This is a genomic window from Hyphobacterium sp., assembly GCF_043584775.1.
Lineage (GTDB): Bacteria > Pseudomonadota > Alphaproteobacteria > Caulobacterales > Maricaulaceae > Hyphobacterium.
The window spans coordinates 1,652,501-1,764,302 of sequence record NZ_CP121327.1 but is presented as its reverse complement, the minus strand read 5'-3'; the positions used below and the strand labels follow the sequence as shown (position 1 = coordinate 1,764,302).

The 111,802-nt window shown below is 59.6% G+C and carries 114 protein-coding genes and 1 tRNA gene (1 of these 115 only partly in view); 54 read left to right on the top strand and 61 right to left on the bottom strand.

What is annotated here, in order from left to right:
- The 3 genes in view from P0D52_RS08785 to pseB are tightly spaced (at most 2 nt apart) and all read right to left on the bottom strand, a layout consistent with a single transcriptional unit that may run on beyond the window.
- Positions 1-1,026 carry the 5' portion of a class I SAM-dependent methyltransferase gene (locus tag P0D52_RS08785; protein ID WP_394692285.1) on the bottom strand. Its footprint begins 186 nt before the window's first position, so the window shows 1,026 of its 1,212 coding nt (coding positions 1-1,026); it begins with the start codon at positions 1,024-1,026; its stop codon lies beyond the left edge, outside the window.
- Entirely contained in the window at positions 1,013-1,819 is an 807-nt protein-coding gene (locus P0D52_RS08780; protein ID WP_394692284.1) for a phytanoyl-CoA dioxygenase family protein, read from the bottom strand. Before P0D52_RS08780 ends, P0D52_RS08785 begins: the two co-directional genes overlap by 14 nt.
- Positions 1,820-1,821: 2 nt before the next feature.
- Entirely contained in the window at positions 1,822-2,907 is a 1,086-nt protein-coding gene (pseB, locus tag P0D52_RS08775; protein ID WP_394692283.1) for a UDP-N-acetylglucosamine 4,6-dehydratase (inverting), read from the bottom strand.
- A gap of 104 nt (positions 2,908-3,011) precedes the next feature.
- Here pseB and P0D52_RS08770 point away from each other — a divergent pair, with 104 nt between their 5' ends.
- Together P0D52_RS08770 and P0D52_RS08765 are read left to right on the top strand one after the other, a co-directional pair.
- Entirely contained in the window at positions 3,012-3,791 is a 780-nt protein-coding gene (locus P0D52_RS08770; protein WP_394692282.1) for a cytidylyltransferase domain-containing protein, read from the top strand.
- Positions 3,792-3,793: 2 nt separating this feature from the next.
- A complete protein-coding gene (locus P0D52_RS08765; RefSeq protein WP_394692281.1) occupies positions 3,794-4,036 on the top strand; it encodes a hypothetical protein in 243 nt (80 codons plus the stop codon).
- Between the two features lie 103 nt (positions 4,037-4,139).
- Here P0D52_RS08765 and P0D52_RS08760 read toward each other — a convergent pair.
- A protein-coding gene (locus tag P0D52_RS08760) for an IS3 family transposase (protein WP_394692203.1) occupies positions 4,140-5,317 on the bottom strand; the annotation gives its coding sequence in 2 pieces (ribosomal slippage) (positions 4,140-5,065 and positions 5,065-5,317; 1,179 coding nt in all).
- A 99-nt stretch (positions 5,318-5,416) separates the two neighbouring features.
- On the opposite strand from P0D52_RS08760, the gene P0D52_RS08755 reads away from it, so the two are divergent.
- A complete protein-coding gene (locus tag P0D52_RS08755) occupies positions 5,417-5,827 on the top strand; it encodes a hypothetical protein (RefSeq protein WP_394692280.1) in 411 nt (136 codons plus the stop codon).
- 116 nt (positions 5,828-5,943) lie between these two features.
- The gene (locus tag P0D52_RS08750; RefSeq protein ID WP_394692279.1) at positions 5,944-8,694 is read left to right on the top strand and encodes a hypothetical protein; all 2,751 of its coding nucleotides are present in this window, start codon (positions 5,944-5,946) and stop codon (positions 8,692-8,694) included.
- 174 nt (positions 8,695-8,868) lie between these two features.
- On the opposite strand, the gene P0D52_RS08745 is transcribed toward P0D52_RS08750, so the two are convergent.
- The 3 genes from P0D52_RS08745 to P0D52_RS08735 are packed head-to-tail and all read right to left on the bottom strand — an operon-like array spanning position 8,869 to position 10,756.
- Positions 8,869-9,312 (bottom strand): flagellar basal-body protein FlbY, encoded by a 444-nt coding sequence (locus P0D52_RS08745; RefSeq protein ID WP_394692278.1) that lies wholly within the window; start codon positions 9,310-9,312, stop codon positions 8,869-8,871.
- Positions 9,309-9,638 carry a rod-binding protein gene (locus tag P0D52_RS08740; RefSeq protein ID WP_394692277.1) on the bottom strand — a complete coding sequence of 110 codons (330 nt, stop codon included), beginning with the start codon at positions 9,636-9,638 and terminating at the stop codon, positions 9,309-9,311. Before P0D52_RS08740 ends, P0D52_RS08745 begins: the two co-directional genes overlap by 4 nt.
- Positions 9,639-9,640: 2 nt before the next feature.
- The gene (locus P0D52_RS08735) at positions 9,641-10,756 is read right to left on the bottom strand and encodes a flagellar basal body P-ring protein FlgI (RefSeq protein WP_394692276.1); all 1,116 of its coding nucleotides are present in this window, start codon (positions 10,754-10,756) and stop codon (positions 9,641-9,643) included.
- A 238-nt stretch (positions 10,757-10,994) separates the two neighbouring features.
- On the opposite strand from P0D52_RS08735, the gene P0D52_RS08730 reads away from it, so the two are divergent.
- A complete protein-coding gene (locus tag P0D52_RS08730; RefSeq protein ID WP_394692275.1) occupies positions 10,995-11,405 on the top strand; it encodes a flagellar assembly protein FliX in 411 nt (136 codons plus the stop codon).
- A gap of 145 nt (positions 11,406-11,550) precedes the next feature.
- Entirely contained in the window at positions 11,551-11,994 is a 444-nt protein-coding gene (dksA, locus tag P0D52_RS08725) for an RNA polymerase-binding protein DksA (protein WP_394692274.1), read from the top strand.
- Positions 11,995-12,009: 15 nt separating this feature from the next.
- Here the strand turns inward: dksA and P0D52_RS08720 are convergent, their stop codons facing one another.
- The 6 genes from P0D52_RS08720 to flgF form a co-directional block, all read right to left on the bottom strand.
- Positions 12,010-12,624 carry a hypothetical protein gene (locus P0D52_RS08720; protein WP_394692273.1) on the bottom strand — a complete coding sequence of 205 codons (615 nt, stop codon included), beginning with the start codon at positions 12,622-12,624 and terminating at the stop codon, positions 12,010-12,012.
- A gap of 4 nt (positions 12,625-12,628) precedes the next feature.
- A complete protein-coding gene (locus tag P0D52_RS08715; protein ID WP_394692272.1) occupies positions 12,629-13,744 on the bottom strand; it encodes a DUF262 domain-containing protein in 1,116 nt (371 codons plus the stop codon).
- A gap of 533 nt (positions 13,745-14,277) precedes the next feature.
- The gene (flgH, locus tag P0D52_RS08710) at positions 14,278-15,165 is read right to left on the bottom strand and encodes a flagellar basal body L-ring protein FlgH (RefSeq protein WP_394692271.1); all 888 of its coding nucleotides are present in this window, start codon (positions 15,163-15,165) and stop codon (positions 14,278-14,280) included.
- Positions 15,166-15,282: 117 nt separating this feature from the next.
- Positions 15,283-16,218, bottom strand: coding sequence for a flagellar basal body P-ring formation chaperone FlgA (gene flgA, locus P0D52_RS08705; protein ID WP_394692270.1), 936 nt, complete (start codon positions 16,216-16,218; stop codon positions 15,283-15,285).
- A gap of 10 nt (positions 16,219-16,228) precedes the next feature.
- Positions 16,229-17,014: a flagellar basal-body rod protein FlgG gene (gene flgG, locus P0D52_RS08700; protein ID WP_394692269.1), complete on the bottom strand. Its 786-nt coding sequence runs from the start codon at positions 17,012-17,014 to the stop codon at positions 16,229-16,231.
- A 13-nt stretch (positions 17,015-17,027) separates the two neighbouring features.
- Entirely contained in the window at positions 17,028-17,765 is a 738-nt protein-coding gene (flgF, locus tag P0D52_RS08695; protein ID WP_394692268.1) for a flagellar basal-body rod protein FlgF, read from the bottom strand.
- A 263-nt stretch (positions 17,766-18,028) separates the two neighbouring features.
- Here flgF and P0D52_RS08690 point away from each other — a divergent pair, with 263 nt between their 5' ends.
- From P0D52_RS08690 to P0D52_RS08670, 5 genes are read left to right on the top strand one after another with little or no spacing between them, the layout of a single operon-like run.
- Positions 18,029-18,616, top strand: a complete 588-nt coding sequence (locus P0D52_RS08690) for a flagellar basal body-associated FliL family protein (RefSeq protein ID WP_394692267.1) — start codon at positions 18,029-18,031, stop codon at positions 18,614-18,616.
- Positions 18,617-18,624: 8 nt separating this feature from the next.
- Positions 18,625-19,737: a flagellar motor switch protein FliM gene (fliM, locus tag P0D52_RS08685; RefSeq protein WP_394692266.1), complete on the top strand. Its 1,113-nt coding sequence runs from the start codon at positions 18,625-18,627 to the stop codon at positions 19,735-19,737.
- On the top strand, positions 19,734-20,123 hold the full coding sequence (locus tag P0D52_RS08680) for a DUF6468 domain-containing protein (RefSeq protein ID WP_394692265.1): 390 nt from the start codon (positions 19,734-19,736) through the stop codon (positions 20,121-20,123). Before fliM ends, P0D52_RS08680 begins: the two co-directional genes overlap by 4 nt.
- A 2-nt stretch (positions 20,124-20,125) precedes the next feature.
- Positions 20,126-20,839: a MotE family protein gene (locus P0D52_RS08675; protein ID WP_394692264.1), complete on the top strand. Its 714-nt coding sequence runs from the start codon at positions 20,126-20,128 to the stop codon at positions 20,837-20,839.
- Positions 20,823-24,179: a hypothetical protein gene (locus tag P0D52_RS08670; protein ID WP_394692263.1), complete on the top strand. Its 3,357-nt coding sequence runs from the start codon at positions 20,823-20,825 to the stop codon at positions 24,177-24,179. The genes P0D52_RS08675 and P0D52_RS08670 overlap by 17 nt, the downstream gene beginning before the upstream one ends.
- On the opposite strand, the gene fliP is transcribed toward P0D52_RS08670, so the two are convergent.
- Together fliP and P0D52_RS08660 are read right to left on the bottom strand one after the other, a co-directional pair.
- A complete protein-coding gene (gene fliP, locus P0D52_RS08665) occupies positions 24,176-24,946 on the bottom strand; it encodes a flagellar type III secretion system pore protein FliP (protein ID WP_394692262.1) in 771 nt (256 codons plus the stop codon). The genes P0D52_RS08670 and fliP overlap by 4 nt on opposite strands.
- Positions 24,943-25,236 (bottom strand): flagellar biosynthetic protein FliO, encoded by a 294-nt coding sequence (locus tag P0D52_RS08660; RefSeq protein ID WP_187167030.1) that lies wholly within the window; start codon positions 25,234-25,236, stop codon positions 24,943-24,945. Before P0D52_RS08660 ends, fliP begins: the two co-directional genes overlap by 4 nt.
- A gap of 78 nt (positions 25,237-25,314) precedes the next feature.
- Between P0D52_RS08660 and P0D52_RS08655 the strand changes: the two genes are divergently transcribed.
- The 3 genes from P0D52_RS08655 to fliE are packed head-to-tail and all read left to right on the top strand — an operon-like array spanning position 25,315 to position 26,443.
- On the top strand, positions 25,315-25,692 hold the full coding sequence (locus tag P0D52_RS08655) for a flagellar basal body protein (protein ID WP_394692261.1): 378 nt from the start codon (positions 25,315-25,317) through the stop codon (positions 25,690-25,692).
- Between the two features lie 11 nt (positions 25,693-25,703).
- A complete protein-coding gene (gene flgC / locus P0D52_RS08650) occupies positions 25,704-26,117 on the top strand; it encodes a flagellar basal body rod protein FlgC (RefSeq protein WP_394692260.1) in 414 nt (137 codons plus the stop codon).
- Positions 26,118-26,128: 11 nt separating this feature from the next.
- Positions 26,129-26,443: a flagellar hook-basal body complex protein FliE gene (gene fliE / locus P0D52_RS08645; protein WP_394692259.1), complete on the top strand. Its 315-nt coding sequence runs from the start codon at positions 26,129-26,131 to the stop codon at positions 26,441-26,443.
- An 86-nt stretch (positions 26,444-26,529) separates the two neighbouring features.
- Here the strand turns inward: fliE and P0D52_RS08640 are convergent, their stop codons facing one another.
- The 3 genes from P0D52_RS08640 to P0D52_RS08630 are packed head-to-tail and all read right to left on the bottom strand — an operon-like array spanning position 26,530 to position 32,245.
- A complete protein-coding gene (locus P0D52_RS08640) occupies positions 26,530-28,431 on the bottom strand; it encodes a DUF885 domain-containing protein (protein ID WP_394692258.1) in 1,902 nt (633 codons plus the stop codon).
- A 6-nt stretch (positions 28,432-28,437) separates the two neighbouring features.
- Positions 28,438-30,342 (bottom strand): DUF885 domain-containing protein, encoded by a 1,905-nt coding sequence (locus P0D52_RS08635; protein WP_394692257.1) that lies wholly within the window; start codon positions 30,340-30,342, stop codon positions 28,438-28,440.
- Positions 30,343-30,364: 22 nt separating this feature from the next.
- The gene (locus P0D52_RS08630; protein ID WP_394692256.1) at positions 30,365-32,245 is read right to left on the bottom strand and encodes a DUF885 domain-containing protein; all 1,881 of its coding nucleotides are present in this window, start codon (positions 32,243-32,245) and stop codon (positions 30,365-30,367) included.
- Between the two features lie 108 nt (positions 32,246-32,353).
- Here P0D52_RS08630 and fliQ point away from each other — a divergent pair, with 108 nt between their 5' ends.
- The 8 genes from fliQ to P0D52_RS08590 all read left to right on the top strand — a co-directional run bounded on the left by fliQ (position 32,354) and on the right by P0D52_RS08590 (position 43,088).
- Positions 32,354-32,617 (top strand): flagellar biosynthesis protein FliQ, encoded by a 264-nt coding sequence (gene fliQ, locus P0D52_RS08625; RefSeq protein WP_109259942.1) that lies wholly within the window; start codon positions 32,354-32,356, stop codon positions 32,615-32,617.
- Positions 32,614-33,366, top strand: coding sequence for a flagellar biosynthetic protein FliR (gene fliR, locus P0D52_RS08620; protein WP_394692255.1), 753 nt, complete (start codon positions 32,614-32,616; stop codon positions 33,364-33,366). The genes fliQ and fliR overlap by 4 nt, the downstream gene beginning before the upstream one ends.
- 3 nt (positions 33,367-33,369) lie before the next feature.
- The gene (flhB, locus tag P0D52_RS08615; protein ID WP_394692254.1) at positions 33,370-34,458 is read left to right on the top strand and encodes a flagellar biosynthesis protein FlhB; all 1,089 of its coding nucleotides are present in this window, start codon (positions 33,370-33,372) and stop codon (positions 34,456-34,458) included.
- A gap of 40 nt (positions 34,459-34,498) precedes the next feature.
- Positions 34,499-37,027, top strand: coding sequence for an ATP-binding protein (locus tag P0D52_RS08610; protein WP_394692253.1), 2,529 nt, complete (start codon positions 34,499-34,501; stop codon positions 37,025-37,027).
- Between the two features lie 105 nt (positions 37,028-37,132).
- Positions 37,133-38,212 carry a recombinase RecA gene (recA, locus tag P0D52_RS08605; protein ID WP_394692252.1) on the top strand — a complete coding sequence of 360 codons (1,080 nt, stop codon included), beginning with the start codon at positions 37,133-37,135 and terminating at the stop codon, positions 38,210-38,212.
- Positions 38,213-38,321: 109 nt separating this feature from the next.
- The gene (alaS, locus tag P0D52_RS08600) at positions 38,322-40,976 is read left to right on the top strand and encodes an alanine--tRNA ligase (protein WP_394692251.1); all 2,655 of its coding nucleotides are present in this window, start codon (positions 38,322-38,324) and stop codon (positions 40,974-40,976) included.
- Entirely contained in the window at positions 40,973-41,314 is a 342-nt protein-coding gene (locus P0D52_RS08595; RefSeq protein ID WP_394692250.1) for a hypothetical protein, read from the top strand. The genes alaS and P0D52_RS08595 overlap by 4 nt, the downstream gene beginning before the upstream one ends.
- Positions 41,315-41,348: 34 nt before the next feature.
- On the top strand, positions 41,349-43,088 hold the full coding sequence (locus P0D52_RS08590) for a cation:proton antiporter (protein WP_394692249.1): 1,740 nt from the start codon (positions 41,349-41,351) through the stop codon (positions 43,086-43,088).
- Here P0D52_RS08590 and P0D52_RS08585 read toward each other — a convergent pair.
- Positions 43,085-44,302, bottom strand: coding sequence for an NADP-dependent isocitrate dehydrogenase (locus tag P0D52_RS08585; RefSeq protein ID WP_394692248.1), 1,218 nt, complete (start codon positions 44,300-44,302; stop codon positions 43,085-43,087). The genes P0D52_RS08590 and P0D52_RS08585 overlap by 4 nt on opposite strands.
- Before the next feature lie 105 nt (positions 44,303-44,407).
- Between P0D52_RS08585 and P0D52_RS08580 the strand changes: the two genes are divergently transcribed.
- From P0D52_RS08580 to P0D52_RS08565, 4 genes are all read left to right on the top strand, one after another.
- The gene (locus P0D52_RS08580) at positions 44,408-45,148 is read left to right on the top strand and encodes an RNA methyltransferase (protein WP_394692247.1); all 741 of its coding nucleotides are present in this window, start codon (positions 44,408-44,410) and stop codon (positions 45,146-45,148) included.
- Entirely contained in the window at positions 45,149-46,171 is a 1,023-nt protein-coding gene (locus P0D52_RS08575; RefSeq protein ID WP_394692246.1) for a helix-turn-helix domain-containing protein, read from the top strand.
- Positions 46,172-46,276: 105 nt separating this feature from the next.
- Positions 46,277-47,386, top strand: coding sequence for a serine hydrolase domain-containing protein (locus tag P0D52_RS08570; protein ID WP_394692245.1), 1,110 nt, complete (start codon positions 46,277-46,279; stop codon positions 47,384-47,386).
- A 63-nt stretch (positions 47,387-47,449) separates the two neighbouring features.
- On the top strand, positions 47,450-47,710 hold the full coding sequence (locus P0D52_RS08565; RefSeq protein WP_394692244.1) for a TfoX/Sxy family DNA transformation protein: 261 nt from the start codon (positions 47,450-47,452) through the stop codon (positions 47,708-47,710).
- A 2-nt stretch (positions 47,711-47,712) separates the two neighbouring features.
- Here P0D52_RS08565 and P0D52_RS08560 read toward each other — a convergent pair whose 3' ends face one another.
- Together P0D52_RS08560 and P0D52_RS08555 are read right to left on the bottom strand one after the other, a co-directional pair.
- Positions 47,713-48,192: a DUF2269 family protein gene (locus P0D52_RS08560; RefSeq protein WP_394692243.1), complete on the bottom strand. Its 480-nt coding sequence runs from the start codon at positions 48,190-48,192 to the stop codon at positions 47,713-47,715.
- Positions 48,189-49,484: an SDR family oxidoreductase gene (locus P0D52_RS08555; protein ID WP_394692242.1), complete on the bottom strand. Its 1,296-nt coding sequence runs from the start codon at positions 49,482-49,484 to the stop codon at positions 48,189-48,191. Before P0D52_RS08555 ends, P0D52_RS08560 begins: the two co-directional genes overlap by 4 nt.
- 209 nt (positions 49,485-49,693) lie before the next feature.
- Between P0D52_RS08555 and rpsD the strand changes: the two genes are divergently transcribed.
- On the top strand, positions 49,694-50,311 hold the full coding sequence (rpsD, locus tag P0D52_RS08550) for a 30S ribosomal protein S4 (protein ID WP_394692241.1): 618 nt from the start codon (positions 49,694-49,696) through the stop codon (positions 50,309-50,311).
- Positions 50,312-50,606: 295 nt separating this feature from the next.
- Entirely contained in the window at positions 50,607-50,990 is a 384-nt protein-coding gene (locus P0D52_RS08545) for a hypothetical protein (RefSeq protein WP_394692240.1), read from the top strand.
- Here the strand turns inward: P0D52_RS08545 and P0D52_RS08540 are convergent.
- The gene (locus tag P0D52_RS08540) at positions 50,962-51,408 is read right to left on the bottom strand and encodes a hypothetical protein (protein ID WP_394692239.1); all 447 of its coding nucleotides are present in this window, start codon (positions 51,406-51,408) and stop codon (positions 50,962-50,964) included. The genes P0D52_RS08545 and P0D52_RS08540 overlap by 29 nt on opposite strands.
- A gap of 88 nt (positions 51,409-51,496) precedes the next feature.
- The gene (grxD, locus tag P0D52_RS08535) at positions 51,497-51,832 is read right to left on the bottom strand and encodes a Grx4 family monothiol glutaredoxin (RefSeq protein WP_394692238.1); all 336 of its coding nucleotides are present in this window, start codon (positions 51,830-51,832) and stop codon (positions 51,497-51,499) included.
- 119 nt (positions 51,833-51,951) lie between these two features.
- Between grxD and P0D52_RS08530 the strand changes: the two genes are divergently transcribed.
- Positions 51,952-52,815 (top strand): hypothetical protein, encoded by an 864-nt coding sequence (locus P0D52_RS08530; protein WP_394692237.1) that lies wholly within the window; start codon positions 51,952-51,954, stop codon positions 52,813-52,815.
- Here the strand turns inward: P0D52_RS08530 and P0D52_RS08525 are convergent.
- Both P0D52_RS08525 and P0D52_RS08520 read right to left on the bottom strand, forming a co-directional pair.
- Entirely contained in the window at positions 52,812-53,606 is a 795-nt protein-coding gene (locus tag P0D52_RS08525) for an aldo/keto reductase (RefSeq protein ID WP_394692236.1), read from the bottom strand. The two genes, P0D52_RS08530 and P0D52_RS08525, sit on opposite strands and share 4 nt — an antisense overlap.
- Positions 53,603-53,833 carry a BolA family protein gene (locus P0D52_RS08520; RefSeq protein WP_394692235.1) on the bottom strand — a complete coding sequence of 77 codons (231 nt, stop codon included), beginning with the start codon at positions 53,831-53,833 and terminating at the stop codon, positions 53,603-53,605. Before P0D52_RS08520 ends, P0D52_RS08525 begins: the two co-directional genes overlap by 4 nt.
- Positions 53,834-53,915: 82 nt before the next feature.
- Between P0D52_RS08520 and P0D52_RS08515 the strand changes: the two genes are divergently transcribed.
- Positions 53,916-54,926: a M20/M25/M40 family metallo-hydrolase gene (locus P0D52_RS08515; protein WP_394692234.1), complete on the top strand. Its 1,011-nt coding sequence runs from the start codon at positions 53,916-53,918 to the stop codon at positions 54,924-54,926.
- Positions 54,927-54,935: 9 nt separating this feature from the next.
- On the opposite strand, the gene purL is transcribed toward P0D52_RS08515, so the two are convergent.
- Genes purL through purC form a run of 5 tightly spaced genes read right to left on the bottom strand, consistent with a single transcriptional unit; the run spans position 54,936 to position 59,412 of the window.
- Positions 54,936-57,146: a phosphoribosylformylglycinamidine synthase subunit PurL gene (purL, locus tag P0D52_RS08510; protein ID WP_394692233.1), complete on the bottom strand. Its 2,211-nt coding sequence runs from the start codon at positions 57,144-57,146 to the stop codon at positions 54,936-54,938.
- A gap of 1 nt (position 57,147) precedes the next feature.
- Entirely contained in the window at positions 57,148-57,810 is a 663-nt protein-coding gene (gene purQ / locus P0D52_RS08505) for a phosphoribosylformylglycinamidine synthase subunit PurQ (protein WP_394692232.1), read from the bottom strand.
- A complete protein-coding gene (locus P0D52_RS08500; protein ID WP_394692231.1) occupies positions 57,807-58,412 on the bottom strand; it encodes a 2-hydroxychromene-2-carboxylate isomerase in 606 nt (201 codons plus the stop codon). Before P0D52_RS08500 ends, purQ begins: the two co-directional genes overlap by 4 nt.
- Before the next feature lie 2 nt (positions 58,413-58,414).
- The gene (gene purS, locus P0D52_RS08495) at positions 58,415-58,654 is read right to left on the bottom strand and encodes a phosphoribosylformylglycinamidine synthase subunit PurS (protein WP_394692230.1); all 240 of its coding nucleotides are present in this window, start codon (positions 58,652-58,654) and stop codon (positions 58,415-58,417) included.
- Entirely contained in the window at positions 58,651-59,412 is a 762-nt protein-coding gene (gene purC / locus P0D52_RS08490) for a phosphoribosylaminoimidazolesuccinocarboxamide synthase (protein ID WP_394692229.1), read from the bottom strand. Before purC ends, purS begins: the two co-directional genes overlap by 4 nt.
- 202 nt (positions 59,413-59,614) lie before the next feature.
- Between purC and P0D52_RS08485 the strand changes: the two genes are divergently transcribed.
- Complete coding sequence (locus tag P0D52_RS08485) at positions 59,615-59,938, top strand: DUF1476 domain-containing protein (RefSeq protein WP_394692228.1); 324 nt, start codon at positions 59,615-59,617, stop codon at positions 59,936-59,938.
- On the opposite strand, the gene P0D52_RS08480 is transcribed toward P0D52_RS08485, so the two are convergent.
- Genes P0D52_RS08480 through P0D52_RS08465 form a run of 4 tightly spaced genes read right to left on the bottom strand, consistent with a single transcriptional unit; the run spans position 59,935 to position 64,712 of the window.
- Entirely contained in the window at positions 59,935-60,138 is a 204-nt protein-coding gene (locus P0D52_RS08480; RefSeq protein WP_394692227.1) for a DUF2892 domain-containing protein, read from the bottom strand. The two genes, P0D52_RS08485 and P0D52_RS08480, sit on opposite strands and share 4 nt — an antisense overlap.
- A gap of 1 nt (position 60,139) precedes the next feature.
- Positions 60,140-63,397, bottom strand: coding sequence for an efflux RND transporter permease subunit (locus tag P0D52_RS08475; RefSeq protein ID WP_394692226.1), 3,258 nt, complete (start codon positions 63,395-63,397; stop codon positions 60,140-60,142).
- A complete protein-coding gene (locus P0D52_RS08470) occupies positions 63,394-64,350 on the bottom strand; it encodes an efflux RND transporter periplasmic adaptor subunit (protein ID WP_394692225.1) in 957 nt (318 codons plus the stop codon). Before P0D52_RS08470 ends, P0D52_RS08475 begins: the two co-directional genes overlap by 4 nt.
- Before the next feature lie 5 nt (positions 64,351-64,355).
- Entirely contained in the window at positions 64,356-64,712 is a 357-nt protein-coding gene (locus P0D52_RS08465) for a rhodanese-like domain-containing protein (RefSeq protein WP_394692224.1), read from the bottom strand.
- 81 nt (positions 64,713-64,793) lie between these two features.
- On the opposite strand from P0D52_RS08465, the gene P0D52_RS08460 reads away from it, so the two are divergent.
- A complete protein-coding gene (locus P0D52_RS08460; RefSeq protein ID WP_394692223.1) occupies positions 64,794-65,129 on the top strand; it encodes an ArsR/SmtB family transcription factor in 336 nt (111 codons plus the stop codon).
- Positions 65,130-65,164: 35 nt separating this feature from the next.
- Entirely contained in the window at positions 65,165-66,448 is a 1,284-nt protein-coding gene (locus P0D52_RS08455; RefSeq protein ID WP_394692222.1) for an NAD(P)/FAD-dependent oxidoreductase, read from the top strand.
- Here P0D52_RS08455 and P0D52_RS08450 read toward each other — a convergent pair.
- The 9 genes from P0D52_RS08450 to P0D52_RS08410 form a co-directional block, all read right to left on the bottom strand.
- Entirely contained in the window at positions 66,445-66,888 is a 444-nt protein-coding gene (locus P0D52_RS08450) for a hypothetical protein (protein WP_394692221.1), read from the bottom strand. The two genes, P0D52_RS08455 and P0D52_RS08450, sit on opposite strands and share 4 nt — an antisense overlap.
- Complete coding sequence (locus P0D52_RS08445) at positions 66,885-67,433, bottom strand: pyridoxamine 5'-phosphate oxidase family protein (protein ID WP_394692220.1); 549 nt, start codon at positions 67,431-67,433, stop codon at positions 66,885-66,887. Before P0D52_RS08445 ends, P0D52_RS08450 begins: the two co-directional genes overlap by 4 nt.
- 17 nt (positions 67,434-67,450) lie before the next feature.
- Positions 67,451-68,752: an adenylosuccinate lyase gene (purB, locus tag P0D52_RS08440; RefSeq protein ID WP_394692219.1), complete on the bottom strand. Its 1,302-nt coding sequence runs from the start codon at positions 68,750-68,752 to the stop codon at positions 67,451-67,453.
- Between the two features lie 180 nt (positions 68,753-68,932).
- Positions 68,933-69,694, bottom strand: a complete 762-nt coding sequence (locus P0D52_RS08435) for an isocitrate lyase/phosphoenolpyruvate mutase family protein (protein ID WP_394692218.1) — start codon at positions 69,692-69,694, stop codon at positions 68,933-68,935.
- Positions 69,691-70,911 carry a threonine synthase gene (locus P0D52_RS08430; protein ID WP_394692217.1) on the bottom strand — a complete coding sequence of 407 codons (1,221 nt, stop codon included), beginning with the start codon at positions 70,909-70,911 and terminating at the stop codon, positions 69,691-69,693. The genes P0D52_RS08435 and P0D52_RS08430 overlap by 4 nt, the downstream gene beginning before the upstream one ends.
- 191 nt (positions 70,912-71,102) lie before the next feature.
- Positions 71,103-71,792 (bottom strand): DNA repair protein RadC, encoded by a 690-nt coding sequence (gene radC, locus P0D52_RS08425; RefSeq protein WP_394692216.1) that lies wholly within the window; start codon positions 71,790-71,792, stop codon positions 71,103-71,105.
- Between the two features lie 3 nt (positions 71,793-71,795).
- On the bottom strand, positions 71,796-72,632 hold the full coding sequence (map, locus tag P0D52_RS08420; RefSeq protein ID WP_394692215.1) for a type I methionyl aminopeptidase: 837 nt from the start codon (positions 72,630-72,632) through the stop codon (positions 71,796-71,798).
- Positions 72,633-72,726: 94 nt separating this feature from the next.
- Positions 72,727-74,403, bottom strand: coding sequence for a M28 family peptidase (locus P0D52_RS08415; protein ID WP_394692214.1), 1,677 nt, complete (start codon positions 74,401-74,403; stop codon positions 72,727-72,729).
- Positions 74,404-74,457: 54 nt separating this feature from the next.
- Positions 74,458-74,955, bottom strand: coding sequence for an acyl-CoA thioesterase (locus P0D52_RS08410; protein WP_394692213.1), 498 nt, complete (start codon positions 74,953-74,955; stop codon positions 74,458-74,460).
- On the opposite strand from P0D52_RS08410, the gene P0D52_RS08405 reads away from it, so the two are divergent.
- Entirely contained in the window at positions 74,954-75,790 is an 837-nt protein-coding gene (locus P0D52_RS08405) for a competence/damage-inducible protein A (protein ID WP_394692212.1), read from the top strand. The two genes, P0D52_RS08410 and P0D52_RS08405, sit on opposite strands and share 2 nt — an antisense overlap.
- Before the next feature lie 50 nt (positions 75,791-75,840).
- Here P0D52_RS08405 and P0D52_RS08400 read toward each other — a convergent pair whose 3' ends face one another.
- Together P0D52_RS08400 and P0D52_RS08395 are read right to left on the bottom strand one after the other, a co-directional pair.
- A complete protein-coding gene (locus P0D52_RS08400; RefSeq protein ID WP_394692211.1) occupies positions 75,841-76,185 on the bottom strand; it encodes a hypothetical protein in 345 nt (114 codons plus the stop codon).
- Positions 76,186-76,354: 169 nt separating this feature from the next.
- On the bottom strand, positions 76,355-76,768 hold the full coding sequence (locus tag P0D52_RS08395) for a hypothetical protein (RefSeq protein WP_394692210.1): 414 nt from the start codon (positions 76,766-76,768) through the stop codon (positions 76,355-76,357).
- Positions 76,769-76,918: 150 nt separating this feature from the next.
- Between P0D52_RS08395 and P0D52_RS08390 the strand changes: the two genes are divergently transcribed.
- Positions 76,919-78,808, top strand: coding sequence for a von Willebrand factor type A domain-containing protein (locus tag P0D52_RS08390; protein WP_394692209.1), 1,890 nt, complete (start codon positions 76,919-76,921; stop codon positions 78,806-78,808).
- A 77-nt stretch (positions 78,809-78,885) separates the two neighbouring features.
- On the opposite strand, the gene P0D52_RS08385 is transcribed toward P0D52_RS08390, so the two are convergent.
- Together P0D52_RS08385 and P0D52_RS08380 are read right to left on the bottom strand one after the other, a co-directional pair.
- Positions 78,886-80,547 carry a M28 family peptidase gene (locus P0D52_RS08385; RefSeq protein ID WP_394692208.1) on the bottom strand — a complete coding sequence of 554 codons (1,662 nt, stop codon included), beginning with the start codon at positions 80,545-80,547 and terminating at the stop codon, positions 78,886-78,888.
- Entirely contained in the window at positions 80,544-81,155 is a 612-nt protein-coding gene (locus tag P0D52_RS08380; RefSeq protein ID WP_394692207.1) for a helix-turn-helix domain-containing protein, read from the bottom strand. The genes P0D52_RS08385 and P0D52_RS08380 overlap by 4 nt, the downstream gene beginning before the upstream one ends.
- Before the next feature lie 136 nt (positions 81,156-81,291).
- Between P0D52_RS08380 and P0D52_RS08375 the strand changes: the two genes are divergently transcribed.
- A tRNA-Leu gene (locus P0D52_RS08375) sits at positions 81,292-81,378 on the top strand.
- Between the two features lie 251 nt (positions 81,379-81,629).
- On the opposite strand, the gene P0D52_RS08370 is transcribed toward P0D52_RS08375, so the two are convergent.
- Together P0D52_RS08370 and P0D52_RS08365 are read right to left on the bottom strand one after the other, a co-directional pair.
- Positions 81,630-83,720: a TonB-dependent receptor gene (locus tag P0D52_RS08370; RefSeq protein ID WP_394692206.1), complete on the bottom strand. Its 2,091-nt coding sequence runs from the start codon at positions 83,718-83,720 to the stop codon at positions 81,630-81,632.
- Between the two features lie 72 nt (positions 83,721-83,792).
- The gene (locus P0D52_RS08365; protein ID WP_394692205.1) at positions 83,793-84,143 is read right to left on the bottom strand and encodes a hypothetical protein; all 351 of its coding nucleotides are present in this window, start codon (positions 84,141-84,143) and stop codon (positions 83,793-83,795) included.
- Between the two features lie 141 nt (positions 84,144-84,284).
- Between P0D52_RS08365 and P0D52_RS08360 the strand changes: the two genes are divergently transcribed.
- The gene (locus tag P0D52_RS08360) at positions 84,285-84,893 is read left to right on the top strand and encodes a DNA-3-methyladenine glycosylase family protein (RefSeq protein WP_394692204.1); all 609 of its coding nucleotides are present in this window, start codon (positions 84,285-84,287) and stop codon (positions 84,891-84,893) included.
- A gap of 143 nt (positions 84,894-85,036) precedes the next feature.
- Here P0D52_RS08360 and P0D52_RS08355 read toward each other — a convergent pair.
- A protein-coding gene (locus tag P0D52_RS08355) for an IS3 family transposase (protein WP_394692203.1) occupies positions 85,037-86,214 on the bottom strand; the annotation gives its coding sequence in 2 pieces (ribosomal slippage) (positions 85,037-85,962 and positions 85,962-86,214; 1,179 coding nt in all).
- Between the two features lie 183 nt (positions 86,215-86,397).
- On the opposite strand from P0D52_RS08355, the gene P0D52_RS08350 reads away from it, so the two are divergent.
- From P0D52_RS08350 to P0D52_RS08330, 5 genes are all read left to right on the top strand, one after another.
- Positions 86,398-86,970 carry a hypothetical protein gene (locus P0D52_RS08350; protein ID WP_394692202.1) on the top strand — a complete coding sequence of 191 codons (573 nt, stop codon included), beginning with the start codon at positions 86,398-86,400 and terminating at the stop codon, positions 86,968-86,970.
- Positions 86,963-87,763, top strand: a complete 801-nt coding sequence (locus P0D52_RS08345) for a pentapeptide repeat-containing protein (RefSeq protein ID WP_394692201.1) — start codon at positions 86,963-86,965, stop codon at positions 87,761-87,763. Before P0D52_RS08350 ends, P0D52_RS08345 begins: the two co-directional genes overlap by 8 nt.
- Before the next feature lie 102 nt (positions 87,764-87,865).
- A complete protein-coding gene (locus P0D52_RS08340) occupies positions 87,866-88,819 on the top strand; it encodes an NAD(P)H-dependent flavin oxidoreductase (RefSeq protein ID WP_394692200.1) in 954 nt (317 codons plus the stop codon).
- A gap of 559 nt (positions 88,820-89,378) precedes the next feature.
- The gene (locus tag P0D52_RS08335; protein WP_394692199.1) at positions 89,379-89,501 is read left to right on the top strand and encodes a hypothetical protein; all 123 of its coding nucleotides are present in this window, start codon (positions 89,379-89,381) and stop codon (positions 89,499-89,501) included.
- A 78-nt stretch (positions 89,502-89,579) separates the two neighbouring features.
- Positions 89,580-89,834 (top strand): Rho termination factor, encoded by a 255-nt coding sequence (locus P0D52_RS08330; RefSeq protein ID WP_394692198.1) that lies wholly within the window; start codon positions 89,580-89,582, stop codon positions 89,832-89,834.
- 4 nt (positions 89,835-89,838) lie between these two features.
- Here the strand turns inward: P0D52_RS08330 and ald are convergent, their stop codons facing one another.
- The gene (gene ald / locus P0D52_RS08325; protein ID WP_394694779.1) at positions 89,839-90,957 is read right to left on the bottom strand and encodes an alanine dehydrogenase; all 1,119 of its coding nucleotides are present in this window, start codon (positions 90,955-90,957) and stop codon (positions 89,839-89,841) included.
- A 139-nt stretch (positions 90,958-91,096) separates the two neighbouring features.
- Between ald and queF the strand changes: the two genes are divergently transcribed.
- Positions 91,097-91,558 (top strand): preQ(1) synthase, encoded by a 462-nt coding sequence (gene queF, locus P0D52_RS08320; RefSeq protein ID WP_394692197.1) that lies wholly within the window; start codon positions 91,097-91,099, stop codon positions 91,556-91,558.
- Here the strand turns inward: queF and P0D52_RS08315 are convergent.
- Positions 91,555-92,190: a nitroreductase gene (locus P0D52_RS08315; RefSeq protein WP_394692196.1), complete on the bottom strand. Its 636-nt coding sequence runs from the start codon at positions 92,188-92,190 to the stop codon at positions 91,555-91,557. The genes queF and P0D52_RS08315 overlap by 4 nt on opposite strands.
- 104 nt (positions 92,191-92,294) lie before the next feature.
- On the opposite strand from P0D52_RS08315, the gene P0D52_RS08310 reads away from it, so the two are divergent.
- The 8 genes from P0D52_RS08310 to P0D52_RS08275 all read left to right on the top strand — a co-directional run bounded on the left by P0D52_RS08310 (position 92,295) and on the right by P0D52_RS08275 (position 101,367).
- The gene (locus P0D52_RS08310; protein WP_394692195.1) at positions 92,295-92,930 is read left to right on the top strand and encodes a TetR/AcrR family transcriptional regulator; all 636 of its coding nucleotides are present in this window, start codon (positions 92,295-92,297) and stop codon (positions 92,928-92,930) included.
- A 100-nt stretch (positions 92,931-93,030) separates the two neighbouring features.
- Positions 93,031-94,158, top strand: a complete 1,128-nt coding sequence (locus P0D52_RS08305; protein WP_394692194.1) for an efflux RND transporter periplasmic adaptor subunit — start codon at positions 93,031-93,033, stop codon at positions 94,156-94,158.
- A gap of 4 nt (positions 94,159-94,162) precedes the next feature.
- A complete protein-coding gene (locus P0D52_RS08300; RefSeq protein ID WP_394692193.1) occupies positions 94,163-97,300 on the top strand; it encodes an efflux RND transporter permease subunit in 3,138 nt (1,045 codons plus the stop codon).
- Between the two features lie 33 nt (positions 97,301-97,333).
- Entirely contained in the window at positions 97,334-97,924 is a 591-nt protein-coding gene (locus tag P0D52_RS08295; RefSeq protein WP_394692192.1) for an NUDIX domain-containing protein, read from the top strand.
- A gap of 1 nt (position 97,925) precedes the next feature.
- Positions 97,926-98,738 (top strand): serine O-acetyltransferase, encoded by an 813-nt coding sequence (gene cysE, locus P0D52_RS08290; protein WP_394692191.1) that lies wholly within the window; start codon positions 97,926-97,928, stop codon positions 98,736-98,738.
- Positions 98,739-98,810: 72 nt separating this feature from the next.
- Positions 98,811-99,035, top strand: coding sequence for a DUF3126 family protein (locus P0D52_RS08285; protein ID WP_394692190.1), 225 nt, complete (start codon positions 98,811-98,813; stop codon positions 99,033-99,035).
- A complete protein-coding gene (locus P0D52_RS08280; protein WP_394692189.1) occupies positions 99,032-99,820 on the top strand; it encodes an ATP-binding cassette domain-containing protein in 789 nt (262 codons plus the stop codon). Before P0D52_RS08285 ends, P0D52_RS08280 begins: the two co-directional genes overlap by 4 nt.
- Positions 99,817-101,367: an ABC transporter permease/substrate-binding protein gene (locus P0D52_RS08275; protein WP_394692188.1), complete on the top strand. Its 1,551-nt coding sequence runs from the start codon at positions 99,817-99,819 to the stop codon at positions 101,365-101,367. Before P0D52_RS08280 ends, P0D52_RS08275 begins: the two co-directional genes overlap by 4 nt.
- A gap of 59 nt (positions 101,368-101,426) precedes the next feature.
- Here P0D52_RS08275 and P0D52_RS08270 read toward each other — a convergent pair whose 3' ends face one another.
- Positions 101,427-102,191, bottom strand: a complete 765-nt coding sequence (locus P0D52_RS08270; protein WP_394692187.1) for a PhoH family protein — start codon at positions 102,189-102,191, stop codon at positions 101,427-101,429.
- Positions 102,192-102,521: 330 nt separating this feature from the next.
- Between P0D52_RS08270 and P0D52_RS08265 the strand changes: the two genes are divergently transcribed.
- Complete coding sequence (locus tag P0D52_RS08265; protein WP_394692186.1) at positions 102,522-103,055, top strand: gamma carbonic anhydrase family protein; 534 nt, start codon at positions 102,522-102,524, stop codon at positions 103,053-103,055.
- Positions 103,056-103,205: 150 nt separating this feature from the next.
- Here the strand turns inward: P0D52_RS08265 and P0D52_RS08260 are convergent, their stop codons facing one another.
- From P0D52_RS08260 to P0D52_RS08250, 3 genes are read right to left on the bottom strand one after another with little or no spacing between them, the layout of a single operon-like run.
- Entirely contained in the window at positions 103,206-103,739 is a 534-nt protein-coding gene (locus tag P0D52_RS08260) for a DUF4339 domain-containing protein (RefSeq protein ID WP_394692185.1), read from the bottom strand.
- Positions 103,740-103,798: 59 nt separating this feature from the next.
- Positions 103,799-104,416, bottom strand: coding sequence for a PilZ domain-containing protein (locus tag P0D52_RS08255; RefSeq protein ID WP_394692184.1), 618 nt, complete (start codon positions 104,414-104,416; stop codon positions 103,799-103,801).
- A 59-nt stretch (positions 104,417-104,475) separates the two neighbouring features.
- Entirely contained in the window at positions 104,476-105,027 is a 552-nt protein-coding gene (locus P0D52_RS08250; RefSeq protein WP_394692183.1) for a PAS domain-containing protein, read from the bottom strand.
- Positions 105,028-105,185: 158 nt separating this feature from the next.
- Here P0D52_RS08250 and P0D52_RS08245 point away from each other — a divergent pair, with 158 nt between their 5' ends.
- A complete protein-coding gene (locus P0D52_RS08245; protein WP_394692182.1) occupies positions 105,186-106,139 on the top strand; it encodes a hypothetical protein in 954 nt (317 codons plus the stop codon).
- A gap of 48 nt (positions 106,140-106,187) precedes the next feature.
- On the opposite strand, the gene hfaD is transcribed toward P0D52_RS08245, so the two are convergent.
- The 3 genes from hfaD to hfaA are packed head-to-tail and all read right to left on the bottom strand — an operon-like array spanning position 106,188 to position 108,769.
- Entirely contained in the window at positions 106,188-107,417 is a 1,230-nt protein-coding gene (gene hfaD / locus P0D52_RS08240; RefSeq protein WP_394692181.1) for a holdfast anchor protein HfaD, read from the bottom strand.
- A complete protein-coding gene (hfaB, locus tag P0D52_RS08235) occupies positions 107,332-108,330 on the bottom strand; it encodes a holdfast anchoring protein HfaB (protein ID WP_394692180.1) in 999 nt (332 codons plus the stop codon). Before hfaB ends, hfaD begins: the two co-directional genes overlap by 86 nt.
- Positions 108,320-108,769, bottom strand: coding sequence for a holdfast anchoring protein HfaA (gene hfaA / locus P0D52_RS08230; protein ID WP_394692179.1), 450 nt, complete (start codon positions 108,767-108,769; stop codon positions 108,320-108,322). The genes hfaB and hfaA overlap by 11 nt, the downstream gene beginning before the upstream one ends.
- A gap of 151 nt (positions 108,770-108,920) precedes the next feature.
- Here hfaA and P0D52_RS08225 point away from each other — a divergent pair, with 151 nt between their 5' ends.
- Positions 108,921-109,553 carry a rhomboid family intramembrane serine protease gene (locus P0D52_RS08225; RefSeq protein WP_394692178.1) on the top strand — a complete coding sequence of 211 codons (633 nt, stop codon included), beginning with the start codon at positions 108,921-108,923 and terminating at the stop codon, positions 109,551-109,553.
- On the opposite strand, the gene P0D52_RS08220 is transcribed toward P0D52_RS08225, so the two are convergent.
- Together P0D52_RS08220 and P0D52_RS08215 are read right to left on the bottom strand one after the other, a co-directional pair.
- On the bottom strand, positions 109,550-110,086 hold the full coding sequence (locus P0D52_RS08220) for a GDYXXLXY domain-containing protein (protein WP_394692177.1): 537 nt from the start codon (positions 110,084-110,086) through the stop codon (positions 109,550-109,552). The genes P0D52_RS08225 and P0D52_RS08220 overlap by 4 nt on opposite strands.
- Entirely contained in the window at positions 110,083-111,447 is a 1,365-nt protein-coding gene (locus P0D52_RS08215; protein ID WP_394692176.1) for a DUF2157 domain-containing protein, read from the bottom strand. Before P0D52_RS08215 ends, P0D52_RS08220 begins: the two co-directional genes overlap by 4 nt.
- Positions 111,448-111,802 lie beyond the last annotated feature (355 nt).

Genomic DNA, 111,802 nt, shown 5'->3' with positions numbered 1-111,802 from the left:
GCTCGCGGATTTGTCCACCACCTGCACCGATGAAAAGGCCTGCGACAGCAGTGGCGCAGCGCGCTCGGCATATTCATTCGCGCCCCAGATGAAGACCGAGGCCGTACCCGACGGGTCCGCCTCCTGTGCCAAACGGCAGGCGCTTTGCGCCGCCGCCTGCCGCTGATCGCGGTCGGCCTTGGCAGCAGCATAGGCAGTGCGGGCCTCAGCAAGGCGCGACGGCGCCTCCGCCAGAAACGCCGCCGATGCAGGGCGCGGATGTTCCGCCAGCGTGCGGTCCGTCAGGCGCGCGGCGATCGCCTGCCCATAGGCCACGGTCGGCGATATTTCACCGGTCTCAATCGTCAGGCCATGCTGTTCCAGTAATTCGCGCAGGGTTTCCGGCGTGAAGTGGAGCAAATGCTCGGGATTGAGCGAATCCTGCGGATGGGTGGCATAGTTGGGCACTTCGAGGATCAGCGCCCCGCCATCCTTCAAAAGCGCCAGCGCCGAACGCAGCCACGCCCCGGCATCGATCACATGCTCCAGCACATAATAGGCGATGACAGCATCGGCGGACCGGGGCGCAACGGATGCGACACCGGCTTCCAGAAAGCCTTTCTCGACGCCGGCGGCCTCGTCGGCCTCCACCGGGTCAAAGCCGAACGCGTCATAGCCGGCCTTGGCAAGTTCCGCGCAGAACGCCCCGTCATTGGCGCCGATCTCGATGATCCGGCCACCTTCGGGCACGCGCGCCGCGACAGCCGCCAGGCGCGCCTTGCCATCAAAATGCAATTCGCCGCCGCGATGGCCGATATGCGCATCGCGATAATAGTCCATCAGAAAAGCGTTTTCCGGCCGCTTCAAGGCCTGCACGAAGCCGCAGCGTGAACAGGCGACATCCTCGAACCGCATGTCGAAATCGCTGGTCCGCCCACGCACGATCACCTCGCGCTGGCCCAACTCCTCCGGCGCGTTCGCCCCGCACAGATCACAGGCCACGGCCTGCCAGTCGGCGCGGCGCAAGGGGCGGTCAGGCGCGGCCATCAAGGCGCTCCTTCTGGGCGTTCAGCACATAGGCCGAGAGCGAGGGTGTGTAGGTCGAGGTCAGGGCCTTTGCCGTCGCCAGATCATTATAACGCAGCTGCACGGAGATCCGCACGCGGCCTGATCGGTTCACGCCGCTTTTATGGATGAGGGACTGGTTGAAAATCAGCATCTCGTCATCGCCGACCGTCACGGAAACCAGAGCCTCATCCGGCACGGGCGCGGCGGTTTCAAACCATTCATGCCCGGCCTCATACGGCTTGAATTCGCATGGCCCGCCGGTGTGGCTGCCCGGCACGACGCGCAACTCACCCATCTCCGGCGTCATATGGCAGAGCGGCGTCCACACCGTGACGGCGTTGGGTGAGAGCAGGGAATACCAGCTATCCTGATGAGCAGGGGTCGCAAAGCGCGCATCGCCCGGACGGTCCAGCCGGATGAGCGGCAAGGTGCCCGCAATGGCGTCCGCCACACCGGCGCGGGCCACAGCCTCGCGGATAACGGGCCGGTCGATCAGCGCGATCACCGGCGGCAGGGCGGGGAAGACTTCATAGAGGGCGCGGGTAACAGCATTGCCGGTCTCGGCAGCGTGAATACCATCCAGCAGCGCATCAAACCCGGCATCCTTGGGCAGCGCCGCAAACACGTCTGCAGGCAGAAGGCGGCGCGCAATGTGTAGCGCGGTGGCGTGCAGCGTGGCGCGCACATCGTCTTTCATCGCGGCAATCGCGGGGTCCCGGATCAGCGCATAGCCGTCGATTGCGAATGTGTCGAAGGGATCGCCGCCCGCCATGACTAGCCTGCCAGCGACTTCAGCCGCTGTTCGATCAATCCCTGCAGGGAGCGGGCATCCATGATTTCCGGGTTATTGTCGGAGGCATAGTAAAACTCTTCATCGACCGCCCGCGCACCTTCGCTGATATAGCGCAGGCGGATTTCCGCATCCATGGCGGGCAGGATGGCATAGCGATCCTCGATCTCCACCGTCTGGCGGGCATCGTCGATGGGCACCATGACCTCATGGAGTTTTTCACCGGGGCGAATACCCACCACCTTGTGCGGCAGGTCAGGGGCAATGGATTTCGCCAGCTCTGTAATCGACATGGAGGCAATCTTCGGCACGAAGGCTTCGCCGCCCTTGGCCATTTCCAGGCTGGAGAGCACAAAGTTCACGCCCTGGTCCAGCGTGATCCAGAAACGGGTCATGCGCGCATCGGTGATCGGCAATTCGGTGGCACCTTCGGCGATCAGCTTCTTGAAGAAGGGCACGACCGAGCCGCGCGAGCCGATGACATTGCCATAGCGCACGACCGAGAAGACCGGGCCATTGCGCCCGCCCATATGCTGGGCCGCGGTGAAAATCTTGTCGGAGGCCAGCTTGGACGCGCCATAGAGATTGATCGGGCTGGCCGCCTTGTCGGTGGAGAGGGCGACAACGCGCTTCACGCCGCGCTTGATGCAGGCACGCACGACATTCTCCGCGCCCATCACATTGGTCTTGATGCATTCGAACGGATTGTATTCGGCAATCGGCACATGTTTCAGCGCGGCGGCATGCACGACAATATCGACATCGCGCATTGCCATATCCAGCCGCGATTCATCGCGCACGTCGCCGATGAAATAGCGCAGACAGGGATAGTCCTGCGGCGAAAATTCCTGCGCCATCTCGTATTGCTTCAGCTCGTCGCGCGAGAAGATAATCAGCTTTCGCGGCTTGTATTCGGCCAGAACGGTTTTCACGAAGCGCTTGCCGAACGAGCCCGTCCCGCCCGTAATCAGGATGGTCTGGCCATCCAGATTGATACGCGGGGTCTTGAAATCCCGCTTGGAAAAGAGGCTCTCAATATCGGCGGGCGGAAGGGAAGCGAGCGTGGCCATGGCAATCCTGACGAATCGATTTCGTTAAGGATTGCGGTGCGCCGGTTAACGCGCCGTTAGGCTGTCGCGCGCATCCTCAAGGGTAAGGAAAAAGGGGGATCGCCATGAGCTTGGCCGTCATCGTGCAGGCACGCGCTGCCTCCTCCCGTATTCCCCTGAAATTGCTGGAATCCCTGGGCGAACGCAGTGCGCTCCTTCGCTGCATGGATCGCTGCCGGGAAATTGAGGGCGCAGAGCTGGTGCTGGCCGCCGTGGCCGATAGCGCCGCTGATGATGAAATCGCCGAAGAAGCCACCGATGCCGGCTTTATGGTCACGCGCGGCCCGGAGGAGGATGTCCTCGCCCGCATGGCCCGCGCCGCGCGGGAATCCGGTGCGGAGACGATTTTGCGCGTTGAAGGCCATCATCCCTTCATCGATCCGCAAATCTGCCATCGCGTCGTCCAGCTGCTCGACGATACGCATGCCGACTTTGCCTGTAATGACATGCCCCTGCGCTTCCCCAACGGGCTCCAGTGCGAGGCCTTTCCGGCTCACCTCCTGTTCGAGGCGGAACGCAATGCGACAAAGCCCTTTGATCGCCAGTCGGTAACGGGCTGGATGCGCACGCATCCGCGCCTGCGCCGCGTCGCCCTGACCGGGCCGGGCCAGGGTCTCGAACATTTGCGCTGGACGCTGGAAGAACCGGAAGACCTGGATTTCTGCGCCGCCGTTTATGCCGAGCTGGGGGATCGCGCCGCGACCATTGGAGCCGCCGAACTCGCCGCCCTCTGCCTGCGCCGCCCGGATATTGCCGGGCTGAATGCCGGCTTGAACGCCACCGCCCCGGTCATCGGGACGCCGGAATTTGCAACACCTCCGATGGCGTTGAGTGCGGCGGCTTAGAAATGAACGAAAAAGACATGATTGAAATGCTGGAGCATTTCAAAGTTCCGAAATGGATGTTCGACGGTAGGTTGAGTAACCCGACGTCAGAGTGGCAGATTCATGAAGTTGAGGACGGCTATACGCTATTCTTTGTCGAGCGATACGAGCGACGACAAGAATATACTGCTACTTATTTGAGCGACGTTTTTGCCCACGCTCTAGGTCTTTGCTTGGTTGAGCGCTATGAACGCAAATTGTTGTGACGTTTCATCGCCTGCGGAGCAATATTATTTCGAGTTTGTCACGCCGATGGTCGTTTGATCTGGACGGCTCAGATTGACCCAGCCCCCTGATCCGGGCTGATCGTTAGTAGAGTCTGTTCGCCTTTCTTTCTGGTTTTGGTTCAAGGTTCAAGGCCCGGTGAGCGGAGCCCATGCGTAGCTCAGGCGAACCGGGCCGGTGTTTGCGGGTTTGCTGGGCGTAGATGACCGGGGCCAGCCCTCCCAGCGAGGTGTGGGGCCGGCAGGTATTGTAGTCGATCCGCCAAGCCTCGATCAGGGTTCGCGCTTCGGAGAGTGACGAGAACAGGTGCTCGTTCAGGCACTCGTCCCGCAGGCGGCCATTGAAGCTCTCCACGAAGCCATTCTGCTGGGGCTTTCCCGGGGCGATGTAATGCCATTCGACACCGCGCTCTTTCTGCCAGCGTAGGATGGCGTGGCTTGTCAGCTCCGTGCCATTGTCCGAGACGATCATGGCCGGCTTGCCGCGCCGGGCGATGATCCGGTCCAGTTCCCGGCCCACGCGCACGCCCGAGAGCGAGGTGTCGACCGTGATCGCCAGTGCTTCACGGGTGAAGTCGTCCACCACGCACAGGGTGCGGAAGCGACGCCCGTCGGTAAGCGCATCCGCCACGAAGTCCAGGCTCCAGCGCTGGTTGGCGCCGCTCGGCAGCAGCATGGGACGGCGCGTTCCCGTGGCCCGCTTGCGGCCCCGGCGTCGGCGTACCGCCAGACCTTCCTCGCGGTAGATACGGTAAAGCTTCTTGTGGTTCGCATTCAGCCCCTCCCGGGCCAGAAGAATGCCCAGACGGCGATAGCCGAAGCGGCGACGTTCGCCAGCCAGGTCGCGCAACCGCTCACGTAGACGCTCATCGCCCGCATCGCGCTTGCGATACTGGAAGGTCGAGCGGTCCAGCCGGACCAACCGGCACGCCCGACGCTCGCTCAGCCCGTGCGCCTCCACCAGGTGACGCGCGGCCCGCCGCTTCACATCGGGCGTTAGAAGTTTTTTGAGGCGAGATCCTTCAGCGCCGCATTGTCCAGCATCTGCTCGGCCAGTAACCGCTTCAGCTTGGCATTCTCTGCTTCCAGCGTCCGTAGACGCTGAGCATCCGACACCGTCATGCCGCCGAACTTGGCCTTGTACTTGTAAAAGGTCGCGTCCGAGATGCCGTACTTGCGGCATAGCTCCTTCGTCGTGACACCCGCTTCGTGCTCGCGGAGCATCCCGATAATCTGTTCTTCCGAATAACGGCTCTTGCGCATCGTCCATCCTCTTCTCGATGGACTCTACCATCCCGTGGCCGGAATTCAGGGGGCTGGGTCACAGCCATATCCGGAAACTGACGGCAAGGTTGATTGAAAATGACCGAAGAAGAAATTTTCCGATTTGTAGAAGAGCACAAACTATTGGGAGACAATAAGTTTGGCGCCTTCGTAATAATGAAAATATCTGATCTATTTGAAAAATCTCATGATAATCTTTTTTCAAAATACTATGACGAATTGCTGAACATCAATGACAGTTTGGACGAAGCTGGCCGAGTACAATTTTTCCAAGAATTGATGAGATTGCGCGATAGCGATGGAACTGAATGCAAAATCATAAACGCAATGGCAGGGTTGTTTGGACTCGCCTATCAAAAAGATCCAAGATTTTCTTACGCCTACATCGATGAGATTTTGGCGATTGCCGACGATATAAATATAGCCCCGAAACGTTTGTTTAGCCTCTTTGAGGCCGCTTTTCTTTCATACCGGCACAAACCGGCTTGAGTTATTCTTGCGCGCATTTTTTTTGAGAGATGAGCGCCCCATTCACCAAGAAAATAAACGAAATCCCAATGCATTGAGCGCACATTTGAAGGTCAATGAGACCGGAGCGCCCTGCGTTGAACATTTCGCCCTTTGATTTCTCTGCCCTGACCGGGTGGTATCAGGCCAAGACCGCTTCGCGGTTGGCGGCTCTGACACCGCGCGCATCGGGCGTGAGTGCGGGCGAAGCCAACCCGGCGGCGCGTCAGGGGGCGGGCGTCTTGCCGCCCTGGGATGTGCGCGGCGAGATCACCGGGCTCGACGAGGTCAGCCGCAAGGTTCTGGCCAGCGGGACATTCTTTGATTCCAAACTGTCGGAGTTTTCCGGCACCGATGCCTCGACCGATATCAAATCCCTCTTTGCCATGCATCAGGGGCTGCGCCGCCTTTATGCGCTGGCCAATGAGGCCGCCGACAAGACCACGATCGACAGCCGCCGCAGCTTTCTGGACCGCCGCTTCAATGAAGGGCTGGGCCAGCTCGACAGTTTCTTCCAGGACATCGACCTGCAGGGCGTCAACGTCCTGAAGGGCGAGGAATTGTCCAAGGCGGAATCCAGCGTCGCGGTCAAACGCGGCCTGTCGGAATATACCACCGGCACGATCCATTCCGGCGATTTCGATGCCGAGGTCGCCAGCCTGACAGGCAATGCGCAATTTACCGTCTCGGTGAGAAAATCCGGCGTGACGACCGATATCAATATCGATCTGGCCGATATGGGCGCGACCGTGCGCAATCTCGACAATATCGCCGCGCACATCAATTCCGAGCTGGAAGCCGCGGGCATGATCTCGCGCTTTGAACGGGTGAAGATCGGCGAGAAGGACGAGAACGGCGTCATTCCGGGCAATAATTTCGGCTTCAAGATTTCCGGCGCCTCGACCGAAGTCCTGACCTTCTCCGCCGCCAGCGCCAGCCCGGCCATTTACATGGCGGGTAATTCCGGCCTGGGCGACACCGCCGCCGGACAGGTCGTGAAGCTGACAGATATTGCCTCCGGCACGCCGACATCGGAATTTTCCCGCCGCCTGGAAGCCGGCGCGGACGAGATCGCCACCGTCGATGATGACGGCAAGGAAAAGACCACGACCGAAGCCAATCCGCTGGAAATTTCCGCCACCGCGCTGGGCCAGGATGGCGCGCTCTATGTGCTGGGCAAGACCAGCGCCGATATCGAGGGCCGCGTTGTGAAGGGCGAGAGCGATCTGGTCCTGCAGAAGATCGATTCCACCGGAAAGACCGTCTGGACCCGCACGCTGGGCGCGGCCGATGAAGCCGCGGGCGCGAGCCTCGCCGTCGATGCCAATGGCGACATCATCGTTGCCGGCTCGGTCAAGGGCGCGCTGGGCGACACCACCAATGTCGGCGGCACGGACAGTTTCGTTGCGAAATTCAGCGCCGCAGGCGTCGAAGACTGGCTGCAACGCTTTGGCGGCACCGGCAATGACAGCCCGTCCGCCGTGACCGTTACCGATGATGGCCGCATCTTTGTCGCCGGACGCGCCGCGACCGCCTTTGGCGGTGCCGGGCATCAGGGCGGCGCCAATGATGGCTATGTCCGCGCCTTCAATGCCGATGGCACACTCGATTTCACGCGCCGCATCGGTGCCTCCGGGGATGAGCGCGCCGAGGCCGTCGCCATCGCCTCTGATGGCGGTTTGCTGGTGGCGTCAAACGAGGATGGCCGCGCCATACTGCGCAAATATGACAGTGCGGACGGGGCGTCTGCCGTCCTCTGGGAAGTCGATCTCGGCGATCTGGAAGATGGCGCGATTGGCGGCCTGACCGTCGACGGCGATGATATCTACTTTGCCGGATCGGCGGGTGCGGGCTTTGCGCCGAGCGCACCCCTGAGCGCCCATTCCGGCGGCCGCGATGCCGTCGTCGTCAAGCTGACCGATGGCGCATCACCCACAACGCAATGGACGCAGTTTGTCGGCTCCGACGCCGATGACAGCGCCGCCTCCATCCAGGTCTCCGGCGGCAAAATCTATATCGCCGGCAAGACGACGGGCGAGCTATCCGGGGCCACACAGAACGGCACGCGCAATGCCTTTGCCGCCTCCATTGATGCGACAACCGGCGCGACTGATTTCGCCACCCAGATCTCCGGGCGCGGCGGGGTGTCGGCGGCCACCGGCATCGCGATTGATCCCAATGGCGACAGCATTCTCGATGATCTCGGCCTGCCGTCCGGCACGCTCGCCTATGCCGATACGCGCGTTGTCACCGACCGGACCTCGGTGCGCGAAGGCGATTTCTTCTATCTCTCCGTCGATGGCGGACGGCGCAAGAAAATCACCATCGACGCCGACGATTCCATGCGCTCGCTGACTTTCAAGATCAATGCCGCGCTGGTGCTCGATGGTTCCGGCGATGTCGGCCGCACCAAGGCCGGCGATACGCTGCGCATCACACCGAAGCCGGGCGTGACGATCGAGCTCTTTGCCGGTTCGGAAGGCCGCGATGCGCTGGCCGGGCTCGGCCTCAAACCGGGCGCCGTGACGGGCAAGGAAAGCTTCCTGGATCGCGACAAGACGTCGGCCGCGCCGAAAGTCTTCGCGCTGGAGCTCTCCGGCGATTTCTCCCTCGCCAACAAGGAGCGCGCGAAAGTCGCCGCCAAGGCGCTGGAAGATGCCATGAATATCGTGCAGCGTGCCTATCGCGACCTGACCACGCCGCAAGCGCTCAAAGACCTGCTCAATGGCGAGGGCAAAGGCAATCGCAATGGCCCGGTCCCCGCCTATCTCACCGCGCAGATTTCCAACTATTCCGCAGGCCTCGCCCGGCTGCAGGCGGGCGCACCTGCGGGTGGTGGCTTTTTCTAGGTTTTATCGGCTTTTATTCCCGTCATTCCGGGGCAGGCCGAAGGCATGAACCCGGAACCCATTCCCCCTCACCCTCGAATACTCGCCTCGACGAGGCTCGTATTCTCTCCCTCTCCCTCAAGGGAGAGGGAAGAGCACGAATTCGCGCAGCGATGAGTGGTCAGGGTGAGGGGGCTAGGCCCGCTGATTCACCGCTATCGCCGGGGCAGAGCCTGACGTGCGGCCATAGCCGGGACCATAGCCCGCATCCTGATCCTTCAGGCGTGCCGCTTCATCGGCGACGGCGCGGACAATGCCTTCGGTTAAAACCCGCAGCGCATCGACGGCGCGGCCATTGGCTTCCAGTGCCGTGGTAAAGCGGGTGGTGACGTCCTTCAGCTGCCGCTTCACCGCCTCCGGTGCGCCTTCGAGGCGATCCGGTTCCTGTTTCACCGCGGCGATCTCGCGGCGATAGATGGTCGCCAGCTTGGACTTTTCATCCTGAAAGGACTGCGTCTCCAGAGGACGCCGCGCCTCGAACAGCGCGGTTTCCTGCTCGATCAGATCGGTCAGACGAGAGGTCAGAAGGATCAGCGCCTCGGCGCGTTCGGCGGGCGAATTGGCGGCCAGAAGGCTCATGATCCGGACTCCTGATAGCGCAAAATTTCCTGGGTGAGGTTGTCCGACAGGCCCAGCCCGCCGGTTCCCGCCATGACGCGGGCATATTCCTCGTGCAGGAGGCCCGCAAAGGCGCTCTCGCCGGCCCCGCCGGTGAATTCATTATTCTCGCCCACGCCCTTGAACATGGCTTCCACCATCTGCGCCAGGAAGAAGGCTTCAAAGTCTTCGGCAACCTGCCGGGCTTCGGCCTCGTTCTCGACACGGCGCAGCGTCGGCTCGCGGCCGGACGACGCCCCGGAGAGCGCTTGCGACAATTGCATGTCGGGAGAGAGGAGATTGTCCATGATCAGAGCACCTCGATCTCGGCCTGCAGCGCGCCGGAAGCGGCAATCGCCTGCAGAATGGCGATCATGTCGCGCGGGGAGACGCCCAGCGCGTTGAGGCCATCGACAAGGTCGGAGAGCGACACGCCATCATCGAGCACGCCCAGCTGGCTCATATCTTCCTCGACCGAGACATTGGTGCGCGGCAGGACAACCGTCTCGCCATCGGAGAAGGGGGCGGGCTGGCTGGCAACCGGGCTTTCGGTGACGGAGATGGTCAGATTGCCCTGTGCAATCGCCACGGTGGAGACGCGCACATTCTCGCCCATCACAATGGTGCCGGTGGCTTCATCGATGATGACGCGGGCGGGCAGATCCGGCTCGACGCGCAACAACTCCACCTCGGCGAGGAGGGCGACCATATCGCCTTCAAAGAAGTCCGGGCGGGTCAGAACGACCGTGGCGGGGTCGGAGGCGCGGGCCGCTTCCGTGCCGAGATAATTGTTGATGGCAACGGCCGTACGGCGCGCCGTGGTGAAATCCGGATTGCGCAGGGCAAGGCGAATGGCCGAGCGTCCGGCGAGGTCAAATTGCATCTCCCGCTCGATCAGCGCGCCATTGGCGATGCGTCCGGCGGTCGGCACACCGCGGGTGACGGCGGCGCCATCGCCCTGGGCGGCAAAACCGCCGACGGCGAGCTGTCCCTGACCCACGGCATAGACCTGACCATCGGCGCCAATCAGCGGCGTCGCGATCAGCGTGCCGCCTTGCAAACTGCTGGCATCGCCGATGGCGGAGACGGTGATATCGACCCGCGTGCCCTGCGTGCCAAAGGGCGGCAGATGCGCGGTGACGATGACGGCGGCGGTATTGCGCGTGTTCAGCGTCGCATCGCGTGTATTGACGTCGAAGCGCTCCAGCATGGCGGAGAGGGATTGCCGGGTGAAGGCGGCATTGCGCAGGCTGTCGCCCGTGCCATCGAGACCGACCACCAGGCCATAGCCGACCAGCTGGTTGTCGCGGACGCCTTCGACGTCGGCAATATCCTTGATGCGGGAATTGGCGTGGGCCGGTGCCGTCAGCACCAGACAACCGATCACGAAGGTGAAGAGGGCGAAGATAAAACTGGCGCGGCGCATGTGCGGGGTTCTCCCCTTGTTTTTCCTGCCCGTGACGGTGCGAATTTCGTGCCAGTTCTCCCGCGCGCTATCGCATTGAAAAGACGCTCTAAAATAGATCGTCGCGTGGGCCGGGCAGGGGGCATTTTGCCGCTCCCGGCAGAAATTGCCGTGCGCCCTCACAGCCTTAAAAGCTTGTTAAGCCGAAGCAGGAGAGTCTGCTGACGTCATCAGTGACACGATTGAGGTAAGTCGATCCATGAAGGTAACCGGACCCAATTCCGCTTCCGCCGTTTCGTCTTCGAAGCGCCGCTCCGGCGCGGGCGGGGAAGGCTTCTCCGTAGAAGTGCCGTCCGGCGGATCTGCGGGCGTGGCCGCCACCAGCGGCGCCTCGGCGCTGACCTCGGTCGATGCCATTCTGGCGCTGCAATCGGTCGGCGATTTCCCTGGTGCGAAGAAGCGCGCGACAGAGCGCGCCTTCACCATGCTGGACGTGCTGGATGATCTCAAACTCTCGCTGCTGGAAGGCGGCATTCCGCGCGCCAAGCTGGTCGCCCTGATGGACGTCCTGCAATCGCGCCGCGAATCGACCAATGACAACCGCCTGGAAGCCATGCTGGACGAGGTGGAAACCCGCGCCGCTGTCGAGCTCGCCAAGCTCGAACGCTAAGCTGCGGATTACGCTTCGCTTTTAACACGAAATTGTGACGGCAATTTCCCCCGCCGCAACAGCACTCCTGCGTTGACTTGGAAGGCCTCGTGAGTAGATTGCGCCGCGCCTGTCGAGGGGCGAAATATCTATCGGAGTAAGCGTTATGGCGAAGACAAAAACCGCCTCGGTCTCTGAAATCGAATTGCCGGCCAATTACGTGCCGTCCCCGAAAGAACCTTTCATGAATGAGCGTCAGGTGGAGTATTTCCGCCGCAAGCTGAATGCGTGGAAGGATGAGATCATCCGCGAGAGCAAGACTACGCTGGATGCGCTCCAGGAAGATATCGGCGCCATGCCCGACATTGCCGATCGCGCCTCGACGGAAACCGACCGCTCTCTGGAACTGCGCGCCCGTGACCGCCAGCGCAAGCTGATCTCCAAGATCGATTCCGCCCTGCGCCGAATCGAAGACGGCACGTATGGCTATTGCGAGGAAACCGGCGAACCCATCAGCCTGAAACGCCTCGATGCCCGCCCGGTCGCGACCCTCTCGCTCGAAGCCCAGGAACGCCATGAGCGCTCCGAGCGCGTGCATCGGGACGATTAGGGGTAGGTTGGTTGTCTATTTGCCTGAACTAATATCAGAAATGGCAATCTTTGATGCTTGTATGTAAGTGTCCAGATTTGGCGTCGTTACGCCAGCGGGCGAAATGAGGAACTGAGACGGGGTTACATTTCGATTGTAGCCATACGTTCGACGAACGACATCTTTAAAACGCTGCCTGGTGGAGCTAGCTTTATGCGCGATGTGATTCCGAACATCGTTTACGTCGCTGATAAGCTGCGAATTCTTATCAATTTGTATTAGGAAGCGGTCGGACTCATCCAATACGTGCTTGCAGGTTTCCTTGATAAATGACGCTGTGGTCCACTTGAGGTAACGACGTCGTTGGCGTCGAGCGTGGCTATGAAAGTTCTCGGTGGCCTCCAGCATGCTTCTACTCCTCACCAAGGTCACCGGAGCAGTACCATTAACGTAAGTGGCTCCTGCAGCAATTTTCGTCGCAATCTCGCTGATACAATGTTCGAACGTAAAATGCAGTTGAAGCATTAGTAGTTCAGCGATCATGTGTTGATGAATGCCGGAAAGTGTTGATGCGCCCTTCCGCACAGCCTGAAGGCGCGCAACGTCTTTGCGGAACTTTTCCGTGGTGATCGCAAGCGACGGTGGCGGCATGGACCTAGCCGGCGATCAGATTTCCGAGATACTCATCCCTCACTCGCCTTTGCGCGATGCGCTGGGTTGATGAAGTCGATGCTCTTATAAAATCAAGGTCGCTTTCGGATTGATTTTCCTCAGCATTAAATCGGTTATCCGCTTCGATAATTGCCCTTTCAACGGCAACGGATTTATTTGGTTGCAGTCTATCGATTGCGACGGCCAGGCTAAAGAATAATGGTTGTCTTTTGAAAATCGTGTCTTTGATAAGAGTCTCTTTCAAAGAGCCAATTAAATCGAAACAGTTGTCGAACCTCGCGATAATTTCATCACGAACCGGGAATTCCTCGTCAAATTCTGCATATATATTATTTAATCGAGTTGGCGAAAAATCGCTTAGCCCTTTCATGAAATTTAGAGCAAGGTCCGAAACGAATTGCACTTCATTCATTCGTGCAATATCGTTCGCAGTGAAAATTCCGTAATTTCGCCAAAAATTAACACGACTTGATGATTGAGCGAGACAAAATTGCTTAAACTCGCCGCTGTATGAAGCATTGCGTTTTTCCTGTGCATTCAGAGTTTTGGAAACTGAATTTATTCGACCAAATATATCAATTACGTCAGCATCGTCGGCGCCGAGAAGATATCCTACTGGTAATGAAGTGAGGAGAAACTTCTGACGATCAGCCGGCTTGAGTTCATTGAACTTGATACGCTTTTCGTATTTGGGGTGCCGCGCGGAAAATTCATTTTTGAGAAATTCGAGAATGGTGCGGGTGCGCTGCTGACCATCAACGACCTCTTTGACGCTTTTCTCACTCTCAAGATCGATTGAATGCCTGATGTAGAGTGCTGGAATGGGTTTTTGTTCAAATAAAGTATTGATCAGATAGGACTTTTGAGGTGACGTCCAAACCGAACGTCGTTGATACCACGGACTGATGTTCAGTTCGCCTGAATCATGGAAATTCAGTATGTCTTGGATCACAAGTGATTGATATTCGACACGATCCATTCGGAACGCCTCCATAAATTTTAAGATGAACTTATTTGAAAGTAACGGATATGCTTGGACTAGTGAAATCATAAATTCTGGCGCAATGTAAATGCCACGCTTCTGGCTTGGAGCTACCATGACCCTCACCCTCAAAACCGTCCGCCCCGGTGAAGAAATACAACCCACTTCAATCGCGGAGGGCGTGTTCGTGGTTCGAGGCTGCCTGGGGCAGCACCTCTCCATGAGGTGGGGGAGCGGATGTCCTACCCTGCTTGCGGGGGTGGCAAAGCACATCACCCCACCCCGCCGATCCTGACGGACCTGCGACCCTCCCCATCAAGGGGAGGGGAAGGGTGCTCATCCGCTGACCACAAGATTTGCGAATTCCAGCAACCACAAGGCTCGCCAACACTTTCCCCTCCCCCTTTGTGGGGAGGGGTAGGGGTGGGGGGTAATCCAGCGCAATGCTTGTCATCTTCACCCCACCCGGTCCTTCGGACCACCCTTCGGATGTCGAAAGCTCCACCGGAGCTTTCTTTGACCCTCAGCCATCAAGGGGAGGGGAAACGAACGCCAAAAAGCCGCCAACATAGCCCCAGACAAAAATAACCCCTGCTGCCGGAGCAACAGGGGCCAAGGTGCGCCACTGGGTGGTGGAACGGGCTCCGGCCCTAGAAGGGCCAGAGAATGTCGAAGACTTCCTGGCCCATGCGCGGGCGCTGGACGTCGGAAATATGGCCGCGGCCGCCGTATGAAATGCGGGCTTCGGCAATCTGGGTATGGCGGATCGTATTGTCCGAGGCGATGTCCTGCGGGCGCACTACGCCGGAGACGAGGAGCTCGCGGATCTCGTTATTGATGCGCACTTCCTGCCGCCCGGAAATGGCGAGATTGCCGTTCGGCATCCGCCCCGTCACGACCGCCGCAATGGAGAGGTTGATCGTCTCCTGCCGCGTGACGGCGCCCGTACCGGCATGCGAGCCGGAGGAGCCGAAACTGGCCAGCGAGGTGGGATCGACCGCATCATTGAAGAATTGCGAGAGCGCCGCTTCGCCGCCGAGGAAATTGGTGAGGTCGCTGTCTTCCGAAGCCGAGCGCGACCGGTTGGTCGAGTTCTGCACATTCGCACTGTCGGCGATATTGATATTCACCGTCAGGATATCGCCCGGAGAGGCCGCGCGCGGATCGCCGAAGAAGGTCTGGCGGCCCGGCGTCCACAAGGAGTTGGTGGGCGAGACATCATAATTCGCCGGAATAGCCCCGGCATTGGACGCATAGTTATTGCCGTATTGCGAGGCGGGCGGCGGCGGATAGGCGCCGGTCTGTGCGCCTTGCGCGCCCTGCTGCGGCTGGCCGTATTGGGCGCCTTGTCCGCCATAGGGCGAGGGGGCGTTATACTGGGTGTTCTGCGCCGTATTCGTGCTCGGGCCGGTGGCATAGAGCGCCGGGTTTTCAATCGGCGACAATTGCGGCGTAGAGCCGACTTCCGACAGGCGATCGGCCGTGGCACAGGCCGCGAGACTGGAGGCGGCGGCGAAGACAAGGAGTTTGCGGATCATGGCAGTTTTCCCAGGGCTGTTGATTTTATTCATTTTCTTGGTCTTGGGCGTCTTGGCAGTCGTAGTACTAGTAGTAGGAGACAAAACGCCGAAAATAGTCGGAGACTCCAGTTTTGGTCAGGACGGTCCGGCGGTGACAACGCGGGCGCGGCCCGGGCCTTCCACCATTGCGTCAATCGTGCGGTTGGACTGCAGGTTCACGAAGCGGGCAATTTCATCCGAGCCGGCATCTTCCAGCGCCCGCGCCCGCGCGGTCAGCGTCAATCCCGGAACGGTGAAGACCAGATTCACGATATCACCGCGCGCCACCACGACCGGAGCCTGCAGGTCGTATGCGCGCAGCGGCTCTCCGGGACGAAGGGCCCGGCGGGCTTCCTGTCCGACCATGTGGTCCGGATCCATCAGCGCATCGGCGCGCACCCGGTCGGCGCGCACCGGCATCCAGTCGATATCGGCGTGATCAATGACCTGCCCGGCCGGAACCGCCCGCGCCAGAACCGGCACATCCATGGTCGCATAGGCGCGGCCCGACAGGCGGATCGGCGTCGCGCCGTCATAGGCGATCAGCTCGGCCTGGAACACGCCGGTGCGGTTGGAAAAGTCCAGCTGGGTGATATCCGGCAGGCCGCCCGCATCGGTCGGCATGTGGATATTGCCCACGCCGGTCAGCTGGATCTCGTATTCATACCCGTCGCGCATGTTCAGCTCGGCGGAAATCATCTCGGCGACCAGATCGGCATCGATCATCCGGCTGGCGCGTTCGATCGTCACCCGGCGCAAGCGGTTGGCATTGGCCCAGGTGAGGCCGTGCTCGCGCGCTTCCTGACGCACATAATCCGGGTCCAGCGAGGTGCGGCGTCCCGGTTCCGGTGCGCGGGCAATCACCACCTCAGCGGCGTCTCCGGTGACGCCGAAGAGATCGCCCAGGGTGATAACATCGCCCTCCACGCGGATATCGGTGCGCAGCATGACCGCGTCGTCGGCAAGGGCGGCACCGATGATTTGCGGTGGCGGGGCGAAGATGAAGGCGAGGGCGAGCAGAATACGTTTCATGGCTCAGTCCTCAGCGAAGGTTGGAGCTGGCGGCCAGCATCTCGTCAGACGCCGAGATCACCCGCGCATTCATCTCGTAGGCCCGCTGGGCCTGGATGAGAGCGGTGATTTCGGAGACCGCATTGACGTTCGAGGATTCAACAAAGCCCTGCCGGACCACGCCAAACCCGGTCGAACCCGGCGTGCCGCTGGTGGCGGCACCGGACGCGGCTGTCTCGGTGAAGAGATTATCCCCGCGGGCTTCAAGTCCTGCCTCGTTGAAGAAGTTTGACAATTCCAGCTGGCCGACAATCTGCGGGGTCGGGTCGCCATCGATGATGGCCTGCACCTGTCCCTGCTGGTTGATCGCCACATCCCGCGTTCCCTGCGGAATGGCGATGCCCGGGGCGACCGTATAACCGTCCGTCGTGACCAGCTGTCCATCGGGGCTGATGGCGAAATTGCCGGCGCGGGTATAGGCATCCTCGCCAGAAGGCAGCTGGATCCGGAAATAGCCGCGGCCATTAATGGCCAGGTCATAGCGATTGCCGGTCTGGTTCAGACTGCCCTGTTCGGTGATCCGGTAAACCGAGGCGGCCTGTACACCGAGCCCGACCTGAACGCCGGTCGGCACGATGGTGCCCGCATCGGAAGAGGAGGCCCCCATCCGCTCGACATTCTGATAGATCAGGTCTTGGAATTCGGCCCGCTGCCGCTGGAAAGCGGTGGTGTTCATGTTGGCGATGTTGTTCGAGATGACCTCGACATTCATCTGCTGGGCCTGCATGCCCGTTGCGGCGGTGGTGAGTGAGCGCATGGTGATACTCCCCTTAGACGCGGCCGAGGCGTTCGATCGCCTTCCGGCTCAATTCCTCGCCTTGCGAGATGAAACGTGAAACGGATTCGTAGGCCCGCATGGTCTCGATCATGCGGGTCAGCTCGAGAATGGGCTGGACATTCGAGCTTTCGACATAGCCCTGGCGGATCTGGAATTCGACGGCGATATCGGCCGGAGCCTCTTCGCTCGCGGCGTAGCGTCCGGACCCGGTCTTTTCCAGCGCGCCCAGGTTTTCAAAGCGGTAGACACCCAGCCGCGCGATTTCTGCATTGTTCTGAACGAGCGCGCCGTCTTCCGAAATCATGACAGTGCCCTGGGCGGGATCGACCGCTATGGGCAGACCCAGATCATCCAGCACTAGCGCGCCATCGGACGCGGCCAGCTGGCCATTATTGTCGATGCGGAAACGGCCATCGCGCGTGTAAAGCGCATCGCCGTTAGCGGTCTCGACCTGAAAGAAGCCATCGCCTTCCAGCGCGACATCGAAGGGGCGGCCGGTGAATTCCAGCGTCCCTTCGCGAAAATCCCGGCCGACGCCCCAGGCGTCGACATATTGAAGATTATCCGGCCCGTCTTGCGACGTGGCTGTCGGTGCCGCTTCGCTCCGGAGCAGAAGGTTTTCGACGTGAAATCCGGGCGTGTTGGCATTCGCGATATTGTTCGCGGTGATATCCATTTCGCGACGCAGCGTAAGCTGTCGCGAAAGCCCTATCATCAGAGCATTGTCCATGGCGCGTTCCGTCCGTTCTGGATCGATATGTTTCAGCACTGTCTTCCGCAGTGCTTGCCAAACGCATTGCAGACGGCGTGCCATAGTTAATTATGAAATATTTCAGTGACTTAATGATAAGACGGAGCCAGTGGGGCTCGCATTCCCGGCAGATTGCGGCCCAGCAACCGGCAGGAATTGCCGGGCAAGGCGTAATTGCAAACGCCTCGTTAACCGGACCGGGCCTTAATCGTCAGGTGATTCCAAGAATCGGAGCCGGGAAAATGGCGGACGAAAACGAAGAGATCGAAGACGGCGTCGACGGCGAAGAAGCTGAAGGCGGCAAGAAGAAGCCGGGCATAATGAAGCTGGCGCTGTTTATCGGCCTGCCGGTTCTCATTCTTGTGCTCGGCGGTACGGCCGCTTTCCTGCTGCTCTCAGGCGGGGGCGATGATGAGCACCAGGTGGCCGAGGCCGGCGAGCATGGTGAGGTGACGGATGGTCATGGCGGCGGAGACGGTCACGGAGGCGGTTCTGGCGCTGACCTTGCGGTCGCAACACTGCCGGATCTGATTGTCTCTATAACGGATGCGAACGGGCGCAATTCGCTTCTGACGCTCCAGCTCAGCTTCGAGACGCCGGATGAGCACCTTCTGGAAAGCCTGGTCGAGGAAGACGGAGAGACGCTGACCGCAGATGGTCGTCGTCTCGTAGACCTGTACATGGGCTTTTTGCGTGAGTTGCGGCCCGATGATTTGTCCGGGAGCGCCGGCTACCAGCGCATTCGTATGGAATTGTTGAGGCGTGCCGAACTCGTGCTGGGCGAGGAGCGCGTTTCCGCTGTGCTCATCACAAACGTTCTGATCGTTTAGGATTGTCCATGGCTGATGCCGCAGAAAAAGAAGCGCCCGAAGCGGAAGACGCCGAGGCTGCCTCCGGAGATGATCTCTCCGAAGAATGGCAGTCAATGGTCGGCGAAGACGGTCATGAGGGCCAGGCTGGCGCTGCGCCGGAACGCATTCTCAATCAGGACGAAATCGACAGCCTGCTCGGCTTCTCGATGTCGGATGACGAGGATGGCGATAAATCCGGTATTCGCGCCATCATCAATTCCGCGTTGGTGTCGTATGAACGCCTGCCCATGCTGGAAATTGTTTTCGACCGCCTTGTCCGGTTGATGACGACCAGCCTGCGAAACTTCACATCGGACAATGTCGAGGTCAGCCTCGACAATATCTCGTCCATGCGCTTTGGCGACTATCTCAATTCAATTCCGCTTCCGGCCATTTTGTCCGTCTTCCGGGCAAAACAGCTCGACAATTACGGCCTGCTCACGGTTGATTCCAACCTGATCTATTCCATCGTCGACGTGCTGCTCGGCGGCCGCCGTGGCAATTCCGCAATGCGGATTGAAGGGCGGCCCTACACGACGATCGAGCGCACCCTTGTCCAGCGTATGATCGAAGTGGTGCTTCAGGATGCCAAATCGGCATTTGAGCCTCTGACCGAAGTCGATTTCGCTCTGGAACGGATCGAGACCAATCCGCGTTTTGCCGCGATTGCGCGCCCGGCCAATGCCGCCATCCTTGTGAAACTGCGTGTCGATATGGAAGACCGGGGTGGGCGGATCGAGCTGCTTTTGCCTTACGCCACGTTGGAGCCCATCCGGAAAATGTTGCTCCAGCAATTCATGGGCGAGAAGTTTGGCCGCGACAATATCTGGGAAAGCCACCTTGCGACCGAGCTCTGGTCCACGCAGATGGAAGTTTCAGCGGTGCTGGACGAAATCCGCATGCCGTTGGGCAAGGTCATGGACATGAAGGTGGGGGACACCTTCTTTCTCGATGCCTCGTCTGACAGCGCCATTGAACTGAAATGCGGAAACGTTCCGCTCACGCGCGGCCGCATGGGGCGGCTCGGCTACAACGTCGCGGTCCGCCTAGATGCGCCTCTGACATCCCGCGCCAAAAAAGCATTGTTGAGAAAAGCATGACCCTTGCCACGCTCGTCTTTGAAGGTGCCGTCGCCCTTCTCGTTCTGATCGCCGCCGTGATGTTGTGGCGCGTGGATGCACGCCTGCGGGCCTTGCGTTCCGGGCAGGATGGCATCCGGGCCTCCATTATCGCTCTCGATGAAGCCTCCGAACGCGCCCGGGCGAGTCTGGCCAGCCTTCAGCGCGCCGCCCGCGAGAGCGGAGAAACGCTCGAACAGAATGTGCGCAAGGCTCAGGGCCTGTCCGACGAGCTTCGCCTCCTGGTCGAGGCCGGTGACCGCCAGGCCGATGATATCGCCGCGCGGCCACGCCGCAAAACCATAGCCGAGCATTTCCCCGAGGGCGGCCGCAAAACCATCTATTCTGACCTGAAGGATGTTCGCTAGTCATGCGCCCGGTTCGTCTCCTTGCCACAGCGGCCGTCCTTGCGGGCGGATTGTTTGTTTTGAAAGCGCTTGAAGTGGGCGTGGGTGCGGCGGACGCTTTGGCAGCATGGAACCTGTCTGATGATGCGGCCGACACAACGCCTGAAGAGGTCAGAGACGACACCAATGAGGCCGTTTCGCCTTTGCCAGATAATTCGATCGGCGAGCAAACATGCACGCCGGCCCAGCCATCTGCCGATCAATCGGCACTATTTGCTTCTCGCGTGGGGCTCAGCCCGTCCCAGCGCGACGTGCTGACATCCCTCAGCGAACGCCGCAATGAACTGGATGGCCGCGCTCGCGAGCTCGATACGCGCGAGCAATTGCTGGAAGCGGCAGAAATCCGCATCGACGAACGGATTACCGAATTGCGTACGCTGCGTGATGATATCGAGACGCTTCTGGGCACGCTGGATGAGGAAGAAGAAGCCGAAATCGTGCGGCTGGTCTCCATATACAACAATATGGAAGTGGATGCGGCAGCCGAACGTTTGGCAGCGCTCGATCCCCAGACTCAGGTTCAGATTGTGACGCGTATGGCAGCCCGCAAGGCAGGCGAAATCATGGGCGAAATGGATGTGCGGGATGCTGCGGTCTTGACGGCGTTGATCGCGGCGCGCCGCGAGGTGCCTGAGACCGCCGCTGAGTTGGAGGCGCGGATTGGCACTGAGGGCTAGCCTTCTTTCCTGCCTGATCGGGATAGCGGTCTGCGCCTCGGCCTATGCGGCCGAGCCGGTCACATTCTCAGCAGAACGCACCAATGGTGTCTCACGCATTTTGCTGACCTATCCGGAAGCGTATGCCGATGAGCGGCCCGATGCCGAAGCCGAAATTCTGGGCGGCCAGGTGCTGGTCGTCCGTCTGACAGATGCGATCGAGGGCAGCGCAAGTGACATTACGTCCCGTCTCGGAGATATTGTGGCGTTGGCGCGCATTGATCCGGACGGAAGCGCGCTGCGGCTTGCCTTGCGGAATGAAGCCGTCACGCCGCAGATATCATCGTCTTACAATCTGATCGCCATTGATCTGGTGCCGGCTGGTGCTTCACCCTTGCCGCGGATCATATCGCCGCGTGAGCAGGCGGAGATTGATGCGGCTGCTGCCGCTGCCGCAGCACCGCCACCACCCCCACCACCGGAAGCGTTGGATGTCGCGGTCTCATTCGGACAAGCCGCCGAATACACCCGGATCGAATTCGTCTGGCCGGAAGTTGTCAGCTATGAGCTGGAGCAAGACGGCAATATCGCAACCGTGACGTTTTCCCAGCCTGCGATAATGGATCTGGTCGAGCTCAGAACGGCCGAGCCGCGGCTATTGCAAGACATTTCCGGTGAACGCGGCGAGACCGACTTTCAATTGGTGCTCACCCTCGACGACGGCGCGAGTGCGCGTATCTGGGATGAGGGGGAGCGGATTGTGATCGATCTGCTCGCTGATGGTGTCAGCAATCCGACAGACGTGCTGGCGGCCTTGACGGCGCTGGCAGACGCACAGAATTCAGGCGGCGAAAGCGCATCGGAAGATGATGCAGCGACTGAGCCAGAGAACATGGCCGCAGCCGCGTTGGACGACGATGAAATTGAGCCCGGTCAACCGGTCCTTGTGCCGGAGGTCGACGAAGATCAGTTGAACTACGTGCCCGCAGTGCGCACCGACCCGGTGCCTGCCAGCGGCATTGTGCAGGCCGAGGTCAGCGAAGCCGATGGCGAACTGACGGCAATTTTCGAATGGGCAGCCCCCGTTGGAGCCGCCGTGTTTCGCCGCGGCTCTGCCGTCTGGATCGTATTTGATGCCCAAGCCGAATTGAACCTCGAGGAGATGGCGCACGGATCCCGCGGCCACGTCATCGGGTTCACAACCGTACAGGGGCAGGGGTTCACTGCCGCCCGGATCGTGGTGCCGGAATCCACGCAGGCAGCCGTATTCTCTGAGGGTCCGGTCTGGCGCGTGGTCTTGGCCGAGCGGATCGAGTCTCCGCCGCGCCCGATCTCGGTCGAGCGCGATGCGAGACGCGGAGCCTCCGCGCGCATATTGGTGGAGCTGGACGGGTTGGCGCAAACGCTGTGGGTCGATGATCCAACGGTCGGCGATTCCCTGGCTGTCATTACCGCAAGCGGGCAAATCCAGGGGGCGCCCTCGCGCCGCGATTTTGTCGGTATGGCGCTTTTGCCCTCCAGCCAGGGCGCGGCGATGGAAGTGACGGCGGATGATGTCGTCATGACACGTCAGGGCGAAGTCGTTGTGTTTGCGCGCCCGGAAGGGCTGGCATTGTCACCAACCTCCGACAGCATTCTGGCGTCAGGGCGCCGCAGCCTTGATTCACCCTCATTCATGGATTTTGAGCGTTGGCAGCGGGAGGGCCGGTTCTGGCCAACCTATACCGAACTCTATGGACAGGCGGCGCGCGGGACGACATCTGATCGCATCACGCTGGCGCGGTATATGCTCGCCAATGGTCTTGCTGCGGAAACACTCGGCGTTATTGATGTCGCCATTGACCGTGATCCCGCCATGCAGGGCAATGCTCACGCTTTGGCGCTTGTTGGCGTCGCCAGCCTGATGATGGGCCGCGTTGAAGATGCACGCCTCGCATTCAATGCGCCGGAAATTCGCAACGACCCCGGCGCGGCACCCTGGCAGGCGCTTATCGCGGCGGAGCGGGAGGAATGGGAAGAAGCCAGCCGCCGTTTTGCGGCGTCACGGGAGGTGCTGTTCGATTATGCCCCTGAATGGCGCGCGCGTTTCCGGATCACCCATGCGGAGACGGCGCTGGAGCTGAATGATTTTGCTGCAGCAACTGAATTGCTGCGGCAGCTGGATGGAGACAATCCGGGGCCGGAAATGGCTGCGCGGGCCGCTTTGCTGGAAGCCCGGCTTGCAGCAGCGTCTGGCAATACGGCGATGGCGCTGGGGCGTCTCGACACATTGTCGACATCGCGCTTTCCGGAAATTCAGGCGCTGGCTCAGCTCGAGCTCTACAAGATACGCATTGAAAATGATCTGATATCTGCGGCTGAAGCTGTTGAAGGTCTGGAAATGCTTCGCTTGCGCTGGCGGGGGGATACAACAGAACTCGAGACCATGAATCTGCTGGCTCAGTTGTATATCCGTGAGGGGCAATACAGCGAAGGTCTGGAATTGATGCAGAATGCGCGCGCTCAATTCCCGGAGACCCGCGCGGCCCGCCGTACAGGCCAGGAAATGAGCCGCATTTTCAATGACCTCTTTCTTGAGGGCGCAGCGGATCGAATGGACCCTATTGAGGCCGTCGCGCTCTTCTATGAGCATTCCTACATGACGCCGATCGGCGCTAATGGCGACCGAATGATCCGGCGTCTGGCTGACCGCCTCGTGGCGTTTGATTTGCTGGAGCCGGCCGCCCAATTGCTGGCGCACCAGGTCAATGAACGCCTGCGCGAACCGGCAGCACGGGCCCGCGTCGGCACGGATCTGGCGGTTATTTACCTGATGGATCACCGCCCGGCCGAGGCCTTGACCGTGATCCGCTCTACCCGCATTGCCGGACTGCCATCGGAACTGGTAGGCGAGCGCCGTATTTTGGAGGCTCGCGCTCTGTCCGAGCTGGGCCGTCATGAGCACGCACTGGAATTGATCGAGCGCGATACAAGCGAGGAAGCCCGGCGCTTGCGCGCCGATATCGCTTGGGCTCAACGAAACTGGCCGGATGCGGGCCGCCGCATTGAAGCTGCACTCGCCAATCGCTGGAGCAATCCCGACCCGCTGACCATTGACGAGCAGGCTGATGTCTTGCGCGCAGCCATCGCCTACAATCTGGCTGAAGACCGGGCCTCGATCGATCGCCTGACGACGCGATACGGGGCGCAAATGGCCGTCACCGATCAGGCGGAAGCGTTTGATGTCCTGACCAGCGATACGGCGGTCAGCGGCGATGTCCGCATTGGTGATCTGGCGCGCCAGATTGCCGGCGTGGATACGCTGGATGCCTTTATGGGCCGCTTCCGTGATCGGTTCTCGGAAGACAACGACCCCGCCTAGCCGGGGGGAGTGACCGTCGCAAAACTCTGCACCAGGCTGCCGGCGACCAGCCGCCAACCGTCCACAAGCACAAAGAAGATCAGCTTGAACGGCAGGGAGATCACGATGGGCGGCAGCATCATCATGCCCATCGACATCAGGATGGAAGCCACCACTAGGTCAATGATCAGAAACGGGATGAATAGCAGGAAGCCGATTTCAAAGGCCCGCCTTAACTCCGAGATCATGAAGGCAGGCGCGACGACGTGAAACGGTGTCTCTTCGGCGCTGGCGGGAAGGTCGCCTTCCATAAATCCGATGAAGAGGCCCAGATCATCTTCGCGCGTGTGCGCCAGCATGAAGGTCTTTACCGGCGCGCTGGATTGATCAAAGGCCTCTGTCAGCTCTATCTCGCCGTCCAGCAGGGGACGTATCCCCTGCTCGTAGGATTCGCTGAACACGGGCGCCATGATGAAGCCGGTCAGGAAAATCGCCAGCGAGATCAAAACCGCATTCGGAGGGCTCTGCTGAAGGCCGACCGCGGTTCGCAATAGAGACAGGACCACGACAATCCTGACAAATGACGTCGTCATGATCACGATGGACGGGGCCAGCGACAAGACGGTCAGCAGCGCCATCAATTGCAGCACACGCTCGGTCAGCGTGCCTTCATCGCCCAGATCCAGGGATATGCCGGGCCCGCCCGGCGCGGCGGCCCAGACACTGCCCGTGATAAGCAAAAATCCGCCGACCAAAGCGAGCAGTCCCGCCCAGCGCTTGAAACTCATGGCGTCGGCCTTTCATCATGGGGCAGGAGGGTTTCGCCGGATGCGCCCAGCAGGACGGCCTGCTCCTTGCCGTCAATTTCGATGATGACGATGCGGCGGCGGGGATCGAGCACGAGCGACTCGATCACCTTCATGCGGCGCTCCCGTTTGACACCGGGAACCTGACCGCGTGACAGGCCGACGATGAAACTGGCCAGCCAGCCTTGCCGCGCGCCCAGGGCGAGCAAGCCCAACAGGCCCAGCACAACGGCCAGCGCGGCGATGTATCGGGTGAAGTCGAGAACGTCCAAGGTGGGCAATTCCTTCCTGTTTAACGCGGCGTTAAGCGACACACTCCAGCTTCACACTCAACAGACCGGAGTAGTGATATGAGTCTGGATAACGCGCCAACACTGGCAATCTTGCGTGAGTCGATGGCTTTTCACAGTCAGCGGCATGATTTGCTGACGCAGAACATCGCGAACGCCAATACGCCCGGCTACACGCCGCAGGATTTGTCTGAAGCCGATTTCCATCGAACGCTGCAGCAACAGCTGCGCAATTCCGCCAGCGTGTCCGCCGGAAATCGCACCTATACCGCGCAGGACCGCCCTGACAGCCAGACCACAGTGAACGGAAACTCCGTCATTCTGGAAGAGCAGATGGTGCGAGCGCAGGAAAACCGCATGCAATACGAAACCGCGCTGACGCTGTATCAGAAAAGCCTTGGCCTGATGCGCATGGCCGCGCGTCCGGTTGGTGGCTAGGAGATCGATAGATGACCGACGCTGCCGATGCATTATCTGTTGCCGCCGCAGGGCTTCGCGCTCAATCGGCGCGCATGCGGATCATTGCCGAGAATATAGCCAATGCGAACTCGACGGCTGAGACGCCGGGGGGCGATCCCTACCGCCGGCAGATGCCGGTCTTCGAGGCCGAGCTGGATCGGGCAACAGGACTGGAAACCGTGCGAATGAGCCGGGCGACGCCCGACATGTCGGAATTCCGACTGGAATATGAGCCCGGACATCCTGCGGCAAATGAAGACGGTTATGTGCGCTATCCCAATGTCCAGACATTGGTCGAGCTGATGGATATGCGCGAGGCCCAACGCTCTTACGAAGCCAATCTCAACATGGTGGAATCCAGCAAGCGCATGATGGAGCGCGCGCTGGACCTTCTGCGCCGATAGGACAATAGACGATGGCAATGGATATAACAGCCGCCCTTAATGCGTATCAGCAAGCGGCCGGTGCTGCCGGAAGTGCCGCCGCCGGGCCGGAAGCGGCCGATGCCGGTGGTCTGAAATTCACGGAAATGGTGCAAGGCGCGCTGGAAGCGACCAATGCCTCACTTGTCCAGGCCGAACAATTGACGGCCAGCGCCGCGACCGGTCAGGTTGAACTGGTGGACGTTGTTACGGCTGTTGCGGCAGCAGAGGTTCAGTTGGAAACCGTTATGGCGGTCCGCGATCAGGTGATCCGCGCCTATAACGACATTCTGAAAATGCCGATCTAGAACTCCTGACGGATCAAAAGAAAGGGCCCGCGGACAGCATCCGCGGGCCCTTTTGATTTGGCCGGTGAATGATTCAGGTCGAGCGATTACTCGCCTGCCTGGACCTCTTCGATCCACGCATTCACGCGTTCTTCCAGAATGTTCAGCGGGACAGCACCTTGTGTCAGCACAACATCATGGAAACCGCCCATGGTGAAGTTATCCCCGAGTGCCGCCTGTGCCTCGCTGCGAAGTCGGAGAATTTCATTCATACCGATCTTGTAGGAGGTCGCCTGACCCGGGATCATGATGTAGCGATCAATGGCATTGACGATATCGCCCTGAGGATTGGGCGTGTTCTCGGCGAGATAGTCGACCGCTTCCTGCCGGGTCCAGCGATAATGGTGAATGCCGGGGTCGACCACCAGCCGGCAGGCCCGCCAGAGCTCCATCGCCAGCCGCCCGAAGTTGGAATAGGGATCGTCGTAGAAGCCCATCTCGAGCGGAAGGTATTCAGTGTAAAGCCCCCAGCCCTCGGTATAGGCATTCACGCCGCCGAAACGACGGAAGGCCGGCACGCCTTCCAGTTCCTGCATGATGGCCAGCTGCATATGGTGACCCGGAATGCCTTCATGATAGGCGAGGGCTTCCATCTGATAGGTTGGCATATCCGCCATGTCCCGAAGGTTGGCGTAATACCGGCCCGGGCGGGAGCCGTCTTCGGATGGCCGGTTGTAGAAGGCCTTTCCGGCGGATGCCTCGCGGAAGGGCTCAACGCGAACAACCTCCATATCAGCTTCCGGGAAGGTGTCGAAATAGGCGGGTAGCGCGTCGCGCATATTGTCGATGATGGTCGTCGCATCAGCCAGATAGGCGGCACGGCCTTCATCTGTATTGGGATAATAGAACTGCTCATCCGTGCGCATGAATTCAAAGAAATCCTGGAGGGATCCTTCGAAGCCGACCTGGGCCATGATCTCGCGCATCTCGCCATGGATGCGCTCGACTTCCGCCAGACCGAGATTGTGAATCTCTTCCGGGGTCATGTCCGTCGTGGTGTAGCCGCGCAAAAGATAGGCGTAATACTCGCCGCCATCGGGCATGGTCCAGACGCCATCATCGTCGTCAGCCTGAGCCTCCATCTCGCCAAACATGGCGATCATCCGCTCATAGGCAGGTTGGAGGACGCCCACCATGGCCGCTTCGGCTTCGGCGATCAGACGCTCATGTTCGTCTTCGGCCAGATCCAGATCGGTGATCTTGTTCCTGAAATCCGCCATGATGGGTGAATCCACGCCGCTGTCATCAAACGGGTGGCCGCTAATGACGTTTTGCGCAGTCGCAATCATCGGAGGGTAGGTCCAGCGCGCGGTGCGGACGCCCATGTCAAAGGCCCGCCGGGCATTTTCCATCGACTGGTCGAGATAACCATCCACACTGTTCAGCCGGGCAATATAAGCCTCTGCATCAGAGACATCCGCCACCCGGTGCTGCCCAATCAGGAAGGACGGCACGAAGCTGTGTGGTCCGGCACGGGGAGTGAAGATATAGCCATGGTCCTGCCAGCGCCGGCTTTCAATCGCCCGTTCGGCATTGCGCTCGAACATGCGCCAGGAGATCTGAGCGCTTTCATCAAGCGCATCATAAACAAATTCCGACCGCATCCGCGCGAGATTGGCCTCGGTGATGGCGATGCTTTCTTCGGCAAATTCCGGCGACACATCATTCCACTGATCGTAATCGGTTTTCCGGCCGAGAAAGGTCTGTGTGACGGGCGAACGGGCTACGCCGGCTTCATAGACCTCATCAAACCAGGCATTCAGCCGCTCGGTTTCAGTCGCTTCAACTGACGTGTCATTCCCGTCATCGCCGTCATTATCGTTTGCTGCGGTGGTGCTGGAGACGTCATTCGCCGGTGTGGCCGGTTCCGGTGTTTCGCCGGACGGGCTGCAGGCTGCCAGCAATGCGGCGAGCGATACAGACGTTAGAAAGGTCGGAAATTTCGTCATCGGAGTTTACTCCTGTTCGGTTTCATCGCGTCGTTCCGCGACATAATCATTCACCAGCTCGGTCAGGACGGCCAGCGGGATGGATCCGTTGGTCAGCACGACGTCATGGAATTCGCCATAATCAAAGGCATCGCCGAGTTCGGCCTGCGCATAATCGCGTAATTGCCGGATCCGGATCTGGCCAATCTTGTACGACGTGGCCTGCCCGGGCCAGACGATGTAGCGCTCGACCTCGCGGGTCACTTCTTCTTCTGTGAAAGAAGTATTCTCCAGAAGGAAATCGATCGCGTCCTGCCGGCTCCATTGCAAGGAATGAATGCCGGTATCGACAACCAGTCGCCCAGCGCGCCAGAGCTCGTAGGCGAGCTGGCCGAATTGCTGATACGGATCAGAAAACAATTCCATCTCATTGCCGAGGCTCTCGGCGTAGAGCGCCCAGCCTTCGCCAAAGGCCGAAAGATAGAGCAGGCGCTGGAACATCGGCGTGTTTTCGCGCTCGAGAGCCAGCGTCAGCTGGAAGTGGTGCCCCGGGATGCCTTCATGCATCGCCAGCGTTTCCATCTGATAGACCGCCAGATTCCGCATGTTGGACGTATTGGCGTAATAGACCCCCGGACGCGCTCCGTCGGGTGAGCCGGTATTGTAGAAGGCGGTCGGCGAACCGGCAGCGCGGAACGGCTCGACTTCCCGGACCACCATCTCGCCGTCTGGTATGGTGTTGAAATAATCGGGAACGGCCTCGCGAACGCGGTCAAAGAAGGCATTGACCTCATCGATATATCGTTGCCGGCCTTCATCCGTGTCCGGATAGTAGAACTGGGGATCGCTTCGCATGAATTCGAAGAATTCCTGAAGTGTTCCCTCATAACCGACTTCCGCCATTACCTCGCGCATCTCGTCGTGAATGCGCGCGATCTCGGCCAGGCCGGTATCGTGGATTTCCTGCGCGGACAGGTCAGGGATGGTGGTGAAGCTCGCAAGCTGGGACTGATAGTATTCCTCGCCGCGCGGCAGCTTCCAGGCGCCATCGCGGTCATCCGTCATTTCAGCATGACGTTCGAACATCGCTATCAGGTCGCGATAGGCCGGGCCGACCTCGTTGGCCATTACCTCGGCTGCCCGATCTATCAGAGCCGCCTTCTGATCATCCGGTATATCGAGCGCGTTCACCTTGGCTGTGAAATCAGCCAGTAGAGGGGACGGCGTTTCCGTGTCATCAAAAGGTGCACCGGTAATAATGTTCTGCGTATTGCCAATCAGGTAGTCGAACGCAAAGCGCGGCGGAATAACACCATTTTCGGCGCGTTCATCTGCCTGAGCGATCAGGCTTTCCAGCGCTGGCGCGATCCCTTCCAGCCGCGAAATATAGGCCTCGGCATGACCAACGCTCTCTACCCGGTGCCGACTGATGAGCAGGGTTGGAAACCCGGTGTGGGGACCAAACATCTGGGTGAAGATGTAGCTTTGATCGCGGAAGGAAAACTGCCGGATACCGGTTTCCGCCAGGTATTCAAAGACAAGGTATGAGACCCTTGCGTCGACATTCAGCGCATCAATGTCGAAATTGGAGCGCAGGTAGTCCAGCCGCTCGATCCGCCGCTCATTGGCCGCCATAGCCGCTTCTTCCGTCACCGGATCCCAGCGGCCATAGGCATCAAGATCATCAATCCGCCCCAGCGCCGTCAGTGTTGTCGGCGAGTATTGAAGATCGGCTTCAAACAGTATGTCGAACCAGGCGTAGAGGCGCTCGGATTCGGTTTGTGCCTCGGTTTCCCCGTCCGACTCTGGTGCAACGGTTTGTGCGCTTTCCATTGCAGGCGCTGACGTGGAGTCCACCTCGTCAGCGGCCGGGCTACAGGCGGCGAGCAAGGCCAGGCTGGAAGCGCTGGCCAATAAAATGCGAAGTGTCATGTCGAGCCCTCCCCGGGACCAATTATTCAGCCAGCGTCTCTGCGATATATGAGTCCACCAGCTCACTGAGCAAGGTCAGCGGTACCGATCCATTGCCCAGCACCACATCATGGAATTCGCCGTAGTCAAAATCGTCGCCCAGCGCATCCATGGCGCGTTGACGCAGCTCGAGAATGGTCAACATGCCAACCTTGTAGGACATGGCCTGTCCCGGCCAGACGATATAGCGGCGGACTTCGTTGCGGATGTCGCCTTCCGTCATCGGAGTGTTGGCGAGCATGTAGTCCATGGCTTCCTGCTCGCTCCAGTCATAATAGTGGATGCCGGTATCCACGACCATGCGCGCGGCCCGGAAAACTTCGTAGCCGAGACGGCCAAAATCCTGATACGGGTCCGTGAAGAAGCCCATATCCTTGCCGAGATTTTCTGCATAGAGCGCCCAGCCTTCGCCATAGGCCGAATACCATGTCACGCGCTGGAACATCGGCACGTCGTCGAGCTCCTGGGCAATGGCCGATTGCATGTGGTGACCCGGCAAGCCTTCATGATAGGCGAGCGTTTCCATCTGATAGACCGGCAATTCGCTCATCTGCGCCAGATTGACATAGTAGGCGCCGGGCGCAGAACCATCCAGCGGGCCGGGTTCATAGAAGGCACCCGTCGCGGTTTCGATGCGATACTGTTCAACGGCGCGGACCTCCATTTCGGCCTGTGGCAAGCGTCCGAAGTATTCCGGCAGGCGATCCCTCATTGTGTCGAGTATGGCGGTCGCTTCATCAAGGTAACGCTGCCGCCCTTCTTCCGTATCGGGATAGTAGAATTGAGGGTCTTCCCGCAGATAGGCGAAGAAGTCCTGCAGCGAACCTTCGAAGCCCACCTGCTCCATGATGTCGCGCATTTCGCCGTGGATACGTTCAACTTCGGCGAGTCCGGTGTTGTGAACCATTTCAGCCGTCATATCGTCGCGGGTCGTATAATTGGCGACCTGCGCCTGGTAGTATTCAGCGCCGCGCGGCAGACGGGACACACCGTCAATCTCGAGGCCTTCCGCGACTTCAGCGTGGGTTTCCATGGTCGAGATCAGGCGCTCATACGCAGGCCCTACTGATTCCAGCAACGCCGTCCGCGCGGCCTCGCGCAGTGCATCGGCGTCCTCTTCGGAAATCTCGATTCCGGCGAGCTTCTCGTTGAAGTCGGCCCATAGCGGGGAGTCTTCGCCGCTGTCGTCAAACGGGGCACCGGTCACAATGCCCCGCGCCGTGTTGATGATCGTGGGGTAGGCAAAGGCGGGCGGCAGAACGCCGGCGCGCGCGCGTTCGTCGGCCTGTGCAACCAGGGCATCCAGTTGCGGTCCCAGACCTTCCAGACGGCGGACATAGGCATCGGCCTGATCGGCATTCCGGATACGGTGATAACCGATCATCATGGCCGGCATGTCACTGTGCGGCCCGAAGAATTGCGTGAAGATATAATTGTGATCCCGGAACTCACCCTGCTGCAGCCGGTTTTCCAGGACGAATTCGGCAAAGCGGTAAGACACCTGAGCCTGCGGCGTCAAAGCGTCAAAATCAAAATTGGTGTGAAGATTCTGCAGATCGGCCACAGTCCGGGCCTGTGCAGCTTCAAACGCCTCCGATGACGGGTCGTCCCAACGGCCATAGGCGGCATTGTCGTCCACAATGCCAAAATAGGTTTGTGTTTCCGGACTGAGCGCCAGCTCTCTCTGGAATTGTTCGTCAAACGCCGCCATCAGGCGTTCGGTTTCAGATTGCGTCTCGGCCTCTTGTATGTCGTCTGCCGGGGCCACGACCTCGGCGGTTTGCATCGTGTCTGTTTCTGCATCCTGCGAACAGCCAGCCAATAGCGCCATCGCACTTACACCAATGAGAAAACGACGCATCATGAAACTCCCCGAAAATGAAAACGTTTACCTTTGTTGACTCTTTCTTAACGCGAACGACGAGAGCGTAAATACACGATTGCGCTACACACTGTATTGCGGAGAAGCCGCGTGACGGGTTCAGAAGTTCTCGATATTGCCCGCGACTCGATCTGGTTGATGCTGGCGATGGCCGCACCGATCATGCTGATCGGCCTGGCTGTCGGCGTTGTCATCGCCCTGTTCCAGGCCCTGACACAAGTGCAGGAAATGACACTGGTTTTCGTGCCGAAAATCATTGCCATCTTTGTTGCCCTGCTCATCTTCCTGCCGATGATGGGGGCGCTGATGTCGGCCTTCATGAACGGGATTTTTGACCGGATTGTCGCGGCATGATTGGCGATCCGTCATTGCTGGTTTTTGCCGGAGCGCTGATTTTTGCGCGGCTCGGCGCGATTTTGATGCTGCTACCGGGATTTGGTGAAGGCAGCATTCCGCCCCGAATCCGGCTGGCCTTTGCGTTGCTGTTCGCACTGGCACTCGGCCCGATGCTGGCAAGCCAGATTCCGGCAGAGCCGGAACGTCCGATGCAGATCGCCGGTCTCATCATCAATGAGGTGCTGATCGGGTTGATGATCGGTGCTGTGGCGCGGTTGTTTCTGGCGTCGGCAGCCGTTGCGGGGCAGGTCATCGGTCAGCAGAGCGGGCTCGCCATGGCGCAGGTTTTTGATCCGGGGCAGGGTCAGCAGGGCGCCTTGATGGCGACATTTCTGAACCTGACTTTCATGCTCCTGCTGTTCGCCACAAATGTTCACCACCTGCTGCTGCAAGCCGCGCAGGGCAGCTATATGCTGTTTCCAGTTGGCGAGCCGCCGATGATTGCGGATGCAGCCCAATGGGCGCTGAATGCCTTTATTGATGCCTTCACGATTGGCGTGCAGATCGCATCGCCTCTGATTGTCTTTGGTCTCGTTTTCTATTTCGGCCTGGGCGTTCTCTCGCGCCTCATGCCGCAGGCACAGATTTTCTTTATCGCCATGCCGGTCAATATTCTGGCCGGCCTTTTCATCACCGCCATTGCGCTGGGATCCATGGCCACACTCTGGCTGGGTCGGATGGAAAGCTTCGCTGTGGAGTTTCAATGATCCATGGCTGAAGGTCAGGACGAAAGCGAAAAAACCGAAGAACCGACACAGCGGCGGCTGGATGAAGCGCGCAAGAAAGGCGATGTTCCCAAATCCCAGGAAATTCCCGGCTGGTTTGTTCTGGCGTCCGGCCTTGTGGTCATTGGCTTGATGGCCCCGAGTGCGGCGCGAGCGCTATCCTCAGATCTCAGCCTGTTCCTGTCGAATGCGCATTCAATGAGCCTGGAGCCAGCCGCGTTGCGGGCCGAAAGCATGGCGCTGGGCTGGCGGGTGATCGCTGCGACCGGTTTGGCGTTTGCCGTGATTGGCGCGGCGGGGCTGGCGGGCCACCTGCTTCAGACGGGGCTGATGTTCACGACCGAGAAGATGCAGCCGAAACTATCCAAGCTGAATCCTCTGGAGGGTTTCAAACGGATGTTCGGAGCCGAGGGGCTGGCAAACTTCCTTAAAGGCGTGGGCAAAATGGCGATCGTCTCGGCCGCTGTCTTCGTAGTCATCTGGCCCAAACGCGGCGACCTCGCCACCATGCCGCAAGTCGATGTTTCTGCACTGCTCAGCATTATACGGGAGGATATTCTTCTGGTGCTGGTCGCTGCGCTTGTCGCCTATGCGTTCATCGCTGCTGCCGATTTCATCTATCAGCGGCAGAGTTTCATGAAGCGCAATCGCATGTCGCGCCGGGACATCAAGGACGAACACAAACAGTCCGAGGGCGATCCGATGGTCCGCGCCAAATTGCGCCAGATCCGGCAGGAGCGCGCCCAGAGGCGGATGATGGCGGCGGTTCCGGACGCCACTGTCGTCATCATGAACCCGACCCACTATGCCGTGGCGCTCAAATACGAACAGGGCGAAACAGCCGCGCCAATCTGTGTGGCAAAGGGCGTGGATCAGGTCGCGCTGAATATCCGTGATCTGGCCGAGGAAAATGATGTGCCGATCGTCGAGGATCCGCCTCTGGCCCGCGCACTCTTCGCCAGTGTGGATATCGACGAAACCATCCCGGCCGAACACTTCCAGGCGGTCGCCAAGGTGATCGGCTACGTACTGACGCTCACCGGCAAGCGCGCACAAAAGGCCCAACCGGGTTAGACTTCGAGTAGCGGATATTGATTCGCATAAGGACAGAGCCATGGCTGATCTCACCGAACCCGTTGAAACCATGAAATCTCCGTTATTGTCGAAAGGATTGAAACGCGGCCTGCAATGGGTCGTCGGCCTTGGATTGCTCAGCGTTTTTGCCGTCGCGCTGTTTGCGGCTTCGGCCATGGTTTGGAACGGCTTCATTCTGTTGTGCGGTGTCGCCATCGCCGCATTCGGCATGCTCTACGCGCTGGCCGCAGGAGAAGCCGCGGGACGATCGATGAAGGAAAAGGCAGACAGCCATGCAGAGCCAGGCCCGGCCAGCCTGGCGCTGGAGACGCTGGAGACGCTCGAAGATCCGATGCTGGTGACCGACCGGCGCGGCGCTGTGCGCTGGGGCAATTCGGCGTATCGCGAATTGGCCGGGCGGTTCGCATCAACGGGACAGGCGTCAACCTTGCCCGCCCTTGAGCGCATCTGGGCGGCCAGCGGCGATGGCGCCATTTATCGTCTGGCACGGGCCGCACGTCAGGGCGAGGTGGCGCGCGAGCGTTTGCCCGAATTGCCGGGCGAGGAAGGTGAGACTCGAAATTTCTGCCTCGAAGCGCGGCCATCGGGTAAGGATCACATCAGCTGGCGGCTGATGCCGGTCTTTGAGGAAACCAGTGCGGCCGGGTCGGTTCCGACGGCGGACTGGACACATAAATCCCCGGTGGGACTGTTTGCTCTTTCTGGAGACGGGAAGCTCTTCGCGGCCAACGCGACCTTCCGCGACTGGCTGGGTCTGAACGCGGACGAAGCTTTGCCGGAGCTCGCGGTAATTTTCGACGCCGATACTGTTCGTGCGCTGGAAAAATCCCAAGGCGACGAAGATGTTTGCCGCTTTGAGACCCGTTTGAAGGGGCGCGACGGCATTGAGACCGATGCGGTTATTACCCTGTCCTGGGACAGCGAGAAAAAGCCGACGGCGCGCGGAGTCATATATGGGCTCACGGCCACCGGGACGCCATCAGGCGTGGCACAGGCTATTGCGGGCGCCACGGGCGGCAAGGCGGGCCGTACATTTGATGACATGTTTGCAGCCGCTCCATTCGGAGTCGCGCGCCTGTCCGGTTCGGACCCGGCGACAGCTGTGATTGAGGACATCAATCCTCAACTCGTCCAGATGACCGGCGGTCTGGCCAAATCCGGCGCGACGTTTGCGGATCTGTTTGACTGGGAAGCCGGGCGCGCGCCGGAGGATGTTTTCGAAAAGGCCTCCAAAAAGGGAGAGCCCGCCGAGGCTGTTCTGAAGACTGATCCGCCGATGGATATCCACCTGGTGTTTTCGCCTGCCAGGGGCGGAAAGCGCGCTGCCTACATGATCGACGTCACAGCCTGGAAAGAGCTGGAACGGCAGTTGAGCCAGGGCAACAAGATGCAGGCTGTAGGACAGTTGGCCGGCGGCGTTGCCCACGATTTCAACAATCTCTTGCAGGCGATCCGCCTGAATGTGGATGAATTGCTGGGCCGTCACCCGGTCGGTGACCCGTCCTATGGTGAGTTGCAGGTGATCAACCAGACCGTTGCGCGGGCTGCGGGACTGGTGAAGAAGCTTCTCGCCTTCTCCCGGAAGCAGACCTTCCGCATGGAAGCGCTGGATGTGTCGGATGTGCTGTCGGATTTCACCGTATTGCTTCGCCAGATACTGGAAGAGACCGTCAAGCTCGACATTGTCCATGGCCGTGATGTGCCGGCGATCCGCGCCGATAAGGGGCAGCTGGAAACCGCGATCATGAACCTTGCGGCAAATGCCCGCGATGCCATGCGTGATAACGGTGGGGGCACTCTGACTATTCGTACGTCTGCCGTAACGCCAAAAGTCGTTTCGGATGCCGGTGCGCCGGACGTGGATGACGGTGACTGGGTCCAGATCGAGGTCATCGATCAGGGCACTGGCATGGATGAAGCCACCCGGATGAAAATCTTTGAACCCTTCTTCACCACCAAGGCGGTGGGGCAGGGGACCGGGCTGGGTCTCGCCACAGTTTATGGCATCGTCAAACAGTCAGGTGGATTCCTGTTCGTTGATTCTGAGGTGGGCAAGGGCTCGACCTTCCGAATTTTCCTGCCAGCCTATGTCGCCGGCGAGGACGAAGCGCCAGCACCGGTCGAAAAGCCGAAAGGCGACCCCAAGCCAGCCGACCTTGCGGGTCGCGGACGTCTTTTGCTGGTCGAGGATGAAGACGCGGTCCGTGCCATCGCAGCCAAGACGCTGGCCAAGCGAGGCTATGATGTTGTCGAGGCGTGCGACGGCGAGGAGGCATTCGAGATTTTGTCTGAAGACGAAGAGGGGTTTGACCTGCTCGTTTCGGATGTAGTCATGCCGGGGCTGGACGGGCCGGGCTTGCTGGCCAAGGCCGCAGACCTGTTGAAGGATACCCGCGTGATATTCATCTCCGGCTATGCCGAGGAGCAATTCTCCGACACGCTCTCGCGTGACAAGGATATCTCCTTCCTGCCCAAGCCGTTCACGCTGACGCAGCTGGCGGAGCGCGTGAAGGAAGTCCTGTCCGGTGAAGTGCGGGACGCGGCCTGATCCAATTTCAGCATAATAAATGTTCTCCTTGCGTTCTGTGAACAAAAGCGGTACATAACCCTCAATTGCTCCCCGCCCGGGGACGTGAAATAAGGGGATAGCATTATGGCCAAGGCAGCGATTCGACTGGTGAGCGACGTGAAGAGTGACGACAAGAAAAAGGCGCTGGAAGCCGCGCTGGGTCAGATTGACCGGGCGTTTGGCAAGGGCTCCGTCATGAAACTGGGCGAACGCCCGGAAATGGATATCGAATCGGTTCCAACCGGTTCGCTCGGTCTGGATATCGCGCTGGGAATTGGCGGCCTGCCAAAGGGCCGGATCATTGAAATCTACGGGCCGGAATCTTCGGGTAAGACCACGCTCGCCTTGCATTGTGTTGCTGAAGCGCAAAAACGCGGTGGCGTTGCCGCTTTCGTGGATGCCGAGCACGCGCTCGATCCTGTCTATGCCGGCAAGCTTGGCGTGGATGTCAGTGAACTTCTTGTGTCGCAGCCCGACTGTGGCGAGCAGGCGCTGGAAATTGCCGACACGCTGGTGCGGTCCGGTGCCGTCGATGTGCTGGTGATCGACTCCGTGGCGGCCTTGACCCCGCGGGCGGAGCTTGAAGGCGATATGGGCGACTCGCTGCCCGGTCTCCAGGCCCGTTTGATGAGCCAGGCGCTGCGCAAGCTGACCGGCTCCATTTCCAAATCGAAATGCCTGGTGATCTTCATCAACCAGATCCGCATGAAGATCGGCGTGATGTTCGGCAGCCCCGAAACCACGACCGGCGGCAACGCGCTGAAGTTCTATTCCTCGGTCCGTCTGGATATCCGCCGTATCGGTCAGATCAAGAACCGGGATGAGGTCATCGGAAACCAGACCCGCGTGAAAGTGGTGAAAAACAAGGTGGCGCCGCCTTTCCGCGAGGTCGAGTTCGACATTCTCTATGGCGAAGGCATTTCGCAGATGGGTGAGGTGCTCGATCTGGGCGTGAAGGGCAATATCGTCGAGAAATCGGGATCCTGGTATTCCTATGAATCGGAACGCATCGGCCAGGGTCGCGAAAATGCACGCAAATTCCTGCAGGAAAATCCGGATATTGCGGCCTCTATCGAGGCCAAGGTTCGCGCCAATGCAGGGCTGATTGCGGACGAAATGCTGGTCGGACCATCCGCTGAAGATGATATTGCCGATGCGGGCTAGATAAGCGCGCCAACCCTCACTATCTTCAGGTTTACAGTAACGGGTGCTTGGCGATGCCGGGCACCCGTTCGTATATGGGACCAGACAGCAAGATTTCGGGACGATTATAATGACCAGCCTGCGCGATATCCGCCGCGATTTTCTGAATTACTTCAAGGATTCAGGTCACGAAATTGTTGCCTCAAGCCCGCTGGTCCCGAAAGAAGACCCGACTCTGCTCTTCACCAATGCCGGGATGGTTCAGTTCAAGAACGTCTTTACCGGACAGGAAAAGCGCAATCCGCCGCGCGCAACGACGACCCAGAAATGTGTGCGGGCAGGCGGCAAGCATAATGATCTGGACAATGTTGGCTATACGGCACGCCATCACACATTCTTTGAAATGCTGGGTAACTTTTCATTTGGTGACTATTTCAAAGAACAGGCGATCAGCTACGCTTGGAATTTGATCACCAGGGAGTTCGAACTGCCGGCTGAAAAGCTGCTCGTCACGGTTTATGCCGAGGACAATGAAGCGGCGGATCTCTGGAAGAAGATTGCCGGCCTGTCCGACGACAGGATCATTCGCATCGCGACGTCGGATAATTTCTGGATGATGGGCGATACCGGCCCGTGCGGGCCGTGTTCTGAAATCTTCTATGATCACGGACCAGAGATCGCGGGCGGTCCTCCCGGTTCTCCCGATGAAGACGGGGATCGCTTTATCGAGATTTGGAATCTCGTCTTCATGCAATTCGAGCAACAAGAGGGCGGCGAGCGGATCAATCTGCCCAAGCCGTCAATCGATACCGGCATGGGGCTGGAGCGTATCGCTGCCGTGCTTCAGGGCGTTCATAACAATTATGATGTCGACCTCTTCAAGGCACTGATTGCAAATTCCGAAGACATTCTTTCGTCAAAAGCGAAGGGCGAGGCGCTTGCCAGTCACCGCGTGATTGCGGATCACTTGCGGTCCACCTCTTTCCTCATGGCAGATGGTGTGACCCCGTCGAATGAGGGTCGGGGCTATGTGCTGCGCCGGATCATGCGGAGGGCTATGCGTCACGCGCACTTGCTCGGCGCCACCGAGCCGGTGATGCACCGACTGGTACCCGAACTCGTCAACCAGATGGGCGATGCTTTCCCGGAACTTGGACGCGCGCAGGCATCGATTGAATCGACGCTTCAGGCAGAGGAAGAGCGCTTCCAACGGACGCTTGGCCGTGGGCTGGCTTTGCTGGACGAAGCCACGACCGGCATGAAGGAAGGCGACGCGCTGGCCGGAGAAACGGCCTTCAAGCTCTATGACACCTATGGTTTCCCGCTGGATTTGACTCAGGATGCCTTGCGGGCCCGGGGCATGTCGGTGGACGAGGAAGGCTTCAACACCGCCATGGACAAGCAGCGCGAAATGGCGCGCGCCTCCGGATTCAGCTCGGGAGAGGCGGCGCCAGATACCGTCTGGTTCGGCGTACGTGATACCGCCGGTAACACAGAATTCCTCGGCTATGATGGCGTTGAGGGCGACGGCAAGCTGCGCGCCATTGTAGCGGGCGGGAATGTTGCGGATGCACTCTCGGAAGGCCAGAGCGGTGAGTTGGTGTTTGACCGGACACCGTTTTATGGCGAATCCGGTGGCCAGATCGGTGATGCCGGTACCATCGAATTTGAAAACGGTGCCAGATTTGTCGTGCATGATGTTCAAAAGCGCGCCGGTGACGTGTTCGCTCATGCCGGCATTCTGGAATCCGGCGATGTGAAAACGGGCGATCAGGCGCGCCTTGTTGTGGACGAGACACGGCGCAATCGGACACGTGCCAATCACTCGGCCACTCACCTCATGCACCGGGCCTTGCGCGATGTGCTCGGCAATCATGTCAGCCAGAAGGGATCCTATGTCGGTCCGGACCGGCTGCGCTTTGACTTCTCGAATAATGGTGCCGTGACGTCTGCGGAGGTTTCCCGGATTGAGGCTGATGTAAACGCCGTTATTCACCAGAATGTCGCTGTGTCGACGCAAGAGATGTCACCGGATGAGGCCATCGAAGCGGGCGCACTCGCCCTCTTTGGCGAAAAATATGGCGATCAGGTACGTGTCCTCGCCATGGGGGACGATCTGCATGAGGCCACCAAACCCTATTCGGTCGAATTGTGTGGCGGCACACATGTCGCCCGCACTGGTGATATCGCTCTGTTCAAGATCGTGGGCGAAACCTCGGTCTCTGCCGGCGTCCGGCGGATCGAAGCCCTCACCGGAGAGGCGGCACGGCAATACCTGGAGCAACAGGCCGGACTCGCCAAATCCTCGGCAGATTTGCTGAAAGTACCAACTCAGGACGTGCCGGCGCGGATCCAATCCCTGCAGGACGAACGTAAACAGCTGGAGCGGCAACTCGCGGAAGCCAAAAAGCAGCTCGCCATGGGTGGGGGCGCCGCTGGCGCGCCCGCCGGACCGGAGAAAATTGGCGATGTCCATTTTACCGGCCGTGTCGTTGAAGGCGTGGGCGGCAAGGATTTGCGGGGCCTGATCGACGACGCCAAAAAGCAGATGGGCTCCGGCATCGCCGCCTTCATGGGCGTCAATGATGGCAAGGTCGCGCTCGCCGTCGGCGTTACGGACGACCTCAAAGACCGCTTCAATGCGGTTGATCTGGTTAAGGTCGCGGCGGAAGCGGTTGGTGGAAAAGGTGGCGGTGGCCGCCCTGACTTTGCGCAGGCAGGCGGTCCGGATGCGTCGAAGGCACAAGCGGCGGTGGATGCCTTGAAAGCGGCCATAGCCGGGTGACGCAACAGGCTTCCAGCCCCGGGTTTCGCGAGATCGCTACCGATGCGATCCGTTTCTGGGAATGGGGCCGTCTCGCTTACAATCTCTTGCTGGCAGGGCTCACGCTCTACCTGTTGCGCGGCGACGTTTTGCAATACGGCTTTCTGCTTTTTGTTTATGCCGTCATTGCCAATTTCCTTTACTCCACAGCGTATATCCCGGACGTCTTCATTCAGCTTTCATCCTTTCGATCCCTCTGGCGCAAACTGCGCTGGATACTCTGGCTGACAGGCACGGCGTTCGCCGCAATTATTGCCTTCGCCCTATTGTTTGATCTCGCCTTCAGCGGCTGGACCTGACAGACTGCGCACAGGCAAAACAAGGACCTTTCCCGTGCATTACGAGACCTGGCTGAAAGATGTGGCCGTGTTTCTGGTCGCAGCGGGCGTTGCCGCTCCTCTATTCAGGGCGTTTCGTCAAAGCGCCGTTCTGGCTTTTCTGCTGGCGGGCGTTCTACTCGGCCCGTTTGGCCTTGGCCGGCTGGTGGAATCCCAGCCGCTTTTGCAATTTGTCACCATAGAAGACCCGCATACCGCTGAGCCTTTCGCGGAAGCCGGCATACTCTTCCTGCTCTTCCTTCTGGGCCTTGAATTGTCGTTCGGGCGTCTGTGGGCTTTGAGGAAACAGGTTTTTGGCCTCGGCGCCTTTCAGGTGCTGATTTCGGCCATAGCCATAGGCGGTATCCTTCTGGCGTTTGGTGTGCCAACGCCATCAGCCGTCATCATCGCTCTCGCGCTGGCCCTGTCATCGACCGCGATCGTCATGCAAATCCTGATCGAGGAGCGAAAGGCGGCAACCGCCACCGGGCGGACGGCGTTCGCGGTCCTGCTGTTTCAGGATTTGATGGTCGCGCCCATCCTCATTCTCGTCGGATTCTTGGGGCTGGGAAGCGGCGAAGGCGTTCTGGGTGCGATTGGCGAAGCTGTCATTGGCGGCGCCATTGCTGTGGCCTTCATTGCGCTTGTGGGCCGGTTTGTGGTGCGTCCCGCCTTTCAGCTGGCCGCGTCTGCCGGGGGGCGCGAGATGATGCTGGCTCTGACCCTGCTGACCGTGCTGGGCGCTTCGGTGGCGACGGCGTCCGCGGGTCTTTCACTGGCGCTCGGCGCTTTTCTTGCGGGCCTTCTGCTCGGCGAAACGGAGTTCAAGGCCCAGATTGAGATCGATCTGGAGCCGTTCAAAGGCTTGCTGATCGGTTTGTTCTTCATGACGGTCGGCATGAATGTCGACCCGGTGGCTTTGATCGCGCAATGGCCGGTCATTCTGGGGGGCGCGGCCGTTCTGATCATTGGCAAAGCGGCCCTGGCCTATAGCGGTGCGCGCCTCTTTGGCAGCGCCCGGAATTCCGCCGTGGAGGTGGCTGCTCTCCTCGGACCGGCCGGTGAATTTGCCTTTGTGGTTCTCGGCGCGGCAGTTGCCGCCAGCGTCGTGGCACCGGATCTGGCCGCCGTGATAACCGCCATCGCCGGCCTCTCCATGCTGGTTGCGCCGTTTCTGGCCCGCGCGGGCAGTGCTTTTGGAAAACGTCTCATGCCGGTTGATCTCGGCGTCAGGGAAAATGCGCCGGACGAAGTGCCGGAAGGCCATGTCATCATTGCCGGGTATGGGCGGGTCGGCCGGATGCTGGGCGAGTTATTGCTGGAAGAAAATGCGGACATCATCGCAATCGACAGTAACCCCAAGCGGGTCGCACAATGCCGTCGGGACGGGATCAGAATTCTTTATGGAGATGCCGGGCGTGTCGAGACGCTAGCCAAGGCGGGCGTCGAGACAGCGGCCCAGTTCATTGTGACGGTTGATGAACCGGACAAGGCTGAGCGGGTTGTGAAGGCAATACGCACGCGCAGGGCCACTGCCCCGATTACCGCGCGGGCCATGGACCGCGAGCATGCCGATGCGCTGGTCGCGGCGGGGGCGAACTTCGTCATTCATGAAGCCGCAGAAGCGGCGCTGCAGCTGGCCGGACGGACCTTGCAGGACTTCGGCATAGCCCCGGATGCAGCACGGGCGCGGATTGCCCGCGCCCGTGAAGAGATTTATGGCGATCCCGAACGGGAGCGATCGGGCGAAGCCTAGGCCTTCATGGCCGCTTCGAAACGTTCGCCAACCTTCTCAAGGAAGCCTTCGGTCGACAGCCATCCTTGCTGATCACCGACAAGAAGGGCGAGATCCTTGGTCATGTAACCGGCTTCCACGGTCTTGATGACGGTGTCTTCCAGCTTCTGGGCGAAGTCCATCACCGCTTCATTGCCGTCCATGCGGCCGCGATGCTCCAGGCCGCGCGTCCACGCGAAGATGGAGGCAATGGAGTTGGTCGAGGTTTTCTCGCCCTTTTGATGCTGGCGATAGTGGCGCGTCACGGTACCGTGAGCCGCTTCGGCCTCGACCGTCTTGCCGTCCGGGCTCATCAGGACTGACGTCATCAAGCCAAGCGAGCCAAAGCCCTGCGCAACCGTATCGGACTGCACATCGCCATCATAGTTCTTACAGGCCCAGACGAAACCACCGGACCATTTCATGGCCGCCGCGACCATGTCGTCGATCAGACGGTGTTCATAGGTGATGCCCTTGGCGTCGAAGGCGGATTTGAATTCGGCATCGAAGACTTCCTGGAACAGGTCCTTGAAACGGCCGTCATAGACTTTCAGAATTGTGTTCTTGGTTGACAGATAAACCGGCCAACCGCGTTTCAGGCCGTAATTCAGGCTGGCGCGGGCAAAGTCGCGGATTGAATCGTCCAGATTATACATGCCCATCGCCACACCGGCAGACGGGAAGTCAAAGACCGTGTATTCCTGAACCTCGCCGCCATCTTCCGGCTCGAACTTCATGGTCAGCTTGCCCGGTCCCGGTACCAGGAAGTCCGTGGCGCGATACTGGTCACCAAAGGCATGCCGGCCGACGACCATGGGCTGGGTCCAGCCCGGAACAAGGCGCGGTACGTTGGAAATCACGATCGGCTCGCGGAAGACGACACCGCCCAGAATGTTGCGGATGGTGCCGTTGGGCGAGCGCCACATTTTCTTGAGATCAAATTCCTCGACCCGCTGCTCATCCGGCGTAATGGTGGCGCATTTCACGCCCACGCCATAATGCTTGATCGCCTCAGCGGCATCGACGGTGATCTGGTCATCGGTCTCGTCGCGCTTCTGGATCGACAGATCATAATATTTCAAATCGATATCGAGATACGGCAGTATAAGTTTATCCTTGATCATCTGCCAGATGATGCGGGTCATTTCATCGCCATCGAGCTCGACGACCGGGGTATCGACTTTGATCTTTGCCATGTCGGTCTTTATCCAATGCTGCTGAAGGTCTGAGGAATCCGGAGGCTTCCGGTTAAGTTGGCCGCTAGTTATCACTGTGAAACGAATATCGGAAGAGCCTGACTGATGCTGCCTGCACCCGCCTTCATCCTTCACCAGCCCCAGATGGGCGAGAATATCGGAGCCGCGGCTCGGGTTATGGCCAATTTTGGCTTGCGTGATCTGCGACTGATCGATCCGCGCGATGGCTGGCCCAATCCGAAAGCGGAGAATGTTGCTGTTGGCTCGCCCGTTCTGGCATCTGTGCAGGTTGAATACACAACAGCGCCCGCCATGGCCGGTTTGACGCGGCTTTACGCGACGACCGCCCGCCCGCGCGGGATGGAAAAGCGCGTCCTGACGCCGCGTCAGGCGATGGCGGAAATCCGCGCAGCACATGGGGCAGGAGAGCGGGCAGGGGTGATCTTCGGCGGCGAGAAGGCCGGCTTGCCCAATGAGGTGGTGGCCGATGCAGACGCCATCATTACCCTTCCGGTGGACCGGGAATTCTGGTCGCTGAATCTGGCGCAGACGGTGGCTTGCTGTGCCTATGAATGGCGGGCAGGAGATGACGTCTCCGGAGACTTCGAGCCCATTCGCGACCCCGCGTCGAAAGAAGATATGGACCGCCTTTTTGTCCATTTCGAAACCGAGTTGGATCGGGCCGGTTTCTTCCATCCGCCCGAGAAAACGCCGCTCATGATCAATAATCTGCGCTCGGCTCTGGTGCGCGGCCGCTTCACCGAACAGGAAGCCCGCACTTTCCGTGGCGCGATCAAGGCTTTGGCGCTAGGGCGCGGCAAGGCCCGGATCGTCCGGGATGATTAGATGGAGCCAGCGTTTGCTCTTTCTCTGCTACATGCTTTCGCGGCCCTGAATGGTTTGATCGTATCGGTTATCTTGATAACGACGGGCAAGCCCGAGTTTCGTCGGCCCAGATTGTCGCTTGGCGGATTTCTATTTTCCGGATCAGTCCTGTTGGCGCTGTTCGTATTGTTGGACCGGTCGATAATTTTTCATACCCGCCTAATCGGCATCTTGTTGGAGATCGTGTCTGCAGCTATGCCGGCCCTGTTTTTGGACTATGTGATGACGACGACTGGTCGCCTGCGAGGCCGAAACTGGCTCTACCTTTCTGTTCCTGCATTCACAATCGCTGCAGTTTTGTTCGGCGAGATTCTCGGTGCTGCCTCCAATTTTTCGGGTGCGATCGCGCTGCAAATGCTCGCCACGACTGTCGGCGCTTATTTTTGGTGGACAACAAAATCAGACTCAAAAACCACTCAGAAGCGCCATCGGGTTATGCGCTTGTTACCTTATCTGTTCGGTCTCATGGCTGCGTTACACTTGAGCCAGATTGCGAGGTTCCTGGTTCCGGCGAGCGAGCTACTCTTCGATTTGGTGCCGTCCATCGGAACGCTGGGACTGACGGCTTTTGTGGTAGCGACTCTTCTTGGCTCACGCACGTTGAGCGATCTTGTAAAAACGCCGGCAGAACGTCCAGTTGATTTCAACATGGAAGCAGCTCTACAGGACAAGCTGGTTCTGACGGGCGCCATTCTTGATCCGGGGGTCACCCTGGAAAAGCTCGCCGGGTTGATGCCGATCGAGCCTCACAAGCTATCCGGATATATAAACGCGACTCGGGGGCAAACATTCCGTGAATGGCTGGCAGGATGCCGGATCGCTCATGCCAAAGCGCTTCTGTCGAATCCTGATGAATCGCGAACTTCAATTGAAGCCATTGGATTGTTAAGTGGCTTCAAGTCCCGCTCTGCATTTTATGAGGCTTTCAAGACCGTAACGGGCGTATCGCCAAATAGATTTCGCGAGAAGTCATTGAACAAATAATGTCCGGAAATCTGAAACCGGACGGGAATTTGCTGGATTAATTTGTATAGCGCTTCCATCGCTCCAGTCAGGACGGGGATTTCCCTCAAGAACTGGATATTCACGATGAAAACCTTTACTGTTTTGGCTTGCCTCGTATTGGCCTCGTTGGCTCCATCAGCTTGCGCAGGACAACAAACTCGAAACAATTCTTCCAATGCCGAGGCAGATGCTCTGCTTCGAGACATACTCGACCGCGATCAATCTGCCGGTGTAATGGCGACCGTTATGCGGGACGGCGAAATGCTTTGGAGCGGTGCAGCCGGTTATGCGGATCTGGAAGCGCAAATCGAGCTGACGACCCAAACGCGTATGCGGATCGGCAGCGTGTCCAAGCCATTCACGGCGGCGATCGTCTTGCGTTTGGCGGGCCGCGAAGAGCTTGATCTGGACGGCGACATTCGCAATCTGGTGCCGGAATTGGCGGCTCCCCAGCAAGGTATTATCACTGCGCGCAATATAGCGAGCCATACGTCGGGAATTCGCCACTATGATTTCAATGACATCATGGATGCCAACAATTTTCTCTACTTCCCCAGCCTGACAGACGCTTTGGCGCGAACGGCCTCTGACCCGCTGGTCAGTCAGCCGGGAGAACAATTTCACTATTCCAGTCTGGCCTATAATGTTCTGGGTGTGGCTGCCGAACGCGCGAGCAATCAATCATTTGGTGAATTGCTGACCAGCGAAATTGCCGAGCCGCTCGGTCTGGCTAATACGATAATCGACCACCCGCTTAACATTATCGAGAACCGGACACGATTTTATACCCACTTCCCGGATGGAGTGACGCGAAACACCATCTGGCGTGATTCCAGCGATTTCTATCCATCCGGCGGCATTCTCTCGACGGCGGAAGACCTCGCGGCATTCACGAATGCGATGTTTGCAGGAGATCTGTTGCCACCTTCGTTTCGAGCAGACGTCATGACTGAAGCGATGACAAATGACGGGGCGCCAACCGGCTATTCATTTGGCTGGCAGATAGTGCGCAATGAGGCGGGCATCATCATTCATTATGAACACGGCGGCGAGACCAATGGAGGATATGCGTTTGTCCGTTACACACCGGCTTCCGGTACAGTAGTCGCCATGGTTGGCAACACCAATCAGGCGGTAGGCGAGCCATATTTTTTCGAGGGCGCGCGTAATGCACTACCCGCGATTTTCGAATAGTCGAAATTGCGTCATACGAGGCGTCGTGCTGAATTGCGGCGCCTCTTTAAACGGTTCTTGTTGATGTCCGCGCAACCCATTTCCGCAATACGAAATCTCGGGCCAAAGACAGCGCTAGCATTGTCAGAGGTCGGGATTCACAGTCGTGCCGACCTCGAAAGGATCGGGGCTGTTGAAGCCTACAAACGACTCCGCGACCGGGCTGGAAAGGTGTCGTTAAACGCTCTCTATGCCATGCAGGCCGGCCTGATGGATGTTGATTGGCGGCATCTGCCTGATGAGCTGAAAGCGGCACTGCGAGAGGCGGCAGAGCACACCACCTAGAATCAGAGAACAGTGATGTCCGGTCGTGCGATCATCAGCCAGAGTATGCTCAGCACTGCCAGGAACGCCGGAACGCCGCACAGAAACCAGATCGAGAATAAACGGTCATAGGCGGCGGGCAGGGGGCTGTTTGTTTCAGCAGCCGTGCGCGCCATGTCGCGCAAACGGATCTGGATCCAGACCACCGGCAGCCAGAAGACGCCGGTGAGGATGTAGAGTCCGATTGAGAGCAATATCCATCCTTCTGCGAGCGACCAGCCGACCGAATGCGCCAGCATAACCCCGGTGACCGGCTGCAAGACGACGGCTGTCGCGGTAAAGAGCGTGTCGGCAATCACCACCACAGACGCGGTGTGCGCAATCAGAACGGCATTTCGCGTACGATGCGCCATCAGCATGAAGAAGGCGATACCTGCGCCGGTGCCCAGAAGCACCGTCGCACCGCCAACATGCAGCCATCGCAGAACAAGTTCGGCCGTCATCTTTCCTCCAGCAGAGGCAATACCATCAGGTGCAGCAGTATGAGCGTGGCGGACTTCACAAAGGGGCCGAGCGGATCGGCCCACAATTCCGGCGTCAGCCAGCTGCCCAGTGCCAGATAGCTCAGGGTCAGCGCGATGGCGGCCTTCACCGCCCATGCCGTTGTTTTCCGCCACGCCAGGCCGGCAGCGATGCCAAGGTCGGCGATTATTCCGGCGGCGACCAGCCAGCCCGATATCGCGGCGGCAGGGCTGCTGGAAAGGACGCGCGACGCCTCCGCGAAATGAAGCGCGCCAATCAGGCCACTGACAAGCCAGAACAGAATCAACCCGCTCAGGGCAATCGGGAACAGCAAACTCAATCGGGCATGCCATCGATCGGCCAGTGTGGCGGGCATGCTGTTCAGTGTCTCGGTCAGCGACAGGGCAGGCCGCCCCAGCACCCTCCGGGTCTGAGAGGCGTCGCCTGAGATTCCGTCTTCCAGAACCTTCACCGCATTGGATCGGAGGGGCGAGCGCCACCCCAGAGCGCCGGCGAGGTTCGCCAACACGACCATTACCGACGTTATCCACCGTGGAAGAGCGATGATTGCTGCATGGGGTGCCCAGCCCAGCCAGCGGCGTATAGCAGCAACGATATCGACCAGCGCATGATCGCTATCCTCGACCAGATCCGCATCAACACCGATGAGCTCTTCCCGGTCGATGGCGCGCGCAACGGCCTCGGCGATGTCGTCGACCGCGATGGCTTGAATCCGCTGGTCGCCAAACGCCATTAGCCCGACGGCCGGCTGGGCGGCAAGCATGCGCAAGAGCGCCGTTCCGCCATAGGCGGCGTGCCCAATCACCAGTCCGGGCCGGTAGACCGTCCAGTCGAGGCTGGACGCCTTCAGGTGCGCATCGGCTTCGCCCTTGGACCGCATGAAGTCGGTTGATGCGTCCGCCGCCGCCATGGGCGCGGAAATCTGCACGAAACGCTGGATGTCAGCGGCCTCACAGGCGTCAATCAGCGATTTGATTGCGGTCGACTGGACGGCCGAAACATTGTCCCGCCCACCCGACTGCAGCGCGCCAGATGCGTTTATGACGGCATCAAACCCGGCAATGAAGGGCTGCCAGTCTCCGGGCGTTGTCAGGCGGGCAATATCAACCGTACGCCACGACGCTGAAGGAATAAGGCGCTCGCCAGCAGACCGGCTGCGGCCAAGGCCCGTCACCTCATGACCGTCAGCAATCAGTCGGCGCACAATGGCCGATCCGATAAGTCCATAGCCGCCCAGCACGAGAATGCGCATCTTGTTCCCCATTCGCGGCATACTCTGAGCGGCAGCGCCTGTCAGGGCAAGTGTGCGCATTGCCTCAGAGCGTTGACATCCCCCTCCAACCCGGTAAAAGCCGCGCTTCGCTCCGCTTGTGGGCGTGATTACGGGTGGTGCGGTACCGCCGTTGAGATCGCAGTCTTCAGGTTCGAAGGCTGCCGGGCCGCGTCGAAAAAGAGAAGAGCATGTCGAAGCGTCATACGCAGAAGTATAAAATTGACCGCCGCATGGGTGAAAACCTCTGGGGCCGTCCCAAATCTCCCCTGAATTCCCGTCCCTATGGTCCTGGCCAGCATGGTCAGCGCCGCAAGGGCAAGCTATCCGATTTCGGCCTGCAGCTGCGCGCAAAGCAGAAGCTGAAAGGCTATTACGGCAACATCACCGAGAAGCAGTTCCGCCGCATTTACGCCGAAGCCCAGCGCCTTCGCGGTAACACGGCCGAACAGCTGATTGGTCTTCTGGAAAGCCGTCTGGATGCGATTGTTTATCGCGCCAAATTCGTCGTCACCATGTTCGCAGCGCGACAGTTCGTGAACCATGGCCACGTGAAGGTGAATGGCAAGCGGGTCAACATTCCTTCCTACCGTGTGAAGCCGGGTGACGTTGTGGAAGTTCGCGAAAAGTCGCGCTCCATGGCGCTCGTGCTGGAAGCGCTGGAAAGCCCGGAACGCGACATTCCCGATTATATCGAAGTCGACGGCAAGGGCATTAAAGCGACCTATGTGCGCACGCCGGAATTTGCTGATGTGCCCTATCCGGCGCAAATGGAACCGAACCTCGTGGTCGAGTTCTACTCCTCGTAATTATTGAGGAAATGCAGTTTGAAGGCCGCTTTGGTGTTGAACCAGAGCGGCCTTTCTTTATGGTCAAGCGCTCTACTGAATTTAAATTCAGACAAGTTGAATCAAGTAATTGCTCCAATCCATTGGAAAAGAGTCACATTCTCACGCTGCCTCAAGTTATGAATCTCTTTTCGCCCGTAACGCGAGTCAGGGTCATGTAAATTCCCGCCAGGCATGAGTTTGCATCGGCCTGCGCTTTGCATGGAGACGCAAACACGCTTATCAATTTGATTCAGGAAATCCCCGGAGTCGCCTAATGACACCTCGTTTATTCGCAATCGCGCTTTTGCCTCTTTCTCTGGCCGCTTGTTCGACAGTTCAGAACCTGCCCCTTATGCCCGGCGGAGATCGGGAAGAGACTGTCGAGGCGTCCAACGAAAACATTGCCATTCATGGCTGGCGGATTGTCGGCGATGACATTCTGGTGGTGCGGGTGCCGTCGAATGGCTGTACGCAAAAAGCGGATCTGACCGTAGACGTGCGCCAACGCCGGGGTGAAACACAGGTCACGATCGGCCGGACGCGCGACGATTATTGCCGCGCTCTGGTCCCCAATGGCGTCGAAATCCCGTTCGGTTTTGAAGAACTGGGTACTCGTCCCGGCGCCACCGTCACGGTGATGAATCCGATACTCGATTAGCAAGTCTTTCGAATGCGATGATGCGTCGTCCGAGGATGTGGTACATCGCCCCCAGCAGCGTGAGCCAATAGCCCCAGAAAGCGGCGTCCATATGGGTGTTGCTGGTGCCCATGAGCCCCACCAACCAGATCGCTATCCCCGGGATCAGTGCAACAGGCCCGGCATATTTCAAGACCTGGCCGGCAAACCTGTTGTCCGCATCGTATTCTGATTGTCGCGCTGCGCGCTTTTGGAGAATGCCAAGACCGACAAGCCAGACTGCGAGAGCCATTCCGGACAGCAATACAGTAATCAGAATGTATAAGCCGGTTCCCAATTCCTGATCATAGCGGCTGTTTTGTAGCAGACCATTGATCGAGAAAAGCGCGATCAAGCCCGGAAACACGACCGCAAATATAAATGCCAGAAACCGTCGCATCGTTGACCCTCCCCGGAGAACCAACCTTCTCCGGGCGCAAGGATCAACGTTTACTTGATTCACATGCAGTGATGGGTTTTGGGTGAGCTCAAGCGTCCGCCGACAGCACGCCCTTGTCCTGAAGGAAGGGGCGCAGCTCGCCTTCTTCGAACATTTCCTTGATGATGTCGCAGCCGCCGACGAATTCGCCCTTCACATAAAGCTGGGGAATGGTCGGCCAGTCGGAATAGGCCTTGATGCCTTCGCGTACTTCCATGTCCTCGAGCACATTTACCGAAGCGTATTCCACGCCCAGATGGCCGAGGACGCCCGCGACGACGGATGAAAAACCGCATTGCGGGAAGATCGGCGTGCCTTTCATGAACAGGAGGACGTCATTGCCCTCGACCATGGACTTGATTTCGTCTTGCACGTTGCGGCTCATTTGGGGCGCTCCCTGACTTGTCCCATGGAGCTAGGCAGCGCCGGGCCGTCCGTCAAGAGAGCGGGGTGCCGCATTTCCGCCGGAATTCACTGCTGTCCTGTCATTCGGGAGGAAAATGCATGATCAGGAATGTCATCACGGCGGTGCTAGGGCTGCTGATCGTACTGATCGGCGCGGTTTATTTTCTCGCCTGGCGGTCTCCCGCGACGATGCCGCGAACAGCCGAGGGACAAAATTGGGCGCTAATGAGCTGGCAGGAATACAGCACGGTCGCATCGCAATATCAGGCGCCCGTTATCCGTGAGGTTGATCCATTGGCCGATGGCGCCGTGCTGTTTTTCGGCGCCGAGCATTCCGGCAATATCGAGCACCCGCAGTTTGCCGCGCTGGAGCAGGCGCTCGAAACCTTCCAGCCGAGCGTGGTGCTGGTCGAGGGCCGGCTCGGGTTTCTGCTGCCCGGCGTTATGGATCCTGTGGAGACCTATGGGGAGTCCGGCTTTGCCGTGGCGCAAGCGCGCCGCCGGGGCCTGAACTATTTCAGCTGGGAGCTCGACAAGGCCGACGAAATTGCCGCGCTCCGCGAGCAATTCTCGCAGGAGCAGGTCGCGCTCTTTATTATCATGCGCCCCTTCCTCGCCAACAACTGGCCAAATCAGGACGTGTCGCCGGAAGACCGGCTGGCAGGCTATATACGCGATCGGGGCGATCGGCCCGGTATTGAAGGCACGATTACCGGTGTCGAAGATGTCGAAGCCATCTGGGCCAGGGATTTTGCCGGCGAAACCGATTGGCGGGATCTGCGGTTCGGCACCAGCCTGCCGTCCTATCTGGGCGAGCTGTTTGAATACGCCAATGATGTTCGCGATGCCCACTTGCTGGATCAAGTCATGCGCCTGACGGGCGAAGGCGAGCGGGTTCTGGTTGTCGCTGGTTGGTCGCATGTGGTCCGGATCGAGCCGGTGTTTGCGTCAACCGGCAATTAAAGCCCGGCAAGGGCGGCATTGGCCCGCAAGTGCTCTGAACGCGTCGTCAGGCAGAGCGTGGTCGAACAGGCCGGAGCCTTCAGGGCCCAGGACATGGCCTCTTCTGCGCTATGCAGACCGCCGGGCCCTGTCTGGCGCAAAAGGCGCCGGGCCAGATAGAAGGCTTGTGCGCCGCTCCGGGGAAAACTCAGCGGGCGGTGCGCCACAGACATGGCCTCGATACCCACGACCAGCCGGTTTTTGGCATACTGATCAGCCAGCAGGGCAAGGTGCTCATCCGGCATGCCCTTGTAGACAGGAGCCATGACGGCGCCGAACAGATCGTGCTCGAGTGGCGGATAAAGGTCGGGCGGCCGGCCCGACACGCCGATCTCGACTGCTTTGCCCTGGTCAAAAATGCGCTGAAGAACGCTCATCAGCTCGTCGGTCAGCTCGCCGGTGGCAACGCCCTGCAGGAAGAGAATATCGACATAGTCCGTGCCCAGCCGTTTCAGGCTGTCATGGAATTCGGCCTCGATCCCGGCGGGTGAGAAATCGCGCCTGTTTCGGCGCGGTACACCAGCCTTGGTCAGGATGTTCAGTTGCGAGCGATCTAGCCCCTTGATCGCTGATCCCAGCCGTTTTTCAGCCTCGCCATGTCCATAGAGCGGCGCCGTATCAAACACATTGATTCCGAGATCAATCGCTTGCCGGATCAGACGGATGGTTTTCTTCCGGCCCACGCTGAAATAACTGTGCGGGCCGGACACGCCGAAACCCAGACGCGACATGGCCGGCGAAACGGGTGTCACGGAGCTCGCGTCTTCAGCTTCAGAGCATGCAGTTCGCCGCCCATGCGTCCGCCCAGGGCGGCATAGACCAATTGGTGTTGCTTGATGCGGGGCAGGCCGCGAAACGCCTCAGCGGTCACGATGGCTTCGTAATGATCGCCATCGCCGGCGAGATCGTTGAGCTCTACCTCGGCTCCCTCAATTCCGTCCTGGATCAGGCGGACAATATCTTCGGCATTCATCGGCATGACAGAATCGTATGTGGCGGCTTCTGGTCCGTTTGTATAGACCGTTCTTCAAAATCTGCCATGTCAGTGGAGTATAGAAAACATGCGTCATCTCGTTCTTGGTCTCGCCGCAGCCCTCGCTGCAACCCTTCCGGCCTCCGCACAGGATATCAATGCGCAGCAGGCGCTGGATGACCTTCGGGCACTGACAACGGACGAGATGGATGGCCGCCGCACCGGCACGCAAGGCGCTGCCGATGCGCGCGCCTATATCAGCGAGCGGTTTTTCCTGTCGGGCCTTATGGCGTTCGGCGAGACATGGGAACAGGCATTCACCTATACGCCCCGTCGCTCGGCAGAAGAGCTGCAGGGGATCAATCTTGTCGGTTATCATGCCGGCACAGGTGGCAATGAGAACGGTCCGGTGATCGTCGTGACGGCGCACTATGACCATCTGGGCAATTGCGGCGGTCAGATCTGCAATGGTGCGGATGACAATGCTTCGGGCGTGGCAGCGATGATCGCCGTGGCTGAAGCGCTGCGCGACAATCCGCCGGAACATACCATCATTTTTGCCGCGCTGGATGCCGAGGAAAACGGATTGAATGGTGCCCGTGCGCTCGTGGCAGACCTGCCCGTCGACCAGAGCCGTGTGGTGCTCAACATCAATCTGGATATGCTGGCGATCAATGCCGAGAACGAATTGCCGGCGGCCGGGGCGTTCCACTTCCCCTTCCTTCGCGATCATATCGACGCGATTGACGTCGCAGCCCCGACACATGTGATCCAGGGCTATGATTCACCGGAATGGGGCCCGAATGGTGACTGGACCTATTCGTCTGACCATGCCGCCTTTCATGATGCCGGCATTCCGTGGATTTATTACGGGGTCGACTTTCACGAACATTATCATCAGCCGACAGACGAGTTCGAAGTCGTCCAGCAGGACTTCTTCCTCTCAAACGCCCAGACCGTGTTGAATGCGGTCGTCTATTTCGACGAGAATCTGGACACCGTTGCGGAAGAGTTGGCGGCGCAACGCGCCGCCGCGCCAGAGGTTGAAAGCGGCCACGTCAGCGACGATGGCCGCTTCATCAAGCCGGGCATGGAATAGAGGGCGGGGCTACTCCGCCTCGCCCATCAGGGACGGCATGAAGCTCTCATTGACGGCTTTCAGGTCGGCAATCGAGACTTCAATTGTGCCATTGATGGTCAGAGCATCGCCACCGGCGATGCCGATAACGTGGAGGGGTACGCCTGCGGCCTTGGCGGCCTTGCGCATATCCTTGGCGGACGCTTCATCAACCGCAATCAGGTATCGCGCCTGATCTTCGCCAAAGAGCCAGCCATGCAGCGGCAGATCGCCGTCATGGACGAGATTCAGCCCGGTACCTGATGCCATCGCCATCTCGGACGCCGCCGCGCCCAGCCCTCCATCGGACAAGTCGTGGCAGGCCTTGATGTGGCCGCCACGGATCTGCTCGCGCACGAAATCGCCATTGCGTTTCTCAATGGCGAGATCGACCGGTGGCGGGCTGCCGTCTTCGCGGTTCTCGATGATTTTCAGGTAGATGGACGCGCCCAGATGACCTTCGTTATCACCGACCACCATCAGGATGTCACCGGTTCTCACGCAGCCATAGCCCATACGCTTCGACATGTCGGGGATCAGGCCAACGCCGCCAACCGCCGGGGTTGGTGGAATGGCAAAGCCGTTGGTCTCGTTATAAAGCGACACATTGCCGGACACGACCGGGAAGTTGAGCACGCGGCAGGCCTCCGACATGCCTTCAACGCATTCGGCGAACTGGCCCATAATGTGTTCTTTTTCCGGGTTTCCGAAATTCATGCAGTCGGTAATCGCGATAGGGTCAGCACCCACCGCCGTCAGATTGCGCCAGGCCTCCGCCACGGCCTGCTTGCCGCCCTCTATCGGGTGGTTCTCGCAATAACGCGGCGTGCAATCGGTTGTAATCGCAATGCCTTTATTCGTGCCATGAACGCGGACAATGGCGGCATCCGCCGGGTCTTCAGACGAAGCGGCTGTATCCGCCATGACGTGCCGATCATACTGCTTCCAGATCCAGGCCTTTGATGACAGATCCGGCGAGACCATCATCGTCAGAAGGGTTTCGGCATAATCCTTCGGCTGCGACAGCTCGTCGGACAGGATAGCCGGCTCCGGCGCCGCGCGTTTCCACGGGCGCTCATACATGGGCGCATCTTCGGCCAGCGGGTCGAGCGGGATATCGCAAACCACCGTATTCTTGTGCATCAGCACCATGCGTCCGGTGCCGGTTGTGCGGCCGATCGTGGCGACGTCCAGCTCCCACTTCTCGAAAATGGCCTCGGCAATGTGTTCCTTGCCCGGCTTCAGGATGAAGAGCATCCGTTCCTGACTTTCAGACAGCATCATCTCGTAGGCCGACATGTTGTCTTCACGCTGGGGCACCTTGTCGAGGTCCATCAGCAAGCCAACCTGACCCTTGCCGGCCATTTCAACAGACGAAGAGGTGAGGCCGGCAGCGCCCATATCCTGAACCGCGGCAATCGCATCCGTCGCCATCAGTTCCAGGCACGCCTCGATCAACTTTTTCTCGACAAACGGGTCGCCAACCTGAACGGTAGGGCGCTTCTCATCGCTTTCATCGTCAAATTCGGCCGACGCCATGGTGGCGCCATGGATACCGTCGCGGCCGGTCTTGGAGCCAACATATACAATGGGCTGTCCCGGCTCGGCGCCGCGCGCATAGAAAATCTTGTCCGCATCGGCGAGGCCGACCGCCATCGCATTGACGAGGATATTGCCGTTATACCCGGCGTGGAAATTCGTCTCGCCGCCAACGGTCGGCACGCCCACGCAATTGCCATAACCGCCAATGCCGGCGACCACGCCGGAGACCAGCTGGCGCGTCTTGGAATGCTCGGGCGCGCCAAAGCGCAACGCATTCATCAGCGCAATCGGACGCGCGCCCATGGTGAAGACATCGCGCAAGATGCCGCCCACACCGGTCGCTGCACCCTGATAGGGCTCGATATAGGAGGGGTGGTTGTGGCTCTCCATCTTGAAGATACAGGCCTGACCATCGCCTATATCGACAACGCCGGCATTCTCGCCTGGGCCCTGGATGACTTTGTCGCCCGTCACCGGAAATTTCTTCAAATGGACGCGTGAGGATTTGTACGAGCAGTGCTCGGACCACATGACCGAGAAAATACCGAGCTCGACGATATTCGGAGCACGACCCAGAATCTCGACAGCTTTCTCATACTCGTCCCGTGGCAGGTGCGAGTCCGCGATCTCTTGCGTGATGCCTTCAGCAAATTGGGTCATCTCACGCACTCCCCAGAAGGCTTTCAAAGACGGGCAGGCCGTCCGTTCCGCCATGATCGGCATCAATTGCGCGCTCCGGATGAGGCATCATGCCCATCACATTGCCGCGTTCATTGGTAATGCCGGCGATATCGCGCGCTGAGCCGTTCGGGTTGTGCGCATAGCGGAAGACGACCTGGCCTTGGCTCTCGATCCGGTCCAGCGTTTCATCATCGGCGAAATAATTGCCGTCATGGTGCGCCACCGGAATGATCACATCCCGCGTCGACCCATATTGGCTTGTGAATTGCGTATTGCCGTTTTCAATCTTCAGCGGCGATTTTTCGCAAACAAAGTGCAGGCTGGCATTGCGCATGAGCGCGCCCGGCAGGAGGCCGGTCTCGATCAGGATCTGGAAACCATTGCAGACGCCCAGGATGGGCTTGCCGGCTTCGGCATGGGCTTTCACCGCCGGGATGATGTGCGAGACGCCGGCCATCGCGCCGCATCGCAGATAATCACCGTAGGAAAAGCCGCCGGGCAGCATCACGAACTCCGTGCCGTCGGGCAAGGCGGTTTCCTGATGCCAGACCATGGCTGGCGCGGTTCCCGTCACCTTCTCGATGGCCATGGCGGCATCACGATCACAATTGGATCCGGGAAAGACGATTACAGCAGATTTCATCGTTCGGCTTGCTCCACGGCCCAGTCCAGCGCGTCGGCCATACGGTCGCCACCCCAGAAGATTTCTGTACCGACTCTGTAGGTCGGGGCTCCGAATATCCCGGCAGACAGGGCTTCGTCCACCTGTGCCCGCAGGACAAGCTTGTTTTCTTCCGCGCGGCTGGCGGCCAGAACACGGTCAGTATCCGCCAGGTCACCGATCGCGGTACGCAGGGTGTCTTCCGCAGCGATATTCCGGCCCTCGCCGAACTCCAGTAGATAGAGGCGCCGCGAAAATTCGCCGATCCAGCCTTCCTGAGCGGCGATTAGGCCGACCCGCGCCGCGTGGACGCTGTTCTGGGGCCAGTCGCCATCGGCCGCGAGCTGGAAGGGCAGGCCGGTCCGCATGCAGATCCGCTGCATGTCGCGGATCATGTAACGGCCCTTGGCCGGATAGAGATTGAACGGAGACGTGTTCCAGCCCTGGCTGGCGAAGACCGGCCCGAGAATGAAGGGCTTCCAGACCAGTTCGACGCCGGCCTGCCCGCAGGCCGCTTCAATCGCAAATGTGGCAGGATAGGAATAGGTAGACGCGTACTCGAACCAGAATTCGAGTCTGGTCATACTCAAGCCATCTCCACCGTGAAGTTTTCGATCACGGGATTTGCCAGCAATTTCTTGCACATCTCCTCGACGCGGGTCTTGGCAGCGTCGGCATCGTCACCGGAAAGATCCAGCTCGATCAGCTTGCCCTGACGTGCGTTTTCAACTTCGTCAAAGCCGAGATTTTTCAGGGCTCCGGCAACGGCGGCCCCTTGCGGGTCGAGAACGCCGGGCTTCAGATAGACGTGGATACGCGCTTTCACTTCATGACCTCTTCGATATTCGTGACCGTGCCCGATTCCCGGATCACGCCGAGACGGCGGGCAACTTCAGTATAGGCTTCGGTGACATTTCCCAGATCGCGGCGGAACCGGTCCTTGTCCATTTTCTCGTTGGTTTCGATATCCCACAGGCGGCAGCTGTCCGGACTGATTTCATCAGCCAGAACGATCCGCATCATATCGCCTTCGAACAGACGGCCAAACTCGATCTTGAAATCGATCAGCTGGATCCCGACTGCGGCGAACATACCGGTCAGAAAATCATTGATCCGCACGGTGAGGGCGATGATGTCATCCAGATCCTGCGGACTGGCCCAGTTGAAGGCGGTAATGTGATCTTCGGTGACCAGCGGGTCGCCCAACTCGTCCTTCTTGTAGCAATACTCGATGATCGAGCGCGGCAATTGCGTACCTTCCTCAATCCCGAGACGCGTGCAGATAGACCCGGCCGCAACGTTGCGCACGATCACTTCCAGCGGAATGATCTCGACCTGGCGCACCAATTGTTCGCGCATGTTCAGGCGGCGGATGAAATGGGTGGGAATGCCCGCCCGCATCAACCCGATCATGATAAACTCGCTGATCCGGTTGTTCAGAACACCCTTGCCTTCCAGCGTGGCCTTTTTCTGATTGTTGAAGGCGGTTGCATCGTCCTTGAAATACTGGACAATTGTGCCCGGCTCGGGTCCCTCGTAAAGGATCTTCGCCTTGCCTTCATAGATCATCTTGCGGCGTGCCATCGCCTTGCTCCTCGCGCGGGACCAGAGGTCCGAAAAAGCAAACGGCCCCGAATCGATCTGCAGGGCCGCCTTAGGCCTTCCTCTTTACTCCGCGCAGCGCTTTGCTGCAATGCGGTGATGTGCGCCGTCTCGCATGATTGATTTACGCGCCGCGCCAAGCTAACGGAGAGACAGCACAACATGCATTTCGAGGGAGACGCGCATGAGCGGAATGGACGATCGCGAAAAAGGTCTGGAGGGCGCTTACGCTCACAGTCAGGAACTGGAATTCAAGGCGACGGTCCGCCGCAACAAGCTGTTGGGTCTCTGGGTTGCCGAGCAATTGGGCAAAACCGGCGAAGACGCGCAAAACTATGCCAAGGAAGTCGTGAAGGCGGACTTCGAAGAGGCAGGGCATGAAGACGTCTACCGCAAGGTCAAGGGCGATCTGGATGCGGCTGACGTCGACGTTTCCGAACACGTCATCCGCACCAGAATGGACCAGCTGCTCGCCGAAGCCCGGCAGCAGATCATGGCCGAAGGCTAGGCGCCAACCACGTTCTCCTTAAGGCCCATGGCCTTGAAGACCATGGCGGCCGGGCAAAATCCGGTGAAGCTGGACTGGATCAGATTCAGTCCGACGAAAGTCGTCAGCGCCAGCCAGTAAGGGCTGAACGCCCAGGCGAGTGCGAGCGACACCAGGACCATTACGCCTGCAAACAGGGTTACAGCTCTACCAATTGTCATGTCAGTCTCCTTGTGATGGGGCGGCGGATTCGACCGTCGTTTCAGGGGAATAGGGCGCATCGGCATCCTTGAAGATCACATAGATCGCCGGGATGACGAGGACGGTCAGAAGGGTTGATGAGGCCAATCCGAACAGGAGCGAGATGGCCAGCCCCTGGAAGATCGGGTCGGTCAAAATCACCGAGGCCCCGATCATCGCGGCAAGCGCGGTCAGCAGGATCGGCTTGAACCGGATCGCTCCCGCTCGCAGCAGCGTGTCCCGCAAGGGCTCGCCCGCTTCCGCGCCATGCCGGATGAAATCCACCAGCAGGATGGAGTTGCGGACGATAATGCCGGCCAGCGCGATAAATCCGATCATCGAAGTGGCGGTAAAGGCCGCCCCGAAGATCCAGTGCCCGATCATGATGCCGATAAAGGTCAGGGGGATGGGAATCAGGATGATCAGCGGCACGCGGAAGGAGCCGAACTGGGCGACCACCAGCACATAAATCCCCAGCAGCGCGACCATGAAGGCAGCGCCCATATCACGGAAGGTGACATAGGTAATTTCCCATTCGCCATCCCAGAGGAGAGTCACATCTGCATCGCTGGCCGGTTGGCCATACAGGCTGATGACAGGCTGCGGAACAGCCTCCGACCAGTCGCGGCCATCCAGTGCATCCGCCACGGCCAGCATGCCATATATCGGGGCTTCAAAATCTCCCGCCAGTTCGCCCATGACCATTTCCAGATAGCGCCCGTCACGGCGGAAAATCGGATAGGAACCGGCTTCTTCAGTTACCGTGACGACATCACCCAATTCGGCAATGGCGCGCGAGCCGGGCAATGTGTTGGCAGGGACCGGTGTAGAGGCCAGGCGTTCATTCCATACAAGCCCGCTATCGGGCAGTTGAACGGCAATCTCGACCGGATTGCGGCCTTCGCCGCGATGGGAATAACCCACCGGCATGCCATCGAAAAGCGCGCGGATCGTGTCATAGACGTCTGATTGCTGGACCTGGAAGAAAGCGAGGCTTTCCTGATCAATCGCGATGCGCAGGCGCGGACGGGGCGTGCCGAAGCTGTCGTCGATATCGACAATATAGGGAACATCGTTGAAGGCGGCGCGCACTTCCGTCGCAACAGCACGGCGCGTATCGGCATCCGGACCATAAATCTCGGCCAGCAGGGTGGCGAGCACGGGCGGTCCGGGCGGGATTTCCGCCACACGGATGACCGTACCTTCCGGCACATCCAGATCTGCCAGCAATTCCCGCGCCTCCAGCGCGATTTCGTGCGACGACCGGTCGCGATGGTGCTTGGCCTCCAGATTGACTTGCAAATCGCCGAGCTCCGGCCGCTCACGCAGATAATAGTGCCGCACCAGGCCGTTGAAATTGAACGGCGCCGCCGTCCCGGAATAAAGCTGGATCGACGTTGCTTCCGGCAAGGCGGCCAGCCGGTCAGCAGCGTCCATCAACACTCGTTCTGTCCGTTCCAGCGTCGCACCCTCGGGTAAGTCGACAATGACCTGGAATTCCGACTTGTTGTCGAACGGCAAAAGCTTCACCGTCACCGCCTGGGTCGCGAACAGTGTCAGCGAAAGCGCCGTCAGCACTCCAACAACGATCAGCAGCGTCCAGGCGCTGCCCCGCGATTTGACAACCGGCGCTGCAACCCGGCGATAAAGCCGTCCCAGAATGCCCTCACTGTTGTGTGCATCATGTCCGCCACTGTGTTTGCGGCGGCCGGCAATCACCTTCATCAGCCAGGGCGTCAGGATCACGGCGACGAAGAAGGAAAAGATCATTGCCGCCGAGGCATTGATCGGAATCGGCGCCATATAGGGCCCCATCAGACCCGAGACGAACAGCATGGGCAGGAGCGCCGCGACAACCGTGAGCGTCGCGACGATCGTGGGGTTGCCGACTTCGGCGACGGCTTCGATGGCCGACTGGACGCGTGATTTTCCGGTATCCATCGCCCAGTGGCGCGCAATGTTCTCAATCACCACGATCGCGTCATCCACGAGAATGCCGATGGAGAAAATCAGCGCAAAGAGGGAGACACGATTGATCGTGAAACCCATCAGATTCGAGGCAAAAAGCGTCAGCAGAATCGTGGTCGGGATCACAACGAGCACGACCAGTCCTTCGCGCCAGCCGATGACAAAGGTCACCAGAAGGACGATGGAAATCGTCGCCAGGGCCAGGTGAAACAGGAGCTCATTGGCCTTTTCATTCGCCGTCTCGCCGTAATTGCGGGTGACGGTGACATTCAGCCCCTCGGGAATGAGGTCGCCCCGCAGCAATTCAAGCCGCTCGAGAATGTGTTCGGACACTACGACGGCATTTGCACCCTCGCGTTTGGCAATGGCGAGCGTGACTGCCGGTGTCCGCGTCCAGCCCTCATGATGGTCGTCGCGCGTGAGATTCCAGGCACGGGCATCGGCGGGCTCAGCACCGATCACGACGTCTGCAACATCCTGCACATAGACCGGACGCCCATCGCGGGTTGTCAGAAGCAGAAGGCCGATATCCGGCCCGCCCTGCAAGGTCTGGCCTGCAACGATAGTGCGCGATTGATCCATGGCAGTGACGCGACCCGCCGGGAAAGAGCGGTTCGCTTCTGCCAGACGGCCGGCCAGCTGTTGGAGCGTCACGCCGTGGAGCGATAGCCGCTCCGGGTCGGGCTCAATGCGGATCTGGTCCGCGCGGCCGCCGACGATATAGGTCTGGCCGACATCCTCGACATTCATCAGCGCGGAACGCAATTCCTCGGCGATATTGTAGATCGCATTATCATCCCATCGCTCGGCCACTTCAGCGGAAGGCGAGAGCGTCAACGAGACAATTGCCACATCACTGATTCCCCGGCCTGCAATCAGGGGCTCGGGAATACCGATGGGCATTTGCGCGTAATTGGCGCGAATTTCCTCGTGCACGCGCAGGATGGCATCGTCAAAGTCCGTTCCAACTTCGAAACGGGCTGTGACCATCACCTTATCGTCTTCCGTCTGGGAGTAGATGTGCTCTACCGACTGGATCGATCCGATGATGGCTTCAAGGGGTTCGGTGATCAACTCAACGGCGTCGGGCGCGCGTAAACCGTCCGCACGGACCATGACATCGACCATCGGCACGGAGATCTGTGGCTCTTCCTCGCGCGGGATCGTCACCAGTGCGATCAGTCCGACCGCGAGGGACGCCAGAAGGATTAGCGGCGATAGCGGGGAGTTGATGAAGGCCCGCGTCAGGTTTCCGGATATACCCAGCTTCATGGTTGCACCAGAATGTCGCCCGTGGACAGACCTGAGAGAATCTCGATTTCAGAGCCGCGGACTTCTCCGCGCTGGATCACCACATCATACGTGTTTTCGCTTTCGCCCTGAATTTGTACGTAATCGACGCCATAGCGGGTATCGACGAATGTATCGGGAATGAAGATCGTCTCGCGGCTATCAACCGCAACAAGCACCCGGACCCGTTCACCCACGAAAAAGTCGCCCAGCCCATCCACCAGCGCATCGGCCATAACCCGGCCATCCTGAATGCGTGGATAGACCTGGCGAATAAAGCCGGTCGGCGCGACATCGCCGGTAAGGTCCGAGCCATCAACGCGAATGCTGTCGCCTTCTGATATGGACCGCGCATGGCGCTCCGGCAGCATAAGACGCAACACATAAAGGTCCGATGCGACCGAGGCGATCATCTCGCCCGGCAGGACGACGGACCCGGCTGTGACAGGGACATCCAGAACCCGTCCGGCCGTGGGCGCGAGGACATTGCCTTCACGCGATTGCTGCACAATGACCGCACGTTCCTGCCGCGCAGACGCCAGCTGGTTTTCAAGGACATCAACCGCCGTCTGGGCCTCATCCAGGCGGGCCTGCGCAAAGATGCCGCGATCAAACAGGTCTTGCGCCCGTGTCAGGTCGGAACGGGCCTGATCCAGCTGTGCGCTCAAGGCCGCTGCCGTCGAATTTACCGCGCCGATTTGCGGCCCGAGGCGGTCATCGACCACAATCGCGATGATGTCGCCGGCTTCAACCGCATCGCCCTCATCAACGCGCAATTCGCCGACCACGCCGCCAATGCGGGCGCGGGCGCTGACCACGTCAACACTTTCGACGGTCGCGAAAACCGCCTTTTCGTCCGTCACGACACGTGGCTCGACAACGTAGGTTTCGGCGGTGCCGGCTTGAAGGAATGCAAGGAAGAGGGCGGTGATCATGGCGCTCAGCCTTTCTGCGGATCGACAACGCGGCCGGTTGCCGGGTCAACTGCAATGGTTGGCAGACCCGCAGCTTTCCAGCCCATCAATCCGGTCGCCATATGGCGCGTGATCGGGACGCCTGCCTCGGCACAGCGCGCCAGAGCATCACCGGACCGCTTGGCCGATCCGCAATGCAGGATGACGTCTCGTGAGGTGTCAATCGGAAGCGCTTTGGGATCGAAGGTCGAAAGCGGATGGAGCAGGGCGCCGTGAATGCGCTCGGCGGCAAATTCGCCCGGTTCGCGCACGTCGATGAGAATGGCTTTGCCGCTTTTCAGCGCTTCGGCGGTCGCTTGCGGACTGATTTCCTGAACAGACATGGCTTTCTCCGGTTCTGAAACTATATGATTGACAGCTAAATAAGCAATAGCTACATTAGTGTCAACTAATAAGGATGAATTATGAGTTCGATAGCAGACCCCTCCATTCGCGAGCTCCAGGAGCAAGCGGGAGAAGCCGCCGGCTTCCTGAAGTTGATTGCAAATGAGAAGCGGCTGCTGATCCTGTGCCGGCTCGCGCTGGGCGAGGCAACCGTGGCGGAACTGACCACGATTGCGAACCTTTCCCAATCGGCCATGTCCCAGCATCTTGCCAAGATGCGTCAGGACGGACTGGTTCGGGGCCGCAAGGACGGCTTGCAGGTTTTCTATTCCATCGCCGATCAGCGCTGCATCGGCCTTTTGCACCATCTGAAATCGGAATTCTGTACCGCGGTCGATGAGGTCGCGGGCAAATAAGCCGCCGGGACAGTCCGGCCTGTCGGGAGGAAATCATGACACATGTAGTTATTCTGGGCGCAGGTCTGGGCGGGGTTCCGATGGCGCTGGAAGCGCGCAAGGAACTCTCGAAAGACGTCAATGTCACGGTGATCAGCGACTCGGCGACCTTTCATTTCACACCGTCCAATCCCTGGGTGGCTGTCGACTGGCGCAAGCCCGACGCCATCAAGGTCGATCTGGTCCCGATGTTCGCGAAAAAAAAGATCAACTTCATCCATGCCGCCGCAAAGAAGGTTCAGCCCGACCAGAACTCTATTCTTCTGGCGAATGGCGAAACCGTAGACTACGACTATCTGGTCATCGCCACCGGTCCGGAGCTCGCGTTTGACGAAATCGAGGGTCTGGGGCCGCACGGCGGACATACCCAATCGGTCTGTCATGTCGATCATGCCGCAGACTCCAAACTGGTCTGGGATGATTTCGTCAAGGATCCCGGCCCGATTGTTGTCGGAGCGGTGCAGGGCGCGTCGTGTTTTGGCCCGGCCTATGAATTTGCCATGATCATGGAAACCGATCTGCGCAAACGGAAGATTCGCGACAAGGTCCCGATGACCTTTGTCACCTCGGAGCCCTATGTCGGCCATCTCGGCCTGGACGGTGTTGGCGATACCAAGGGCTTGCTGGAAAGCGAAATGCGCAACCGGCATATCAAGTGGATCACCTCTGCGCGCGTCAAGAAGGTCGAGGCCGGACTGATGCATGTTGAGGAGGTCAATCCTGACGGCTCGGTCAAGCAAACCCATGAATTGCCCTTCAAATACTCGATGATGTTGCCACCCTTCCGTGGCATTCCGGCCGTGCGCGACATAGAAGGCCTGGTCAATCCGCGCGGGTTTGTCATTGCCGATAAAACCCAGCAAAATCCGACCTTCAGGAATGTCTTCTCCGTGGGCGTGTGCGTCGCCATTGCCCCGGTCGAGACCTACGCCGTGCCGGTGGGCGTTCCGAAAACCGGCTTCATGATTGAATCCATGGTGCATGCCGCGGCCAAGAATATCCGCTGCCTGATCAAGGGTGAGGAATTGCGCCATGAGGCCACCTGGAATGCGGTCTGTATTGCGGACTTTGGCGATGGTGGTGTCGGCTTTGTCGCCATGCCGCAAATCCCGCCGCGCAATGTAAACTGGTCAGCCGAAGGCGGTTGGGTCCACATGGCCAAGGTCGCATTTGAAAAATACTTCCTCGGCAAGATCCGCAACGGTGTCGGAGAGCCGTTTTACGAGAAAGCGGTCTTTGACATGCTGGGCGTGCACAAGGTCAAGTCGAAGGCGAACTAGCCGCGCATATTGGCGGGAAGGTTCAAACCGTCCCGCTCATTATCCCAGATCATCGAGATGATGCGCCATTTGCCGCCTGCATCCTTATAAAACTGGATGGAATTGATGCCCCGGCGTTCCGGTTCGGCGCTATCCAGGTCGGTGCGCGCCTCATAACTGGACCAGGCGTGGGCCATATTACCGAAGACCCGGACTTCGCAGGCCAGTTCGATCTCATAGAATGCATTCTCGTTGAAATGCTCCGTCGTATTTTCGCGGTATTCGTCGGGCGAGAGCATGACGGCCCAGGGTTTGCCGTTGTCGTCCACGCCGGTGCGGATCTGGCGGCAATCCGGGTGGAAGTATTCGAAATGGTCAGACCAGTCGCGCGGGCCGGCCGGTCCGGAAATCATCGCATAAATGGCCCGGACGACCTCGCGGATCTCGGCTTCATCGCTCACGGTTTTACCAGCCCCGGCAGGCCATCGATCGATTTTGCGTTCGAGGCATAGCGCCGTTCCCGCCATTCCTCATCGCTGCGATGTTCATTGGTGCGGATCAGCTGATCGCGTTCCCCGGCGAAGTCATAGAATGGCACGCCCCAGCCGCAGGAATCCTGTATGCGCGTGATGTTGGCGGTGATGATGGCGCGCGCTTTCGGAAAGTCCGGAAATTGCGCCAGCGCGTCCGCAAACCCGGGATCATCAAAACAGATCGCGTCGCCCTTGCCATATAGACGCAGGATGTTGGCCTTGCCCTCGAAGGCGCAGAACATGAAGGTGATGCGGCCATTCTCACGCAGATGCGCTACGGTTTCGATACCCGATCCGCCCAGGTCCAGATAGGCGACCTTGTTCGGGCCCAGAATACGGAAACTGTCATAACCCTTGGGCGACACATTCACATGGCCATCCGTGCTCGACGGCGCGGTGGCGACGAAGAACATTTTCTGGGCCTTGATGAAGTCGGCGATCCGGTCGTCGATATGATCCGAGAATTTGGACACGCCGCTTCTCCTGTCTGTCAGTCTGTAAAGACCCGCGCGAAAATCGTTTCAACATGTTTGAGGTGGTACGCCTCATCAAAACAAGTTTCGATTTGTTCATCCGACAGGAATTTACCAACGTCGGCATCGGCTTTCAGATGGTCCATCAGCCGTCCGCCTTCATCCCAGGTTTTCATGCCATTGCGCTGGACCAAGCGGTATCCGTCCTCGCGGGACGCGCCGGCCTGTGTCAGGGCCAGGAGAATGCGCTGGGAATTGTGGATGCCGCCATAGGCTTCGAGATTCTCCCGGCAGCGATCTTCATTGACGATCAGCTTTTCGATCATCCCGGCGGTGCGGTGCAGGGCAAAGTCCAGATGGACGGTCGAATCCGGCCCGATGCCGCGTTCGACGGAGGAGTGGGAGATGTCCCGCTCGTGCCAGAGCGCGACGTTTTCCATTGCGGGCACAACCGCCATGCGCACCAGGCGCGCCAGACCGGTGAGGTTCTCTGTCAGGATCGGATTGCGCTTGTGCGGCATGGCCGACGAGCCTTTCTGCCCCTTGGAGAAAAACTCCTGCGCTTCACGCACTTCCGAGCGCTGGAGGTGACGCACCTCGACGGCGATGTTTTCAATCGCTGAAGCAATCAGGCCCAGAACGGCAAAGTAATTTGCATGCCGGTCACGTGGAATGACCTGCGTGGAGATGGGCTCGATGGACAGCCCCATCTTTTCGGCGACATGCGCTTCAACTGCCGGATCGACATTGGCGAATGTGCCGATGGCGCCGGAAATGGCGCAGGTCGCAATTTCGTCGCGCGCGGAAACCAGACGCGCCCGGTTGCGGGCAAATTCGGCGTAGAAGCGCGCAAATTTCAGGCCCATCGTCGTCGGCTCGGCGTGGATGCCATGGCTGCGGCCGATACAGGCGGTGAATTTGTGCTCCATGGCACGGGATTTCAGCGCTGCCATGACGCGGTCCACACCGGCGATCAGGATATCGGCGGCATCTCGCATCTGCACGGCCAGACACGTATCCAGCACATCCGATGAGGTCAGGCCCTGGTGCACATAGCGGGCATCCTCGCCCACCAGCTCAGCCAGATGGGTGAGGAAGGCTATCACATCGTGTTTGACCTCGGCCTCGATCTCATCGATCCGGTCGACATCAAATGTCTTGTCTTTGGCCTTCCAGACGGCTTTCGCCGCGGCTTCCGGCACAACGCCCAGCTCGGCCAGCTTGTCGGTGGCATGCGCCTCGATCTCGAACCAGATGCGATACTTGTTTTCCGGTGACCAGATGGCCGCCATTTCGGGCCGTGTGTAACGAGGAATCATGCGGGAAGCGCTCCTGTCTGCGAGGAAGGCGGCTTAATGCTCCCGGGGCGGGGGGAGGTCAAGGCCTGCCCCTTCACCCTCGGGCGCTCTGCCCTTGCAGGGCTCGCACCCTTTCCCTCTCCCTCGAGGGAGAGGGAGGCGCGCGAAATCTCGAAGCGATGAGCGATCAGGGTGAGGGGGTTAGATATACAATTTTGCCGCCCGCTCGGTGAGCGAACGCATGGCCTCGCGATAGGGGGCAGGACCATGGCTGATCCGGGCAACGCCCAGCTTCGCCATCTCGGCAATCGACGGCGCACCGTCTTTCATATAGGCATTCACGGGCAGTTTGGTGTGGGCACAGATCCGGCCGATCAGGTCCGGATCGGTGAGGCCGGGAATGAAAAACCCGCTCGCACCCGCTTCGGCATACACGTCACAGCGATCGGTCGCTTCCTTCATGTGATCGGCATGGCTGGCCGGATCGGATTTCAGGAAAACATCCGTGCGCGCATTGATGAAGAGCGGAATACCGGTCTCGTCGGCCACCGCGCGGATGGCGGCGATCCGGTGGGCCTGATCCTCGATCGAGTGCAAGCCTTCGCCGCCGACCACTTGATCCTCGAAATTGAGGCCGACCGCGCCGGTAGAGATCAGACCGGCGATATTCGCGGCCAGAAATTCCGGCCGTTTCGCATACCCGCCTTCAAAATCGATGCTGACCGGAAGGTCGGTACTGGCCGTAATCCGCGCGGCAACCGCCAGCAGCGTGTCTTTCGGCAGCGCATGCCCGTCCTCGTAGCCCTGCGCAGCCGCGACTGACCAGCTGCCGGTCGCGATGGCTTTTGCGCCGGCTTCGGCGACCGCCTTCGCGCTGCCCGCATCCCAGACATTATAGAGCACCAGCGGGGCGCCCTTTTTGTGCAGGGCATGAAAGGCGCGGGCTTTTTCAGCTTGGGTCATAAAGATTTCCAATCAATCTCGTTGTGACGATCCAGTTTTCGCGACGTATCCGGCATGGAGAATTTCAGGCCCGAGCCGCAATTATAGAGCACGACATCAGCGTCGCGTTCGATCAAGCCGTCGGCCATCGCCATTTCCATGGCGGCATAGGTGGCCGAGCCTTCCGGCCCCATGAGCAAGCCATCTGCGGCGCCGATCCGGTGCCAGCAGCGCTGGATATGCTCGTCCGTCACGGCCAGCGCCGCGCCGCCACTCTCGCGCACCGCCCGCAGGATCAGGAAGTCGGCGACAGCCTTGGGCACGCGCATGCCCGCCGCCATCGTGTCGGCGTCCATCCATTCCTCGGCATGGTCCGCGCCTTCATTGAAGGCTTTCACGATCGGCGCGCAGCCTGTGGACTGGACCGCAAACATCTTGGGGCGCTCCGGCCCGATCCAGCCGAGCTCTTCCATCTCGTCGAAGGCCTTCCACATGCCGATCAGGCCCGTGCCGCCGCCCGTAGGATAGAAGATCGCTTCGGGCAGTCGCCAGCCCAGCTGGGCGGCGAGCTCCAGCCCCATCGTCTTCTTGCCTTCGGCGCGATAGGGCTCCTTCAGTGTGGAGAGATCAAACCAGCCCATCGCCTCCTTGCCCGCACCGACCAGCGCGCCGCAATGATGGATCAGACCGTTGACGCGAAACACCTTGCCGCCCTGCAGGCAGGTCTCCTGGATATTCACTTCGGGTGCATCTTCCGGGCACAAGACATAGGCCTCCATCCCGCCGCGCTTGGCATAGGCGGACATGGCCGCGCCCGCATTGCCCGCCGTCGGCATGGCGAGGCGTTTGAGACCAAAACTCTTCGCCATGGAAACGCCCAGCGCGAGGCCCCGCGCCTTGAAGCTGGCGGTCGGCAGACGGCTTTCATCCTTGACGATGACGCGGCCGGTCGCCCCGGCCATTTTCGCAGCGACCGGGATATCGATCAGCGGCGTATCCACTTCACCGAGCCGCAGCACATCTTCATCACGGGCGACGGGCAGAAGCTCACGCCATTTCCAGAAACCGCCATCCCGTACCCAGATCTCATCGCGGTCGATCTCGGATTTGGCTTTCGCCAGATCGTAGCGCGCCAGCAAGGGCTTTCCGGCGGCGGACAGATTGTGCGGGCGGTCCTTCTCATAGCGCTCGCCCGTGGCGGAACACTCAAGATGGGTGAAATAGTTTTTATAACTCATACGCGATTGTTAGGCGGCACGGGGGAGGGCGGCAAGCGGCCTGAGGTGAATGGCTCCCGTTTCCCACTGCGTCTTCCTCCGGCTTGACCGGAGGATCTCAAAACCGGTGAGGTCGTCCGGTCAAGCCGGACGATGACGGCGCGTGTTTGAAACGCGGTAGCGGTTCGCTGAGTATCGGCTGGGTGGAAGTGTCAGATCAACCCCAGCGACTTGAAGCTCGCCGTCGTTTCGCGGCCAATGATCAGGTGATCATGGACGACGATGTTGAACGGCTTGGACGCATCAATAATCGTCTTCGTGATCTCGATATCTGCGGTCGAGGGGGTAACCTCGCCGGAGGGGTGATTGTGCACCAGGATGATGGCGCTGGCTTCATGGGCGAGGGCGCGTTTGACGACTTCGCGCGGATAGACCGGTGCCTGATCGACCGTGCCTTTGGAAATGACTTCATCCGCCATCAGCCGGTTTTTCTTGTCCAGAAACAATACCCGGAATTGCTCGACGGGCTCGTGCTGCATGGCGGTGCGGCAATAGGTGATGAGCGATGACCAGGACGAAATGACGGGCCGGTCCAGCGCGCCTTCCAGTGCCATGCGGGCGGAGGCCGCTTGCAATAGTTTCAGATCAATCGCCGTCTTCTCCGAGACGCCCTTGAGCTCGGTCAGGGCTTCGACAGATGCCGCCGCGACCCCGCCCAGATCGCCGAAACGGGCAATCAGATCCTTCGCGAGCGGCTTGACATCCCGGCGCGGGATGGAGCGGAACAGGAAGAGTTCGAGGAGTTCATAGTCGGCGAGCGCATCGCCGCCGGCCTTGGCGAAGCGGGCTCTGAGGCGGTCACGATGTCCCGCATGGTGGGGTGTCGCCGCCTTTTCCGTCATGCGTTATGGCGCATAAGGCGGACAGTCGAGCCCGGCAGGCGAGGCGGTGAAGATTTCGACCCCGTCTTCTGTCACCCCGACCGAGTGTTCAAACTGCGCCGACAGGGATTTGTCCCGTGTGACGGCGGTCCAGCCATCGGACAGGACCTTGGCGTCCGGACGGCCCAGATTCAGCATGGGCTCGATGGTGAAGAACATGCCCGGCTTCAGTTCAACGCCTTCGCCGCGGCGGCCATAGTGCAGCACATTCGGGCTGTCGTGAAACAGGCGTCCAATGCCGTGCCCGCAGAAATCCTGAACCACTGAACAGCGATTGGCCTCGGCGATTTCCTGGATCGCCGCGCCGACATCACCCAGCGTGGCACCGGGTTTGACCTCGGCTATGCCGGCCATCATCGCTTCATAGGTGACTTCAACCAGTCGCTCGGCCTTGCGGCGCGGTTCGCCGACAATGAACATGCGCGACGTATCACCATGCCAGCCATCGAGCAGGATGGTGACGTCGATATTGACGATATCGCCGTCCTTCAAGGGTTTCGGGCCCGGAATACCGTGACAGATAACGTGATTGATCGAAGTGCAGGAGGATTTGGTGTAGCCGCGATAGCCGAGCGTGGCCGGCACGCCGCCCTGTTCGAACATGAAATTGCGCACGGCATCATCGATTTCTTCGGTCGTCACGCCGGGTCTGACCATCGGGACAATGTGATCCAGCGCCGCCGCCGCTGCGTGACCGGCCTTGCGCATGCCCGCAAAGCCATCCGCGCCGTGCAGCTTGATCCGACCGTCGCGCGAAACCTCGTCCGCGCCGTCATCCTGAACGTCATATGCCAGATTCATGACCTGTCCTGTGCCCTGTTCCGCTTCCATATAAACAAAACGCGCGGCGTTTGAAACGCCGCGCGCCTGTCATTCGGCATTCAGGAATTATTCCCTAGCGATCCGAACCATAAAAATCGCCGAAGAAATCACCTTCATTCCAGGTTGGCGCGGTATCGTTATTGGCGATCTCGCGCGCGATCAGGAAATTGATATTCGCGAATTTCGCGCCCTGTTCGTACAGGATGACCATTTCCTCATCACTATCTGGCTCGTCGGACTGACGGTGATAATGCGTGGACAGAAAGCCCATGAAACCTTCGCCCTCATCCCAACGCGGATCGGGTGAGGAAAAACCCGTCATCAGGAAAACGGACGGGATGCCACGGCGCACGAAATTGTAGTGGTCCGAGCGGATAAAGAGATTCTGCTCGGGCAGGGGGTCCGGGCTGACCTCAATCCCCATCCGGGCGGCGGCCCGTTCAGTGATCGGACCCAGCGATGAGCGTTCCGCGCCAAAGGCGACGACGTCGGAAAATTCATAAACGATGACCGGCATGTCCAGATTGACATTGGCCACCATGGCCTCGGCCGGAACCGTCGGGTGGAAAGCAAAATATTCAGAGCCCAGAAGGCCCTGTTCTTCCGCCGCCAGCGCCACGAACAACAGGGAGCGGCGCGGAGCGCCGGTTTCCATGAAGGTCCGTGCCGTTTCCAGCATGATCGCCGAACCGGACGCATTATCCACGGCTCCGTTACAGATGCGGTCTTCTTCATTGTTGGAGCGGCAGCCGGTCATGGAAACGCCGTCGGCATCGGTGATACCGACATGATCGAGGTGGGCGGTGAGGACGACGATTTCGTCGGCCAGTTCAGGATCTGATCCGGGGATCATGCCGACGACATTGTTGTCGACAAAGAGCTCGCGGCTGGTCTCCTGGGTCATCGTGACCGTGATATTCAGCGGCATGGAGGCCGGCTCGCCCGCCTGCAGGCTTTCTGCGACGGCCTCGAACGTCGTGCCGGAATTGGCGAACAATGCCTGTGCACCCTCCAGTGCCACACCCGCACCGACTAGAAGATCGCTATAGGCTGGCTCTGCGCCTTCCGGAGCCAGCGTGATGTTAGAGGCGCTGACCGCGCGCTCGGCAAATCGCGCATATTGCTCTGCGGCCGTTCCGGACAGCTGGATATAACCAATCGCGCCATGACGGGCCGCGGTTTCGCGCTTGGTGGAGGTGCGTTGTTGATGCGAGCGTTCGTCCGACGGCATGATGTCCGGCGCGCCGCCGAAATAGGCCACGATGCGGCCTTCCACATCGACGCCGGCATAATCATCATAGCCATGATGCGGCAGAGACAGGCCATAGCCCACGAAAACGACTTCGGCTGTGATCGAGGATTCATCCAGAACCGGGTGGCCGGCGATGATCAGATCGTGCCCATTCTGCAAAGCGACCGCGTCGTCGCCTTCGCCGATGACCAGCGTGCCGCCAGATGCAACGGACGTCATGACCTGCATCGGGACTTCGGCGAAATAGCCGCCATTTTCGCCTGCTGGCTCCAGGCCCATCAGGCGGAATTGCGAGGCGACATAATTCGAGGCGATGTCATAGCCGTCAGAACCCGCTGCGCGGCCACCCATCATGTCATGGGCCAGGAAACGGATATGCGCTTCAATGTTGGACGACGGGATGTCCGGGACAAAGTCCTCTTCGGCGGACTGGGCGCAGGCCGTAGCCGGAATGAGGGCGAACAGGCTGGCGGCAGCCAGGCGGGTAAACAGTTTCACAGGAGAGACCTCTTGGACAAATTTTTCGGCACTATAGTCGCGATAGATAGAGCATCAATCGCTGGCACCTAAACTTTCCGTCATCAGAGCGTCTTCGATGTCCGGCAGAACGCGGTAGTGCTTTACCAATGCAGGTGACATGCGCGTCGGCCGCCCCGTGCGCAGTTTGAAGCAGACCAGATCCATCCGGGCGCGAAAAATCGTCTGTCCGGTATCCGCCCGACGGAACTGATAGCGGCGTTCCGCGCGAAGCCGTCCATCGGACTTCGTGATCCAGACCGCGCAATCCAGCGCGTCGCCCGCATGGCAATGGCCCAGATAATCGCACTCGGAGCGCACAATCGCCATGCCATGCTCATAGCGGACAAATTCGGTGCGCGGATGCTCTGGCACATCAAAATCCCAATGAGCCCAGGCGGTTTCGTCGCCCCACGTCAGATAGCGCGCATTATTGACGTGGTCGAACTCGTCCTCGTCGGCTGTGGTCGCGATAATGCGGTGAATGAAGGGCGAGGGCAGGTCCCAGCCGTCAAATGTCTTGGCCTTGGTCATGACCATTGCCTATATCCGTCGCGGCGAACGGATGAAAGGGTGGATGATGGGCGACACAAAACAGGTCAGGGCAGCAGTGTTGCTGATTGGCGATGAACTTCTGTCCGGACGAACGCGCGACATCAATCTCTCCGAAATCGCAAAATTCCTCGCGCCGCTCGGTGTGTCGGTTGCCGAATGCCGCATTGTACCGGATGAGCCGGACGAAATGGTGGCGGCGATCAATCATCTTCGCGCGAAATATGATTACGTCTTTACAACCGGCGGGATCGGCCCGACGCATGATGACATCACCGCGGATGCCATCGGCGCGGCTTTTGGCCAGACCGTCGATGTCCGCGACGATGCGCTGGCCATCATCGAAGAGTGGTACGCCAAAACGAAGACGCCGCTGACCGAGAGCCGCAAGCGTATGGCGCGTGTGCCCTCAGACGCCATCCTGATCAGGAACCCGGTCACGGGCGCGCCCGGTTTCCAGACCGGGAATGTCTTCACTCTGGCCGGTGTGCCGAAGATCGCCCGCGCCATGCTGGAGGATGTCGCGCATCGCATTGAGGGCGGAGCGGTGACGCTTTCGCGTACGGTCGCGACCGGCGGGCTACGCGAGGGCGATCTGGCGGAAGGACTGGGCGTTCTGGCCAGCGAATATCCCGCCGTCTCGATTGGCTCCTATCCCTATTTCTATGAAGGATCGGATGGTGAGATCCAGCGCGGCACGAATCTGGTCGCGCGCGCAACCGATGAGAAAATGCTGGACGAGGTGGTCGAAAAGCTCGCCGATCTGTCCCGCTCCGTCGGCGGCAAGCCGGTCATTGATCCACCGGATGCGAAATAAAAAAGCGCAGGGCGGTGAGGCCCTGCGCCTTTAGAGATTGCCCGTCTGGCTTATGCTTGCACAGCGATTTCGAACAGTTGACCGTCGAGGTCACACACGTCGATTTCGACTTCTTCCACGACACTGCCATCAGCCAGCGTAAAGCGGAAATCGTGGAAGCAATGATCGGTATCGGCAACGACCAGCGTTGCAATTTCTCCACCGGTGGTCAGAGCGCCATCAGCGATCAGATTGCCGCTCCAGCCGTCTGTCGCGGACGGAGTCGTGTGAATCTCGACCACGTCCTGGCCGGTCGCATTGACGAAGGTGATTGTGCTGGAAAGGCTTTCCGCGATGACCGGGAAAGACAGGGCTGCAGCCATCAGGGCAGATGCAGAAAACAGGGCGAATTTCATGTAGCGGTCGTCCTTTCAGAACCACCGGACCGCCCGGCGGCATACTTTCGACCGGCACCCATGATCTGCCTGAATCACCTTGTCAGCAAGGGAAATCGGCGGCCACACTGGCGTCCGGATTGCGGCGGATTGGCGGCGGATGAATTGTGGAGGTGGTTGCCCGAATTCGTTAGCTATCGTCCGGCAATGGGCCAAGCATAAAAGTGTTTTTAATGGCGCGACTGACAAAAATATGAACCCACATCACCTCGACTGTGTTGGCCTCTAGCCAGGCAGGCGGATTCTTCAGGCCAGATAAAAAGGCAATCCAAAAATATTGGAGGTAGGAGACGTTGCTGTCACCTTTCACATTTTCCGGAATCACACTGTATAATTCTTTCGATTCCCTCTGGAAATCGAGATCGCTTCCGTCTTTGACCGTGCTTGCGAAGTAATAAATTCTCCACAAAAGACGATACTGCTCGGTTTTGAATATTGTTACATCGACGCTGTTAGCGCGCTCTTCTGGCAAGACTGTTCCGCGCCGGGTCATGCTAACGAAAAGCGCTTTATCTCTTTGATTGTCGAGCCAGTTTTTTATCATTGGGGAATCCTAAATGCGTTTTTTATCAAATCTATTGGGCGCGCGATCTGCCGAAATTCGATCTGCCCCATCATTGCCCCATTCCCGTCTGACGATAGTCCTCATGCGAGGGAATGTTGAGTCCATCGGGGAGGGGACAAAGGGAAAACCATGACGAAGAAGCTTCTACTCACGACAGTGGCCGGGGCTTTCGCCTTCGCCGCCATGCAGACCGCGCCGGTTTTGGCCGTCACCGCTCAGGATGACGATGCCCGGCCTGCGGATATTTTTGCGCAATGCCCCACACTGGTCGCCAATCGCGGCTATGGCAGCAATGAGCGTGGACGCGGTCGCCCGCAGCCGACCTATGGCTCTGTGCCGCCGCCCCCTCCGCCGCCACCACCACCGCCTGCTCCACCACCGCCACCACCACCCGCCGCGCAGGAAGCCTCTGATGACAGGGTGATCGTGACCGGGAGCCGAATTCAACGCAGCGAGTTTGATTCGGTTTCGGCAGTCCAGCCCCTTTCGGGCTCGGCATCTAGAGAAGTGGGGCTTGTCGGCCCTCAAACACAACCGCAACCGGAGCCCGGCGATATCGACCGCGAACGCTATAGCGATGTCGAGCGCAATGATGTCGTGCTTGTGTCCGAAGAGCCGGTTTCAACCTTTTCTGTCGATGTTGATACGGCCAGCTATGCCGTTGTGCGCGACTATCTCACCGACGGAAACATGCCTCCGCGGGATGCCGTTCGGATCGAGGAAATGGTCAATTATTTTGACTATTCCTACGATTTGCCGGAGGACCGGGATGCACCGTTCGCGGCCAATGTCACCGTCCTGCCCAACCCCTGGAATGAGAACACCCAGCTGATGCATATCGGTGTTCAGGGCTACGACATTCCGCGCGAGGAGCGCCCGCGCGCCAATCTGGTGCTGCTGGTGGATGTGTCCGGCTCGATGGGTTCACCAGACAAGCTGCCCCTGGCGATCGAGGGCATGCAGATGCTGGTCGAAAATCTCGATGATGACGATACCGTCTCCATCGTGGTCTATGCCGGGGCGGCTGGAGCGATCCTCGAGCCCACGCGTGGATCCGACCGGCATTGCATCAATGCGGCGCTGGGCATGCTGGAAGCCGGAGGCTCGACGGCGGGCGGTGAAGGCCTGCGCCTGGCCTATGATTTTGCCCGCGAACATTTTGACGAAGACGCCGTCAACCGCGTCATGTTGCTCACCGATGGCGACTTCAATGTCGGCATTACCTCGGACGAGCGGCTGGAAGATTTCGTCACCCGCGAGCGCGAAAGCGGCGTCTATCTGTCGGTCATGGGGTTCGGACGCGGCAATTATAACGATGCGCTGATGCAGACCCTGGCCCAGAATGGCAATGGCATCGCTGCCTATATCGACACCGAGCGGGAGGCCCGCCGCTTCTTTGTGGAAGAAGCCTCATCCGCGCTCTTTCCGATCGCCAATGATGTGAAGCTGCAGATCGAGTTCAATCCGGCGCTGGTCGCGGAATACCGCCTGATCGGATATGAAACCCGCATGCTCAATCGCGAAGACTTCAACAATGATGAAGTCGATGCCGGTGAAATCGGCTCCGGCCATTCGGTCACCGCAATCTATGAGATCACGGCACCGGACAGTCCGGCCCTTCTGAATGAGCCGCTGCGCTACGCCGAAGGCGTTGAGACCGAGACCGAATTTTCCAACGAATACGGCTTCTTCCGCGTCCGCTATAAAATGCCGGGCGAAGATGAGAGCCGTCTGATCGAATTCCCGATCACCACCGCCAATGAGGTGGAAAGCGTGGATGCGATCAGCGACGATGTCGGTTTTTCGATCGCGGTCGCCGGCTTTGCCCAGCTTCTGCGCGGCGATGAATACATCGCCGACGAGGCGTTTGACTATGCCCGCGTGGCGCGGCTGGCGGATCGTTTCCTCGGCGAGGATGAATTCGGCTATCGCGCAGAATTTGTCAGCCTCGCAGAGGCGGCGGACCGGGCCGACAGCCAGTCGCCGCTAAAACCGGGTGCGCAAGACCCGGCGCGATAGTGGCATCTCCCGGCTGATGAAAAAGGGCGCGGACCGTTGATCTGGTCCGCGCCCTCATCAGCGGCGGAGGGACACAGCTATTCCGCGCGCATCTCGTCCCGCAGGGCCCGCCAGGGCGTGCCTTCGGTGAAGTTCGGCCAGTCGCCGGACTGCGACAATTGCCAACCGAGCTCGAAATAGATCCGGGCATCCTCGGTCACGCCGCCCAGCCGCCAGACATAGGGCCGGTCGATCTCATCGGCGGCGTGGTGATAGCCATTGGCCATATACCAAGCGAAGCCCCGATTGATCCGGTCATCGGCGGCGGCCTGTTCGGGCGTCGGTGCGCCAACCGCATACAGGCCCGGCACGCCCGCCTCGATGAAGGGATAATGGTCGGACCGGTAAAAGCCGCCGGCCGCCGGATTGGGATCGTCGATCAGATAGCGGCCATAGCGCGAGGCGGGGCTTTCCAGCGCGGTCTGCAGGTCATTCGTGCCCAACCCTGGCACCACCATCAACCCCCAGTGATCGGCATAGGGAAAGTGGGCATCCATATTCAGCACGCCGGCAATATTGCGTAATTCGCACGGTGAGTGGTCGACAAAATATTCCGCACCATAAAGGCCGCGTTCTTCTGCGGCCGTCGCAAAGAAATAGATCGAGCGGCGCGGCGCTTCCGGCAGGCTGGCAAAGGCTTGGGCGATATTGATCAGCATGGAGGTGCCGATGGCATTGTCGACCGCCCCGTTGAACAGGTGATCATCGGTCGGCGCATCCGGATTGACGCCCATATGGTCCCAGTGCGCGGAATAGACGATGCATTCCTCCGGCGCGCCCGTGCCCTCGATCATGCCCACCACGTTGCGCGTCGTCGTTGATGACACCGACCCGGTCAGGCGGCCGGATGCCATCAATTCGGTATCAATGGCGGTAAAGCCCGGCTCGGCAGCGGCCGCATACACCGTGTCATAGTCCAGGCCCACCGCCGCCATCAGGCGCGCCGCAGCCGGCTGACTGATATGTGCAAACAGGGTGAGATCGGCTTCCGGATCATCCAGCGAATACTGGACGCCGGACGCACCACCGCTGGACAGTGTTTCCCAGGGATAGCCGGCGCTGGCCTCGGTATGGACGAGCAAGACGGCCTCCGCGCCCAGCTCGGCGGCCAGATCCGCCTTCGACCCCATCAGACCGTGCACAGACAATGCATTGCCGCCGAAGAGATCGTCATTGCCGGTGGCTGTGCCGGGATCACCGCGGAAGAGGATGACGGTCGCGCCCGTCAAATCCATGCCGGCATAATCATCCCAGCCTTCTTCTTCGGCGCGTATGCCAAAACCGCCAACGACAATACGCGAGGTGTCCAGCTGCAGTGTCTCGGCGGGCTGTCCGGCATACAGCACAAAATCCGCGCCGCGTTCAAAGGCGATGTCGCCATCCGGTCCGGTAATCGACATTTCGCCTCCACCATCGGGGCGGAACTCGGCCAGTTCGAAGGGCTGCATGAAGGAGCCATCAATCGCCGGGCGGATGCCGGCCTGGGCAAACTGCCCGGCAATGAAATTCACGGTCATTTCCTCACCAACGCCGCCGGGTGCGCGACCCTCGAAGGCGGGCGAGGCCAGGGCGGCGATGTCCTCGCGGATATTGTCCGCAGTGATTATATCCATGGCGGTCAGCATGGCGGGGTCGTCCTGCGCCAGCGCAGGCGTGGCCGCAGCGAGTGCGGCAAGAGACACAAGAGCAAGTGGTTTCATCGTTTTTGACCTTCTTCGGATCGGGGATCGGTTTCATCGGACAGGGGCGCCATCGCCCAGCTGAGCGCAACGGGTTCGCCATTGTCGGTGTTGGAGCGCCAGAGAATGTCGGCGATGGCGTCCAGGTGATCATTGATTTCGGCCATCGCCGCCGGGCTGGGCCGGGCAATCAACCGGAAAAACCCGTGATTTCTCTGGGCACCCTCATGAACGGCTTCACGATCAAAGCCTTCGGCAAAGTCGCGCTCGGCCTGACGCAACATGGCGGCAGCGCAGCGCTTCACGCCCGCTTGATGCTGCGGAGCCTGCAGCGCTTTCGCGAGCCGCATGCGCGGCGCCGGCGTGGCATACAATGTCTGCGGCTTGCGCGCACCGGGCATGAAACGCCGCTCCGAGGCGTGAACAAGACCGACAGCTGCCAGCTTGTGAATGTGGTGATACACGGCGGTCTGCTTCATGCCGATCACCCGCGCAAGATCATCCACGGACAAGGGGCCATCCGCCGCCAGCCGGTCAATGATGGTCATGCGCGGCGCAGAGGCGAGACACGCAATCTGGGCGGGATCGAGAATCCAGTAGGATTCCAGAGGGGGGTGCATATGGCTCATGCGCCGCTTATAATTCGAAATATCAAAATATATTAAATTAAAAATCCGTCAGGCAACCGGATGGCGTCGACAAAGCGCCCCGGCACGGCATCCGGCTCTTTCCCTGTCGGCCTGATCGGCTATGAAGGACGCCTGTGCGGACGTGGCGGAACTGGTATACGCAACAGACTTAAAATCTGTCGCCCGTAAGGGATTGAGGGTTCAAGTCCCTCCGTCCGCACCATTCCAAACCAATTTGCTTCGCAAAATTTTCGATCCTGTGGATCGAAAATCGGATTGGAATGAATCTTGTTGGTTGTTTCCGTTGCGCGCGGCCCGGGCGCGTGTCAGCCCCGCCTGCGATACGGGCCGTGCTCACATGAAACGCGCTCAGGGCTGGGGCGGGACGGAAATTAGTTCGGAGTTCTCATGCTCTAACTTGCGCTTTGGCTGGCCGTGCCCGCCCCGAAACCGGAATTCCGGGGCGGCTTCCGTCTAGCGCTGGAAATGCAGGCGCAGCCAGAACGAGCGGCCTTCACCCGGCAAGCGGTCGCCAACAGCAACATCAGAACCGGCATTGCGGTTATATCCGGCCAGATGGCGTTCATAGCGATGATCGAGGAGATTGCTCACGCCTGCCAGAAGCGTTGCACCTTCGCGGATCTGCCAATCGCCTGACGCGCCGAAAATGACATAGCCATCAGTTCTGGCTTCGCTATTTGTGGCAGAGACGTCATCCTGTTCGGCGACGGCGAGCGCTTCCAGACCCGCAGACCAGTTCACCGCGTCCCGGGTAAGCGCCATGCGCAGGCTGGCCGGGGCAATACGATAGAGATTGTCGTCAATATCGCGGCGTTCCCCGCGGACATAGCTGAAAACACCCTCCAACCGCCAGTTCTGATCAATGGCGTAACCGAAGTCGAAATCCAGCCCGTAGAGGCGGGCGTCGACATTGGCAAACCGCAGGGGCGTGGGATCGCCATTCATGTTCGAGACCATCTCGACCGGGGTGTCGATCACACCCGGTGTAGCGTCAAACGGGACGCCCTGTATGTAGTCATCGACGTGCCGCACGAAGGCGGTCGGTCGAAAATAGGCCCCGTCGCGGGTCCAGTCAAAACCGGCCTCAGCAATGTAGGCCACTTCCGGGTCGAGACCGAGATCGCCGACATAGGTGTTGCCGTCTGCCAGCCCGCCGGAGGCCGGAGTCGGCAGCCAGGCGAAACGTTCCACATAGCCTGCAACGCGCGTTTTTCGCGCCAGCGTAAATCGCCAGGTCACGTTTCCTTCCTGGCGCCAGAACCTTGCGGCAAGATCCAGCGTCTGATCGTCAGTATCGCGGTCCGATGCGTTGAAGGCATTGGCCAGCATTCCGGGCATGGCCGGGACCATCGGGCCGGTCCGGGCGAGGCCGGCATTGGCATTGTGGAGATCGGTTCTGAGGCCCAGTTCGGCATCCCATCCCGATACCTCGCCACGCCATTCTATAAATGCGCCGGTGCGCTGCATCTCGACGGCGGGAAAGCTGTCGAGAAAAAAGCCCGCTGCATTGGGATTGGTGATCCGGGTCGCATGATCATCGCCCTGATGGTCAATACCAAAGCGCCATTCAGCGCCAGCTTGCGGCCAGACAGCGTCCAGAGACAGCGTGCGGCTCTCGCTGTTGGCATAGGTTTCACGCTGCTGCATGGCAGGCGGGGCGGGCCGTAGATCGAAATTGTTCATGGCGTGATCGACGGCCGTATATCCGGCCTCGAAGCGCAGCGTCATTTCACCGGCTGGAAGCGCGTAGAAGCCCCGTGCGAAATCGGTATTGAAATAACGGATATCCATCGCGAAGGGCGGGTTGCCCGTGGCGCCGGTTTCCTGCCGCCGCAGATCAAGGCCGAATTCGTGTCCGTTTGACTGCCAGCCCAGGCCGGCACCATAGACGGTGCGTTGGTGCTCACTGCCGCCAATTGTACCGCCGGGATAATCCACATCATTGCCCTCCTCATTCGAGAACAGAATGTGCATCCGCCATGTGTCGCTGGACGTGCCGACAATGCCGCCAACAGAAAGGGACGCGTCCGCCGAGCGGCCTCCAGCGGTCAGATCATAACGCAGCCGGAAAGCCTCATCGGCAGAGACAAAATCAACCCGTTTCAGGATGGCATTGACCCCGCCGGCGAGGCCGGGACCATCCGAGACCGGTGAAATGCCGCGGTCGACTTCGATCGCAGCCAGCAAAGGGGCAGGCGCATAGTGAAGCGGCGGGTCCATCAGATTGGGGCCGCCGGAGGCAAAATTCTGCCCGTCGATGCGAATATTCAGCCGAGATCCGAAGAGGCCGCGATACTGGACCTGGCCGGACAGGGCACCGTTTCCAATAAGGGCTGCGCCGGGCAAACGGGCCGCCAGCGCCGCCGCGTCCGGGCCGGTATCCGGCTCCATATCGGGCACGATTGCGTGCACCTCCGTCGGCGTCCGGATGCCGGTGACGGTGATAACATCCTGCAAGGCTGTGTCGTGGTTCTGGGCAAAAGCAGGCGTGAGAAAAGCAGACAGGGCCAGCGCACTGACGCTGGCAGCGTGAATTGAAGACATGGATAGCTCCGCAATAGCGAGCACGGCCTCATCGGGCCGGCGTGCCGAAATCAGATTTTGGTCGGGAAAGGCTTAGATAGACGCGCGTAAACCGGCCGGCGGAGCTCTCGCTTGCGGATTCAGACGCGCCGTCGTGGCAATCGTATCGGTTCTGGCCGGGTGTCGCGGCGCGTGAAGAAGGGAGGGGGCGGCAAGTGACCCGAGCGGTGTCGCATCCAGCGCCGCCATTTGCGTTACGCTGAAGGGGCAGTCCTGAGCCGCTATCGGGTCGGGGCGGTCATCACCGGTCAGGTCAATCTCGATGACGTGCCGTTCGATGGCGGAACACACCACGACGGAAATGCGTCCGTCCTCGCCAAACACCGGCATATAGCCAGCGGGCAGGGCGGCGCGCGTCCCCATTGCCATAAAGGCAAGGGACATGAATAGCGCCGCCAGAGGTGCCCGAGAAGAAGACATGCGTCTCAACATGATTTCCGGGTAGGTCATTTGGGATGTCGGGACAATGCGACACTTGGGCCGTTTTGCAGTTGGCAGGCGCGCTATTCTGGCTAGGCTTCCATCATGCCCCATCGCGCCATTCATGCCCGTTTTATCGACACCGCCCGCGAGCTCGGCCCGGAACTCACCGCCGCAATCGAGCGCGCAGGTCCGATCGAGCTGTCATCCCGCGCTGACCTGCCCTTTGCCGATTATCTCTGCCGCGCCATCACCGGCCAGCAATTATCGGTGAAGGCCGCGAAAACCATCTGGGGCCGGGTGGAAGACAGCGCCGCCGGCAAGCCGCTGGCCGAGCATTTCTGCGAAAGCAATACCGATCTGCTCCGCTCCTGCGGTCTCTCCGGCGCCAAGACGAAAACCGTTTGCGCGATTGCCGACCTCGCCCGGCGCGGGGAGTTGAAGGATGATCATCTGCGCGAGATGAATGCCGCGGATCGCACGGCGCACATCACCGCCATCTGGGGCGTCGGCCAGTGGACGGCGGACATGATGAATATGTTCTATTTCGGCGAACCCGATATCTGGCCGGACGGTGATGTCGCCGCGCGCAAGACGCTGGAACGCCTCACAAGCCCGCGCCGGAAGACTATCCGCACGGCAGAACGCTTTGCGCCGCATCGGTCATATCTCGCGCTGTATATGTGGCGTCATGCCGACGCCCCGCCGGTGTGAAGCACTCGGAATTGTATAGTATTACGATCTAGAATTTATATTATGCCACCATGAAAGTGTCGCAGATCATAAATAACGAGCTCAGCGAACTCGCTGAACTAGAAACCGACGCAGTGACCCAGCCCCCTGATCCGGGCTGATCGTTAGTAGAGTCTGTTCGCCTTTCTTTCTGGTTTTGGTTCAAGGTTCAAGGCCCGGTGAGCGGAGCCCATGCGTAGCTCAGGCGAACCGGGCCGGTGTTTGCGGGTTTGCTGGGCGTAGATGACCGGGGCCAGCCCTCCCAGCGAGGTGTGGGGCCGGCAGGTATTGTAGTCGATCCGCCAAGCCTCGATCAGGGTTCGCGCTTCGGAGAGTGACGAGAACAGGTGCTCGTTCAGGCACTCGTCCCGCAGGCGGCCATTGAAGCTCTCCACGAAGCCATTCTGCTGGGGCTTTCCCGGGGCGATGTAATGCCATTCGACACCGCGCTCTTTCTGCCAGCGTAGGATGGCGTGGCTTGTCAGCTCCGTGCCATTGTCCGAGACGATCATGGCCGGCTTGCCGCGCCGGGCGATGATCCGGTCCAGTTCCCGGCCCACGCGCACGCCCGAGAGCGAGGTGTCGACCGTGATCGCCAGTGCTTCACGGGTGAAGTCGTCCACCACGCACAGGGTGCGGAAGCGACGCCCGTCGGTAAGCGCATCCGCCACGAAGTCCAGGCTCCAGCGCTGGTTGGCGCCGCTCGGCAGCAGCATGGGACGGCGCGTTCCCGTGGCCCGCTTGCGGCCCCGGCGTCGGCGTACCGCCAGACCTTCCTCGCGGTAGATACGGTAAAGCTTCTTGTGGTTCGCATTCAGCCCCTCCCGGGCCAGAAGAATGCCCAGACGGCGATAGCCGAAGCGGCGACGTTCGCCAGCCAGGTCGCGCAACCGCTCACGTAGACGCTCATCGCCCGCATCGCGCTTGCGATACTGGAAGGTCGAGCGGTCCAGCCGGACCAACCGGCACGCCCGACGCTCGCTCAGCCCGTGCGCCTCCACCAGGTGACGCGCGGCCCGCCGCTTCACATCGGGCGTTAGAAGTTTTTTGAGGCGAGATCCTTCAGCGCCGCATTGTCCAGCATCTGCTCGGCCAGTAACCGCTTCAGCTTGGCATTCTCTGCTTCCAGCGTCCGTAGACGCTGAGCATCCGACACCGTCATGCCGCCGAACTTGGCCTTGTACTTGTAAAAGGTCGCGTCCGAGATGCCGTACTTGCGGCATAGCTCCTTCGTCGTGACACCCGCTTCGTGCTCGCGGAGCATCCCGATAATCTGTTCTTCCGAATAACGGCTCTTGCGCATCGTCCATCCTCTTCTCGATGGACTCTACCATCCCGTGGCCGGAATTCAGGGGGCTGGGTCACTGGGTCAGAAGTTCAAGGCTCTGTAATAACATCGGTGTCATTGAATGTGCTGGTAAGGTTCGGTGAATGCCAGCTAGAAGGGCCAACATTCACAGCTATTTGCGGGCTCAATAGGTGCCATGTGCGCGTATTTTCTAAGAACTACAAACCAAAAGACGGAACAAGGTTTGCTGACGAACAGGAAGCTATCGAAAAACTTATTCAGCATACACAAGGTGAGAAAGCGGAGGTGGAGCTGGAGAATTCCTTTTCAGCCTCTCTAAGGGGAGGGCTTGCCAACTTGGTCTCTGGAAGAGCTGATTCAGGAACCAAGAAGAATGTTAAGAAGCAAGGAATTAAAAAGCAGAAACTAAATAAAGCACGACGAAATGTAGTAGCTCTGAGTAATGAAACTTGGAAAATAGAAGAGTTCGGTGGTGAAATTTTAGAGGGCCGCAAGTTAGGAAACGAAAATATTTGTGAAATGGTAAGCGAAGGGGAGGTCGGTGGGAATATACATACCGAATTAATTGTGCGGCCCGGTTGGATAAAGGTTGTAGAGCTCTACAAAAAAAACAAGCTCATCCCAGTTGAAATTACCGACCGAAATAAGCTCAAGGTGATAGAGATGCTCATTGCGAGGTCGGTACGGCAAGAAGCCGCTCAAGTAATTATAGCAACCAGTCAAGTAAAAATTGAGACAAAAGATGACTGAGATACCATTAGATCTTATTGAAAATGTTATTGAAGAGCCTACTGGAACGTTTTCTGAACTGCTCAAGGTGGCAAAGATTAATCCTACTCACGAACTGCGAGGGGCTGACCTACGCAATATTGACTTTGAAGGGTGCGATCTGAGCGGCTTCGATTTCTCTCGCGCAGATTTGCGAGGGGCAGATTTTTCTCATGCGAATTTTGTGGGAGCAAAATTCACAGGGGCGGATTTGCGTGATTGTAAATGGCCTGACTCATTTGAATTGTTGATTGCGGAATATTGCTTAAGTCGGTTTAAAGAGAGCAAAAATAAATATGATTATCTAGAGCGGATAAAATTATCATGCAACAATAACACGCACGATTATTTTGAATTGATTGGTAATAAAAAAAAGAAAGAAGGCAATCAAGATTATGAAGGGCTATTTTTTCATAAAAATAATGAAGGTTTCTATTCTCTATCAGAACTGTTCAATTCAATAAAAAATATTGACACATCAAATGATAGTATGCGTCATAAAATGAAAGAAATTTATAAATTCGGTGTAAGGAATAATATGAATTTAGTCGCCACAAAATTAGATGATGGTTTACAATATAGTATTGATTGGTTAAACATAATAAACTCAAATCAAATTTTTGAATTTTGGACAAATGATCAAAAGGAGCATCCAATATTTACGATACACGACCTTCAAAAAGATTCAGGCGATGCTTTGATCTCAGATACGGATCGTTTTTACAATATATTGCTTTCTTGGACCCTCGGTGAAATGGATGGCGTTGAAAGTTGACGCCCGCGCGAACTAGACCGGGTCGATCTTCCACCCTAGTTTCCAGTCCAGATAAACACTGTTTACCCCGGCCATGATCCGGGGAGGGGATCGGGAGCCTTCATGTCCAACGCATCTGATATCGCGCCAAACCTGCGCGTGCCGGTGATCGGCGCACCACTTTTCATCATTTCCAACCCGAAACTGGTCATTGCCCAGTGCAAGGCGGGCATTGTCGGCTCCTTCCCGGCGCTGAATGCGCGCCCGCAAAGCCAGCTGGATGAATGGCTGGACGAGATCACCTCCGAGCTGGACAGCTATAACAGGGCCAATCCCGACAATCCGGCCGCGCCTTATGCGGTGAATCAGATCGTGCACCGCTCCAATGACCGGCTCGAAGCCGATCTGGAAACCTGTGCCAAATACAAGGTGCCGTTGGTCATCACCTCGCTGGGCGCGCGCGTCGAACTGAACGAGGCCGTGCACAGCTGGGGCGGCAAGACGCTGCACGACATTATCAATGTGACCTTTGCGAAGAAGGCCCTTGAAAAAGGCGCGGATGGCCTGATCGCAGTGTGTGCAGGCGCGGGCGGCCATGCCGGCGTGAAATCACCCTTCGCCCTGATCCAGGAAATTCGCGAATTCTTCGACGGCCCGCTGGCCCTCTCGGGATCCATTGCCAATGGCGCGGCTGTCCTGTCGGCCGAGGCCATGGGCGCCGACTTTGCCTATATCGGCTCGGCCTTCATCGCCACCGAGGAAGCGCGCGCCTCAGAGGATTACAAGCAGGGCATCGTCGAGGGCTCTTCCGACGACATCGTCTATTCCAGCCTGTTTACCGGCGTGCACGGCAATTATCTCAAAGGCTCCATCCGCAGCGCCGGGCTCGACCCGGACAATCTGCCGGAAAGCGATCCGTCCGCCATGAATTTCGGCTCTGATTCTGCCAAGGCCTGGAAGGACATCTGGGGCTCAGGCCAGGGCATTGGCGCGGTCAAGGAAGTCGCGCCTGCCGGTGCCTACATCGACCGCCTGGCGGCCGAATACGAGGCCGCGAAACGGCGCATTTGCGGGTAGGCGAAGCTTCCGCTTCTGCCGCAAAGATTGTAAGATGGACAGATGAAATGGCCTCTTGCTTCTATCCTCGCGCTATTGACAGTTGCGAATGGCCATGCGTGTTCGATGTCATGGCGGTCTCAGGATGAGGTCGTTCTAACCGCTCTGAAATCAACCTCCAGCAATCACATTGTATTCTGGGGAAGCGTTGAAGGAGCGGAACATGTATATCCGGAAGGGGCAGTGTTTCCTCCTCCACCGCCAGAGCCGCAATGGTCTGAAGACTGTCCGCAATCGGGCCCCACAACTTGCGTCATTGCCGCCGGACTTGGTCCGCGACCGCGTGGGCCGCCGCCGACCGCTTTGATTTTGGCCTGGAGCATTGAGGAAACCATTTCGGGCCCGGCCGAGCCGGCATTTCAAGATACCTACAGGTATATTGGATTGGTCTATTCATGCGATATTCGCACGCCGCGCCCTGGAGAACGCTGGTTGGTCGTCAGAGAGCCGGGGAGTGACGAAGCGACCCAACGCTATTTCGGCGAAGAAGCTGAATTGATCGCAGCCGCGCTCCGCCGGCATGATTGACAATCGCGGCTCAGGGCAGGGCATTGGCGCGGTCAAGGAAGTGGCGCCCGCAAGTGTCTATATCGACCGCCTGGCGGCCGAATACGAGGCCGCGAAACGGCGCATTTGCGGGTAGTCCGGAACCCGGCCCGCTCCTGTTCGTTATCTCTCGTGAGGCCGTGATTGACGGCTAACTTGCAACGGGAGACCGATCATGCCCAATCCCAGCATCAAGAATGAAGATGTCTATCAGTCCTTGCGCGAGGACGGAGCGAGCAAGGAAAAGGCGGCCCGTATCGCCAACGCGCAAGCCAATAGCCGGCAAAGTCCCGGCAAAAAGGGCGGCAAGGCTGCGCCCTATGAGGCGTGGTCAAAGGACGAGATGTACGACCGCGCCCGGGAGCTCGGTATCGAGGGCCGCTCGGATAGGAACAAGGACGACTTGATCTCGGCCTTGCGCATTCACTGACGCGCTAGATGCTCGTCAGCCAGTCCGGCTTCACATAGGGCAGACCCAGATCTTTCGCGACCGGCTCATAGGCCACTTCGCCATGGGCGACGTTGAGCCCGCGCGCCAGATGCGGGTCATCATTCAGCGCTTTCTTCGCGCCTTTATTGGCCAGCGCCACCATGAAGGGCAGGGTGGCATTGGTCAGGCCGAGCGTTGACGTGCGCGCCACGGCGCCGGGCATGTTGGCGACGCAATAATGCACCACGCCATCGACGACATAGATCGGATCGTCATGCGTGGTGGCTTTTGAAGTCTCAAAACAGCCGCCCTGATCAATCGCGATATCGACAAGCACGGCGCCATCCTTCATGCCGCCCAGCATCTGGCGGGTGACAAGCTTGGGCGCGGCTGCGCCCGGGATCAGCACGGCCCCAATCACGAGATCGGCATCCATGCAGGCCGCTTCAACGGCCGCCGTGGTCGAGAAGGCGGTTTTGACCATGCCGCCAAACTGGGTGTCGAGTTCGGCCAGGCGCTTCATCGAGCGGTCAAATATGGTGACATCCGCCCGCGCGCCGACGGCCATTTCCGCGGCATGGGTTCCCGCGACACCGCCGCCGAGGATGACGACCTTGGCCGGGGTTACGCCGGGAATGCCGCCGAGCAGAATGCCGCGGCCGCCCTGACGCATTTCAAGGCAATGCGCGCCAACCTGAACGGACATACGTCCGGCAACTTCCGACATCGGCTTCAGAAGCGGCAGGCGATTATCGGCATCGGTGACGGTTTCATAGGCAATGGCGATGCAGCCGGACTTGCGCAGACCTTCGGTCTGGACGGGATCCGGGGCCAGGTGAAGATAGGTGAACAGGACATGGTCCTGGGTCAGCATGGCTGTCTCGGACGGTTGCGGTTCCTTGACCTTCACGATCATGTCCGCTTCGCCGAAGACGGCGGCCGCATCCGGGAGGATTTTCGCACCGGCGGCTTTGTACATCTCGTCGGTAAAACCGATATTCGCGCCAGCATGGGTTTCCACGACGACTTCGTGGCCCGCGCCAACGAGTTCCGCAGCACCATTCGGCGTCAGACCGACGCGGTTTTCACGAACCTTGATTTCCTTGGGTGCACCAATCCGCATCAAACCAACTCCCGATAAATTCCGCACCATCTGGCGGTTGTTTTTGAATTTCGCGCCCTCATACATGCCAAATCCGGCCATGACCATGCCCGACATGCGTCACTTGCAATAATGTGATCGTCTGACTAGGGAAACGCGGATGAGCGATACACGATACGAAAAACTGGAAATGCTGGGCGCGGACAGCCCCGTTGCCGCATCCCCGGAAGAAGCCCGTCTGGAGCGCGTCGAGAATCCGTGTGACGTCGACTATCTCATCCGTTTCGCCTGTCCGGAATTCACCTCGATCTGCCCGGTGACCGGCCAGCCTGACTTCGCCCATCTGGTGATCGATTACGTGCCGGAAAAATGGATCGTCGAATCAAAGTCGCTCAAACTCTATCTGACAGCTTTTCGCAATCACGGCGCTTTCCATGAAGCCTGCACAACCATGATTGCACAGCGAATCGTCAAGGAGATGTCGCCCAAATGGTTGCGGATTGGCGGATACTGGTATCCGCGCGGTGGCATCCCAATCGATATCTTCTTCCAGACCGGTGAGCCGCCCAAGGGCGTCTGGGTGCCCGAGCAAGGCGTCGCCGCGTATCGCGGACGCGGCTAGCCCCGCCAGACGCCGATTTCTGCTTCCGGGCGAACGCGCTCTACCGGTTGATCCTCTGTTGATCCGATGAAGATAAAGCCGGCCACGCGTTCGCCGGAACGCAGGCCGAGCGCATCCTTGGCGAAGGGGTGGTAGGCATACCATTCGGTCAGCCACTGGCTGGCATAGCCCATGGCCTGCGCCCCGATCAGCAGGTTCTGACACGCCGCGCCGGCGGAAAGGATTTGCTCCCATTCCGGAATGGAATGCTTTTCCAGAACATGGGAGATCACGCCGATCACCAGCGGCGCGCGGGTGAATCGGTTCAATTCCAGATTCAATCGGGCCTCATCGGCATCGTTTTCCCCGGCCCAGATTTTCGCCAGAATCTGACCGAAATTGGCGCGTTCCTCGCCCTGGAACAGGATAAACCGCCAGGGAGCCATCTTGCCATGGTCGGGCACGCGCTGGGCGATGCTCAACAAGGTGTCGATTTCCTCCGGTGACGGACCGGGCTCCGTCATCGCCGCTGCCGCCGTCGAGCGCCGCCGGGCCAGCAATTCGAGCGTTGCCGCATTCTTGTGATGCGGCGCCAGTCGTTCACCCTGGCTGGGGAATTCGGGCAAAATTTCCGGGGTTTGCGCTTTGCTCATCGGGCCCATCCTGTTGCAGAATTTTGACGTTTCACGGTATCGGACCTTATATGGGGTGAATGTGCGGCGCTAGAACCGCATTCGGGGAAGCTCTTGGAAAACACATGAACGCTGAAGTCACAATTGACGATCTCACACCGGCAGAACGGCGTCGCCTGAAAGTCCGCGATGCCATTATCGAAGCGGCTGAAGACCTGTTCACCAAGGAGGGCGAGCAGGGCATCTCCATGCGCCGCCTTGCCGAAGCCATCGATTATTCGCCTGCGGCCATCTACAAATACTTCGATTCCAAGGAAGCGCTCTTTTCCGAGATGCGCGAATTATTCTTCGAGCGCTTGATCAAGCGCATGAATGATGCGGCGGAGGAGGGCGGTAATGAACACGTTCTCTGCGCGCGTTGCGGCCGGGCTTACATTGAAACTGCGATGGAAGAACCGCGCCATTATGTGATGGCCTTTTCTTTCTTCAAGAAAGACGAGCTCCCGGACGAATCAAGTTTCGCATTCCACGCTGAAAAGCAGCTTTGCGATATGATCCGGGCCGGTATCGAGAATGGCACCTTCCGGGAAATGGACCCGTTGGTCGCGTCCAAAAGTGTCTGGGCGAGTGTGCATGGTCTGGCTGTTTTGATGGCGTCCATTGATGACTTTCCTCAAGGCATGCCGGGCTCCGAGCATGTTTCTCGCGATGCCGTAATCGATTTCCATACGGACATGATTATCCGTGGTCTGGATGCCTGATGCATAGTTGATATGCAAAAAAGTGAACAGCGTTCACTTTTCAAACAACATTTGATGCACTATATCGCCTCGAAGACGTATGTCAGCGAGGACGAAATCAATGTCGGCATTGAAAAACAGGCTTCAGTCTCTGGGTTCCGGATTTGCGGTCCTGGCTGCCGCATTCGGTGTGGCCGTCATCGTCATTCTGGTTTCGGCCTTGCGGGCGGCCGATGCCGATGTGCAGCAAGCCGCGCCCGGCGCTTTGCCCGTTCCGGTGCTGACGGTCAGCTACCAAAGCGATGCCATGATCAGCGAGGCCTATCCGGGCCTGATCTTGGCGCGCCGCGAGAGCGATCTCGGATTTGAACGCGGCGGACGCATCGTCGAGGTTTCCGTGGATGTCGGCGATCAGATCGAGGTAGGGGACACACTTGCGCGCCTCGATACCAGCACGCTGCGGGCCCAGATCGCTGCGGCTGACGCTCAGACGAATGAGGCCGATGCCCAGCTGGACATCGCCCGCGCAACCGAGGAGCGCCAGCGCACCTTGCTGGAGCGTGGCCACATCTCCCAGCAACGGCTGGACGAGGTTGCAACCAATACCACCGCTGCCGAAGCCCGCCGCGCCGCCGCCGCCGCGCAGGCCAATTCCTTGCGGGCGCAGCTGGTGCTTTCTGAAATCACCGCGCCTTTTGACGGCGTCGTCACTGCACGCATGGCGGATGAAGGCGCGATTGCGGCGCCCGGAAGCCCGGTCATCCGGCTGGTCGAAAATACATCCCTTGAAATCCGGATAGGACTGCCACTATCGGCCGCTTCCGCTCTGAATGAAGGCGAGATCTATCATTTCCTGACAAATGGCGGTGCGATTGAAGCCCGTTATCGCAGGGGGACCGGCGTGGTCGATGTCCGTACGCGAACAGTGACCGCCATCTTCGATATTGAATCGGGCACGGCCCGGGCGGGCGAGGTGGCGCGTTTGCAGCTGGAAACCGGCATTACGGATCGCGGTTTCTGGGTGCCGACCAGTGCCCTGACCGAAGGTCGCCGCGGCCTATGGTCAGTGCAAACACTCGTCGCGGACGACAACGGCGGCTGGATTACGGAACCACGGGTCGTTGAAACGCTGCGCGTGGAAGTCGACCGCGCTTTCGTGCGCGGTGCGGTAAGTGACGGCGAGCAGATCATCGCCTCCGGCCTGCAACGCGTTACACCGGGGCAAAGCGTTGTCCCGGCGGGGGAATAGGGCGATGGCGACGCTATTTTATCGATATTCGCGCCTGTCGATTCTGGCCGTTCTTTTGCTGACATTGGCCGGTCTGGGCGCGCTCCTGACCCTTGGACGTCAGGAAGACCCCAGCCTGACGGAACGCTTTGGTGTGATCGTCACGGCATTCCCGGGGGCGTCGGCAGAGCGCGTCGAGGCGCTCATTACAGACCCTATCGAAGATTCGATCCGGGAATTGCCCGAGATTGACGAGGTGGTGTCGACATCGCGGTCGGGCATCTCGCTGATCAACATCAATATTCGTGAAGACCTGAACCCGACTGAAGTGGACCAGGCCTGGACCCAAATTCGCGAGCAGGTCGATGCCGTCCGGCCTTTCCTGCCGGCGGAGGCCGGCGCACCGGATGTCGAACGGAGCTATCTGGGCGCGGCGACCCTGATTACCGCACTGCGATGGACGGCAGAGGGTGAGCCGAATATGGCAATCCTGTCGCGGTTGGCGCGCGACCTTGAAGACCGCCTTCGCAATATTCCCGGCACGGATCAGACTGACACCTATGGCATTGCCGAAGAGGAGATTCGCATTCTGGCGGATCCGGATGCTCTGGCGGCGCTGGGCCTGACCATTGGCGAACTGGCTAACCTTATCTCACGTGCCGATGCCAAAACGCCCGCGGGCGAGTTGAGATCATCAGACGTCAATCTGAATGTCGAGATTGGCGGAGAATTCGAGACTCTGGACCGCATTCGCACCGTGCCGGTCAGCGAGACCGTCAATGGCGCGTTTGTTCGCCTCGGTGATGTTGCGGAAGTCGAACGGGGCATCCGTACCCCCGCTGCTGCCATGGCTTATTTCAACGCGGACCGGACCGTCTTTGTGGCGGGCTTTCTGCAGCCGGAATTGCGCGTGGATCAATGGACGGAGCGTGCACGCGCGGAGATCGCCGCCTTTGCGGCCGAAAATCCGGGCGTGTCGGTCGATATCGTGTTCGCACAATCCGATTACGTGGAATCGCGCCTGAATGGCCTGTCGGTGAATCTGGGATATTCGGCCCTGATCGTCTTTGCCGTTCTGTTCCTGCTGATGGGCTGGCGTGCGGCGCTGATCGTCGGATCGGCGCTGCCGCTGACGGTCCTTTTCGTGCTTTTCCTGATCAATCTCTATGACGAGCCGCTGCACCAGATGTCGGTCACGGGCCTTGTGGTGGCGCTGGGCCTCTTGATCGATAACGCGATTGTCGTGGTCGATGAGTATCAGCTTCGCCGCGCACGTGGCCTGCCGCCACTGGATGCCATCAATCATTCGCTCAAACATCTGTTCGGGCCGCTTCTGGCTTCCACTCTGACCACGGTTTTCGCCTTTGCGCCTATTGCCCTGATGCCCGGCGCGGCAGGTGAATTCATCGGCATGATCGGCGTTTCGGTGATCTTTGCCGTCGTGGCATCCTTTATCCTGGCGATGACGGTGGTGCCGGCTTTTGCGGGTTGGTTCGACCACAATAACTACGCCGAAGGGCGGCATTCTTTTCTGCGCGATGGATTGCGGTTCAAGCCGCTGGAATATTTCTATCGCGGCATTCTTCAGGCCGTGACGACCCGCCCCTGGGTCGGCCTGGTGGGTGGGGCCATCCTCCCCATAGCGGGCTTCGCAGCCGCTACAACCCTGCCCATGCAATTCTTCCCGCCCACTGATCGGGACATGTTCCAGATTGAGATGATCCTGCCCGCCAATACCTCGATTGACGAAACACAGCGTCAGGTCTTGCGGGCGACGGAGCTTCTGGAGGCCTATGACGGCGTGATCGACGTTGGCTGGACGCTGGGCGAGAGCCCGCCGCGGACGTATTACAACGTCATCGGCAATGAGAGTTCTGCGCCTTATCTGGCAGCAGGCTGGGTGCGCACGGCCTCCGCAGAGGTCACCCATGATCTGCTGCCGCGTTTGCAGCACGATATGATCGCGGCGTTTCCGCAGGCCCGGTTTCTGACCCTCCCGTTTGAGCAGGGCCCCCCGACCGCAGCACCGATCGAGCTCAAGATTTTCGGCCCCGATCTGGCCACGCTGGACCGTCTGGGCGACGAGATCCGTCAGGTTTTGGCTCAAACGCCGGGCGTCACGACCACAGTCGCCGGGATGCGCATGGGTGAGCCTGTGGCGCGGGTGAATGTCGATGAAGCGTCAGCCGAGCTGGCGGGCATTCGCCTCGAGGATCTCGCCAATCGCCTGCGCGGAGATTTCGACGGTGTGCCCGGCGGCAGCATTCTCGAAGGCGTCGAGGAAATGCCGGTCCGCGTGATTGCGGCGGCCAATCGCCGCGCCAGCGTTTCCGATCTGTCATCCGCACCCCTTCTGACCAATCCGGAAAGCGGCCTTCTGTCCGCGCCGGTTTCCGCCATTGGCGAGGTTGGCCTGTCGCCGGAAGTCGCCAGTATTCGCCGCCAGGATGGTGAGCGGATGAATCCGATTTTCGCCTATCTCGAGCCCTTCAGCCTGCCGGCGCCGGTTCTGGATGACTTCATGACCCGCCTGGAAGCGGCGGGCGTTCAAATGCCAGCGGGTTATTCCCTGCAAATCGGCGGTGAAGCCGAGGCGCGAGGCGATGCCATGGGCAATCTGTTTGGAACGGCAGCACCTTTGCTGATCCTGATGATCGGTTCCGTCGTGCTGGCATTCAACTCCTTCCGCTTTGCCGGCGTCGTTTTCATTACCGGCTTCCTGTCGGTCGGGCTGGCCATGTTCGGCGTCTGGATGTTCGGAACCCCGCTGGGCTTTAATGCCATTGTGGGCTCGATGGGGCTGGTCGGTCTTTCGATCAATGGCACGATCGTTGTCCTCTCCGCCTTGCGCGCGAATCCCGCCGCTGAAGCGCTCGATATGGAGGCCATCCAGGACACTGTGGTCGATGCCACCCGGCACATCATCTCCACGACGCTGACGACGATTGGCGGCTTTGTGCCGCTCATCCTGTCAGGCGACGCCTTCTGGCTGCCGTTTGCCGCCGCTGTTGCGGGCGGTGTGGCAGGTTCAGCGATACTGGCCTTGCTCTTTGCTCCGGCGGCGTTCGTCATGCTGGCCAAGGCACGTCAGAAACGCCGCGATTTTCATGAACGTCTGAAAAAGCGCGTGCGCCGCGGTGCCTTGATGCAGCCCGCAGAATAGGCCAAGCCCTGCAAACAGTCGGGAGTGGGCAGGATGGAAAAGCGCGGACCCTGGACGGTGACGGCGAAGACGAAAGCCTTCGAGAATCCTTATATCGAGCTTCATACCTATGAGGGCATCCGGCCAGACGGCGCCCCCGGCATCTACGGCGTGATGTCACCGAAGACATATGCGATTCTGATCCTGCCCCTCTTTGCGGACGGCACGACCATGCTGGTCGGGCAACATCGCTTTCCGCTGGATAATTACAGCTGGGAAATTCCCGAAGGCGGCAGCCCGAAAACCGATCCGCCGCTGGATGGCGCGATCCGTGAGCTGAAGGAGGAGACCGGGCTGATCGCAGAGCATTGGCGCGAAATCCTGCAGGCCGAAACGTCCAACTCCGTCACCGACGAACTCGCCTTCGGCTTTCTCGCCTGGGGGCTGGAGGAAGGAGAGCAGGAACTGGATGGCACCGAGGTCGTCGAGCGCAAGCGTCTGCCCTTTATGGCCGCTCTGGACATGGTGATGGCGGGAGAGATTCGCGACCTGCCGTCAGTGGCAATGATATTGAAGGCGCACTACATGGCGAGGAGCGGGCAATTGGATCCCGCGCTGTCCCGCGCCATGCTCAATGGAGGCTGATATGCCGACGGCAACTGCGACATCTCTCAAGTCCGGCACGGATGCAGTCTGGTCGCGCTTGCGCGTCGACGCCGCGCAGGCGGCGGCCGAGGAGCCCATTCTGGCCAGCTTCCTGAACGCAGCGATTCTGCGCCACGAGAAATTCGAGCATGCGCTGGCCTATCGCCTTGCGTCCAAGCTGGCGGATGCGCAGCTGGACGCGATGCTGGCGCGCGATGTCGTCGAAGAGGCGATCGCGGCTGATCCGTCCATCGCCGAAAAGGCCGCGGCAGATATGGTGGCCATCGAGGAACGCGACCCGGCCTGCCGGTCTCTTCTGCAGCCATTTCTCTACTTCAAGGGATATCTGGCGCTGCAGGGTTACCGTGTCGCCCACTGGCTGTGGAGCGAGGACCGCGAGACATTCGCCTTCCATCTGCAAAGCCGCATATCGGAACGCTTTGGTCTGGACATTCATCCTGCCGCCGTCATTGGCCAGGGGGTCATGATCGACCATGCCACCAGCGTCGTCATCGGCGAGACAGCGGTCGTCGGCGATAATGTCTCCATGCTGCATTCAGTCACGTTGGGCGGAACAGGGAAGTCCGGTATTCAACGCCACCCGAAGATCGGCAATGGCGTGCTCATCGGTGCAGGCGCGAAGGTGCTCGGCAATATCACCGTCGGAGAGGAAGCGCGCATCGCTGCGGGCTCGGTTGTCCTCAAGGACGTTCCCGCGCACTGCACAGTGGCCGGTATTCCCGCCGTGCCGGTTGGTGGTCCGTGCAAGGAGCCGGCCCGCACTATGGAACAGAGCTTTGACACCGACACATAGCCCGGCCTTGCGCTGTCAGGCGCGATGGGTATGGTCGCCCGCAGATTCACCAAACGCAGGGATACAAGAACGTTGTCCAATATCGTGACCGCCCAAGAAGCGGCAAAACTTGAAGCCTTCCTGAAGAAAAAGCTGAACCCGGGCATGGTCGTTCAGCGCCGTCAGCGCGCGGACGAATGCGCCGAGATCCATATCGGGGATGAATGCCTGGGCGTGGTCCAGAAGATCGTCGATGAAGGCGAGACCAGCTATGCCTTCGAGATCACCATTCTCGATATCGACCTGGAAGAAGTTTGAGCCCAACCGGAACCGCGCAAGACGTCCTTCACGTTGAAGGACTGACCAAGCGTTATCCCGGCGGTGTTCTGGCGGCGGATGGCGTTGACCTGACCGCCGCCGCCGGCGAACGCGTCGCGATTGTCGGCGAATCCGGCTCCGGCAAGACCACCACACTCAAGGCCATCAACCGGCTGATCGAGCCGAGTGCCGGCACCATTCTGTTTCAGGGCCGGGATGTGATGTCGCTGGCGGCTCATGATCTGCGCCGCGAAATCGGTTGGGTCATGCAGGGTGACGGGCTATTCCCGCACCTGACCGCCGCGCAGAATATCGCCATCACGCCCCGCCTGCTGAAATGGGAGCCCGCCCGGATCACGGCGCGGGTTGATGAATTGCTGGAACTGGTCCGGCTCGACGCGGCGCCATTCCGGGATCGCCTGCCGCATCAGATGTCCGGCGGACAGCGGCAAAGGATCGCCATCGCCCGGGCACTGGCCGTCGAACCGCCATTGCTGCTGCTGGATGAGGCCTTCAGCGCATTGGACCCGGTCACGCGGGCCGCCCTGCAGGATGATTTCGTCGCGCTTCAGGAGCGCCTTCAGTTTGCAGCCGTCATGGTCACGCACGACATGGCGGAAGCCCTGCTGCTCGCCGACCGCATTCTGGTGATGAAGGATGGAAAGGTCGTCCAGACCGGCACGCCCTCCGATCTCGTCAATCGCGCGGCTGACCCCTATGTCACCGAGCTTCTGGCCGCTCCTGCCAGACAGGCGAAGGCGGTCGCCGCGCTGGAGCAGGCATGATGAGCGAGCAGCTGGCCGAAGCCTTTGCCGTCCTGCCGCAATATCTGGGCGGGCATATGCGCCTCTCGATGGCGGCGATTGCCTGCGCCATCCTGATCAGCCTGCCGCTGGGCATTCTGGCGGCAAAACGCAACTGGCTCGCAGGACCCGCGCTGGGCATTGCCGGCACGCTGCAGACGATTCCCGGCCTTGCGCTGCTGGCGCTGATGGTGCCCATTCTGGGTGGCACAATCGGCTTTGCGCCAGCTTTCGTGGCGCTGACCCTCTACGGGGTTCTGCCCATCCTCCGAAACACGATTGTCGGCCTGCAAGGCGTTGATCCTGTGGTGAGGGAGGCCGCGCGCGGCGTCGGCATGACACGCCGTCAAAGCCTCATTGATGTTGAATTGCCATTGGCTCTGCCGACGATTGTCGCGGGCATCCGAACCGCCGTCGTCTGGGTGGTTGGCGCAGCGGTACTCGCAACGCCGGTCGGGGCGCCCAGCCTTGGCAATTATATCTTCGCGGGGCTGCAGACGCGCAATTGGACAGCGGTCCTGTTTGGCTGTGTCGTCTCGGCGCTGCTGGCGATTTTCCTGGACCAGATTGTGCGCGGCTTTGAAAGCGCGGCGGCTAATCGCTCGCGCCGCACCGCCCTGATTTCCGGGTTTGCGGCTCTGGTGTTGATCGGCGGCGCGCTGGGACCGGGCCTGATCAGCCGGGCCGGGCAGGCGGGCAGTGCGGGTGAGATGGCGGATGCTGCCATCGGGCTCGAAGGCCGGACGCTCACCATCGGATCCAAACCCTTCACCGAGCAATTCATCCTCGCCGTCCTGTTCGAGCGCGTGCTGGAAGACGAGGGCGCGATTGTCGAGCGCCGCGACGGGCTCGGCTCGGCCGTGGTCTTTGATGCGCTGGCCGGCAATGAGATCGACGTCTATGCCGATTATTCCGGCACGCTCTGGGCCAACATCCTGAACCGCGAGGACAATCCCGGCCGTCATCGCCTGATGGCAGAAAGCGCGGCCTTCCTGCTCAATGAATATGGCGTGCTCAGCCTCGGCTCGCTCGGTTTTGAAAACGCCTATGGCTTTGCCATGAGCCGCGAGGGGGCAACAGCGCTGGGAGCTTCCTCCATTGCCGATCTCGCAGGCGAAAGCGTGACGATCGGCGCGGACAGCGAATTCTTCGCCCGTCCGGAATGGACGCGCAGCCGCGACGCCTATGGCTTGCAGGCCGCCACGCCGCGCCCGATGGATTCAACCTTCATGTATGGCGCTGTGCGCGATGGCCAGGTCGATGTCATCACCGCCTATACGACGGACGGGCGCATTACGGCCTATGATCTCGTCATACTGGACGATCCGCGCGGCATCCTGCCGCCCTATGACGCCATGCTCTTGCTCTCACCCGATGCGGCGGAGACGGACGCGGTTGCCGCCGCGCTCAGCCCGCTGATCAATGCCATCACGCCGGACATGATGCGCGAAGCCAATCGCCGCGTGGATCTGGAGGGCCAGACGCCGGAACAGGCGGCCGCGTGGTTGTGGGCGGAGATCGCGCACTAGAAAACCGGCGGCACGCTTTCACGTACCGCCGGCCTCAATTCAGCTTATTCAATCCGCCCCTAGAGCACGTCCAGCATCGAGGCGACGAGCGGGTGGCGGACAATGTCTTGCGCCGCCAGTCGCTGCACCGAGATATCCGGTACGGCTTCGAGCTTGTCCGAGATCGTGGCGAGGCCCGACATCTCCGGCAGGAGGTCGGTCTGGGCCGGATCGCCGGTGACCACCATGGTCGAGTGCCAGCCCAGCCGTGTCAGCAGCATTTTCAATTGCCCGTAGGTGCAGTTCTGCGCTTCGTCCACCACGACGAAGGCATTGTTCAGCGTGCGGCCGCGCATATAGCCGATGGGGGCAATCTCGATCAGGCCTTCCGCCATCAGCGCTTTCAGGCGTTTGGGCGAGAGCCGGTCGGCGAGGGCATCATAAAGCGGGCGCAGATAGGGCGCGAGTTTCTCCTCCATGGCGCCGGGCAGGAAGCCGATGCTTTCGCCTGCTTCCACCGCCGGGCGGGAGAGAACGATGCGGCCCACTTCACCCTTTTCAAGCTGTTCCACCGCTTTGGCGACCGCGAGATAGGTCTTGCCGGTGCCGGCCGGTCCGAGCGCCATGACCAGATTGTGCTCATCAATCGCCTTCATCAGCCTGGCCTGGCCTTCAGATCGCGGTTTGACGTTTTTGACATAGCGTTGATCGCGCATGGGTTCCTTTTCGTCCGGCGACCAGCTGGCCCCCGGAAAAAGCGCCCGCACCTTGGTTTGTTCGTCCTGATAATGACCGGAATTGAACTCACCCGAGGATTGGCGGCGCTTTGCGGAACGTTTCGTCATGGACAGACTCTCCTGAGACTAAAGTTTGCGTCACCGGTTGATGACGCATTGGCCAGAAACAAAAAAACCCTCACCGAGGGGCGAGGGCTGTGGGCAGGCATATGAAGGTGCGCATTTGAGGGGGCGGATTCAGACCGGTGGCGGTGGTGGATCCGGTTTTCGGCCCGGTGGGTGCGTCGGTTTCGCACGATGGCCATTCGCCTCCTCTTCGAAGCGCCTGCGACTCGATGGAAGTACCGAATCGCAGGAGCAGTATCAGTGTAGTATGGTGAACAAAGATTAAGCGCCCCCGTTTTATAAACTTCACACAGCCCGTGTCCGGAGAGCCACATGCCCGTCTACCGCCTTGAAGAACACACCCCGAAACTGCCCGAGAGCGGGAATTACTGGATTGGGCCCGGCGCGCATGTCATCGGCCGTGTAACGCTGAAGGAAAATGCCAGCGTCTGGTATAATGCGGTGGTGCGCGGCGATGTCGACGACATCACCATTGGCGAAGACTCCAACATCCAGGACAATTCAGTGCTGCACACCGACCATGGCTATCCCATGGTTATCGGCAAGGGCGTCACGGTCGGCCACCGCGTCATGCTGCATGGCTGCACGATTGGCGATTATTCGCTGATCGGGATTGGCGCGACTCTGCTGAACGGCGTGAAGATCGGAACCAATTGCATTATCGGCGCCCATACCCTTCTGCCCGAGGGCAAGGAGATTCCGGACAACTCCCTCGTCGTCGGATCCCCGGGAAAGGTCATCCGGACGCTGGAAGCCGATATGTTCGATATCCTGAAAGCGTCGGCCGATCACTATGTCGAAAACTGGAAGCGTCACAAAACGGGACTGACGGAAATTCCCGGCTGAATCGGGTCGGTGTGCCTCGAAACAGCACATCAAACCGCCAGAACCCGCGATTTCAGACAGAAAGCCACGTCTGGAACCTACACGGAACCACACTGAACCATCAGGAAAACCACAAACGAAAGGCGCGTTGTTCACGCGCCAATGCGGGGATTAGCCAGTAGAATCGCCGCGCCACAATTCACGCACTTTGGCGTCAGCATCGCTGGCAAAGTTGAACCAGGCGGACCGGTCTCGGCTGGCATCGACCACGAAGAGCTTGTCTTCCCGGTCCAGTAGGTGGGAGAGGTCATTGCGCAAAGCGGACGCCGTCGTACGTGCACGCACAAGCCATACGCCCGGCACAATATCAACAGCGTCACCATACCTACGCAACACAGAGGCAACCGCCTCGCCGACGCCGGATTTGACTTCGGTAATGACCAGGAGATTGGCAGGATCTTCGGTTTCGGCCGCGGCCTGGGAGACCTTGCGGCCGTCTTCGATCCAGCTGGCGAGTATCTCGACATCAGCGGCCGGCTTCCACGTGCCATCGCGCTCCACGCTGACCAGCGTGTAGTCCGCCACACGTCCTTCGGAGACATAGCCGCGCATTTGTGGAGAGGTGTAGGGGCCATAGACCCGTCCATCCACTTTCACAAACCACGTTCTCGCCTGTCCGGCATCCACACTCATAATACGCGCCATTCTGATACGATTACCTATTCTGACCCCTTTAAGGGGCAAGAATGAGGCCAGTCCTGATATCAGGCAGCGTTGGCGTTTTCACCTGAAGGCGGCATGAATGCGACAGCAAAGCCGCCGTCCCAGATGCGCGCGACCGTGCCGCGCATCTCTCCAACACGGACTTCTTCATTTATCCGCGGCCGTTCAAGGCATGAGAAAGCCGCGCCGGATATGGAAACATCCACGACATCGGCGTCAATCTTCACGCCGTCGCTGAAGTGCAGAACCGCGCGGCCCTTGCCCTGTTTGCGCGGGGCAGCACGGTCTTCTTCCAGCCCGAGACGCTCCATGTTGAAACGCCAGGTGATGGCATCGGCCAGGCGGTCGCGCTTGCGCATATGTGCTGTAAATTCCAGGGAAAACCAGTTCTCGCCCTTGCGCAGGACCTTGCCTTCCATGCGGCCGAGTCCGTCGATCAGCAGAACGATTGTGTCGCTGGGCATGGGTGGTTTCTTGGCCATGATCTTGGCCCCGCCTGGGGACACGTCAATCAGGCGGCATTTCTGTTCGCCCGAATGCTGGTCGAGAAAGCGGCCCACAAGCTGCAGCGGCACGCGGCGGTGCCGCCGCTTGTCTTCGGCCCCGCGGGCCGCAACGCGGATCTTCCGCTTGTCCAGACGTGTGAATACTTCCGCCATGATCTCTTGCCTTTTCGTAGGCCAGTCTGGCGGCAATGCGTTAAAACACCTTTGCCGGATTAGCGATCATTTGCAGCGTCCGGCAGGCCGGGCGGCGGTGTGGCCGGAAGGGTCCATTGTTTGGCGACCGGCGGCAGAATGCGGGTCAGGTCGTGGCGGATGATGGGGCGGTTCCGGAACCGGCCGTCGGACTGCAGCGGCTGATACAGCCCCAGCACCCTGTCCACGCTTCCAGCGGTCGAGGCGAGGGGGGTAAATACCATCTCGATATCGATCCTGTCCCCGTTTATCGTTTCAGCCGTCGCGTATCCACGCCCTGGCGCGGCATTGGCCAGAACCGATTCCAGTAGTAATTTCATATGCTCACGGTCATATCCGCGCCAGAAAGACAGGAAATTCTGCTCGCGCAATTCACGCTGGTGCAATTCGCACAATTTCGTGCCGGCCAACCGGAAAACATGGTGCGAGGAATCATGTCTTTGCAGCATGAACAGATTGCCGAGAAGGTCGCGCAAATCCGCTGCGGCAATGTCCGCTCGTGCTGGAACGGCGTCTGAACGTCTGCGGGAGTCCCAGTAGGACACCAGTGTTCTTGCGTGGGCATGCATCATAATCGAAGTCACTTTTTCCTTGGTGTGCCGGTATCGGCCAATTTGGAAACGTAATTTCAATCTCTGGGCCATACTCTTGGCGCGAGAGTGATCGCTCGCCTGCCCGGGGAACCGCGCAAGGGGCTAAATTCGCTCATGAATTGAACGGGAGGAACGCCATGCGCGTCTCACCAGTAAAAATTCTTGTCGGCACAGCCGTACTGGCCCTGTCACTGGCCACACCGTCATTCGCATTTGGCGGTGGCGGCTCCGGTGGCGGTCAAGGCGGCGGCAGCTGCGGTAGCTCGTGCGGCAGCGGCGGTCATGGCGGTCATGGTGGTGGCGGGTATCACGGCGGCGGAGGCGGAGGCTGTGGTTCCGGCTGTGGCGGCGGAGGCCATCGCGTCCGGACGCCAAACATTCGCATCAACGGTCCGCGCATCAATGTCGGCGTAAACGTCAACACCAACGTCAATGTCTCAACTGTCGTGAATGCAAATGCCGACGCCAATGCTGGCGCAAGCGGTAATGCCGGCGCCGGAGCCGGCGCTGGCGGTGGCGGTACAACGATTATTTCGCTTGGTGGGGGAGGGGCCGCGATCGGTGCGCCGCCTCCGGCAACTGCGATCAATGGTCTGAATGTTTCCGGTCTCACACGGATCGAAGTCGTGGAAGAGGAGCGGACCCGCATATTGGAAGAATGGCGCGTTATCCGCGCCGTTTGCCTGGATGATCGCGGCACACCGCATCCGGCCTCACGGCCTGACCCGGAAGAGCGAGTTGAAGAGGTATTCTCCGGAGAGCTATTCCGCTGCATGTCCGGAACCTACATGCAGGTCACGATTGGCTGGCGCATAGATGGAGCAGATGTGTTTGATGACGCCTTCACCCTGGTTTGCAACCAGGGCGAAGCCCTACGCCATGAGGCCGGCGGCCGCGTATATTGTGCGACGCAGGAACCGCGCCGCAATTGCAATGAGCGCTCATTGCTGCGGCTCTACGGCCCGGGCGTGAAGCTGGTCTATGTGCGGCGCGAGGAGCGTTATACCGAAATGGTCGAGCATCGCCGCGAGATCGTGAACACATCCAACATGACCCTCATGCTGGACGGGGGCGTCGGCGGATATCGCTAGAACTGATTGAATGCATGAGCAAAAAGCCCCGGTCGAACCGGGGCTTTTTTATTCCTGCGGGTCCTGCGTCACAAACGTCGCAGAATTACCGATGGCGGTCGCAGATCCGGTCGTGCCCCAACCGCTGATATACTGGCTCTGGAACGTGGCATTAACGGCGCCGGAATTGGTCTGGTTGATCTCGCCGCGTGTGGTCGTATCCGGACAGGCCTGGCAGCCCCAGCTGGTCGCAGCATTTCCGTACGCAGCAGCAGAGCCTATGACCTCGCCGCCAAAACCACCGTCAAAGCGGGTGGTCGCGCGGGAATTGCCGGAATTGGTCTGATCCAGCCCCATGAATGTATCGGTCCCGAGATTGGTGATGATGGCTGAATTGCCGATGCTTTCGGAGGAGGCGATGATGCTGTCCTCGTCGAAATTTCCAATATTGATGTTGGCTTCGGCATCGGTTTCGCCGCTATTGTCCTGAGAGCCGCGGACATCGCCATAGGCCCATTCTGTCGCGACATCGAGGCCATTGCCCTGGGCCTGGGCAGCAACCGTTGTGAAGACACCGCCACCGCCCGCATTGACGCGAGCTGAAGCGCGAATTGCGCCGCGATTGGACTGGCCGGTGCTGAGGATGACGGACGATTCGTCACCTTGTGAGCGAATGGCATTGCCTGAAGCCGTCGCGGCCGTGGCGGAAAATTCGCCGAGGCCGGCTGTGCGGGCTTCCACGATGGCGCGGGATTCAACCGTAGCGCCCGAATCCTGCTGGATGCTGCCTTGGATGCCGCCATATTCGCCGATTGTTTCAACGGCATTGGCGGCCGATGTCGCGGCAGTGATATTGCCAACGGCATAGGAATCGAGGCGCAGCATAGCCGACGAAAAGACGCTGGAACCATCACCGGCAGATTGATTGAGCGATATGTCGCTATCGCCCTCGACTTCAATAATGGCGGAATTGCCATAACCACCGGCGGCAGTAATGGCGGTACCATCAATGGCGACGCCATTGGTTTCGGCAGTGGAGGTAACGAAGCCGCCAAATTGTTGGGTGCTGGTCACATCATGTCCGGTCTGGGTCTGCACATCGAGTGCATTGCCCATACCGACCGTATTCAGAGTGACATTGCCTGTTCCGCCGACCACAACCTGACCATTGGCGTTCACCTGAGCGCCCAGATTCAGCTGTCCGTTGAGGATCTCAGTCGTATCGTCCGCGAAGCCCGGTGCGCACAGCAGGGTCGCGGCGCTCGTGCCCGCGGTCAACGCTTTGGCGAATCTGGACATTGGAAGCTCCTGTTTGGGAGGCGTAAGTCGTGTGAGGATTGATGCCACCCGAACTATTGGTCAGTCCGAGCGGATCATCAAAGGCGCAGACGCTGCGCGCTTCGATGCCGTACAGTGTCGAAGAGAATTCCAGAACGGCCCGCTCGACCAGAGACCGGACGGCCAACTGGATAGGCTCCAGCGAGCGCCCGCCGGTCGAAATGTCGATGACGGCATCTCCCCAGAAGGAGAAGACACCGGCACTGACTTCACGGCCGATAATCTGTTTCTGGTAGGAGATAACGTCGACAACTTCGAGCGTTTCGGAGTTCACCAGGCGCAGATCGATTGCAACATTCATCACATACATGCGGCCATTGAAGACGCCGGTCGGATCGGAATCGATGCGGTCTCCACCGAGAATATCAATGCCCTGCGACCGGATATTGAAATTCAGCTCCGTAATGCCGCCGACCAGGTGAAAATCCGAACCGGGAATGCTGCCCGCGTATATTCGCCGAAAGCCCTCCTCTTCGCCGGAATCGCCCAAGAGGCGGTTATTTGCGTATCTTAGTTCCAGTTCAGCAACCGAAGTGTCAAATCGCTCGACCAGATTGATACCCGCTTTTGCAAAAGCAGACATCGCCATAAGCGATGCCCCTTGCGTAATCGCAGGGCCGCCACCTTCCGGGTTGCCCGCAGCAGTATAGTCCGCAATCCGGCCAACCGCGATGCGCGGCGAGGGCCGGCCCGCCGACCGTGCTGAATTAGCGAGACACACCAGCGCCTCGGAATAGGGCGTCGGGTTGGTCGTGACCGGCGCATTGCCAATCGGATTGGCATAGCGCCCGTCAAACCCGGAATTGGGCGTGACGGCGCAGCCTGCCAGAAGCAGGGCACCTGTCGCGATTGAAAAGAGTCGCTTAATTGCCATTCCCGCCATCCCCGCCACTGCCCGAATTTGCAGTTGCGTTCACATCGCCATTATTCGTCTGTGTCGAATTAACGATGACAGTGTTGTAGTTACCGTTAACGATAACGTTCAGCTGATTGCCAACGGCCAGCGCGCTTGAATTGGACCCGGTTGCACTCATGCCGGTACTGCTGGAGCCCTGATTGGTGGATTGCGTGGGCGCATTGCCGACGCCGCCGACGCCTGCCATCTGCGCCTGCACGCCCACACCGGTTTGCAACACGCCATTCAACACAACGCGATTGCCATTGGAATCACGTGTTCCGGCGCGGTAGGGCTGACTATTCTGAGTACTGTCGGTGCCCCACGGGCGCTGAAAATCACCGGCGTTTTGCGCCAAGGCAGGCCCGGAGGCCGTCACTATTCCAGCGCAAACGGCAAGAAGCGAGAGGCGGCGCATGGCTTTTCCTTTCCCGCGCAGCGAAAGGTCCGCTGCGCACTTGCTATGATGCAGACGAGGGCCCAATTTCCGGAAGTCACGACACCCAAGTCTGAAATTTCTCGCTAAAATTATGCGCAGCGGGCAAACAAGAGATTAAGGATACTGAGAAATGCGGCCAGGCCGTTCGCCGATCTTCAACGATATTCCGACGGTGCTGCTGGTTCTGGCCGGAAGTTTTGTGGCCGTTTTCGCGCTCGGAGCGTTATTTCCCCAGCTCAACTATCTTTTCCTGACCATCGGCGCGGTGATCCCGGGTGCGGGGTTGCAGCATCCCAGCCCGCTCGGGCCCTGGTCGCCCTATATCTTCCATGTCTTCCTGCACGGCGGATTGATGCATCTGGTGTTCAATTCGGTCGCGACTCTGACATTCGGGGCAGGGGCATTTCGTCCCTTCGGTCGTGGGATGTCGGCCAATTTGGGTTTTTTGCTCTTTTTCTTTGTCTGCTCGATCGCCGGAGCCGGCTTGCAGGTTCTGGTCGCGCCAGGCTCGATGATTCCGATGATCGGGGCCTCCACCGGCCTGTCGGGTTGCATTGCGGCTGCGGGGTGGGCTGAGGGTGGCTATCGCGGCATGTTGCGATTTGCGCTGCCCTGGGGCGGTTTCAATATATTGCTGGCGCTGCTCGGCCCGCTTTCGCCATTACCGATTTCCTGGGCCGGGCATCTGGGCGGACTGATCGCTGGCGTCATTCTCTATCCGCTATTTGTGGCGTTGTTCAGCTCGCGCCGCCGGAGCTTCTAGTTCAGCCGGTCCAGATGACGTTCGCCATCGATTTCGAGGCCGCGGATCAATGCGCTGCCGTCATCGCCCACAGCAATAATCAGCCGCATGCTTGACCGATTGGCACGGCGGCGATCCTCAAGCGCCTGAGCAGTGGCTTCATCAGCATAATATCGTTCGAGATTGAAACGCGCCCGCAGCGTCGTATCCCGCGCATAGCGGACCTTGCCATATACATAGAGCCCGTCTTGCGGCCGTTCCCGATGGATTGATACGGCCCGCCAGCTCTGGTCGGCAACGGGTTCGAGCGCGACGAAGATATCATCACCCGGGTCGAATTGGTTGTCACCCTCCAGTCCGGATGGATCGAGATTGTGCAGCGGCGTGGTGATGACGACATAATATCCGGCCAGAAGGTCGCGCGGATCAACCGGCTCTAGATCGAGCAAGACTTCTGTCCCGATGTGCCGCCGGAATTGGTGATCTGCGATCATGGCCACGAGGAAGAGCGTCATCGCGAAGGCGGCTAAAAGGAGGCGGGCCATGCGCGTCATGACATCTCTCCGGGCTTTGCCTGCAAGTGCTTTTGCATCCGGATGACGGCGATCGAAAGGCCGAACAGAAGAAGGCCGCCGATAAGGAAGAAGAGCGACGTATCGAGCAATCCGCCGAATGTGACGCTGTAGACGTAAAGGGCCTGCGCCACAAAAAGGGCGATGCCGATGCCGCCTGTGAAGCGCCGACCTTCTCTCGATCCGTAAAGAATCAAAGCGACCGCGAGGGTAAACACGCTGGCGCCGGTCAGAATTCTCAACATCAGAACCGCGTCCGGCCCGGCCAGTTGCGTCAATGTCGGCAACAACAGCGCGATCGCAATTGCGATGCTCGCAGGAATAAGAAGGATACGGCTGGCAGACCGGTGAAGTGACCGGATGACAATGCCAATCGCAAAAATGACGGCGAACACACCAGCGAGCAGCCAATAATCGCCTGTTCCCGGGCCGGTTAGCGTCTCCCAGTATTCCTGTGCGGAACCGCGATAAGAGGAGCCGCGTTCGGCGTAGTCTTCAAATTCACTGAGTTGAAATTGAAGCGCAAACCCGCCTGCCAGTGCAGCGACGCTCCCCCAATTGGTCAACGCGCCAAATCCGAATCTGTCACCATCGCGAAGGGCAGCGAAAAGCATGGCGAGACCGCCGGCTGCGAGCACAAAGACGCTAAGGCTTTGCAGGGCGCTCAGCCGATCATCTTGCGCATAATCCCAGACAAGGAATGAGAGCCAGACAAACAGGCCGATGCCGAGAAAGTTTGCGGACACCAGTGAACGCATACGGCTGGCGGCCAGCATGGTGATCGCCCAGAGTGGCAGGTAGCCCCAGATAACATCAGGCGCAAACGTGTTGTAGGTCTCTGCCCAGGTCCAGGCCGCGCCCAGCAGGCTCGCCAGAATCAGCACCGGCCGGGAAGGCGTCAGCAGCGCGACCGCGAGCGCCCCGACGGCCCAAATGCCGAGGACCGTGTAGCGCCAGGAACTCATATTGAATATCTGCGCGACGAGAACAATGGACGCGCCAAACATGGCCGCCCCCAACAAGGCCAGTGCATGGCCTATAGCAGAATGATCTCGCGCGAAGGCCCAGCCGGCACCCGCAAAGCAGCCCCAGAGTACGCCGAAAAGCAGAGTGAGCCGCAGGATATCTCCCATATCGGCCCAATTCGCGGCAACAAAACTGATTGCGGCGAGGCCCAGAAGAACTGCACCGAGGATGGCCAGGGCGCCGGAGGCCGACCAGCCGACTCGCGCGTCTGGGACATCGCCGAGAATGGCCGTGCGATTACCCGCTGGCACAAGGCCATTTTCGATCCAGCGGTCGAGATCCTTTGCAAGCCGCTTTTTAAAGCGCGATACAGCCATGATGGCGGGCCTCCATGAGAATCAAACCATAGGAAAAGCCACCCACGGCGGCTACGAAAAACGGATTCACATGCAGTCAGCCCTCAAGGTGAATGAGGCGAGTGGCCCGCAAAAGCCTTACCTGTAAGGCGAATTCGGGGCAAAAAGAAAAATCTGCCAACCCTGTTGCACACCAAGGCAAAATACATATAATCGCGCCTCCTCCGTCGATCCGGAGACTTGCCCAACGGCGCTGATGCACATCGTGCGCCGACAGACCTTCTTTGTGTCCGTCGGCTGATTTGTTTCGGGTGCTGCAAGTTTTTGAGAAACGCGGTTGACGTCATACAGCCGGGGGCATAAGTAGCGCCTCCTC

Coding starts and splice junctions, on each gene's coding strand:
- rpsD (WP_394692241.1), top strand. CDS start 49,694: ATGTCGAAGCGTCATACGCAGAAGTATAAAATTGACCGCCGCATGGGT.
- P0D52_RS08530 (WP_394692237.1), top strand. CDS start 51,952: ATGATCAGGAATGTCATCACGGCGGTGCTAGGGCTGCTGATCGTACTG.
- grxD (WP_394692238.1), bottom strand. CDS start 51,832: ATGAGCCGCAACGTGCAAGACGAAATCAAGTCCATGGTCGAGGGCAAT.
- P0D52_RS08555 (WP_394692242.1), bottom strand. CDS start 49,484: ATGCGCATTCTCGTGCTGGGCGGCTATGGACTTATCGGATCGGCCATT.
- P0D52_RS08765 (WP_394692281.1), top strand. CDS start 3,794: ATGAACGAAAAAGACATGATTGAAATGCTGGAGCATTTCAAAGTTCCG.
- P0D52_RS08735 (WP_394692276.1), bottom strand. CDS start 10,756: ATGCGCCGCGCCAGTTTTATCTTCGCCCTCTTCACCTTCGTGATCGGT.
- hfaB (WP_394692180.1), bottom strand. CDS start 108,330: ATGGCAATTAAGCGACTCTTTTCAATCGCGACAGGTGCCCTGCTTCTG.
- P0D52_RS08740 (WP_394692277.1), bottom strand. CDS start 9,638: ATGGACAATCTCCTCTCTCCCGACATGCAATTGTCGCAAGCGCTCTCC.
- P0D52_RS08610 (WP_394692253.1), top strand. CDS start 34,499: ATGGCTGATCTCACCGAACCCGTTGAAACCATGAAATCTCCGTTATTG.
- P0D52_RS08585 (WP_394692248.1), bottom strand. CDS start 44,302: ATGGCAAAGATCAAAGTCGATACCCCGGTCGTCGAGCTCGATGGCGAT.
- P0D52_RS08635 (WP_394692257.1), bottom strand. CDS start 30,342: ATGACACTTCGCATTTTATTGGCCAGCGCTTCCAGCCTGGCCTTGCTC.
- P0D52_RS08470 (WP_394692225.1), bottom strand. CDS start 64,350: ATGATCACCGCCCTCTTCCTTGCATTCCTTCAAGCCGGCACCGCCGAA.
- fliE (WP_394692259.1), top strand. CDS start 26,129: ATGGCAATGGATATAACAGCCGCCCTTAATGCGTATCAGCAAGCGGCC.
- P0D52_RS08580 (WP_394692247.1), top strand. CDS start 44,408: ATGCTGCCTGCACCCGCCTTCATCCTTCACCAGCCCCAGATGGGCGAG.
- purB (WP_394692219.1), bottom strand. CDS start 68,752: ATGATTCCTCGTTACACACGGCCCGAAATGGCGGCCATCTGGTCACCG.
- P0D52_RS08315 (WP_394692196.1), bottom strand. CDS start 92,190: ATGAGCAAAGCGCAAACCCCGGAAATTTTGCCCGAATTCCCCAGCCAG.
- map (WP_394692215.1), bottom strand. CDS start 72,632: ATGAATCTGGCATATGACGTTCAGGATGACGGCGCGGACGAGGTTTCG.
- P0D52_RS08560 (WP_394692243.1), bottom strand. CDS start 48,192: ATGACGGCCGAACTTGTTCTGCGATGGCTGCATGTTGGCGGTGCGACG.
- pseB (WP_394692283.1), bottom strand. CDS start 2,907: ATGGCCACGCTCGCTTCCCTTCCGCCCGCCGATATTGAGAGCCTCTTT.
- hfaD (WP_394692181.1), bottom strand. CDS start 107,417: ATGTCCAGATTCGCCAAAGCGTTGACCGCGGGCACGAGCGCCGCGACC.
- P0D52_RS08570 (WP_394692245.1), top strand. CDS start 46,277: ATGAAAACCTTTACTGTTTTGGCTTGCCTCGTATTGGCCTCGTTGGCT.
- P0D52_RS08680 (WP_394692265.1), top strand. CDS start 19,734: ATGACCCTTGCCACGCTCGTCTTTGAAGGTGCCGTCGCCCTTCTCGTT.
- P0D52_RS08435 (WP_394692218.1), bottom strand. CDS start 69,694: ATGACCCAAGCTGAAAAAGCCCGCGCCTTTCATGCCCTGCACAAAAAG.
- flgF (WP_394692268.1), bottom strand. CDS start 17,765: ATGGACAATGCTCTGATGATAGGGCTTTCGCGACAGCTTACGCTGCGT.
- P0D52_RS08220 (WP_394692177.1), bottom strand. CDS start 110,086: ATGACGCGCATGGCCCGCCTCCTTTTAGCCGCCTTCGCGATGACGCTC.
- P0D52_RS08340 (WP_394692200.1), top strand. CDS start 87,866: ATGTCCAACGCATCTGATATCGCGCCAAACCTGCGCGTGCCGGTGATC.
- P0D52_RS08465 (WP_394692224.1), bottom strand. CDS start 64,712: ATGTCTGTTCAGGAAATCAGTCCGCAAGCGACCGCCGAAGCGCTGAAA.
- P0D52_RS08360 (WP_394692204.1), top strand. CDS start 84,285: ATGCCCCATCGCGCCATTCATGCCCGTTTTATCGACACCGCCCGCGAG.
- P0D52_RS08250 (WP_394692183.1), bottom strand. CDS start 105,027: ATGATGCATGCCCACGCAAGAACACTGGTGTCCTACTGGGACTCCCGC.
- dksA (WP_394692274.1), top strand. CDS start 11,551: ATGGCGAAGACAAAAACCGCCTCGGTCTCTGAAATCGAATTGCCGGCC.
- P0D52_RS08335 (WP_394692199.1), top strand. CDS start 89,379: ATGATTGACAATCGCGGCTCAGGGCAGGGCATTGGCGCGGTCAAGGAA.
- P0D52_RS08500 (WP_394692231.1), bottom strand. CDS start 58,412: ATGACCAGACTCGAATTCTGGTTCGAGTACGCGTCTACCTATTCCTAT.
- flhB (WP_394692254.1), top strand. CDS start 33,370: ATGGCTGAAGGTCAGGACGAAAGCGAAAAAACCGAAGAACCGACACAG.
- flgC (WP_394692260.1), top strand. CDS start 25,704: ATGACCGACGCTGCCGATGCATTATCTGTTGCCGCCGCAGGGCTTCGC.
- P0D52_RS08265 (WP_394692186.1), top strand. CDS start 102,522: ATGCCCGTCTACCGCCTTGAAGAACACACCCCGAAACTGCCCGAGAGC.
- radC (WP_394692216.1), bottom strand. CDS start 71,792: ATGACGGAAAAGGCGGCGACACCCCACCATGCGGGACATCGTGACCGC.
- P0D52_RS08370 (WP_394692206.1), bottom strand. CDS start 83,720: ATGTCTTCAATTCACGCTGCCAGCGTCAGTGCGCTGGCCCTGTCTGCT.
- P0D52_RS08675 (WP_394692264.1), top strand. CDS start 20,126: ATGCGCCCGGTTCGTCTCCTTGCCACAGCGGCCGTCCTTGCGGGCGGA.
- P0D52_RS08540 (WP_394692239.1), bottom strand. CDS start 51,408: ATGCGACGGTTTCTGGCATTTATATTTGCGGTCGTGTTTCCGGGCTTG.
- P0D52_RS08485 (WP_394692228.1), top strand. CDS start 59,615: ATGAGCGGAATGGACGATCGCGAAAAAGGTCTGGAGGGCGCTTACGCT.
- P0D52_RS08275 (WP_394692188.1), top strand. CDS start 99,817: ATGATGAGCGAGCAGCTGGCCGAAGCCTTTGCCGTCCTGCCGCAATAT.
- P0D52_RS08390 (WP_394692209.1), top strand. CDS start 76,919: ATGACGAAGAAGCTTCTACTCACGACAGTGGCCGGGGCTTTCGCCTTC.
- fliM (WP_394692266.1), top strand. CDS start 18,625: ATGGCTGATGCCGCAGAAAAAGAAGCGCCCGAAGCGGAAGACGCCGAG.
- P0D52_RS08380 (WP_394692207.1), bottom strand. CDS start 81,155: ATGAGCCATATGCACCCCCCTCTGGAATCCTACTGGATTCTCGATCCC.
- P0D52_RS08310 (WP_394692195.1), top strand. CDS start 92,295: ATGAACGCTGAAGTCACAATTGACGATCTCACACCGGCAGAACGGCGT.
- P0D52_RS08565 (WP_394692244.1), top strand. CDS start 47,450: ATGTCCGCGCAACCCATTTCCGCAATACGAAATCTCGGGCCAAAGACA.
- P0D52_RS08385 (WP_394692208.1), bottom strand. CDS start 80,547: ATGAAACCACTTGCTCTTGTGTCTCTTGCCGCACTCGCTGCGGCCACG.
- P0D52_RS08720 (WP_394692273.1), bottom strand. CDS start 12,624: ATGCCGCCACCGTCGCTTGCGATCACCACGGAAAAGTTCCGCAAAGAC.
- flgA (WP_394692270.1), bottom strand. CDS start 16,218: ATGAAACGTATTCTGCTCGCCCTCGCCTTCATCTTCGCCCCGCCACCG.
- P0D52_RS08770 (WP_394692282.1), top strand. CDS start 3,012: ATGAGCTTGGCCGTCATCGTGCAGGCACGCGCTGCCTCCTCCCGTATT.
- purQ (WP_394692232.1), bottom strand. CDS start 57,810: ATGAAATCTGCTGTAATCGTCTTTCCCGGATCCAATTGTGATCGTGAT.
- P0D52_RS08515 (WP_394692234.1), top strand. CDS start 53,916: ATGCGTCATCTCGTTCTTGGTCTCGCCGCAGCCCTCGCTGCAACCCTT.
- P0D52_RS08745 (WP_394692278.1), bottom strand. CDS start 9,312: ATGAGCCTTCTGGCCGCCAATTCGCCCGCCGAACGCGCCGAGGCGCTG.
- P0D52_RS08715 (WP_394692272.1), bottom strand. CDS start 13,744: ATGGTAGCTCCAAGCCAGAAGCGTGGCATTTACATTGCGCCAGAATTT.
- P0D52_RS08460 (WP_394692223.1), top strand. CDS start 64,794: ATGAGTTCGATAGCAGACCCCTCCATTCGCGAGCTCCAGGAGCAAGCG.
- P0D52_RS08260 (WP_394692185.1), bottom strand. CDS start 103,739: ATGGCGCGTATTATGAGTGTGGATGCCGGACAGGCGAGAACGTGGTTT.
- P0D52_RS08630 (WP_394692256.1), bottom strand. CDS start 32,245: ATGATGCGTCGTTTTCTCATTGGTGTAAGTGCGATGGCGCTATTGGCT.
- P0D52_RS08455 (WP_394692222.1), top strand. CDS start 65,165: ATGACACATGTAGTTATTCTGGGCGCAGGTCTGGGCGGGGTTCCGATG.
- P0D52_RS08245 (WP_394692182.1), top strand. CDS start 105,186: ATGCGCGTCTCACCAGTAAAAATTCTTGTCGGCACAGCCGTACTGGCC.
- P0D52_RS08405 (WP_394692212.1), top strand. CDS start 74,954: ATGACCATTGCCTATATCCGTCGCGGCGAACGGATGAAAGGGTGGATG.
- P0D52_RS08215 (WP_394692176.1), bottom strand. CDS start 111,447: ATGGCTGTATCGCGCTTTAAAAAGCGGCTTGCAAAGGATCTCGACCGC.
- P0D52_RS08330 (WP_394692198.1), top strand. CDS start 89,580: ATGCCCAATCCCAGCATCAAGAATGAAGATGTCTATCAGTCCTTGCGC.
- P0D52_RS08305 (WP_394692194.1), top strand. CDS start 93,031: ATGTCGGCATTGAAAAACAGGCTTCAGTCTCTGGGTTCCGGATTTGCG.
- P0D52_RS08690 (WP_394692267.1), top strand. CDS start 18,029: ATGGCGGACGAAAACGAAGAGATCGAAGACGGCGTCGACGGCGAAGAA.
- P0D52_RS08475 (WP_394692226.1), bottom strand. CDS start 63,397: ATGAAGCTGGGTATATCCGGAAACCTGACGCGGGCCTTCATCAACTCC.
- flgH (WP_394692271.1), bottom strand. CDS start 15,165: ATGATCCGCAAACTCCTTGTCTTCGCCGCCGCCTCCAGTCTCGCGGCC.
- ald (WP_394694779.1), bottom strand. CDS start 90,957: ATGCGGATTGGTGCACCCAAGGAAATCAAGGTTCGTGAAAACCGCGTC.
- queF (WP_394692197.1), top strand. CDS start 91,097: ATGAGCGATACACGATACGAAAAACTGGAAATGCTGGGCGCGGACAGC.
- P0D52_RS08520 (WP_394692235.1), bottom strand. CDS start 53,833: ATGCCGATGAATGCCGAAGATATTGTCCGCCTGATCCAGGACGGAATT.
- cysE (WP_394692191.1), top strand. CDS start 97,926: ATGCCGACGGCAACTGCGACATCTCTCAAGTCCGGCACGGATGCAGTC.
- P0D52_RS08365 (WP_394692205.1), bottom strand. CDS start 84,143: ATGTCCCTTGCCTTTATGGCAATGGGGACGCGCGCCGCCCTGCCCGCT.
- purL (WP_394692233.1), bottom strand. CDS start 57,146: ATGACCCAATTTGCTGAAGGCATCACGCAAGAGATCGCGGACTCGCAC.
- P0D52_RS08575 (WP_394692246.1), top strand. CDS start 45,149: ATGGAGCCAGCGTTTGCTCTTTCTCTGCTACATGCTTTCGCGGCCCTG.
- P0D52_RS08400 (WP_394692211.1), bottom strand. CDS start 76,185: ATGAAATTCGCCCTGTTTTCTGCATCTGCCCTGATGGCTGCAGCCCTG.
- recA (WP_394692252.1), top strand. CDS start 37,133: ATGGCCAAGGCAGCGATTCGACTGGTGAGCGACGTGAAGAGTGACGAC.
- fliP (WP_394692262.1), bottom strand. CDS start 24,946: ATGAGTTTCAAGCGCTGGGCGGGACTGCTCGCTTTGGTCGGCGGATTT.
- P0D52_RS08655 (WP_394692261.1), top strand. CDS start 25,315: ATGAGTCTGGATAACGCGCCAACACTGGCAATCTTGCGTGAGTCGATG.
- P0D52_RS08640 (WP_394692258.1), bottom strand. CDS start 28,431: ATGACGAAATTTCCGACCTTTCTAACGTCTGTATCGCTCGCCGCATTG.
- P0D52_RS08395 (WP_394692210.1), bottom strand. CDS start 76,768: ATGATAAAAAACTGGCTCGACAATCAAAGAGATAAAGCGCTTTTCGTT.
- purC (WP_394692229.1), bottom strand. CDS start 59,412: ATGGCACGCCGCAAGATGATCTATGAAGGCAAGGCGAAGATCCTTTAC.
- fliR (WP_394692255.1), top strand. CDS start 32,614: ATGATTGGCGATCCGTCATTGCTGGTTTTTGCCGGAGCGCTGATTTTT.
- hfaA (WP_394692179.1), bottom strand. CDS start 108,769: ATGCGCCGCCTCTCGCTTCTTGCCGTTTGCGCTGGAATAGTGACGGCC.
- P0D52_RS08780 (WP_394692284.1), bottom strand. CDS start 1,819: ATGGCGGGCGGCGATCCCTTCGACACATTCGCAATCGACGGCTATGCG.
- P0D52_RS08480 (WP_394692227.1), bottom strand. CDS start 60,138: ATGACAATTGGTAGAGCTGTAACCCTGTTTGCAGGCGTAATGGTCCTG.
- P0D52_RS08300 (WP_394692193.1), top strand. CDS start 94,163: ATGGCGACGCTATTTTATCGATATTCGCGCCTGTCGATTCTGGCCGTT.
- P0D52_RS08410 (WP_394692213.1), bottom strand. CDS start 74,955: ATGACCAAGGCCAAGACATTTGACGGCTGGGACCTGCCCTCGCCCTTC.
- alaS (WP_394692251.1), top strand. CDS start 38,322: ATGACCAGCCTGCGCGATATCCGCCGCGATTTTCTGAATTACTTCAAG.
- P0D52_RS08730 (WP_394692275.1), top strand. CDS start 10,995: ATGAAGGTAACCGGACCCAATTCCGCTTCCGCCGTTTCGTCTTCGAAG.
- P0D52_RS08270 (WP_394692187.1), bottom strand. CDS start 102,191: ATGACGAAACGTTCCGCAAAGCGCCGCCAATCCTCGGGTGAGTTCAAT.
- P0D52_RS08295 (WP_394692192.1), top strand. CDS start 97,334: ATGGAAAAGCGCGGACCCTGGACGGTGACGGCGAAGACGAAAGCCTTC.
- P0D52_RS08345 (WP_394692201.1), top strand. CDS start 86,963: ATGACTGAGATACCATTAGATCTTATTGAAAATGTTATTGAAGAGCCT.
- flgG (WP_394692269.1), bottom strand. CDS start 17,014: ATGCGCTCACTCACCACCGCCGCAACGGGCATGCAGGCCCAGCAGATG.
- P0D52_RS08545 (WP_394692240.1), top strand. CDS start 50,607: ATGACACCTCGTTTATTCGCAATCGCGCTTTTGCCTCTTTCTCTGGCC.
- P0D52_RS08225 (WP_394692178.1), top strand. CDS start 108,921: ATGCGGCCAGGCCGTTCGCCGATCTTCAACGATATTCCGACGGTGCTG.
- P0D52_RS08255 (WP_394692184.1), bottom strand. CDS start 104,416: ATGGCGGAAGTATTCACACGTCTGGACAAGCGGAAGATCCGCGTTGCG.
- P0D52_RS08430 (WP_394692217.1), bottom strand. CDS start 70,911: ATGAGTTATAAAAACTATTTCACCCATCTTGAGTGTTCCGCCACGGGC.
- P0D52_RS08755 (WP_394692280.1), top strand. CDS start 5,417: ATGACCGAAGAAGAAATTTTCCGATTTGTAGAAGAGCACAAACTATTG.